We start from the raw sequence: 115,343 nt of genomic DNA on the forward strand, positions 1-115,343 counted from the left end.
GGGGGGCGCTTACCGGGGCGCGGGGGTGTTTTTTTGGGGGCGTTCACAACCCCCTGTGTGGTGTCCCCGGGCCGGGGGGGGGCGGGCCCCGCGGCGCCGCCGTCCCCGGTGAGGGACGGCGGCGCCACGGGCACGGTCAGTGCGTCAGGCACCGACGACCACCTTGTGATCGGCGGTGAAGGGCTTGCCCGACAGCAGCTCCGACTCCGTTCCGTCGGGGCCGACCGGCACCTCGCCGATGAGAGTGACGCGGTGCAGGGTGCGCTGGACGTCCAGGTGCTCGATGTCGCGCGGGGCCAGGTGCGCGGTGGCGCGGTTGTCCCAGAAGGCGACACTGCCCGGCTCCCAGCGGAAGCGGACCGTGTACTCGGGGCGGGTGAGCTCCCCGTACAGCAGGTCCAGGATCGCCTTGCTCTCGCGCGCCGAGACGCCCACGATGTGGCTGGTGAAGCCCGGGTTGACGAAGAGGGCGCGCTCGCCGGTGCGCGGGTGGACGCGGACGACGGGGTGGACGGCGACCAGCAGGTTGTCGTTGATGCGCTTGGCGTACTCGCTGTTGCCGTCGGTCTTCTCCGAGCCGCCGTAGCGGTGCTCGGCGCGAAGCGTGTCGATGAAGGCGCGCACCGGCTCGGAGAGGCCTTCGTACGCCGACACCAGGTTGGTCCACTGGGTGTCGCCGCCGAACTCCGGGACGGTCTCGGCGCGCAGGATGGACCCGGCGGGCGGGTTGACGGCGGCCGTCACATCGGTGTGCCAGCCGGAGAAGTAGCTGTACTGGCGCTTCTTGACGGCATCCCGGAAGCCCTTGCCGTACCGCTCCTCGTAGCGCCGCGGGTCGATCGTGAAGATCTCCGGGTGGTCGGCCGGCGGGGCGTCGTCGTGCGGGTGGGCGTAGGTCAGGTCGCCGAACTGCCGGGCGAAGGCGATCTGCGTGGAGTGGTCGAGCTCCTGCTCCCGGAAGAAGACGACCTTCCAGCGGTCGAGGGCCTGCTGGATGGTGGTGAAGTCGTCCGCGGAGAGCGGCTTCGAGAGGTCGACGCCGGTGATGTCGGCGCCGGTGTGGCCGGATGCGGGGCGGGCGGAGGCGGTCATGAGGAGGAACCCTTCTGTACGGTACGGGCGTTGAAATCCCTGGATACGGATGGATCGAACTGACCGGAGAGGTCGACCTTCCCGGGCAGCTGGTCATTGGCGGTGAAGAGATCGGCCTGCTTCTGCTGGGCCTGGATCACCGCGTCGTCCACGGGGACGTAGGACGTGCGGCCGACGGCCTCGAACACCTGCCGGCCGAGCGCGGGAGTCTGCTTGCGGATCTTGACGTAGTACGCCTGGACCCAGGCGTCCCGGTGGCCGGCGATCCACTCGTTCGCGGCCGCGAGACGGTGGGCGAAGTCCAGGAGCGCCTTGCGCTTGGCCGGATCGGCGAGCGCCTTGTCGGTGGCGATCCGGAAGGAGTAACCGGGCGTCACGGTGCGGCCGTTGATGACCTGGACGGCGTCCGGGTGCTCCTGGAGGTACTTGGCGCGGGTCTCCTCGCTGACGGTCGCGGCGTCGACCGTCCCCGACTCCAGTACGTTGCCGACGTTCTGCAGCGGTACGTCGACGGGCGTGATGTCCTTCTGCTTCAGCCCGGCCTTGTCGAGCACCCGCAGTAGGAATCCGTGGTTCGCGGTGTTCCTGGAGTAGGCGATCTTCTTGCCCTTGAGGTCGTCGACCGAGGTGATGCCGCTGCCGGGGCGGGCGACGAGCGTGTAGCCGGGGCCGACCGTCCGGGTCACGGAGACGACCTTGGCGGGGATGCCGCTGGCCTGGGCGAGGACCGCGGGGGTGTCGCCGAGTACCCCGAAGTCGATGGCTCCGGCCTGCAGTCCCTGGTTCACCAGCGGGCCGCTGTCGAACTGGCTGATCTTCACCTCGTAGGGGAGGTTCTTCAGCTGCCCGGAGACCTTGAGCGTGGTGAGCAGGCTCTGTCCCTGGTCGCCGATGCGCAGGGTCACCTTCCCGCCGCCCGTTCCCTCGGCGGCGCTCGACTCCCCGCCGCAGGCGGCGGCGAAGGGCAGGAGGGCGAGGGCGAGCGCGGTGGCGAGAAGTCGGTGGCGCACAGTGGAAAAGGTCATGGCAGAGCTCAGCTCCAGGGGAAAGGGGCATGGGTGAACAGGCCGACAGGAAAGGGCCGTTGAGAGAAACCGAGGAGTGTGCGCGGATCAGCGCACGGCGCTGCGACGACAGCCGAGACCGGCGAAGTGATGGGCGCGGAAGGCGTTGACCGTCTCCCGCCCGGCGGCGTCTCGCGCCGCGGCCCTCACTGTTGCGTCCATGTCCTGATTCTCCGTCGTCGGGCAAGCGGTCGGCAATGATTGGCGACGCCGTGGAACAAACTCCGCCGGCGTCTCAGGCGGAGCGTGCGGTCCGCAGCTCCATGGGCCTGCGGTACACCGCGTCCAGGACCACCGCTCCGGCGGCGACCCCGAGCACCTGGCTGCCGAACGGGGTCGGTACGACGGTCCGTTCCGGGTCGGCGCACAGGTGGGAGCGTGCGGCGATCTCCTCGTACAGGGCGGGGAGCAGCTCCGGCAGGTGGATGGCGGTCGTGTCGGTGAGCACCAGCACTTCGGGGTTGATGACGTCGAGCAGGAGGGCGCAGGCGCGTCCGGTGGTACGCAGCCGCTCGCGCAGGAGGTCCAGTGCTGCCGGGTCGCCGTCCCCGGCCCGCCCCAGCAGCAGCGGGAACTGCGGCACCGGGATGATCCCCGCCTCGAAGGCCCGCTCGGCGACAGCACGGTCGGACACCGCGGCCTGGAGGCAGCCGCGCCGACCGCAGCCGCACCTCAACGCCCGGTCCCCGAGCGGCAGATGCGCCACATCGCCCGCCCCCGATCTCCGCCCGCGCAGCACCGACCCGCCGGTGGCGATCGCCGCGTCCACCACGTTGCCGACGAAGAGCTGCACCATCTCCGTGCGGTGCGACGCCGCGCCGAACAGCAGCTCGGCCTGGGCCAGCGCCCGTGCGTGGCCGTCGACATGGACCGGGAGCCGGGTCCCGGCCGACAGGATTTCCCGTACGGGAATGTCCCGCCAGCCCAGGGGGTCGTGCTCGACGACGACGCCCTGGTCGCTGTCGACCCAGCCGCCCGTCACCACCCCGATGCCGAGCACGGAGCGCCCTGCGGCCCGTCGCGCGAGGAAGCCGGGCAGGTGGCGCAGGATCTGGCCGAGCACGCCGGGGGCGTCGCGGGTGTGCTCGATTCGCTGGAAGGCGGTGACCCGGCCCAGGAGGTCGACCACGGCGAAGGTGGTGTGGGTCAGCGCGATGTGCACCCCGCAGACCGCGTGGTGGGCCGGATCGATGCCGACGGGTATCTGCGGGCGGCCTGCGCGCGGCGGTCCTGCGGGCGGGGCGAGTTCCTGGAGGAGGCCGAGACCGATGAGGTCCGCGGTGTGCCGGGAGACGGCGGCGGGGCTCAGGCCGGTGGCCCGCGACAGCGACGTACGGGCGAGCGGGCCCTTGCGCAGCACGGTGTGCAGGACGGCGGACGGGCCGGTGCCCTCGGCCCGTCCCGGGGCTTGCGGAGGGGCGGGCAGGGCGCGCAGGAGGGGTGGCGGCAGGGGGGCGGTATGCGTGGCGGGCGGCATGGACCGATGCTGGCAATCCGGACAACGGGTGGTCAACGGCAGGGAGTTAAGGCTGTGTGGCATTCCTGCGAACCCGAACTCCCTTTTACCGTTCCGGTACAGGTGAGGCGTTGACATGTACTGACCGGAAGGTGAATCGTGATGCTCGAAATCCCAGTGTTCCAAGCACCTTTGAGCAAATGTCGTCCACTCTGCTGTGCGGTACGAACGGAGAACACTCCTTGCGGATCTTCCGAAACCGGCCCGGACAGGCGGCGACCGCCGCAGCGGCCGCGACCGTCCTCGCCCTCACCCTGCTGACCGTGCCGGCCGCCTCCTCGGCCCAGGCGGCGACCCCGCCCTCCGGCGTCCTGGACAGCGCGAGCAAGAGCGTCAGCTGGCAGAGTCCGGTCTACCCCAAGGGCACCGTCGGCTCGCCCGACAAGTGTCCCGCCGCCGCGGACGACCCGGACAACGCCGTCTGCGACCGCTTCGACCTGACGGTGAACCCCCCATCCGGACAGTGGGACGACAACCCCGAAGGCGGTGTCCCCGTCTCCATCCAGTGGGAGACGCCCACCGACGACTTCGACATGTACATCTACGACGACGCGGGCAAGAAGGTCGCCGAGAGCGCGGGCACCGCCGACCCCGAGGCCACCGTCATCCCGAAGGCGTCCGGCACCTACCACGTGGTCGTCGTCCCCTACGACGTCCACGACAACTCCTTCACCGGCAAGGCCTATCTCCCCGAGGCCACCGACGCGGGCAACCTGACGAGCTTCAGCGGCTCGCACGGTACGTATGAGATCGCGGCCGGCGCACTGAAGGCGCGCGCCGACTTCCTCGCCGACGACACCCTGCGCCTGCAGGCCTCCCCGGACGGTGTCCTCGCCGACCCGCCCGGCAGCCACATGATCCAGAAGCAGCCCGCGGCCCAGCGCGACACCAAGTCCTTTGACGCGGGCACCTATTACGGCATCCGCTCCAAGGACACCGTGCTGCGCGTCTACAAGAATCCCCTGCGCTTCGGCCTCTACAAAGCCGACAACCGCACGCCCGTCTGGCAGGAGGACGCACCCCTGCGCTGGACCTCGGGCGGGATGCGCCAGAGCCTGGACCGGGGCGCGAGCGAGCAGTTCTTCGGCGGCGGCGAGCAGAACGGGTCCTTCTCCCACCGCGACCAGGTCATGAACGTAGGCAACAACACCAACTGGAACGAGGGCGGTTACAACAACTCCCAGCCGTTCTACATCTCCACCGCCGGCTACGGCGTCTTCCGCAACACCATGACCCCCGGCATCTACGACTTCGGACCGCACGTCCGCACAGGCCAGCAGGAACGCCGCCTGGACGCGTACTACTTCACCGGTGACACCAAGAAGGTCATCGGCAAGTACACCTCACTGGTCGGCAAGCCCTTCATGCCGCCGGTGTACGGCCTGGAGCCCGGCGACTCCGACTGCTACCTCCACAACGCCAACCGCGGCGAGCGCCACACCCTGGACGCCCTGAAGGTCTCCGACGGCTACGTACAGAACCAGATGCCGCTCGGCTGGATGCTCGTCAACGACGGCTACGGCTGCGGCTACGAAAACCTCCCCGAGACGGGCGCGGGCCTCAACAAGAACAACGCCCAGCTCGGCCTCTGGACTCAGGACGGACTCCCCAACCAGGCCGACGAGGCCAAGGCAGGCGTCCGCGTACGCAAGCTCGACGTCGCCTGGGTAGGCGGCGGATACGGCATGGCGCTGGACGCCTGCGACGAGGCCAAGGCCGGCATCGAGGACAACAGCGACGCCCGCGGCTTCGTCTGGATGCCCGTCTCCTGGGCCGGCGCCCAGCGCTGCAGTGTCCTGTGGAGCGGTGACCAGTCCCTGTCGTGGGACTACATCCGCTGGCAGATCCCGACCTATGCGGGGGCGACCCTGTCCGGCATCGCGTACAACACCGGTGACGTCGGCTCCATCTACCGCCACGACGCCAAGATGTACGCCCGCGACCTGCAGTGGAAGGCCTTCCTCCCGGCCATCATGACGATGGACGGCTGGTCGAGCGATATCACCACCAAGAAGCCATTCGACCAGCAGCCCTGGCTGGACGGGGAGCCGTACACCTCCATCAACCGCAAGTACCTGCAGCTCAAGGAGCGGCTGCTGCCGTACATGTACACGCTCTCCAAGGACGCCACGAAGACCGGCGTCGGCGCGATCCGCCCGCTTTCCCTGGAATACCCGGACGATCCGGCGACGCTCGGCCCCGACGCCAAGTACGAGTTCATGTCGGGCCCGGACTTCCTGGTCGCACCCGTCTACAGCGACACCTCGGTCCGCAACGGCATCTACCTGCCCAAGGGCACCTGGACCGACTACTGGACGGGCAAGACCTACCAGGGCCCGACGACCGTCGACAACTACGCGGCGCCGCTCGACACCCTCCCGCTGTTCGTCCGCAGCGGTGCGATCGTCCCGATGTGGCCCAAGGGCACGACGTCCTGGCAGACCCGTGACAAGGGCGAGCTCGACTACGACATCTATCCGCAGGGCACCACCAAGTACACGCTGTACGAGGACGACGGCGTGACCCGCAAGTACGCAGGCGGCTCCTCGGCCACCCAGCAGGTCGAGGTGCGCGCACCCGGCCACGGCAGGTCCACCGTCATCAAGGTCGGTGCGAGCGTGGGCCGTTACGACGGCAAGGCGGCATCCCGCTCGTACACCTTCACGGTGCACGGCAGGAGCGCGCCGCACCAGGTCGTCGCGGCGGGCGGCAAGCTGCCGCGTCTGACCGACGCGAAGGCCTTCGGGGCGGCCGGTCAGGGCTGGTACACCGATCCGGCGACCGGAGTGACCCACGTCAAGACGCGGTCCCTCTCCACGGACCACGGCTTCTCGGTCGAACTCCGATAGCCGCAGCTCACCTCACCCAGGGGCCGCCTCAGGGCGGCCCCTGGCGTGTGCGACCGTGTACCCGACATGGACACGCTCATAGGTTCACCCAGCATCTGGGGACTGGCCGCCCTCGCCGCGGCAGCCGCACTCGTCGGCTTCTCCAAGACCGCGGTCAGCGGCGCCAACACCGTCAGCCTCGCGGTCTTCGCCGCCGTACTGCCGGCCCGTGAATCGACCGGGGTGCTGCTGCCGATCCTGATCGCCGGCGACGTCCTGGCCGTCCTCACCTACCGCAGGCACGCCCACTGGCCCACCCTCTGGCGGCTGTTCCCCGCCGTCGCCGTGGGCGTGGTGATCGGCACGGCCTTCCTCTTCTGGGCCGGCGACGGAGCCGTACGCACCTCGATCGGGGCGATCCTGCTGCTGATGGCCGGGGTCACCATGTGGCGGCGACGCGGCGCCGGAGAGGAGACGGAGGAGGACGGGGCGACGCGCGCCGGCCGGACCAAGGCACGTTCGTACGGTGTCCTCGGCGGCTTCACCACCATGGTCGCCAACGCAGGCGGCCCGGTCATGTCTCTCTATCTGCTCTCCGCCGGTTTCCGGAAGCTCGGCTTCCTGGGCACATCGGCGTGGTTCTTCCTCATCGTCAACACCGCCAAGGTCCCTTTCAGCGTGGGCCTCGGCCTCATCGACGCGAAATCCCTGCTCCTCGACGCGATCCTGGTGGCCTTCGTCGTCCCCGGCGCGATCATCGGCAGGTACTGCGTGGACCGGATCGACCAGCGGCTCTTCGAACGTCTCGTCATCGGCGCGACCGTACTGGGCGGCGTACAACTGCTGTTGCGCTAGAGCACCGGGTCCGTCAGATCAGTCGAGGTCCATCACCATGACCGACCCCCAGTCGTGCCGCTCCAACTCCGTGAACCCGAGCCGGAGATAGAAGGCGCGCGCTCCAGGATTCGCGCCGCCCACGCTCAGGTGCACCCCGCGGACCCCGCGCTCCCGCAGGGCGCCGACCAGCACCCCCATCAGCCTGCGGCCGAGACCGGTGCCCTGGCCGCGCGGCAGGATGTCGATGTGGAGATGTGCCGGGTAACGGTCGTACAGAGGGTCGGGGGCGGGCGGTCGGACGGTGTGGATCTGCTCCACCCGCTGCCGGTCCTGCGTTCCGTCACCCGGATCCACGGCCAGGGCCAGCGGATAGCGGTGGCGCAGCGGGGGCCACCAGTTCGTCTCCAGCCAGGCGTCGAAGGTGTGGCTGTCGGCCGTCGCGACGACGTAACCGAGCACCCCCTGCTCGTCGGCCGCCACAAAGCTCAATCCGGGATCGGCCGCCGGATAGGGGCCCGCGTAGACGTGCCCCAGCAGGTCGGGATCGCGGTACTGCGCGGTCGCGTCCTGACCGGAGGCGCCGGTCCGCAGACACACCCGGTACATCCCGGGCAGGTCGAAGGCCTGGTAAGGGCGTATGTCAGCGATCACCTCGGCAGCCTACGCGACAGCCTCCCCGCGGAGCCGCCCTGGCAGACTCACGGACGCGGAGCCCGAAAAGCTCAGGCCTTCGCGCACACGGACCCATCGAACGAGGAGCCCGCCGCTATGCGCACCACCGTCGCCGGAATCGACATCGGCGGTACGAAGACCCGCATCGTCCACGCCCATGCGCACGACGGCACCGTGATCGAGGACCACACGCTGCCGAGCACCGGATGGCAGACCCGCTCCCTCCCGGATGCCGCGGCCTGGATCGTGGAACGGCTCACGGACGTCCCTGACCGACTGGCCGTCGGCGCACATGCCTGCGAGACCCCGGAACAGTGCGAGCGTCTGGCCGCGGAGCTCCGCACGCTCCTCTCCATACCCGTCACCGTCGTCAACGACGCCGAACTCCTCGTCCCCGCAGCGGGGTTCGAGCACGGGATCGGTGTCGTCGCGGGCACCGGCTCGATAGCCGTCGGACGGCACCGCGAGACGGGCGCCCACCTGGCGGCGGGCGGCTGGGGCTGGGTGCTCGGCGACGAGGGGTCGGGTTCCGCGCTCGTACGGGAAGCCGCCCGGGCCGTCCTCGCCCACGCCGACGAGGGCGGCGCTCCCGATCCCCTGGAGAAGGCCCTGCTCGTGGCGTTCGCCGTGCCCACGCTGCCCGAGCTCGCCGACGCCATGAGCTGGGACGGCGGGGTGAACACCTGGGGGCGCCACGCCCCGGTGGTCTTCACCGCCGCCGACGGGGGTTCGGCACTGGCCGCCCGCGTCATCGAAGAGGGCGGCCGTGAGCTCGCCGTGCTGGTGGGCAGGATCGCCGCGCGCGGGGCACGCACCGACGCGGTCGTCGCGGCCGGGGGAGTCATCACAGCCCGCCCCCGGCTCTTCGACGCCTTCGCACGCGCCCTCGCCGACCGGCTGCCCGGCGCCGTACCCGTCCTGCTGGACGCACCGCCCGTGATGGGCGCACTCGCCCTCGCGCTCCGGGAATACCGGATCGGCCGCATATGAGAGCGGATCGTGCCTAATATCACCGCCAAGCGGCCGCAGACGGCGGCGAGTTGACCAGGGGACGGGGACGCAATGACTGACACGGGTACCACCGAATGGGCCGTCCTGGCCGAAGCGCACGAGGCGCTGCGCACCGCAGTGGGCGGCGTGCCCGCCGGAGGCTGGGAAGCGCCGACACCCTGCGCGGAGTGGAACGTCACCCAGGTGCTTCAGCACGCGGCGGGCGACCAGATCGCCTACGCGGCGACCCTCACGGGAGGCCCCGGCCCGTCGGAGAACCCCTTCGAGCCTTCGGGGAAGCTGAGCGAGGACCCCGGGGCCCTGATCGAAGCGGCGCTGACGGCCGCCGCCGATGCCTGGGCGGCGGTCGCCGCGGACACCGGTGAGGTGCCGGTCCCGATCCCGCCCGGCAGGGTGACGGCCGCGCTCGGCGTCCGCGCCTGCGCCCTGGACGCCGCCGTGCACGCCTGGGACATCGCCCGCGCCAGTGGCCGGCCGTCGCCGCTGAGCCCGGCCCTGGCCGCCGAACTGCTCGGGGCAGCCCGTCAACTCGTAGAGCCGCTGAGGGCGTTCGCCTTCGCTCCGGCGCTCGAACCGCAGGAGGGCGACGACGCGGCGGCCGAGCTCCTGCGGTATCTGGGCCGCCGCCCCGACTGGACCGCCTGACCGTACCGGGCGGGGGCCGCTCGCGCATGGCTTACCGTGTGGCGCGTGAACAGGCAGGGGAAGCGGGCCCTACGCATCCGGTGGAGCGCCGCCGCGGCGGCGGCGCTCGCCTCGGGAGCGGCGGGCAGCTGGGCGTACGCGCAAGCAGGTGGATCAGGCGCGGACATCGCGCGTGACCTGGCGGTGGGCTGGGCGTACGCGGGCGCCGGGCTGGTCGCCTGGTGGCGCAGGCCCGGCAACCGCACAGGGCCGCTCATGGTCGCCGAGGGAGTCACCTGGTTCCTCGGCAACCTCCAGGGCACCTCCGTCCCCGCGCTCTTCGCGGTGGGCGCCTGGTGGGAGGCGCTCAACATGGCCGTCCTCGTCCACCTGGTGCTGGCCTTCCCCGACGGGCGCGTGGCGAGCGCACCCGCCAGACGCCTCGTCGGCTTCACCTACGGACTCGTCGCCGTCGGCGGCCTGCTGCGGACGCTGGCCTTCGACCCCGGTGTCTCCACCGACGCCACCTATCTCGCCTGCCACGGCTGCGGCCCCAACCCGCTGCTGGTGCCGGGCGCCGCGCACCTCTTCGATGCCGTCGACGCCGGCTACCGGGCGATCGGCTGGGCGATCTCGCTGGTCATGGTGGTCGCGCTCGTACGGCGCTGGCGGCATGCCTCCGTCGCACGCCGCAGGGCGCTCCTGCCGGCCTGGATCGCCGTTGCTATCGTCACCGTCTTCCTCCTGTGGGATCTGGTCCACTACGTACTGCCCGCACTGAGCGGCCCGGTCGAGTCCGGTGTGCTGCTCCTTTCCGACCTCGCCCAGGCAGCCGTACCGCTCGCTTTCCTCGCCGGGCTGCTGCGGATGCAACTGCAGCGGGCCGAAGTCGGCGGCCTGGTCATCGAAGTGGGCGCGGACCCCGATCCGGCCCGCCTGCGTGAGGCCCTCGCCCGGGTGCTCGGGGATCCCGGGCTGCGGCTGGGGCTGTGGCAGGAGGAGCAGGGCGGGTACGCCGGCGCGGACGGCCGTCCCGTACGCGAAGAGGGCGCCGGCACCACCCGCGTCGACTCCTCGCGCGGCACACCGCTCGCCCTCCTGCTCCACGACCCGGCGCTCGCCGAGGACCCCGAGCTCCTGGAGGCGGTCGGCGCCGCGCTGCGCCTCGCACTGGAAAACCTCTGGCTGCGCACTCGCGCCAGGGAGGTCACCAGCCGTATCGTCCAAGCAGCGGAGGCCGAACGGGGCCGCCTGGAACGGGACTTGCACGACGGAGCGCAGGCTCGCCTGGTCTTCGCGCTGATGGCGCTGCGCCGCGTCGACCGGGGCCTCGCCGACCACCCCGACACGTCGCTGCGCCGGTCGGTCGCCGAGGTCGAGAGCAGTCTGAAGCTCGCTCTGGAGGAGCTGCGGGGAATCGCGCACGGCATCCACCCGGCCGTCCTCACCCGCGAAGGCCTCGGCCCCGCACTCGCCGAGCTCGCCCGGCAGGCGACGCTGCCGGTCGTGGTGGCGGCCGACCCCCGGCGCTACGACCCGGTCGTGGAGTCCACCGCGTACTTCACCGTCTGCGAGGCCCTCGCCAACGCGGCCAAGCACGCCAGGGCCAAGGCCGTCAGTGTCTCCGCGCACCACAGCGGCAACACCCTGGTCGTCGAGACGGTCGACGACGGCATAGGCGGCGCCGACACCGGGCGCGGCAGCGGACTGCGGGGCCTGGCCGACCGGCTGGCCGCCGTCGACGGCGTGCTGCAGGTGCACTCTCCCGCAGGTGGCGGGACCAGGATCAGGGCGGAGCTGCCGTGCGGGTGATCGTGGCCGAGGACTCGGTGCTGCTGCGGCAGGGCATCGTACGGCTCCTCGTGGACGAGGGGTTCGAGGTGCCCGCGGAGTGCGGCGAGGCGGGCGCGGCGCTGCTCGGTCTGGTGGCCGAACACCGGCCGGACGCCGTCCTGTTGGACATCCGGATGCCACCGACCCACACCGACGAGGGCCTTGTCGCGGCGGCCGCGATCCGTGGAGCGCATCCGGGGACGGGCGTACTCCTGCTGTCGCAGTACGTGGAGACGAGCGCCACCGTACGGGCGCTGGCCCAGGACCCGCGCGGCTTCGGCTATCTCCTCAAGGAGCGCATCGCCGATGTCGGTGAACTGGCCGGTGCGCTCAAGAGAGTCGCGGCGGGGGAGACGGTCCTGGACCCACTGGTGGTCGAGCGCCTGATGCGGGCACCGCACACCCGGGGACCCCTCGACGGACTGACCGCGCGCGAGCGCGAGGTGCTGGCACTGATGGCCGAGGGCCGTTCCAACGAGGCCATCGCGCAACGCCTCGTGATCGGCGGCAAGACGGTGGAGACGCACGTACGGAACATCTTCACCAAGCTGGGGCTCGCGGCCGATCTGCTGGACCACCGCCGCGTCATGGCGGTCCTCGCGTACCTGCGTGCCTGACGCCCGGGCCGCGGAAACACGGCGCTCCGCTCCGTGGACGGCGACCTCCCCCGAGTCCCCCGTACGTCGTCCACGGAACGGTGCCGGTTCGGTCCACGCTAGGGGCGCGCGGACCGAAGGTCATCAGGGTCAGCCCTGAGATCCGCCGGCGGTCCGGCGCCGGACCATGGCCCTGCCCTCCTCGGGCAGCGCATCCGCGACCAGCAGCCGCGGCAGCAGCTCGGGTTCGAGGGTGAACGCCCGGAAGACGAGAGCGACGCTCACGTCGTGTCCGGGCCGGTGCACGATCTCGACCGGATCCCCGGCGCGGATCTCGCCGGGCTCGATCACCCGCAGATACGGGCCGGGAACGGCCGCCTGCGTGAACCGCTTCAGCCACCCCTCCTGCTCCAGCCATCCCTGGAAGGTCACACACGGAATCCGCGGGACCGCCACTTCGAGCACGACATCACGCCCGATACGCCAACGCTCCCCGATCAGCGCGCCGTTGAGGTCGAGCCCCAGGGTGGTCAGATTTTCCCCGAAGGAGCCGTTCGGCAGCTTCCGGCCCAGTTCCGCTTCCCAGGCGTCGAGATCCTCCCGCGCATAGGCGTAGACGGCCTGGTCGGTCCCGCCGTGATGCTTGACGTCATAGACCCGGTCGCCGGCCAGACCGACAGCGCCGTCGCCCTTGGGGCCCGGGGCGGTGACGGCGACTGGTCCTTCGACCGGTTGTTTGTCGATGCCTGTCGAGGCGATCCCCTTCCAGGGGTTGGAGCGGGGCCTGCCGATATTGACGGTGAGCAGCTTCAAAGGACGACACCTCCTGTGGTGCGGCCAAGGTAGGTCAGCACCCCCGCGTCCGGCACCGGGATTACGTGGAAGCCGACCCGGTCGTAGAAGGCCCGGGCCGCCTTGTTGGCCGTGACCATTCCCAGGTGTACGGCGGGGACGCCCTGCGCGGCGAGCGCGGCGAGGAATTGGTTCATCAATGCCCGCCCGAGCCCCATGCGTTGGTGCCCGGGCAGCAGGTCCACATGGAGATGGGCCGGGTGGCCGGCGAGCTCGGGGACGAGCATGCGTTCCGGCCGGTGCAGCAGGGCGGCCATCTGCTCGTCGGGTGTCAGGAGGGGGCCGGTGGGGTCGGGATAGCGCCCGGCGAGCGGCGGGAGCCACTGCGTACGGAAGCGCTCGACGAAGGCGGTGGTGTCGGCGGTCCCGACGATGTAGCCGACGGCCAGGCCGGTGCCGTCGTCCGCGACGAAGGCGAGACCGGGCTCCAACTCGGCGTAGGGCGCGGCGAAGAGGCTCGGCAGCAGATCGTGGTCGTCGTACAGATGGCGGGCGTCGCCGCCCTCGTGGCCCGTACGCATACAGATGTCGTACAGCGCGGTGCGGTCGTCGGCGCGGTAGGGCCTGATGAAGGGAGAAGTGGTCACGCCGTACACCATGCGGGAGTTGGGAGCGCTCCCACAAGGTGTGGACCGCGAGACGGTCCGAACTCACCCGGCCCGGCCGGCCAACCGGGTCAGGTGCTTCTCCAGAAACGAGATCTCCGCCTCGACGGCTTGTTCGTGCGACTCCAGGAACGGGGCGTAATGACGACCCGTCAGATGAACCACCTCGGCATCCGGGGCGTTGCGGGCCGCCTCGACGGCGGGGCCCGGCAGCGCGCTCCGGTCCTGGTCGCACACGACCACCAGCAGCGGGCAGCGGATCCGCGATGCGTGCCGTCCCGGGCGGTATCCGCCGATCCGCAGCGCGATCCGTGCGGCGACCGTCTGCTCCCAGTCCGTATGGCGGTGTTCGGGATCCAGGGCGCGATCGCCGTCCATGGCGTCGGAAGTGGTGAGCGAGGCGACGTCGCCCCGTGCTCCGGAGGTCGGAACCAGCAGCGGCTGCCGCCCGAGGAGTCCGCCGAGCGCATCCGCGATGCCCAGGCCGAAGAGCCGCAGCATCGCGAGGGGAGTCATGGCGCGCAGTGCGTGAGGGGCGAGCGCGAAGCCGTCGGCCAGTGGCGTCTGCGCGACCGCACAGGCCAGTTGTGGGTGGTCGGCGGCGACGCGGAATACATGCCCTCCCGCGAGCGAGAAGCCCCAGACGGAAATGCGGTCCGGGTCGACGTCGGGCAGGCTGGCCGCGTACGCGATCGCGGCGTCCCAGTCGGCGAGTTGCTCATCGATACGGACGATCTGGCGCGGGGTGCCCCCGCTCTCCCCGAACCGCCGGTTGTCGAAGGCCAGGACGGCGAATCCGGCGTCGTTGAACCGTGCCGCGAAGAGGTCGGAGGCCGGCTCCTTGGTGACCGAGGTCCCCCCGGCCATGATCACGCAACCGCCGTTGGACCCCGGATAGTGCCAGGCCGCGCAGGTGGTGTCACCGCTGGCGAACCGTACTTTCACGCGTTCCCTGAGCTCGGGCATGTGGACCTCCGTGGTGAATCCGTCGTTGTCCGGAAAGCGGCCGATCGCGCGGGGGTCTGCGGTGCGGCGCACAGTGCCGTCGCGCCGCAGACCCCCTTGCCGGTGTCACCGATGGCGACTCCGGTGCGGCGGCCGTCAGCCGACGAGGGTGGGGAACCAGATACGCGGATCGATGATCATCGGGTACTCCTTCCGTCGCGGTGCGGGCTGGACGTATCCATCCTTGGCGCGAGGTCTGCGGGAGAAGCACCGCACGGCGACGGAATGGGCGAAACTGGCGTCCATGGCGTACGCATCGGCGGATTCCGTACTGAGCCTCCTGGACCAGCGGCTGGTGGCCGCGCTGCAGTGCGACGGGCGCATCACGGCGGAACGGGCCGCTCATGCGCTGGGCGTCGCCGCCGCCACCGTGCGCCGCAGGCTGCACGCGCTGACCGCCGACGGGACCGTACGCGTGGTGATCTCACCGGTGGCGCGGCCGCGCAACGGCGGCTCGGCAGGGGCCCTCTTCCTGCGCATCAGGGTCCTGCGGGGGAAGCTCGACACCATCGTGGCCGCGCTGGCGGCGCGCGAGGACATCCCGTTCATCGATGTCAGCGCGGCGGGCGACGAGATCTTCGCGGTCGCCCGCACCGAGCCGGGCTCGCGGGACCCGCTGGTCTTCCGCCAACTCCCCTCCACCCAGGCGGTCACCTCGCTGGAGAGCGCCACGGTCCTGCACGTCTTCCGGCTCACCTCCGAGTGGCGTCACCAGGTGCTGACCGCATCCGAGCGCGCGGCCCTGAGCCCGCCCGAGCCGTCGGCCTCCGGCACCTCGGGCCCGTACGGAATCGACACCGACCCCCTGGAGCAGTCCCTGATCGACGCGCTCACCCCTGACGCGCGCCTGCCCGCCGCAACCGTGGCCGCACGCACCGGCCACCCGGAGACCACGGTGCGCCGGCGCATCGCCCAACTGGCCGCCCAGGCACGCCTGATCACCCAGGTCCTGATCGACCCCCGCAAGCTCGGACTGCCCATCGAGGCCAAACTCCTGCTGCACGTGGCCCCCGACCATCTGGCGGCCGCCGGCCGGGCGATGGCCGACCATCCCTCGGTGCACGGCGCGTTCGCGACGTCGGGGCCGTCGAATCTGCATGCGGCCGCGTACTTCCCCGACCTGACCGCCCTGTACGGCTTTCTCTCGCGCGACCTGGTCGGTCTGGGGATCACCCAAGTCGAGACGGCCATCGTCAGCCGCGCCGCGAAACGCGCGCCGCGCTGATCAGCGGCCGCCATCGGGACGGGGGCGGTGAGCCGTTCGTACTCAATGCTGAGCATGACAAGCTGAGCGGGCCGGTACGATTCCGCCCCATGAGCGCATCTGACCAGAGCCAGGCCGTGGACGAAGCGATAACCGAGCCGGAGCCCGAGTTCGATCCCGCGCCCGACCCCGAGGCGGGGCCCGAGCGGCAGGGGATGACTCCGCGTCAGGCGCGGCGCCTGCGGATCGCCGTGGCGTCCGTGCTGATGGTCGCCATGGCCGTGGTCCTCTGGGTGCGGCTCGCCAGCCGTGCGTCGCTGCTGGTCGTCGCCGACTACGGCCTCGCCCTGATCCTCTGCGGAGTGGTGATCGAGCTCAGCCGCAGCGGCCGAACCCGGCTCGCGAGCTGGTTGCTCGGTGCCGGGCTGGTCGCCGCGGTGGCCGCCGACTGGCTCGTACTTCCCTGACTCAGGCCGTCTTGCCCGCGCCGGACCCGTCCTGGGCCGCTGCCTTGATGCCCTTGGTGATGGTGTCCATCACGGACAGGGAGGGCGCCTTGCTGCTGACATCGAATCCGGACCGTACGACGACCAGGGTCTTCGAGTCGACGGGGGAGGGGAAGGCCAGGGACTGCACGTATCCGTCCTCGCCGGTCTTCGTCACCACCTTCCAGCGGACCAGGTAGCCCTGCTGCCCGGCAACCGTGACGGCTTCGGACTTGAGCTGCTGGTGCGAGGTGATCGCCCCGTAGCTCTTCCCGCCGTACGACTCCTTGGCGTTGGGGGAGATGTCCTTCTCCGCGGCCGCCTTGGCCGAGGTGGCCTGGTTCTTCCAGGCGAGCGCGGGAGCGGAGAAGACCCCGCCGCGCGAGCATTGCGCAGTGGCGTCACCGGGGCACTTGTACGTGCCCGTGGAGACCCCGGCGCCGACGGTGCCGGACTGTCCCTTCCAGCCGTCGGGCACGGGGATGCTGATCCCGCTGGCCAGATCGGTGGCGTATCCGGCCTCGGTCTGCGGTTGCTGTTGTTCGGGAGCCTGGCTCTCGCCGCCGTCCGGACCGCCCTGCCCGTTCTGTCCGCCCTGTCCTCCCTGCCCCTCCTGCCCGCCGGGACCGCCGGGCCGCGAAGGGGCGGTCGAGGGCGCGGAGCCTGCCGTGTCCGACGATCCGCCGCCGTTCCCGGAGTCGTTCGTCAGCAGGTAGACGCCGCCGGCGATGGCTGCCACCACCGCGGCTCCCGCGACGACGGCGATCCCCATGCGCACCCGGCGGCGGGTGAGCGAGTGGGGAGGGTTCTGCATCGGGCGGAGCGCGTCGGTCCACTGCTCGCCGTCCCACCAGCGCTCCTGGAGGGGTCCTGCACCTGTGTGCCCGGGGTCTGCGTGCCAGCCGGGCGGGCTTGTCTGGGTCACGGCGTCACGGTAGACGCGCTGCGTGAAAAACGCATGAGACCGATCGTGTCGACAGATGCGCCGCGACGGTCCGGCGCACCTCACACGCGAACAACTCCACTTCAACGTTGCCCTGTTCGCCCGACCACCCGCCCGGGCCGCGGCTCGCGGAAGCCCGGCTGAAGGAGTCCCGCCCGACGCTGATCCACCGGGCACCGGCTGCCCTGCACCTGGCCTGCACGTACCCTCGCCCCATGCACGTCCTGATCCTCGGCGGAACGGCGGAGGCCCGGCAACTGGCCGCCGAGCTCGACCGCCGCCCCCGCCTGCGCGTGACCACCTCCCTGGCAGGCCGCGTCGCACGCCCCAGACTCCCGGCAGGGGAGGTGCGGATCGGCGGTTTCGGCGGGGTCGCGGGTCTCGTGGAATGGCTCCACGAGCACAGGCCGGACGCCGTGGTGGACGCGACGCACCCTTTCGCCGCCACCATCAGCACCAACGCGGCGGCTGCCGCGCAGGCCACGGGTGTCCCGCTGATCGCCTTGCGCCGCCCCGGCTGGGAGGCGGTCCCCGGCGACCGCTGGCACGCGGCGACGGACCTGGCCGACGCGGCCGCCAGACTGCCCGCGCTCGGCCGCCGGATCTTCCTGACCACCGGGCGCCTGGGCCTGGCGGCCTTCACGGATCTGGACGAACTCCACTTCCTCGTACGGTCGGTGGAAGCCCCGGACCCGCCGCTGCCCCGCCATTGCGAGATCCTGCTCGACCGGGGCCCGTACACCGTCGAGGGCGAGCGGGACCTGCTCCGTACCCAAGCGATCGAAGTACTGGTCACCAAGGACAGCGGCGGCCCGGCGACCGCCGCCAAACTGACTGCTGCCCGCGAACTGGGCCTGCCCGTCGTGGTCGTACGCCGCCCGCCCGCGCCCGCGGGGGTGCCCCTGGCGCAGGACGTGTCAGAGGTGCTGCACCGTCTCAGTCCCGGCGCAGCAGATACGTGTCCATGATCCAGCCCTTGCGGGCGCGCGCCTCGGCCCGTACTTCCTCGATGCGTTCAGCGACCTCCGACAGTCGCCCGGACACCAGGATCTCGTCGGACGTCCCCACATAGGCGCCCCAGTAGATGACCGGGTCCTGATCGATGTGGTGCCGGAAGGACTGGTGCGCGTCCAGCATCACGACGACGTCGTCCACCCCCTCGGGCCACCCCTCCGCCAGCCGCCGTCCTGTGGTGATCTGGACGGGCCGGGCCACCCGGTTGAGTCCGGTGCGGTGCTTGGCGACCAGGGCGGAGACGCTGCTGATGCCGGGGATCACCTCGTGGTCGAAGCTGACCGCACCGCGCTCCAGGATCTCCTCCAGGATGCCCAGCGTGGAGTCGTACAGGGCGGGATCGCCCCAGACGAGAAAGGCGCCGCACTCGTCGTCGCCCAGCTCGTCGGTGATCATCCGCTCGTAGATGTCGGCACGCGCACGGCGCCAGTCGTCGACGGCGGGGGAGTAGCCCGCGCCACCGGTCCTGCGGTCCCGGTCCGGGTCGCGGGCCTCGACGAGGCGGTACTCGCGGTCCTGGATGTGCTGCTGCAGGATCTCGTGGCGCAACCGGATCAGATCGGACTTCTCCTCTCCCTTGTCGAGCAGGAAGAAGACATCCGTCCGGTTCAGCGCCTTGACCGCCTGAAGGGTCAGATGGTCAGGGTCGCCCGCCCCGATGCCGATGACATAGATCTTTCTCACCGCACCGAGTCTGCACCATGGTCATCCAGCCCCTTACGGGGGCCGCCGCCGACGGCATATCCTCCGACCTATGCGTGTCGCACTCTTCGTCACCTGCGTCAATGACGCGGTGTATCCGTCCACGGGTATCGCCGTCGTCAAACTCCTGGAACGGCTCGGGGTGGAGGTGGACTTCCCACCCGGCCAGACCTGTTGCGGACAGCCGCAGTTCAACACGGGCTACCGGCGCGAGACCGAGCCGCTGGTACGGCGGATGGGCCGGGTCTTCGAGGGTTACGACCACGTGGTGACCCCCTCAGGTTCCTGCGCGGCGATGGTGCGCGACAACTACCCACGGATCGCCCGCAAGGGCTCTGACCCGCAGCTTCAGCGAGTCTCGGACGCGCTGGTGCCGCGGATGTACGAGCTGACGGAGTTCCTGGTGGATGTGCTGGGTGTGACGGACGTGGGCGCGTACTTCCCGCACACGGTCACCTACCACCCCTCGTGTCACGGCCTGCGGATGCTGGGACTCGGGGAGCGGCCGCGCAAGCTGCTCGAAGCAGTGAAGGGACTCGAACTGCGCGAGCTGCCCGGGTCGGAGGAGTGCTGCGGTTTCGGCGGAACCTTCGCGATGAAGAACTCCGATGTTTCCGTGGCGATGGGTGAGGACAAGGTCCGCAACGCCGCCTCGACCGGAGCCGAAGTGCTATGCGGAGCCGACAACTCCTGCCTGATGCACCTCGGCGGCCTCCTGCACCGCCAGGAAGCACCACAGCGAGCGCTGCACCTGGCGGAGATTTTGGCGAGTACGGAGAAGGAGCCGTTGGGATGAGTGGGACGTTTGTGGGGATGCCGTCGTTTCCGGTGGCGGCGCGTGCGGCGGTGAACGATCCGGTGCTGCGGGGGAATCTGCGTCATGCCACGCACACGATCCGGGCGAAGCGTGCGGTGGCGGTGGGTGAGCTGTCGGACTGGGCGCAGTTGCGGCAGGCCGGGAAGGAGATCAAGGACCGGACGCTGCGGTATCTGGACACCTACCTCATCGAGTTGGAGGAGAGGGTCACCGCGGCCGGCGGGATCGTGCACTGGGCGGCCGACGCGGATGAGGCGAACCGGATCGTGATCGATCTGGTGAAGGCGACCGGTGAGTCGGAGGTGGTGAAGGTCAAGTCGATGGCCACCCAGGAGATCGGTCTCAACGAGGCCCTGGAGGCGGAAGGCATCGCCGCTTACGAAACCGACCTGGCGGAGTTGATCGTGCAGTTGGGCGAGGACCGCCCCTCGCACATCCTGGTGCCCGCCATCCACCGCAACCGCGGCGAGATCCGGGAGATCTTCGCCCGCACCATGGGCGACTGGGGCCGCCCGGCCCCCGACCATCTCACCGACAGCCCCGCGGAGTTGGCGGAGGCGGCCCGGCTGCATCTGCGGGAGAAGTTCCTGCGCGCGAAGGTCGCCGTCTCCGGGGCCAACTTCATGATCGCCGAAACGGGGACGATGGTCGTCCTGGAATCGGAGGGCAACGGACGCATGTGCCTGACCCTGCCCGAGACCCTGATCTCGGTGGTCGGTATCGAAAAGGTCATCCCCGCCTGGCAGGACCTGGAAGTCTTCCTCCAAACCCTGCCCCGCTCCTCGACGGCGGAGCGGATGAACCCCTACACCAGCACCTGGACCGGCACCACCGACCAGGACGGCCCCCACACCTTCCACCTCATCCTCCTCGACAACGGACGCACCACCACCCTGGCCGACGAAGTCGGGCGCCAGGCGCTGCGCTGTATCCGCTGCTCGGCCTGTCTGAACGTGTGCCCGGTCTACGAACGGGCCGGCGGCCACGCATACGGCTCGGTCTATCCGGGCCCCATCGGCGCGATCCTCTCCCCGCAACTGCGCGGCACCCAGTCCGCCATCGACGCCTCCCTGCCCTACGCCTCCACCCTGTGCGGGGCCTGCTACGAGGTGTGCCCCGTCGCCATCGACATCCCCGAGGTCCTGGTCCACCTGCGCGAACAGGTCACCGACCAGCCCGGATCCGGCCACCGCCTGGAGAAGACGACGATGAAGGCGGCCGGCTGGATCCTCAACCACCCCGCCGCCCTGACCACCATCGAGCGCCTCGCCGCCAAAACCCGGGCCGTGCACCCGAAGAAGGTCCCCGGGGCATCGGCGTGGACCGACCGGCGTGACCTGCCCACGCTGCCCGCAGAGCCGTTCCGTGACTGGTGGAAGAAGAACCGCACATGAACACCCGCGACACGATCCTGGCCCGCATCCGCACGGCGGTCGCCGACGCCCCCCAGGCCCCCGAACCCACCCGCACCTACCAAACCACCCACACCCCCAACACCCCCCAAACCCTCACCGACCTCCTCGCCCACCACCTCACCGACTACCGCGCCCACGTCCACCACACCCACCACGACAGTCTCCCCGACCTGATCGCCCGCCTCCTGACCGCACACGGATCCCACACGGTGCTCATCCCACCGGGCCTACCGGCCGCCTGGCTGGAGGAAGCGAACACGCAACAGATCCCGGACAGTTCGACCAGCACCCCCGCCGACCTCGACACGGTCGACAGCGTGGTGACCGGGTGTGCGCTGGCGATCGCCGAGACCGGCACGATCGTCCTGGACGCCGGCCCCGACCAGGGCCGACGACGCATCACCCTCATCCCCGACCACCACATCTGCATCGTCCGCACCCAAGACCAGATCGTCGCGTCCCTCCCCCACGCCCTGCCCCGCCTCGACCCCACCCGCCCCCAAACCTGGATCTCAGGCCCCTCCGCCACCAGCGACATCGAACTCGACCGCGTCGAAGGCGTCCACGGCCCCCGCACCCTCGACGTCATCCTCGTAAGCCCCGACCCCGACAGCTAACTTCCCAGCAGCCGGGGAGCCTCCTCCTCGGCGTCGACGACCCGGGCGCCGTCCGCCGATTCGAGGCGCCCGGCAAGTGCCCGCGCCCAGGCGGAGAGCGCATCGAGATCGATGCCGTACGGCACGCGCTCCCCGTACGCGTCCACCCAGCCCGCCCCTCTCCGCAGAAGCCGCGCTCCGCCCGCCGTGTTGCCCCGCGCGCCATGGGTGAGCCCGACGGCGAGTTGGGCCAGCCCGCGCCACAGGGCGCGCTCCTCATCCGGCCCGGACTTCCAAGCGTCCTCGAAGACTTCATGCGCATGGAACGGCATCCCGGCGTCCAGCAGCCGCTGCGCCTCGCGCACCGTCTCCTCGGGCCGGCGCGCCACCCCCTCGGGCTGCCGCTCGACGCCGGCCGTCCCATACGGCAGAGGCCGCCCAAGACCGTCGCGCGGACGCGCATTGCGTGCTCGCCCCTCTTCGTCCCTGTCCCGCTTGTCGTTCATCCGGTGATTGTCGCGTGTGCAGGTGCAGTGAGTCGCGTGCGCGGATTGATGTATGGTTCTCATGCAGGTCAGGCCAGGGGAAACACCAGGTCAGACGGGCACCGGGACGTGGCGCAGCTTGGTAGCGCACTTGACTGGGGGTCAAGGGGTCGCAGGTTCAAATCCTGTCGTCCCGACAGTTCGAACGATCGAACGTCGCAGGTGAAGGGCCGTTTTCGAACGGCCCTTTTTCTGTTGCTCCCATGCTCCCACCTGGGAGCATGGGAGCGGGAGCCCGCTCCCACCGACCCCACATCGTTTTGCTCCCACTCACCCCCATGTGCACATATTCGTTTCCTTGCACACCCGTTCACATCCGAGCCCGTTCTGTAACCCGCAACTCCCCTCGATCGGGTGACGTTCCGGATATGCGCTTCCGCTCTTCCCGCAGCTCATGTGCGCTCCCATCCGCTCCCACTGGGAGTGGGGTCGGGATCGAAGACCCCACACCCGGAAACCGTGATGTGGGGCCATGCGAATTCGTGACCCCATTTCCGATTCCGGATGGGTGATATGCATGTTTTTGGGCAATGGGTGTTGTGGGCTGCATTCAGATGTTGAACGCGGGTGGGAGCGGTCCAATGCACTACGGGGACATGAGCAGCCAGGGGAGTCGTTTGCCGTCCGATCGCGTCTACGGGCGACGGTTCGATGCACCACGCGAACGCCGACCACCCGTCACGTCGTAGACGCAGAGCAGTTCGGCGTCGCGGCCGCGCGTCTAATGGATGCCCTGTGAAGGTCGCTGGATCGGAATCCTGCGTGCCGACCAAGCTCTGCTGGAACGCGAAATGGTTCTCGGTGTCCGCCACTTGTGGATGGGGCGTGCAGGCCGTCTGGCGGTGGGACAGTACCCCGGCGTACAGGCTGACTCGTCCGCATTTACGGCCCTGACCTGGGGTTTTCCCCGGGGTGGGGTCGTTTTGCATCCAGAGCCGTTTACCCCGCTGACCTGCGGTGTTCCCGGGTGTTCCCGCGCGGTTGTGCAACGATCATGGTCTGTCCGCCCCCCACGCCCTGCCCCACCTCCGCGCTCCAAGCCCCGCCCTACCCCGGCCGCCCACGCGGCGAGATGCGCTGACGGCTCGCCACCTGATATCGCCCGTCGCTCTCCACGCGGATGACGCCAGCTGGGCGGGGTTGTGCGCGCCCGTGCGGGCCGGTCGGGGCCAGCAGGCGTTCGCCCCTTGGCGTGGGCGCGACGGTGCCGCATTCGCCGGTACGGGCGGTCGATGGCCTGTCTCGGCGGGTGGCTGTCGCGCTTGGCCGCACGCGCCGGGCAGGTGGCGGACGTCGGAAGGGTTCGAGTACTCGGGTAGCGAGTGCCAATCCCCTTTCAGCGGTGGGCTGTGAGTGCAGGGGAGTGCAAGGTGGAACAATCCTGCTCTGGGATGTCGTCGTATGCGGTCGTTGTTCAGGGGAAGAGGGGGAACGATGCCGGGAGCGTCTGCGCCGCGGTACTCGACCAAGCGGTGTGAGCGCGCGTGGGTGAAGGGGGTCGAGTTCCTGCGGCAGGGGAGGCCGGACTGGGCCGCGAGTTGCTTCGAAGAGGCCATCCAGCATGATCCTTCGGCTGCTGATGCGTGGTTGGGCCTCCATGCGGCAGGGCGTCGCCAGGCAGAGGCTGTTGATGCGATGGCGCACAATCTCCGCTCCTTCGGTGCCCTGCGCAGCAAGCTTGTCACGCCGCTCAAGTCGCGTTTCGACCTCGGTACCTACGTCTCATTGCGTCTCGAGACCGCACGCGATGCCTGGCTCGCCGCGGTTGCGAAACTCCTCGATGCGCGGCGGCTCGACGAGGCGTGGCAGTCCCTGTCGGAGGCGTATCTGGACTGCGACGAGACGCGTTTCGCGTGCACCCGGTACGCCTTCTTGAAGCAGGACTGGAACCTCACGCTGCACTTTTCACGCAACGTCGCCGACGCGTTCCTTCGTGATGAGACCCAGTTGTACGTGGGCCGCGCCCTCATCGAGCAGCAAGTGTTCCATGAGGCGCTCAATGCCCTTACCCCGCTCCCGAAGAAGCTGGAGAAGGAAGGCCGGTTCGATGGTGAAGTTGCCTACGCGCGGGGTCTCGCCTACGAGGGGCTCGGGCAAATGGACGTCGCCCTGCGGCATTTCCAGTACGCCTTCCGCTGCTTCCCCACCCTCGCGGATGTCGCCGAACGCGCCCAGGCCGTGACTGTCCCGGCCACAGCGACTCCGGCCCGTCAGACACCACCCACGCCGACAGCCTCCGCTGAAACCGTGCCTCCGGAGGTACAACTCAAGGAGGCCATGGCGCTGCTGGACGGGATGGTGGGGCTGGAGCCGGTCAAGCGACAACTGCGAACGCTCGTCGCACAGTTGCGTATGGCTGCCGTACGCAGAGAGCAGGGGCTTCCTTCGACTTCGGCGCCGCAGCATTTTGTGTTCACCGGCCCGCCAGGCACAGGGAAGACCACGGTGGCCCGCGTTGTCGGCAAGGTGTTCACCGGACTTGGACTGCTCGAACGAGGCCAGGTCATCGAAGCGCAACGAGTCGACCTGGTTGGCCAGCACCTCGGCGAGACTGCCATCAAGACGAGCAAATTGATCGACTCGGCGCTCGACGGCGTCCTGTTCATCGACGAAGCGTACTCGCTGTCCAACACCGGCTACTCCGGCGGGGACGCGTTCGGCGACGAGGCGCTCCAGGTCCTGCTCAAGCGTGCCGAGGATGACCGGGACCGGCTCGTCGTCATCCTGGCCGGCTATCCGGACGAGATCACCGAACTTCTCGCGACCAATCCCGGGCTCGCGTCCAGGTTCACCACACACGTGGATTTCCCGTCGTACTCGGCCGAGGAGTTGGTGCGGATCGCGCACAGCTTCCTAGAGCAGCAGGGCGATGTCCTCGATGAGGACGCGGTCACCGTGCTGGAGGCAAGCTGCAGGCGCGCGGTCGACGATCGCCTTGTCGACCAACTGGGCAATGGCCGCTTCGCCCGCGAACTCTGCCGCAAGGCAGGTGCGTTACGCGATCTGCGCGTGTTCGAACTGCACGGGACCTCCGGAACGCCCAGCCGCGAGGAGGTCACCACCGTGCGCTTCGTGGACATCTCCCAGGCGTATCAGGACCTCTGCGCGAGCAAGATCGCGCCCTGACTCCCTATGCGCGAGGCTCTTCCTGGGCTGCGCCGAGGTGAGCGGTGAGCTGTTGGAGATCGTTCCAGGCGTGGGCGTTGGTGCCGTTTCCAAAGGGGTAGTGCAGGGCGGGGCGGTTGGTGTGCCCGAGTTGGATGGGGCGCAGGGTGAGGGGTGGGCGTCGGGCGTGGGTGAGGCCGATAGCCGTGACGGATTGCGGGCCAAGGGTGAAGGAGACGGGGATCGGGGGCGCTTCGAGGTGGGGTGGGGTGGTGAGATCGCGGCGGGCGGTGCGGAGTTGGGCGAGCATCGAGGTCAGCCCGAACCGGGTGACGAGGGTGTTGGCCAGCGGCTCGATCGCTTCCAATGGCGGGGTTTCGTCTGCGGTGTAGCCCAGGGCGAGGGTGGCGTCCTCTTCGATGCCCGTTGTGGTGCGGGTGATGCGCAGGGTGGCGATCGCGGGGCGCTCGGGGTTCCCGATGGCGGTCAGGAGGCTGGGTTTGGGGGCGCGACTGCGGGCCAGGTCGGTCAACTGGCGGGTGGACCAGGGCAGGTTGATGGGCTCGGCGCTGCCCCAGCCGACCGGCGGGGCTCCGGTGAGGCTCCGCCAGGTTGTTTCGAGTGCCTGGCCGAGGATGAGATGGTCATCGACGGTGTGGTGCGTACGGAAGCTGAGGATCAGCTGGCGCTCGCCAGTGGCTGAGGGTGCTGCTGTGAAGGCGGGGGCGACCGGCGTGGTGCCCGCCGTACCGGAGGCGGGGGCGAAGGTGCCGTTCTGCCAGCGGAGTACGGCGCCGGAGAGCCCGTCGCAGTAGCCGCATTCGGGGTCCTGGATCACCCAGCGGTTGGGTGCGCCGGTCAGCGCGGTGCGCAGGGGCTGGGTGAGGCGTACGTGAGGTGGAGTGACGATCTGCAGCGCGCGGTCAGTTGCGGCCGTGGTGCGCAGGATGTCGGCGAGCCAGGTCGTCAGAGCGAGGACGGGCCGGTCGGTCAGGACGACGGCGGTGGAGTCGGTGAGGACGTCGACGGCGGGCAGCGCCTCGTCGGGGGCCGGGAGCGCGGTGACGTCCGTGCTGAGCGGGACGACTTTGATGGCCTTGGCGTTCGGGGGCCAGGTGGTGCCGCCGAGGAGGGCGCTGAGGCGGCCGGCGAAAGAGGCCGCGAGGGGGTGGGCTTCTGGGACGGCGGTGGAGGCGCGTACCTCCGTCCACCACACCGGCCCTGCGGCGGCCGGGGTGTTCAGCAGGCGCTGGGTCTCGCCCGGGGTATGAATCAGCATGGGGGCTTCGATGGAGACCAGGGGGTGTCCGCCGGGGCCGCAGAGTTGGATGACCGCGCCATCTTTGCTGGTGGCCACGTTGAGGTCGGGGTCGCCCGCGTGCAGACCGGCCGTAATTGCCCAGGCGTCGGGCATGTTCGGGGTGAGGGCGATCACGTCCTTGGTCACGCGGCGTCTTCCGGGTGGGTGGGGGCGAGGGCGGTTTGGATGAGCTGGTGGCGGCGCCCGCGGTGGATCAACGTGCCGCGGCCGGCGGGTTGGGCGCTGGCGTAGAGGCCGGGGAAGAGCTGGCCTTCGGTGCGATCTCCGGTCATCAACAGGGCCGCAGTGCCTGATTCACGCAGAGTCATCAGGAAGGGCTCAAACAGGGCGCGAGAGGATCCGGCGACGCGGCGGGTCAAGACGAAGTGCAGGCCGATGTCCTGGGGGGAGGAGATGTAGGGCAGGAACGCGGCGAGGAGCTGTTGGCCTGCGGTGGTGAGGATGTCGTAGTCGCCGATGAGGATGACGATGCGCGGCCCGGTGAAGGAGGGCAGCGCAGTGAGGGCAGCCGCTGCTCACCCCGTGCCCGGTGACGCACGGGGACGCTCGCTGTCACGGCTTCCGACTGCGGTCACGTGCAGCGAGTTTTTTGTGGACGATCGGGGTGAGTAGCCACTGTCGGGCAAGGGGGCCGCGGCGCGTGGGCTCAAGGGAGCCGGGTACACGTCAGGCACTGGCGCGTGAACGTCGTCAACGCGCCCGAGCCTGGAATGGCTATAGCGCCCCGTGTACGCTGGGGGAATGACTGACAGTGCCGCTTCACCGGTCGGGCCCCTTGTCACCGGTTCCGAGATCGCTCGACTGGCTGGGGTCACTCGGGCCGCTGTCTCCAACTGGCGTCGGCGCTACGAGGACTTTCCCGCACCGGCGGGCGGTGCCGCGAACAGTCCGCTCTATGCACTCGCCGAGGTGCAGGCGTGGCTGGACAAGCAACGCAAGGGTCAGGACGTATCACCTGAGGTCGAGCTGTGGCAGGCCATGCGGACCGCGTACGGGGATCAGATAGTCACGGGCTTGGCAGAGGTGGCCGGGCTACTGAGCGGAGAGCAAGAGCCGCGGCCGCCGGATGACGTCGCCGCGCGTGTGCGCGGGCTCGCCCGGACTGAATCGCCCCTCGACCTCGTGAACGGTCTGACTGAACGGTTCATGGATTCCGCCCGGCGCGCGGGATCGGACCAGGTAACCTCCGAGCGCGTAGTGCGTGCCGTATGCCACTTCGCCCCTGTCCTGTCGCCTGACGCCGTGGTCTTCGATCCCGCCTGCGGAATCGGGGTGCTGCTCCTGGCTGTTGCCTCCGAGGCAGACATGCGCTGCTGTGGCCAGGAGTTGGACGCCGACAGCGCCCGTTTTGCACAGCTCCGCGCCGACCTCACGGGGCGGTCAGGCGTACAGATCATGGCGGGTGATTCCCTGCGCGCTGATGAATGGCCGGACCGCAAAGCCGATTTGGTCGTCTGTGATCCGCCGGCCGGAGTGACGGAGTGGGGGCGTGAGGAACTCCTCCTCGACTCGCGCTGGGAACTCGGCACACCGTCCAAGGCCGAGGGGGAGCTCGCGTGGCTTCAGCACGCCTATGCGCACACTGAGCCCGGCGGACAGGTCCTCATGGTGATGCCCGCCTCAGTCGCGTACCGCAAGGCTGGCCGCCGCATCCGCGCGGAACTCGTACGCCGGGGCATCGTGCGTCAAGTTGTCGCCTTGCCCCCGGGGACGGCGACCTCTCATGCCCTGCCCATCCACCTGTGGTGCCTGCGCCGTCCCGAAGGCGCGGAGGGTACGGATACGCGCCACACCGTACGCATGGTCGATCTGACCGGGAACAGTCCCGACGGAAGTCTGGAGCCACGTCCCGACCAGGTCGCCGACGTGCCGCTGATCGAACTCCTCGACGAAACAGTCGACTTGACCCCCAGTAGCCACCTGCGGGATCGGCATCGTGACTACCCCGGTGAATACGCGGCCCTGCGCCAAGAGTTGGAGGAGCAGCTCCGTCAACTCGCCGCGTTCCTTCCCGAGCTTGTGCAGGGCGACGGTCCGGGCTCACTGGGCGGCGCCACCACCAGCGTCGCGGATCTTGCGCGCGCCGGACTCGTCGCGTACGACGGCCCGGAGCCGGTCTCCGTCAGCGATCGGCTCGACACGGACTATCTGCAGGGATTCCTGCGCAGCTCCGTCAATGTCCGCCGCTCCACGAGTGCCAGCGGGACTTTTCGGATGGACGGAAGGGGCTCACGAATCCCCCGCATGGGCATCGACGAGCAGCGTCGGTACGGATCCGCCTTCCAGTCCGTGTCCGCGTTCGAGGAAGAAATGCGGAAGGTGGAGGAGCTGAGCCGGAAAATCGCCGAAGTCGCCCGTGAAGGTCTCGCCACGGGCGCTCTGGTGCCGGAGGAGTGATGGCCCCGTGCGGGGCAGGCGCGTAGGCGCCCCGCACACGTCCGAACTGGGCGGTCGGTTACCCGGCGGGTGGCAGGAACGAACTGGGAATTCCGCTCCACGTCACACTCAGCGCCTCGCGGGCGCGCGTGCATGCGACAAAGAGCAGACAGCGCTCCCGGAGGAGATCGGCGTCGTGTTGCAGAGGGTCTGCCTCGCGCGAGGTGACTTCTCGGGTGAAGGGGACGGCGCCTTCGCGAACGCCGAGCACGGACACTGCCCGGAACTCGAGGCCCTTCATCGCGTGCATCGTCGCCAGCCGCACGCCTTCGGCCCCCGGTGCGATCTGTCCTTTGACTCGTAGCGCTGGGATGCCGGCGGCCTTCAGTTTTTCCTCGGCTGTGTCCAGGGCGAGGCTGAAGCGTGCGCACACGCCGATCTCGTGCGGTGCGAGGCCCTCGGCGAGCAGCGCCCGGACTCGATCGACCAGGGCTTCGGACTCCCCCTGCTGGGTCGCATACCCCTGTGCCTGGGGGCGGCGCCCGTGGAGCAGGGACCGGTATCCAGTCAGCGAGTCCGTTCCCTCGCCCTCCAGCGCTTCGATGGTCACGGGCGCGATAAGCCGGGCCGACCAGGTGAGGATTTCCTCTGTAGAGCGGTAGTTGACACGCAGCCGAAAGCTGCGGCCGGCCGTGGCGATGCGCAGGGAACCGAGTGACACTCGGGAGTCATAGATCCGCTGGTGCGGGTCGCCGGTGAGGAACACGTCGTCGGGACCGGAGGAGACAGCGGCGCGCAGCACACGCCATTGGGCGGGGTGCAGGTCCTGCGCCTCATCGACGACGACATGGGCGTACGGGGCCGGCTCGGCGGCGAGGAGATCGGCGGCGCGGGTGCAGACGTGCAGGTGGGTGGTTTCGCCGAGATCGCGCAGGAGCTGTTCGAACCGTTCCACGCCGCTCCACACCAGGCTGCGGCGCGCGGGTCCGAGACCGGTGCCGCGGCCGCGGCGGCTCGCGCCGAGGTAAGCGTCGAGATCGCGGAGGTCCTGGCCGAGCACCACGTGCCGGTACTCCTGGGCCAGGAACTGGGCGGTGAACGGCAATTCGAGCTGCTTGACGACCTTCCCCCACAGCTGCCGCTGCTCCCGGTCGCCGATTGGATTTGGTGTGGCCGTCGATTTCGCGCGCACGATGCTGTTCGCGTAGGCGTCGACCGTTGTCACGTCGACACGGGCCAGCAGACTCTCGTCCTCGTCAAGGAGAAGGCCGAGCATCTCGCGAAGTCCGGTGGCGAGCGCGTTCGTGTACGTGGTGAGCAGGATGCGGTCGTCGTCGGAGTGGCCGAGCAGGTGTTTGACCCGGTGCAGCGCGGCCACCGTCTTGCCGGTTCCGGGACCGCCGGTGACCTGGACAGGGCCCCCGTACGAGGTGCGGTAGGCGACGCGGCGCTGGGAAGGGTGGAGAAAGATCCGCCAGGCCGCGAACGGCTTTTCCAGGATCTCCTCCAGCTCTTGCGGACCGGTGACCAGGCGGATGCGTGCGGGGGTGTTGGCGATCACTGTGGCCAGGTCCTCCACTGGCTCGGCGGGTGCATCGGCGGGTCGGCGCACGGCGACGACGTCCCGGTAGACCTCTTCCGGGCTGAAGCCCTCGGCGAGGTATTGCAGCACCTCCAGCTGATCCTCCGGCAGGAGTGTGGAGAACGCCTCCAGTTGAGCCTTGTCCCCCAGAGAACGGGCGGCGCGCAGAACCTGGTCATCGATGCCGAGCTCGCGCAGCGTGCCGTCGGAGACATTCGCGAACAGCAGCCGGGGCGCTGTGCGAGCGGCTGTCTCGTATAGCGGTGTCAGCTCGTCCAGGGCGACGGCGTTGCGAACCTCCAGGGCACGCGTCGCGGTGTTGGCGCTGTACAGGCGCTTGGCCGCCCAGTTGTAGGCGTCGTCGTGCGGCAGGACGTTGACCAGCAGGAACATGTCGCTGCCGTCGTCGGGGGCGAGGACGACACCCCGCCAGAAGTCCGTGATGCGAATGGTGCGCATCCGTCGATCACGGGCGTTGCCGACGGACTCAAGGTGCAGTCCTTTGTCCGCGTTGAGTTCGGCGACGGTCATGGTCTGGAACTTCTCCATGGCCTTGCGTACGCCGGTTCGCACCGGCTTCTCCAGGGTGTCAAAGCCGTCCCAGAAGCTCTGGGTGAAGGCGAGCCGGGGCATGGGTTCCGTACCTTTCTTCCTGAGCGGGCCTGTGCATCTGGCAGCGGTCTGATTCCCGTGAGGAGATCCTCGGGTGAGGGGGAACTCCCGCGTGGTGTTTCATGATTGCGAATGTGGGACGGTTTGCGCATGCGAGGTGGTTCCAGCCAGCCGCCCGGCGATTCCCCGGAAGGCTGCCAGCAGTTCTACGGGTTCGCAGGAGAGGTCGAGGCTGTGTTGGTACAGCCGTACTCCCCGCCCGCCTGGCCCCGTTGTCGTACCGCGTACCTCATGGAAGCGGTCGGGCTGCCGTCCGGCCGCGTACACCAGGTGCGCCTCGCTCAGGCCGAGCACGGTGGCGTAGGCGAATGCCTGGTACAAATCGGCGTTGAGATACCCGTCGGCCTTCTCGATCTTGTACTTGGCGTCGACTACAGCGAGCGGTGTGCGCCCGTCGCCGGTCCGCACGACGAGGTCGGGGCGCATCCGTACGCGACCGGCGGTGTCGAGGTGGTGCGGGTCCTGGAAGCATGCGGTCAGGTCGTGTTCCCGCAGGGCCTCGCGCAGGGCGACGGTGACGAAGTCCTCGAACAGCTTGTTCATGTCGAGCAGGAAACCGTCCATGGAGAGGGTGTCGGGCCCGGTCCGGTGCTCTGGCGAGGTGCCGCGCAGGACTGCCTCGGCGAGCCGCAGCGCGGGCTGGTACCGGGTGTTGAGGCGCGAGGGCTGCCAGTGCGGCAATTCCTGACCGCGCACCAGGGGTAGAGCGTCGGCCAGACGTACGCGCTGGTGGGCGAGGCGTCGCCGGACGGGGCCGGGGACGCCCGGTAGGCGCAGCAGGTGCTCTGTGGCGGTGCGCAGGATACGGTTTTCGGCGGTGTCGGCGGTGTAGGCGTCGTAGACGATCGCCACGGGCGGTGTGCGGCCGAAATGGCGCCGGATCTGCTCGGCCTCGCGCAACCGCCCGCGTACGACCAGCGCAGACTCCTCCACCTCGCGATAACCCTGGAGGACCCCGCGCTGCAGCGCCGCGTCGATCTGTCGCTCCACGGCGTGCGCGAGTGCCGGGACGACATCGTCGTACGCACCGGTGTCGAGGGTGCCCTCCCGGCTGTCTCGCCAGGCGCGCGCCGGGTCGAGGCTGAAGCCGAGCAGGAAGAACAGTCGGGTCACGGGGGTCTTGGGCATGATCCGTACGACCAGGCCGTTGGGCGTGCGGACGGCGCCGACCCGGCTGCCCGCCCGTAGCAGCCAGTGCCCGCTCCGTACGGGGTCGGGGGTCGCGCTCTGCAGGATGCCGGAGGCGGCCAGGGCCCGCCCGGTCGCGGCGCCGATCGGGACGGAGACGGCGTGTCCGTACTCGCGCAGCACCACCTCGGACACGGGAACGGGTGTGCTCACGCCCGGATCCGTGCTCATGCCGACGGACGCTGTTCGCGCAGCGCGTCGAGCCCGTAGCGGGCGGCGACGTCGAGGCCCTCGCCGTAGTGGTGCTCTTCGAGTAGCGGCAGGATCTTCGTGCGCCAGGTCCGCTCCAGCCCGCCGTCGCGGTACACGCCGGGCTTCATCAGGTACGAGGGGCCGATGGCGAAGTCGGCGTCGTCGATCCGTGCGTTGAGGGCGTCCAGGAGGTGGGCGGGCTCCGGGTCCCTGCCCTCGCGCTTCAGCCAGCGCGCCAGCAGTCCGGCGGTCGGCTCGGTACGCGGGGACAGTTCCACGAACGCAAAGCGGCGCCGCATCGCCGCGTCCACCAGCGCGATCGACCGGTCGGCGGTGTTCATTGTGCCGATGACGAAAAGGTTCGGCGGCAGCGCGAAGTCGTCGCCCGAGTAGGTGAGGCGGACGGATCGTGTGCGGTACTCCAACAGGAAGTACAGCTCGCCGAAGACCTTTGCCAGGTTGGCGCGGTTGATCTCGTCGATGATCAGGAAGTGCGGGATATGCCGGTTGCCCTCGCGGGAGGCGAGGTCGGCGAGTTCCCGCAGCGGCCCGGCGGTCAGCCGGAACGCCACCTCCCGTGTCTCGGGATCCTCAGCCGGACGGAAGCCCTCGAAGAAGTCCTCGTAGGCGTACGAGGGGTGGAACTGCACGATCTTGACCTGCTCCGGGCCGCCGCCGAGGTACTCGGCCAGCTTCATCGCCAGGTATGTCTTTCCAGTTCCTGGCGGACCATAGAGAACCAACTGTCGCTCATCCAGAAGGAGTTCACGCATCTCGTCCAGCCAGGCTCGGTCGTGGACGAGGAGGTCGGCAGCGAGGTCCTCGGTGACTTCCGGCAGAGACAGTTCCCGTGGTGTCGGCCGTTCCGCGGTGGGCAGCTCGCTGGCGTCGTCGGGCCCCACCATGACTGTGTCTTCGGTACGCCCAGTGAGTCCGTCCAGGGCGTCGAGCACACCGGTGAGGTCGACGACATCGTGCTGCACGGACAACTTCTGCTGCACTGTCTCCGGCAGTTCCTCGTACGCGTGGCTCTGCGCCTGCCAGGCGACGGTCCGCCGCAGATTGGACAGCCCACCCGGCGACGCGGCCTGTACAGGGCCCCCCGTGATCTCCCCGAGGTATAGCCGACCGTCGCCGATGGTGGCCACCGTATCGCCGACGCGCATCTGCGTCAGAAAGGCATGCAACTCGTCGACCAGGCCCCGCTTCTGGTTGTACGAGGCCGCCCCCTCGTACCCCTCCTCGACGAAACGGCGCAGCGAACTCTTGGTCGGATCGGCCTCCTCCAGCGGTGGCAGATGTCCGCCCACGAGCGAGACGACGCCCTCCTTCAGCCACAGCTGCCGCACCAGGTTGTGCCCCGAGACGTTGGAGCCGCGCACCAGCCAGCCCTTGTGCGGCGGACGCCAGCCCGTGGACAGGTAATCGGCGAGCGGGTGTCCCTCGGCGCTGCGCCAGGTCTCAGGCCCAGATGCGTTGTAGCCGTACGCCAGCGAGGCGGCGGCCGAAGAGGAATTGCACACGATGTCGTGGGCTGCCATCCAGCGCGCCGGCGCCCCAGGCCGCTGCGGATCCACGGGCGCGTCGACCAGCGCCCCGCTCTCGCGCAGCTCCGCGCGGAGCCGCCGCTGATAGTCGCCGAGCCCCTGCCACATCTCGGCGGCGACCTCAGACCCTTCCTCCAGGAGGAACTTGTGCGTGCCGTTGCCGCCGAACTCGACGAGCAGATGACCGCGCGCCTCACCGCCTCCATTGGGCAGCGTGACGCGGAAGTCGGGGGAGTTAGGAAGGCGGTCGGGTTGAGGCATGGGTGACCTTCGCGGAGAGGGTGAGGCCTACGCGGACACCGAAGAGCTTACGTGTTGACACTGTCAATCGACATGAGATCCGGGCATCCCTTCGGTGGTCAACAGCCACAAGGAAGCGAGGTCCGCCCCCTGGCCGGATCTGATGTCGGGTTAGTGAGGATTGGGTGCGCCTGTAGCTCGAGCCAGGATCAGTAAACAACTCCATTGTGCGTTGACGGCGTAAACAGACTTCTCTAGTGTGTGGAGTTGTTGGTCAGGCTCTTTGAGGCGACACTGACGCTGGGGTACTGGGATGGGGAAGTGATGGCCGAGCGGCGCGCGATTGAGGTGGCGGAGCTGCGGTCTGTCATTGAGAGGCTGAAGCGCTGTGCGTCGCGTGCGGGAGTCGTCAACCATGAGGCCTTTGCGTCGGAAGCGGACCGGCTCGGACTCACGACCGAGGAGCAGCAGCGAAGGCTCCGCAACGGGCTTGCATCTCTGGGAATTCACGTGAAGTCCACGAGCCAGGGGCAGCTGAACCACAGTCCTGTCACCTCCGAGAGGTCCGAGACTCAGAGCACTGTCACGTCGTCGACCATGCCGAACTCGTCGAGTTTGCGCCGGCTGACTCGGGCATCGGCTGTGAGATCAAGTACCACGACCGCCGCCGGAGGTGCCGAGGCCGAAAACCCGCGCGGTGGGCAGCGGTCGGTCAGCCTCGGACTCCAGTGTGCCGCCACCGAGGCGGCTCCGTACTTGGCCCAGGCCCGGCGGATGCTGGCCCGCTACACCGATGTCGGCGGCTCTGTCACCAAGCTTGCCCACGACGGCGTCGTCCGGCTTCACCGGCTTAGTCCTGCCGAAGCCCGTGAGCTGACCGCCGACTTTCCGGTCACCCGCCCTCTCATGCCCCACGCGCCCGCCCTGGCAGTAGAAGGGCGTGAAGCCCGCCACATGGTGCCCGCACCCGCGTCGGTGGCGAGCGTCGCAACCACGGCTGGCGCCATCCACGCTGCCCGCGCCGTCTTGGAGGAGGACCGGTGGCGTCGGGGGTCGGTCAGGGTACTGAAGGCGGACGAAGAGGTAGGTCTCGCCGTGCTCCTCCGCGGCGGCACCGACCAACTCAGCCGGGACGTCCCGGTTGAGGAGATTGTGGCGCTGCCCAGCGGTAGCGAGCGTCGACGCGCTCACGACTGCCTCGTCCTGCACAATCAGAGGCTTGTGTGGAAGGTTGCACAGGGTTTCCAAGGGCACGGACTTGAGATGGACGACCTCGTTCAGCACGGAAATGTCGGGCTGCTGCGCGCGGTCCGCAGGTTCGACGCCACTCAGGGCTACAAGTTCTCGACCTACGCATCAACTTGGATCAGGCAGCGCATATCCCGCGGCATCGCCGACGAAGGCGCCCTGATCCGACTGCCCGTGCACGTTCACGAAAAGGTCAGCAAGGTCGCCAAGGCCGAGCGAAAGCTCTTGAGTGAAGGTCGGGCCAGGACCGTCGACAATGTGGCCTTCGTTAGCGGGCTCACCTTCGCCGAAGTGGATGAGGTGCGAAGGGTCAGCCGATCCACCGACTCCCTGGACCGGATCATCGGTGTCGACACCGCTCTTGGCGACCTGATCATGGGGCCTAGCCGACTGCCCGGTCCTGCCCTCGTGTTGATCCGCAAGGAGTTTCTGGCGCGGATGCGCCATGTTCTGTGGCATCTGTCTGAGCGTGATCGGCATGTTCTCATCCGGCGCGCCGGTCTCGACGGTGACGAGCCGGACACGCTGGCGGACATCGGGGCCGTTTTCGGCATAACCCGCGAGGGCATCCGGCAGGTCGAAAAGAAGGCCAAAACACGGTTCCGGGAGGAGCTGGCTCGTCACCAGCTGGTGCCGTCCCGCCTCTGACTCGACAGTGCTTCAGGCCAAATCTACTGCTGTCCTTCCCAACGCCCGCGCCTGATCCGAAGGAACCCGCGAATGGACCCACGCCAGGAGCTTGTCGACTACCTCGCACGCCAGCTCGTCGGCCCCGCCGGCGGCGACGACGAGGTGCTCGACGCACCGCCCGACCGGCAGTACCTCATGGGGACGCTCTACCCGCAGCAGGCGGACCTCCAGCGGCAACTTGCCCTCGCAGGCGACGACGCCGAGGCGCCCAGTGTCGAGCGGGACGCCCCTGACGTGGACCCGGCCTCTGACCCGGTGCCTGAGACCAACAGCTGGCTCCCCGCATCTCTCGGAATCAGCTTCTACACCGATGCGGTAAGCGTCGAGGTGACGTGCACCGCCGCCCGCTACGAGACGTTGAAGAGTGAACCCGGACGCGGGCGACGGTGGCACCGCACGTCTTTCGCACCTGAGACGCACGTGATCGGACCGGACCGGGAGACCGTGCCCGTCCTCGACGGCCGCGCGGAGATCCGTCTCCGCCGCCGCTCCTACGGCGACGGCACGCTCATCACCGTGGCCCTGGTCAACGTCGCCCGCCACGACAACGCCGATGGCAAGGCGCCGAGTTGGGACGACATGCTGTTCCAGTGCGGACTCACCGTCCGCCCCACCGACGGTGCCGTGCTGCCTTACCCCAGTGTCCGGCTCGCCAGCCGTGATCCCGAGGAGCGCGAGCTGCGCTTGCAGTACCGGCACGTCGTCACCCACGCTGTGGGCCACGGCTGCGCGGTCCGCGAGGATCGCGGCCAGGACGGCGCCGTCGCACTCCTCGCCTGCGAATCCCTGCCGCGCGCCGAGGTGCCTGCCGTACGGGCTGGCGGCCCGCTCGACGCCCCCGCCCTCACCATCTCCCACCTGGCTGACCCGGCCGTCAGCGCCGATCAACTCCGCGAAGAGCTAGCCGAGTTCGCTGCGTCCTACCACGGCTGGTACGCAGGTCAGCGATCCGTCCAAGTGCCGCCCTGGGGGCAGGAGGCCGCCGAACGGATCCTTGGCCGCATCGGCCAGGCAGTCACCCGTATCGAGGCCGGAGTACGCACCCTCTGCGACCCGAACCGCCCCGAACTTTTCGCCGCCTTCCGTATCGCCCAACGCGCCATGCTGTTGCAGATGCGGCACTCCGCGCCCGACCAGGCCGGGCAGCGGCGCCACCGCTCGGCCCCCGTTGCTGTCGACCCGCCCGTCGACCCCGCGGCCACCTGGCGTCCCTTCCAGCTCGCCTTCTTCCTCCTCGCCCTCGACGGCGTAGCCGACCCTGGCCACCGCGACCGCGAGAGCACAGATCTGATCTGGTTCCCCACCGGAGGCGGCAAGACTGAGGCGTATCTGCTCCTGGCCGCCTTCACAATCGCCCTGCGCCGGATCCGCGGGGAAGGCGGCGGAACAGCAGTCCTCAGCCGCTACACTCTCAGCCTGCTTACCACCCAGCAGTTCCAGCGCGCTGCCACCACGATCTGCGCCTTGGAACACCTGCGCCGCAGCGAGCCCGCACTCGGGCTCGGCAGCGAACCGATCACCGTCGGACTGTGGGTCGGGGAGGCTACCACCCCCAACAGCTACCAGAAGGCGAAGGACGCCTTCGACCAGCAGCGCGAAGCCACCCATCCCGAGGACGTCTTCATCCTCGACCGCTGCCCCTGGTGCGGCACGCGCATCCTGCCATCCAACCGGTCCAGCGTCCGCTCCGACTACGGAGTCCGTGCGGATACGGACGAGTTCGCCTTCTTCTGCCCCCGTGACGACTGCTTTTTTCATGATGTTCTGCCGGTCTCCGTCGTCGATCAGCACCTCTACCAGGACCCGCCCACCATCGTCCTGGGCACCGTCGACAAGTTCGCCCGCCTCGCCTGGGAACCGCGCTCCGGCCGCCTCTTCGGCGCCGGCACCGACAACCCGCCCCCGTCGCTGATCATCCAGGACGAGCTGCACTTGCTCACCGGGCCGCTGGGCACCACCGTCGGCCTCTATGAAGCGGCCATCCTCGAACTGTGCACGGGACCGGACGGCCGCCCGCCCAAGATTGTCGCCGCTACGGCCACCATCCGCCGCTCCGCTGAACAGGTCCGTGCCCTGCACCACCAGGACGTCCAGCTCTTCCCACCGTCCGGACTCGACGCCCGCGACAGCTTCTTCGCCGTACCCGACACCGGCCGTCCAGGCCGCCTCTACCTCGGCGTCATGGCGCAGGGCCACACCGCTGGCCGCGGCGCCGTCGCCACCACGGCGGCCATGCTTCAGGGCGTCCATCAGCTCCCCGAGGAACACCGCGACGCCTACTGGACCCTCGTCGCTTACCACCACAGCCTGCGCGAACTCGGCCGTACCCTCACCGCGGCCGGAGACGACATTCCTGCCCAGCTCCGGGGCCTCGACGAGGGCGCAGGGGTGCGCGTGCTTGGCGGTAACGACGTTCAGTCACTGACCAGCGACCTGCCGCGCGCCGAACAGCCCATCCTCCTCGACCGCCTCGAAAGGCCCCGGACGGACCCGCAGTCGGTGTCCTTCCTGCCGTGCACCAACATGCTCTCCGTCGGCGTCGATGTGAAGCGGCTCGCCTACCTCCTCATGCAGGGCCAGCCAAAGACCACCGCCGAATACATCCAGGCCACCAGCCGCGTCGGCCGCCACCGGGTGCCCGGACTAGTCGTCACCTACTTCAACGCCACCCGCCCCCGCGACCGGTCCCACTACGAGACCTTCATGGACTACCACCGGGCCCTCTACCGTTACGTCGAACCCGCCAGCATCACCCCATGGTCCCTGCCCGCGCGCCGCCGCGCCCTGCACGCCGCGCTCGTCATCCTCGTACGCCACCGGCTCGGCCTGGCCGCCGAGAATCAGGCCGGACGGATCACCGGCCGCAAGGACGAGGTCGAGCAGATCGCCGATTCCCTCGCCGAACGCGCCGCGACCGCCGAACGTGTAGCCGCAGGAACTGACTGCGAGGCGGTACGCGCCGATGTACGCAAGGAACTGGGCTACCTCCTGGACGACTGGTACCGGCAGGCCGAGACGGCCGCCGCCGAAGGCAAGGACCTCTACTACCGCAGCCAGGGCAAGGGCCAGCACAACCTGCTCAAGGTCTTCGAGCAGCGATATGGCCTGTGGGAGACCCTCAACTCCATGCGCAGCGTCGACCGCGAATGCCAGATCACCGTGACGGGAGCAGGACAGTGACGCGCAAACTCCGGGTCCGCCAGGCGCAGACCGTGCTGCCGTTTGGCGTCGGCGCCGTACTCGACGTTCAGGGCGAGTCCTTCGTCGCCTCCGGTATCGAGACCTGGCCGCAGCGGGGCAAGACTCCCATCCCCTCGGACCGGCTCGCCGCCCGGCTCGGCGTGACCGGTTTCTTCGCCGCGCCCCACACCCTCAACGACCGTTACGACCAGTCGGACAGCCCCGGCGTCCCCTACGTGCGATTCCCCGGCTGGCTGTTCTGCGGCGCCTGCAGGAGCATGGTCCGCTTCCTCCGGGAGGACGAGAAGCCTGGAGAGCCGCCGGTCTGCACGTCCTGTGCCGCCGCACCCCGCCTTGCCCCGATGCGGTTCGTTCGTATCTGCCCGGACGGGCACCTTGACGACGTCGACTGGTGGTACTGGGCCCATTCCAAGCTCGCGCCCGAAGAACGTAAGGCGTGCTCCGAGGCGGATCAGGCCTGGAAAGCACGCCGACTCAGCTTCCGCGTCGCCGACCGCGCCTCTGGACTCGAAGCGCTCTCGGTGCGCTGCGGAGCAAGTGGGGCGGGCGGCAAGCCGTGCGGCGCTCAGCGGGATCTGCTCGATATCCTCGGCCCCCAGGGGGGACGCTGCTCGGGCCGTAACCCCTGGCAGCGCTGGACCGGGAACCCCTCCTGCGGTCAGCAGTCCCACATCGTGCAGCGCACCGCCGGTAACGTCTACTACCCGGTCGTCTACTCCGCGCTCGACATCCCGCAGTCCGCCGAACCACCGCGAGTGGACCAGGACGTGGCGGAGGCCGTCCGCAGCCACGCCTACTGGTCGATCCTGCTCGCCGCGCTCGGCACACCCCGCGCCGACACTTTCCGCGACATGATCAAGGACGACACTGAAGCCCCCGACAGCCTCATGGACCAACTCGTTGCCGAGGCATCCGGATCACTCGCGCCGCTAGCCACCCCCCTTCCTGAGGCCGGCAAGTTGGACCTGAGCCGCGACGAGTGGAACGCGTTCAACGTTACTCAACTCCCAGAGCCAACAAAGGAATTCGCGGTCCGAAAGGGAGGCCTCGGCCTCGACGGTGAAACGGAAGAGCCCTGGGCCGCTCTTGACGCGCACATCGGCGGCGTCGTCCTCGTCGATCGCCTCCGCGAGGTGCGGGCGCTGACTGGATTTCGCCGACACTCCCCGAACAGCACCTTCGTCTCCTCCGACACCAGCGGACGCCTGCGCTGGCTGCCCGCGACCGAGGTGTACGGCGAAGGCATCGTCCTCAGCCTCGAGGAGGAGCACCTGACCGCCTGGGAACGCGACCCCCGTGTACAGGCCCACGTCCTCGGAGTCCGTACCGACCTCGACGCGTCGTTCCGCGACGAACAGCTCGCCGAGACCGCCGGGGACGAACTCTCCCCCCGTTTCCTCCTCCTGCACACTCTCGCCCACCTGCTCATCCGCCAGCTCTCCTTTGACTCCGGATACACCACCGCCAGCCTGCGTGAGCGCGTCTACGGCCGCCCCGAATACGGCCAGCACGGCCTGCTCATCTACACGGCCGCCGGCGATGCGGAAGGCACCCTCGGCGGCCTGGTCCGCCAAGGCGAGGCGCCGCACTTCGCCGAGACGCTCATCCGGATGCTGGAAGCGGCTGCCTGGTGCTCCGCCGACCCGCTGTGCGCCGAGCACACCGGCCAGGGCTTCGGCAACCTCAACCGGGCCGCCTGCCACGCCTGTTCACTGCTGCCCGAGACGAGCTGTCAGACCGGCAACACGCTCCTCGACCGCGCCCTGGTCGTCGGCTCCGCCCACGTCCCCGGCTACTTCACCGACGTCCTCACCGCGAGCCGCGAAATCGCGGCCGCCACCGCCCTGGGATGACGCCATGACCATCGCCAACACCCCCGTACTCCACCCCGACCTCACCCCCGCCCAGCGCGCCTGCCTCGAAGCGCTGCCGCTCACGGGCAACCACGTCGTCAGCGGCCCGCCCGGCAGCGGCAAGAGCCTGCTCGCCGCACACCGCGCCGTGCACCTCGCCTTGACGGGCCGGCCTACCCTGCTGCTGTCCCGCTCCAACCTGCTGCGCCAGCTCCTGCGCGACACCCTCCAGGGCCTTACGGTCCCTGGCGCGCCCGTCGAGGCCGCCACCGTCCATGGCTGGATCCAGCGCCGCTTCGGCCGCGACGTACCGCGTACCGAGGACGGCTGGTTCGACTGGACGGCCCTCACGCACCGAGCGGCCGCCACCCTCGGCGAGGACGACGCGTCCACACCCCACCTCGTAATCGACGAAGGCCAGGACCTGCCGCCGGACTTCTACCAGCTGGCACGCCTCGCTGCCGCCTCCGTCACCGTCTTCGCCGACGAGTGCCAGCGCCTCACCGAGACAAACTCCACCCTCACCGAGATCACCGACGCCCTTGGCCGCTCCACCGGACGGGTCGAGATCGGCGGCAACCACCGCAACACCCGCGAGATCGTCTCCCTCGCCGAACACTTCCGCATCGGCGCAACCCGCCCTGGCATCCCCGTACGCAGCGGCACCCTGCCCGTCATCCGCCACTACAGCGGGAACAAGGATCTCGTCGATGACATCGTCACGATGGCAGCCCGCCAGCCGCAGCACCGCATCGGCGTGATCGTCAACTCCCTTCGCACAGCGGCCGATCTGATGCGGAGCCTCGAACGAGCGGGCCTCGCCCGTGAGCCTCAGCTGTACAGCTCGGCGGCCTCGTCGGGCCGCTATCGCGACCTCGACCTCACCCGCCCTGGCGTCGTCCTCGTCCACCGCGCCAGCGCCAAGGGCCTGGACTTCGACACCGTCGTCATCCCCGACACCGAGACCGACGCAGCCATTGACCCCACGTCAGCGGCCCTCCGGATGACCTACTACGTCATGATCACGCGAGCCCGCGAGCGCCTGGTCCTGGGGTGGCAGGGGACCCGGCTGCCGGGCCACCTGGAGGGGCTGCAGGGGCGGTCAGTGATGAGATGAGACGGAGACTTCGTACCGTGACTGAGCGTGGCCGACGGACGCGCTGCGCCGTCCACTCCACGGCGCACGAGTGCCGCCACCTGCTCACCACATCCACCGGTGCCGGGGAATCAGGATAGTCCGCCCCGTCCGGGCCTTCCACAACAGCACGGAGCAGTAGGCCCAGCCGAACAGGGAGATCAGCCCAAACAGAATGCTCACGGTTCCGACGACCACAGCCGAGGGGAACGCGCGCAGGTATCCCAGCGCCACGGCCAGACTCTCAACCAACAGCAACCACAGGTTCCAACGTCGCTTCCTGCGAATGACCCTGACGTAGGCTTCAAACCTGCGCTGCCCTGCCTCCTCTACGGCGGCCTCTTCATCGAGGATGCGCCGCTGGCGTTCGTTCCAACGTCGTTGGGTCTCCGCCGCTTTCGGGTCCACCGGCGCGGAGGGTGAAGTGAACACAACGTCGCCGTGAATGGCACCGGACTGTACGACGTGCCCCGCTACGTTGCCGCTCAACTCGTTACGTATGGACGGCTGTTCACTCATGAGGCAGAAGATACGCCGACGCTGTTTAGGTGCGCAATGGAGGCGTTGGGCGAGCTCTAGCCATCGCGCAAGGCCATGCCGGCACCCCAAAGGAACAGGACGATCGCAACGACCCCCATGAGGACTCCGGCAGTAGCCCACTCCCGGGTGTAGAAGCCGAGCGCGACGAAGCCAGACATGCCCACAAGGAGCACAAGAAGACCGCACCCTTTGATCGCTTTCCTGTCCTCCTCTCTCCGCTGCCGCCTGGCTCGCTCAGCCACCTCACGCCTCTTGCGCCTGGATTTGGCTCCGTCCTTCTTCTTCCGCTTCGCCCCCGTAGTGCCTTCACCTTGCTTTGAGGGCTCGTCCTTCGGCCGATGCGGCATCGACGAGGGACCGTGGAGATGTACGTCTCCGTACACGTTGCCGAACTGCCCTGCCGCGCCGGAGATGCTGCCGCTGATGTCGTTGTCGACGTTCTGCTGCTCGGAGTCGTCACGCGATGCCCCCATGCATAACAAGCTACGTCAACCACCGCTATCAGGCAGAGAGTTAGGCGGTGACATGCCTTTACCGAAGAACGGCGTACCGTGGCCGGCATCGGCGGGGCCCGTACTGCCGCCAGGTTCAGGCCTGACCGGGAGGCGCCCCGAAGCTCAGCGAGCCCACGTTGCCTGCCTGAATCACTGGGCCGTGCTGTGCGCCGCCACTGATCGTGTTGCGGACATTCACGATCTGTTGATCACCCTCTGGGGGTGCCAAGCCGTCGATCATTGCCCGTAGTTCGTAGGCTGCGGCGGGATTGGTCAGCAGAGTGCGTCGCAACCGTGTACGCCACTCCGCCTGGACATCCAAGGCGGTCTGCTCGTCACCGGCCTGCAAGGCTGCCGCCAGTTCTCCGCGCGAGGTCTCCAACTCCCCCTCGATCACGCCTTCCTCGCCGCTACCGCGACGCGCGAAGAACGAGACTATCCGGTCACGGGCTTGCGTCCAGGAGTCCAGCGCCATCTGCTGGACCAATGCCGTAGCGCCTGTGGCTGCAAGTGCCATCAACTCCGCTTCCATCGAACCCCCTGTGCTGTAGCTGAGGCAGCCACCGTAGCGGGTCTGCACGGTGTTGAACTGGAATTCAACTAGGGAGAGTTGCTGGTCTGGCTTCGGTGTATCACGGGGTGGAATCGACTCCTTGAGCCCAGGGCGCCTCACGGACGGCCGGGGGGTTCGCGAGGCTGATGGAAGATTGGGTCGGGATGCCTTGTCTGGTGAGGAACGCCTCGACGGTCGCCAGGTGGTCGTCCTCGAGTGCGAACGCGAGCAGGCGGCGCGCTCGGGTGGCAGCGACGTATAGAACCCGAAGGGCTTCGCTGGTCTCCTGATGAGTTGCGGGAGCTTTAGCTTTTGTCCAGGCCCTGATGAGGTCCGTGGATCGGCTGTCCGTCGGCTTGGAGGGGGGAATGACGATCAATATGGCTTCCGCCTGATCACCTTTCACTCCGTGCACCGTGCTGGCCCGTCCAGTCGTCGGATGAGATGAAGAGGGTGCGCCGAAGCCGACGAGTTGCCAAGCGGCCTTGTCGTGCGCTTTGCAGGGATATGCCCGCTTGGTCTGCGGTTCGATGCCGACCAGGGCGGCTCTTTCTGTGAGCGCAGCATGGGCCGCTCGACTCCACTCTCCGGCAGGCATGTCCAACGGCGGAAGCGCACGAAGGAGCGACTGCTCGACCACTTGTAGTTCGAGTGGGCTGAGGCCCTGCTTGGCGAGGTAGTTGGTCTCAGGGGTGTCGGGTTCTCCGTACCAATGCCGTAGGACGAGTTCGCGCAGTACCTTGTGGGCGCGCTCTTGGTGCTTTGTTGACGCGCTTGGTGTGCGCAGGATGGCCGTGGCCCAGATGAGTCGGGGTAGTTGAGCGGAGGAGGGAGGCTGACGTGTGCCGGTGAGTCCCTTGGGCAGAGACAAATTGCCGTGTGCGAGGACGAGGCGTTCGTGTGGGGGTGCGCCGAGTTGTTCCGCCTCTGCGTCGAAGTCGGCCATCCAGTCGATGTCTTTGCGCCCGGTGGTGGGGAGTAGCAGGATCGGGGCATTCTCGGCGTGGAAAGGGCCCACGGCGGTGTCGCAGGGGGCGTTGGACGCGCGCAGCGTGTGCGCCAGGTCGCAAATGGTCTGTGTGCTCCGCCAATTGTGGCTGAGCCTGTGGTCCGGCGCCGTCGCCGGGTTCGCGCGCTGGGTGGCCGCGGAGCCGGAGTTCCGGAAACCGTAGATGCTCTGATCCGGGTCGCCAACGAGCAGCAGCGGTAGGTGAAGCTGCTGCAGCAAACCGACGATGGCCAAATCTTCGGCGGAGCAGTCTTGGGCCTCGTCGATGACGATTTCACAGAAGCGTGTGCGCAGCACCCGGGCGATGCGCGTGCGACGTTCGAGGTCTGTCAGGAGGCGCAGTGCCATGTCCCGTAGCTGATCTCCCGACAGATAGCCCTCCTGCCAGAGGCGGGGCATTGCAGATTTGGCCCAGGTGGTCAGCTTGTCGCGGCCCTCTTCATCCCTTCTGAAGCGAGGGGGGAGGCGGTGGATCAACGGTTGCGGGTCCGTGGTGCGGACGGCCTCGCGTCCGTAGGAGAAACGGAAGTCGTCCAGGGAAGCACCTTCCCGGCGAGCCTGGGGGTGATCGCTCCACTCCTCGAGGCGCTGCCAGATCTTGCCGGGTTTCGGCAGCAGGTACGGGCGGAGGAGGTGCCGCCAGACGAACGTGTCAAAGGTGCCTATGAAGTGCGGGAATTGGGTCAGCTCAGGCCTCCCTTCCTCGGCGCACCGCTTCCTAATCTCCCGGCCCGCAACCTTGGTGAAGGAGACCAGGGCTCGGCCCTGGCGTGGCCCGAGGGGGAGGGTGAGGTGACGCTCTACAACGGTCCGGGTCTTTCCGGAGCCGGGGCATGCCTCCACCCGAACGATGCGCCCGGGAACAGTCGCCAGGTTCACCAGTTCGCTCTGGGCGGCCACTGCTTCAGCGCGCAGAACAGTGATGGAGTCGGAGGCCGCGCTGAGATCAAACGGTGTCATGGCCCGGCTCCTCAGTGACCCACATAAGGGCGTCCTTGAGGTACTGGGGTACCGCCATTGGGGCGACCTCTGCCGGCCGCTCCGCGATTACGCTCAGGATGTCTTGTGCGAGGTCGCCCTTGCGGACGAGTCTCCTTCCACTCATCAACTGCGCCAGTCCCTTGGCCTGTTCGTCCGGCGAGCCGGTCCCTACCATGTCCCAGTGCTCGACCCACGCGCTGGGCTTCTGCCGCTTCCAGGCATCCCTGACGATCTCGCGGTTGGGACCGCCCGCGCGCAGGAGTTCCGGCTCCAGCGTGAATTCATTGCGGAATACCTGGGCCAGCTCCTTGGAGCCGGTCACCGCGATGATCTCTTCAAGAACGGCGAGGCGCGTCTTGGTGGCTTCCTCGGCTCCGGTCCCGGCGTCGCCATCGGTGATGACTGCTACACGCCGGGCGATACGGCACTTGCCCACACTGTCGACGGCCAGGAGCGTACGCATGTAGGGCATGAAGTCGACACCGTCGATCGGTACGAGCGCAGTGCCGTGGAAGCGTTGGAGTCGCTCGCGCCCGAGTGTGATCTGGGCGAACTGGGGTAGAAGCAGGGCCTCCGCCAGGCCTTCGACGAGGAGGACGCGCTGCCCGAAGAGGAACGTGTTGCGGGTTGCGTTGAGATAGCTACGGAGCTTGATGTGGTCGTCCTTTTCCAGCGGCAGTCGGTCGATCGCGACTGCTGTGGTTTGGTACGACGGGCGCACGCCTGGGGTGTTGTCGGCGGCGCTGCCAACATGGCGTGTTCTGCGCTGCAGGACGACGAGGTTCTTCGGAGCGACAGCGGTGGCGACGTGGGGCGAGTGGGTAGTGACGACTACCTGGATCCGGCCGCGCCACGGGCTGTTGGAATCGGGTTGATGCCCACTGCTCTGGGCCTCCTCGGCAAGGTAGTTGAGGAGGATCGATTGGAGCTGTGGATGCAGATGCGCTTCTGGCTCCTCGACCAGGAGGAGGGTGAGATCGGCCTCTGCCGCGTCCTGGAGCTGGGTCAGCACCGTAGCCATGAACAGCAAGTTTGCGTACCCGAGCCCCGATTCGGCCAGGTCGCGTGGGTCGAGTCCGGCCTGTTCCATGCGTAGTCGCAGGCTGCGGGCGAGAGAACTGACAGAGGCATCGGCGAACCCGAGGTCGACCGACTGCGGCAGTGCGCCCGCTGTGAGCCGGGTAAGACGTTTGCCGACTGCGTCAAGGGCTTCGGGCAGCGGAGCGATCTCGCCGACTGCTTCGAACTGCTTGCCAACCTTGCGAAGGAACTCCTCGCGATCCGTGTCGTCCCTGAGTAGCCTCTCGACGACGAGTTGGATACGGCCACCGCTACTGGAGGCCAGCTCACGCTGTGCATCCCGCAGGGGAGGCAGATACAGATGACGGATCCCCTCCCGGGCTTTGGGCTCGGGGTCGAGATCGGCGGTTGCGCCTTCGCCGGCACGCCAAGACTGGGTGGCACGGCGGAATCCCTCCGGCGGGGGAGTGATCGTGAGGTGGTAGCTCGCGGTCTCTCCGTCCCGGTCGAAGGCCTGGCTGAACATATCCAGATCGCCGGGGACGCTCGATCTGTACCGGGCGGACAACTCGATGGTCCTGCGGCATCCCTCGGTATGCCCGCCGTCTGGGCAGCCATCGCGGTGAACATCGTCGCGGTCCGGATAGATGCCGCTTCCCTTGCCGTCGAGGGGAAGCGTCAGCAGGCGGATGGCGTCCATCACGTTGGACTTTCCCGCGTTGTTCTCGCCGACGATGACCGTGACGTCGGGCTGGAAGGAGACAGTGGTGTCCGCGGCCGTGCGGAATCCTTGCAGGCGTAGCTGGTCGAGATACATGGGTGGGTCTCCGGTGCGGGGTGAGTCGTTGTACGCACGTGCAGAGAGGAGCGGCTCCTGTCCCGGCGCGATGGTGGCGGGGACAGGGCGTTGGTTGGATTCAGGTTCCTGCCGATGTGATCAGGCAGTATGGCGGGGGCCCTGGCCCGGGGGCGGGGTGAGGCTGGAGCGGTAGGTCGCGGTGCTGGACTCGCCCTCGGTGAGCGGGGTTTCCAAGGTCAGGCCGGCGGTGGCCATGCGGTCGTACTCGGCGAGGATCAGGTCCTTGGTGCGATACGCGCCGTACGCCGCCTCGTCCTTGCGCTTCACGATCGGGAACGTGTCGAGGATGTACGACACGTCATCGCGTGTGATGCCGTAGAGGTGGAAGAAAAGGGCGTCGAGCTCGGCGCGGATTGCTGTGCGGCGGGCCTCGTCCCAGCGGAAGGGTGCGCCGGTATCGCCGAGGTCACGGGCGAAGGAGGTCATGTCGTGGGCTGTGTAGGTGAGTTCGAGAATTCGGGGAGTGATGAGGGGGAGGTGAAGCGCGAGCTGAGCCGGAGTGAGCGTTGGGAGCTGGTAGGTGATGAAGAAGTTGAGGTGCGTGCCGCCCACCTTGAAACGGGTAGTGAAGTCAAAGACAAAGGACGAAACACAGGCTCCCAGCGCCGCGACGGTCGAGTGACCGGCGCCCGCGAATGTCGATACGGGGAGACTGTTGGCCACCGCAGCCTTTGGGAAAAACCCGACGATTGCAGTGCGTTCGTTCGTCGCGCTCGTGATGTCACGCCAGCCGAGAAGCCACTCTCGATCCCATGCCTTGGCAGCAAGGCGCGAGGCTACTCCGTCCACGCTGATCGTTTTGCCGTGCTTGTCAACCCTGTCCGTCGGGATGTCGTGTTCAGAAACCCAAGTCGACGGAGTGGCTTGACGGGTGGGCGTGTCCAACTCCCTGGATGTCAAGTAAGCAGGCTGGTTCTGCCGCTTGACGGCAGTCTCGCTCTTGACCACGTCGGCGGCGCGGTGGTTGAAGTAGTCGAGCATCTTTGCTTCATACGTCGGCAGGAGTCGCTCGCCGCCACGCACGAGGACGTTCCCGTCAAGGTGCCAGCCGTCCGCGAGCATCGACTCCAGCGTCTCGCCGTTGGCCGTGAAGGGGCGGAAGAGGTGGGAGTCGTGGGACATGTCAAACATGCGCAGGAACGAGACGCCCCATGGGTTGCCGTTCGCCTTGTCGGACTCTTTGAGGAGCACTGGAACGCGGCGGTAGATTCCGAGTGTGATCTCCGCGTCTCGGCGGGAGCGGAAGACTGGACACGTGCCCGTGTTGGGGTTAACGAGTGTGATCTCTTCGGGGGTGAGGGTGAAGACCTTGTCAGGGGTTTCCAGTTCGGCCGGGTCGTGGACGAAGAAGGCGAAGCGGGCGGCTGGTTCGCGCAGCGAGCGGCCAGCGAGGGACAGTACGCAGAACTTCATGCGCGAGTCGACTGCCGGGAACAGCCCGTTGCGGTTCTCGAAGTCGAACAGCGCCGTGAGCGATCCCGCTGACACCAAATCCTTGAAGAAGTACTGCGTACGCGCATCCGTTGCGATGCCAGTGGGGACGATCACGCCAGTCCGGCCACGACCGGCCGTGAGAATGCGGTCGTCCTCCGCGAACAATGCGTACAGGTTGAGATTTCCCTGGCCGGTTAGGGGATAGCGGCCGGAGATGCGCAGGAAGTGGCTCTCGCCGTAGACACGACGCTTGGCAGCCTCATACTCCGTGTACAGCTGAACGGTCTCGGGTGAGTCGTTGAGCGCTTGGATCTTCTTCTTGCGGGCAGCCGTGTTATTGGTCGCCGCGATCTCTGGCGCGCGGACAGAGAAGAACTCTGTCTCGGGGAAGTTCACACTGTCCCATGGCGGATTGCCCAGCACCGCGTCGAACCCGCCAACCCACCCCGTCGCCGCATCGGGCCCGGCCCCCGTCTCCGGGACCGCGAACACCTCTGGGAACTCCAAGTGCCAGTGGAAGAAGTGGTATTGCTCGCTCAGTGCCAGCACCTCCGCCAGCGTCGCGTCGCTTGCCGCCGACGTGTCGCCGCCGAGTAGGCCCCGTACGACATCGTGGGTCGGTGCGTCCGGGGCGCCAGTGTATTTCGGCCACACGAACGCGGCGCACCAGGCGTCGGCGGCCTCGCGGTCGCGGGTGTAAGCGGATGATTCGACGTACGTGCGGTAGGCGTTCTCTTGGGCGCGGACCTGGCCTAGGAAGTCGGCCGGGGCGTTGGTGATGCGTTCGAGATGCGCGGCGTGGCGTCGGTTGGAGGGGACGAGGACGTCGGCCTCGCCGAACAGGGAGCCTTGGCCGCTCCGCTGAGCCTTGTTGCGCTTCTTCAGCGCGGCTGCGTACTTCTTGTCGTCTCCCTCGATCGCGTCGAAGGCGTCCTCCGGCACGCCACTCGCCAGAAGCGACGGCGTGGCACCGAGCAATGCGTTGCCATGCTTGACGTGCGCGTCCAGGAAGCCGAGCGGCTTGCCTGGCTCCAGGGCCTCCAACCAAAGCGAGACCTTCGCCAGTTCCACCGCCATCGGGTTGAGGTCGACGCCGTAGATGCAGCGGGCGACGACCTCGTGCAGGGCGTGGCGTACCGCATCGACCGTCGGCTCCGGATTGCGCTCGCGCACTGACGCGACGCGCTTGGCGATACGGCGGGCCGAGGCGACGAGGAAGTGGCCGGAGCCGCAGGCGGGGTCGCAGACCGTCAGTGAGAGCAGTTCGGCGACGATGTCGTCGGCCGGGTCGGGGTGGCCGGCCTTGGTGGCACGCTGCTCGCCGCGCTTCACCGCGTCGTCGATCACCGGGTCGAGAGTGGTGTCGAGGAGGCACTCGATGAGCGAGGACGGGGTGTAGTAACTCCCCGTCGTCTTACGGCTGTTGCCGGCTACCTCGATCAGCTCGAAGGAACGGTCCGTGGCCGAGTGCTTCGGCTCCAGTTCGAGGAGGGACTCGTAGACCGAGCCCAGCTCTTCGGCGTCCAGGTGGCGGTAGTCAATGGTGCGCCAGCGCCGGGCACCTGGGTCGCGGACCTGAGCGAGGTGGCGTACGGCGGTCAGCAGTGACTCGTTGGACAGCTTCAGGCCGTCCAGCGGCGAGTCGGCGTCCGTTCGGGAGAACAGACCGCCGAGGCCGGGCAGGGCGAGTTCGGGGCGGCCGCCTTCGGTGCCCAGGGCAGTGAGGATGATGCGCAGCGCTTCGTACTGGTCGCCGTGCGCGGTGCCTTGACGGCGGCGGGCGCGGGCCCGCAGGCGCGCCGTTGAGAAGTACTTCTCGTACGCCTCATGCTTTTGCTCGTCGGCCTTCGGGTCGAGCAGGGCCTCGCGGTCCTCGGCGACGAACAGGAACAGCAGGCGATAGACGAGCCGGAGCAATGCCGCTTGGAGCGCCTTCGGGTCGGTGTTCTCGCGGAGGCGGACGTTTTCCGGGTGGCGCAGAAATCCCGTGCCGAGGGCGGTCAGGGCGTTCTGTACCCCGAGGCGCAGCTGGTCCAGGGCCCGGGCGCCGGAGGTGACGGCTTCTGCGCGCCACTTCTCCAGCCAGCACCCCGAAGCCGCCGTCCCCTCCGGCACCGTGAAGCGGGACGCGTGCAGGACGGCGTACAGCAGGACGAACTCGCTGAACAGTTCGCCGTCGAAGATGGCTTCCAGGTCGAACTCGACGTACGCGGCCGTCGCGAAGGACGACGAGTCGCGCAGCAGGCGCACGTGGCGGCCGTTGGTGAGGACCGCCCACAGGTGGGCCTCTGTGCGGTTGAGGCAGTCCTGGAGCATGGACTGTGGAGGGACCTGGCCGGGGGCCGGGCGCTTGTCCAACTCCTGATTCCAGGGCAGGAGGTGAACCAGGGCGGCTCCGTGGCGGTGGGAGACCGGGAAGTGCTTGTCTGGGTCGGAGTGGTCGGTGATGCCCGCCGGGCCGACCTCGGTGAGCGCGCCGAAGTCCAGCTTGCGGAAGAGCTGGGCGAGCCAGTCCGTGCCGGCCCGGCCCGTCGGGTCGGCGGCGGGTGCGCCGGTGATGGGGTCGGCGGGCAGGGCCGCGCGCAGGTCGCGCCAGAGCGGCTTGAGGTACTCCCAGGCACGCTCGGCCTCGTCGCGGACGGGCACCGAGGCGGGCAGGCCGTAGTCGGTGGACTTGGTGCCCGGCAGGTTCCGTGCGTCGGCGATGCGCAGCAGCATGTCGACGGGGAGCAGCCCGCCGACCGTGGTGATGGCGGTGAAGGCCAGTGCGGTGCGGGTGGCGGCGGACATCAGGCTTCGGCTCCGGACACAGTAGAGGCGGACGCTGCGGTGGCGGGCTGCTGCGGCAGGTAGACGTACACGCCGAGTACGTCGGCGGGCTCCTGTGCGACGACCTTCAGGCCGCGGACGATCTCCTCGTTGGCCTTACGGACCCGGCGGTGCGAGGCGTCGAGTTCGGCGGCCAGGCTTGTGCCGTATTCCGTGAGGTGTGCGGAGAGGTCCGGCAGGCCGTCCAGGGTGCGGGTGATCTGGTTGCGGGCCAGCTGTTCGTGCGTGTTGGCGGAGGCGTGGGCAGAGAGGAGAGCGGCGGCCGCTTCTTCGTCCAGCCAGCGTGCGCGCGACGGCATGCCCTCGAATGCGAGCAGGCGGGCGTCCTCTGCGACCAGCTGCCGTTCGCCGGTGCGGGACGGCAGGGTGAGGTGGAATCGGTAGCGGACCAGGAGGAGCGTGGTGCGGGTGGTGACCGCGTCGGTGGTCACCACACCGCAGCGGCGGGCCGGGCGGGGACCCAGCGCACTCGCGTCGAGTGCCGAGTCCAGGACGTACGAGGCGAGGGCGCCGATCGCCGGGTCGGTGCGGACCAGGGCGACCTCGCCGCGGGCGATAGCGGGGGAGCTGTGGAACGGGATCTTGCGGTCCTCCTCAACGAGCCGGCCGCCTAGCGTTGCGGCGAGCGCGTCTCGCAGGCCTGCCGGGGTGCCGCCGACTTGGGCGGTGAAGTCGCCGGTGCCGTCGCGCGGGTCGCGTACCAGGGCGTCCAGGTCGCGCAGTGCCTCCAGGGCGAAGTCGCGGACCTCATCGGCGCCGCCGAGCGCTGCTCGTACGGCGGCGACCTCACGCGCCACCTCCTCCGGGTGGATGGCGCGCTGGGCGTACTTGGAGCGGGAGGTCTTCTCCCGTTCGGCGGCCGAGCTCCACTCGCGCTCGATGCGGTCGAGGGACTCCTGATGGGCGTCGAGCTCGAACAAGCCTTCCTGGCTGCCCTGTCGGCCGTGCACCAGCAGCCATTCGACGACGGCGTCGGTCACGCCGGAGGCGGTCTCGTCGGGGACGGAGACGGAGATGCCCAGATCCTTCTTGATCTGCCGGTGCTTCTTGAACAGCACCTCAAGGACCTTGCCGTCGATGCCGTTGTCCTCGCCGAACATGGTGATGACGCGGACCTGGTCGCGCTTCTGTCCGTAGCGGTCGACGCGGCCCTCGCGCTGGTCGTGACGGGTCGGGTTCCAGGCCAGGTCGTAGTGGACGACGGCGTCGAAGTGGTGCTGGAGGTTGACGCCTTCGGAGAGGCAGTCGGTGGCGATCAGGACGCGGCGGACGGCCGGGTCGCCGTCCTCTGCAGCAGCCGCGGTGGCCAACTCCTCAATACGTGCCAGGCGTTGCTGCGGAGAAAGCGTGCCGGTCACGGCGGCGATCTTCGTCTTCTTGCCAAGCTTGCCTTCGAGTTGCTCGGCGAGGTATTCGGCGGTGGGGATGTAGCGGCAGAACACGATCGGGTGGTAGCCCTCGGCGATCAAGTTCTTGAGGTGACGCGTCAGCGCCTTCAGCTTCGCGTCCGTGGCTGGACCGGCCAACTTCCCTGCGCGTTCGGCGAGTTCAAGCAGTCGGGCCCCCGCTTCCTCCGACTCGGCGGCGCCGGGGACGACGTCCATGCCCTCAAGTCGGTCGTTGTCCACGGAGTCACGGGTCACCGAAGCGCCGAGGATGTCCGCCTCGTGCGCGGTACGGGCAGCGGCGGACTCGGAGCGCGTCTTGAGGGTCTGCGCGGCTGCCGCAGGTGAGGAGACCATCGAACGCAGCAGTGCGATCACCGACCACCAGGCGATGCGGGCCTCGCGCTTGCCCTGCGCACCGGCCGTCTCGATGCGGTCTGCGGCGTAGGCGATGGCGTCGTCGAGGAGGGCCCGGTAGTCGGGAGAGAGGCGGTACGGCTCGTCCTTCGTCCAGCGGTCGGACGGGAAGGCGGTCCGCTCGACCAGCGAGTCGTCGGCGAGGCCGTCTTCCTTGGTGAGGTATTCGCGTACGTCGGCGCGCTTACGGGCCACGAAGTGCTCGGCGAGCCTGGCCCGCCCGGCCGGGGAGTCCAGGTCCACGGCTGCCAGGTCGGATCGCACTAGGCCGAGCAGGTTGCGGAACGCGGACTCCTTGCCGGAGTGCGGGGTCGCGGTCAGTAGCAGCAGATGGCGGTCAGGGTCGGCGGAGACCTTGCGCAGCAGCTGGTAACGGAGCTGGTTCGAGGAGGCGGCGCTCTGCGTGGCGTCGTCGGCGGCTACGCAGGTGTGCGCCTCGTCGACGATCACCAGCTCGGGGCAGTGCAATAGGAAGTCCTCGCGGTGGCGGGTCGACTTGATGAAGTCCGTCGAGATGATCGTGAACGGGTACTTATCGAACAGGGACTGGCCCAGTTCCAGACTGCGCTCCAGGCGCGACACCGTGGAGGCCAGGACCAGTTCGGCGTCGATGCCGAACTTCTCCCGCAGCTCGCCCTGCCACTGCTCGGCAAGGGCCGGGGAGCACAGCACGGCCAGCCGTGTCGCCTCGCCCTGCGCGAGGAGCTCCTTGGCGATCAGACCCGCCTCGATCGTCTTGCCGATACCGACATCGTCCGAGACCAGCAGCCGTACGGTGCGCTGCCGCAACGCCATGAGGAGCGGGACCAGTTGGTAGGCGCGGGGCTCCACGGCGATCGACGCCAAGGAGCGAAACGGTCCCGCACCCGAACGGAACCCGATGCGCAGCGCTGTGCGCAGCAGCCCCGCGGCGCGCTGGTCGCCCAGGTCGGCCGGGCTGGGCGCCGCGAACTCGGCGGGACGTACGTCTTCGAACGCGGGGAAGACGGCCGCGATGTCATCCTCGCTCCCGCCGAGCGGGCGCAGCACCAGCATGTCGGAGACGCTCTCGGGCAGCACCACCCATTCGCGGCCGCGGGCGGCGACCAGCGAACCCGCTGTGTACGTGAGGCTCATGAGATGTCTCGGTTCCTTGAGGTCGGGAGCGGGTGCGTGGTGCTCAACGGGTGTGGAAGTAGGCGGCGTTGTAGTTGGCGATGGTGTCCCAGTCCGCGTCGGTCGGGAAGCGCAGGACATCCCAGCCGTTTTCCTCCAGGCGATAACCCGCCTCGATATCGCGCGTGGAGTCGGCCGTGTGGCCGGGTACGTCGACGAACACGGCGAGGTGGGCGCCGTCCAGGTGGAAGGCGAGGTCGGGGCATGCCCCCGCGCCTGCGACGAAGGCGTTGACCTCGTCCGGCAGGCGGTAGCCCTTCGCCCTGAGCCAGCCGAGCAGATCGCCCGCCGCGACGAGGGCTGTCAGATCCGCCTCCAGCGACGTCGGCGTCGACGCCGAAGCGCTGTGGGACGGAGACGGGGAGGCTTCGGGCGCGGTGCTTACCGCCGGGGTCAGCCTGCGGAACTGCTCGCTGCGGGACTCGCCACGGTCCTCCCGCTCGGTGCCGGCACCGGCCAGCCGCAGCAGCAGCGGGCGGGCGGTGTGCCGGCTCAGACGGCGGTGGTGCGTCTGGTTGGCGTACGTCAGCAGGCAGGCGTAGCAGCCGCGGGCGCACTTCTCCTCGGCCGTCGGCCCGCCCAGATCCTCGCCGGTCTCCGGGTCGAAGTGGCAGATCTCCAGGGCGGTGCGGGCGGCCTTGGAGAGGGCATCCTTGTCGTGCTGAATCCGACGCAGCACACCGGCGCCGCCCTCGGCGGCCTCGGTGAACAGCAGGCGGCGGTGCGGGCCGTCGTCCGGGGGCAGCAGTTCCGCGGTGAGCTCGGAGTCCTCCAGCTCGAACGCCGCCTCGATACCCCGCTCCAGCGCGTACAGGAACGACAGGGCCACAGGCTCCGGTTGCGGCTCGTCCAGGGTGACCACGAGGATGTTGCGGCGGTCCTCCACGTAGGGCAGGACCCGCTTCTTGCGGCGCTTCTCGTTGCCGTCGTCATCAACCACCGGCATGCCGGTGCCCTCGATGGCGTCCGCAGCGGCCCGGTCGTTGAGCCAGCGGCCGTCGCCCAGATCCAGCCAGTAGCCGTCCGGCTCGTCCTGCTTGTCGCGGACGCGGCCGAGGTTGGTGATGCGGACCGTCGCCGAGTCGCCGTAATCCAGGTCGAGGACGGGCGCGCTGTGGGCGTCGGTGACATGCGAGGTGAGGCGTCCCTTGCGGGTGCCGTGGTCCTGGAACGCGTACGACGTCTCCAGGCGGAAGCCGGCCCGGCGGCGCTCCTCCTCATCCGAGGAGATCCGCTCGCGCGGCGTGGTGTAGACGGTGTGCAGGTGGAGCAGGCCGGTGCGCTTGCTCTTAAGGTCCTCGCCGCACATCGTGCACTTGTCGGAGCCGGGCTTGACGGCGGAGTGGTACCCGCAGCTGTCGCACCGCCTGGCTTCCGCCGTCGCCAAGTCGCCCGAGGCGTCCGGCGGCAGCTGGACTCGGGTGACCTGGTAGCGGGCTCCCTCGTGGTAGATAAGCGCGCCGGGGCCGAACTCGCGGATCGCGAGGAAGCGGGGGCGCTGCAGATAGTCTCCGTCGGCGTTGCGGCGGTTACCGGAGCGCGGGATGTACGCGGCCAGCGGAAGCCGCGGAAAGCTGTAGCCCGGCAGGAACCCCTCGGAGGCCAGATAGCGGTACGGATTGAAGTCGCTCATCATCGACTTGCTGTCGGTGGAGCGGTTCAGGAGCAGGTTTGTCTGTGTCTCGGCCTCGCGGCGACGGGTGCGCGCCCGGATCTGCTCGCCCGAAGTGAGGGTGTGGTCGACGACGCGCTTGTTCTGCTCGTACTGATCCATGACGGCCGCCCGGAACAGCTGGCGCCACCGGTCGAAGGACGCGTCGAACGTCTCCGGGGCCCGCTCGATCCGGTCCTCGATCCACTCGTCGTACCACCAGGTGGTGGCCTCGAAGTCCGCGATCAGCGGTGCGAGGACGGTGCGGGCGGCGGCGACCGCGCGCCTGCGGGCGTCCTCGTCCAGGGACAGGTCACGGATGTGGGAGCGGAGCGGCAGCTGCATCTTGGGGTCGGGGCGATCGCCGCCGTCAGGGTCGTACGCGACGTCCACGACGTCCGGGACCGTGGCGCCGAGCTTCATGCCGGTCTCCGCCAGCCAGATGCCCTGAAGGTGGGAGCGGACCAGGTCCTCGTTGGCGAGGTCCAGGCGCGGCGGGGCGACCTGTCCGGACACCATGTCCTGGGAGCGGCGGAAGTAGTACTGGTCGTGGCTGTTGCCCGTCGCGCAGTATGTGGTCACCAGCGCCGGCTGACCGCTGCGGCCCGCCCTGCCGGAGCGCTGCGCGTAATTCGCCGGTGTCGGCGGCACATTGCGCATCAGTACGGCGTTGAGCGAAGAGATGTCCACGCCTAGTTCCATCGTCGGCGAGCAGTACAGCAGCGGCAGTTCGGCTGTACGGAACTGACGCTCGCGCTCCAGGCGGTCCTCGGGAGTGACCTGCGCGGTGTGCTCTCGTGCGAACATGCCGGCCAGCTCGGCCGCCGCGGTCTGGTACAGGTCGCGGAAGAACGGGTTGACGCGCGGGCTCTCACCGCTGTTGTACGTGCGGGCCAGGGGGTCGACCGCGCCCCGCTCGCCGTTCCCGGCCCGCCAGATCAGGGCAGCGGCTGAGACCCGGTAACCGAGGCGCTTGTCCGCTGCGCGGCGGCGGTAGGCCGGACCGGAGTTCTCGGGGGCTGCTTCCACCTCGCGTACCAGGTCTGCGTCCCGCAGCACCTTCAGCAGGTCCTCGATGACCAACTGAACGTCATCCAGGGGAAGAGCACGAAGGTCGGGCATGTTGCGTCGTAGGTACTTGCCGAACTTTCCGCGGGCCGACAGGAACAGTGCAGAGCGTTCCATGCCCGGCCGCGAGCCGTACGGGTAGGCGGTGCCGATGGTCGGCTGGTCGCTCTCGCCCAGGACCCACGGGCCCGTCAGGCGCTCCTCGCTCGCGCGCTGGAGGGTGTCGAAGTCGTCGCGGAAGTACTGCACATCGATGGCAAGGGCACGCCGCATGAAGTCGAGCAGCGTACAGGCCATCTCCTCGCGCAGCGCCGGATCTGCGTCGCGCAGTACGGCGTGCGTGGACTGCCAGCGATCGGCCTGCCTCGCGAGCCAGTCCAGGTCCTCGTAGTCGATCCGCAGTAGACCCGCCTGCTCCAGGTTCGGCATAGTGATCCGCCAGCCGCGTTCCAGGTCGCGATAGAGGCGGTAGCCGACGACGTCCTGGAATGCCTTCACGGCCCGGCGTTCCATGGACGGGGCCAAGTTCGCGCCGGCCGCGAATTCGCGGGGAGCGAGGCCCATTACTCCGGTGACGGCCTCGGCGAGGGTGTCGTGGCGCAGCCCCTCCTCACCAGCGGCGAGCGCCGCCTGGTACAGGGCACCGCGCAACTGCGTCACCTGAGCGAAGTCGTTGAAATGGCCGGCCTGGAGGGAGGCGTCCTGCCGGTTGTCGACGAAGGTGAGGAGCTTGCGCGCCTCCTTGTCGAGGCTCTCCTCGGGCACCGCCCGCAGGGACTTCACGATCGACGCGGAGATCAGGGAGGTAGCCGAGGAGCGCCCCTCCTGGTCGAGTGTGGCGAGTTTGGCGAAGTCCCGGCCGCGGGTCTGCTCGTAGGAGACCTGGCAGTGCACGCAGAACAGGAACGGTGCCGGGACGAACGCCGCGACCACTCCCGTGCCTTCGCCCGCGGGTGACTCGTTTCCGAACGGGTCCACGACAACGCGCTTGGGCAGGCGGGGCCGGTAGGACTTCTTGACGACCGTCATGCCCTGCGCGTCGGACTCCAGCCATGACTCCGGGAGTCGACGGTCGTCCACGGCCTTCTGCGGATCGGCCGGCCACTCGTAGTCCTGGCCGGGCATGCCCAAGTACAGATAGCCCTCGCCGTCGCGGCCCCCGGAGGCGGAGGTGTTCCGGCGCGGCTCGTAGCGGAACGCGCCGCTCTCCTCGGTGCGCCAGACGGTCAGGTACTCCTGGCCGCACTCGCGGCAGAACGCCAGCGGGAACAGCGGCTTGCCATTGCTGTCCGGCTGTTCCAGCTGATAGGTGCGGGTCAACGGCCGGGTGAGCGGATCGTCAAGCGTCGTAAAGACGGTGTCGCCCTTGGAGAGGAACTGGTGCAGCCGGAACGCGAACAGTGGCCGCTCCGTCACCGGATGTTTCGCCTGCGCACCCGCCTCCAGGGTCATCCGGATCGCCTCGCGCACGCTCTCCTCGGCCACCCCGGACTGTGTGGCGAGCTCGGCCGCTGCCGCCTCTACCGTCCCCGGCGCACAGCGGCCCAACCGCCCCGTACCGTCCTCGCGCTCCAGGCCGAACCGGGACTCCACCCAGCAGGCCAGGGAGTCCTTCGTCAGCGCCTCGTACGAGCGGGGCGCCGCCGGCACCCGCAACCGCTCGGCGGGCACGGTCGCGGGGGCCTCCTGGGTCGCCCGGACGAGCGTCTCGCCGATGACGCGCTTCGGTAGCACCGTCGTACCGAACAGCCTTCCTGCAACCTTGGCGACCTCACGCTGCTGGTCCTCCCAGGAGCCCTCGGTGGACATGGTCGCCGAGGTGCCGATGCACTGGAGCATCGCGGACGCCCGGCATGCCTCGCGGACCCGGCGGATCAGGAACGCCACGTCCGCGCCCTGCCGCCCCCGGTAGGTATGCAGCTCGTCGAAGACGAGAAACTGCAGCCCCTCGGCCATGCGGATCAGGCTGGACCGGTCGTCCGGCCGGGTCAGCATCAGCTCCAGCATCACGTAGTTGGTCAGCAGGATGTCCGGAGGGTTCTTACGCAGCTCCCGGCGCCGCTCGTCGGACTCTTGGCCGGTGTAGCGGGCGAAGGTAACCGGCTCTCGACCCGTGCCGAAACCATGGCTCAGGTACTTCTCCAGTTCCCCCAACTGAGAGTTGGCCAGCGCGTTCATCGGGTAGACGACGATCGCGCGCACCCGGCCCCCCGCGTCAGGCCCTGCCGCCTGACGCTCCTTCAGTACCCGGTCCACGATGGGGACGATGTACGCCAGCGACTTGCCGGAGCCGGTGCCCGTGGTCAGTACGTAGGAGTCGCCCGCCTGCGCGGCCTCGATCGCCTGCCGCTGGTGAAGGTGGAAGGTCAGCGGCCGGCCGTCCGGACGCGGGGAAGTCTCCTTCTTGCCGGCTTGGAAGATCTCTGCGCACTTGGGGTGCAGGACCCCGTCACGCGCCAAGTCAGTGACCTGTCCGCCGTCGGCGAAGAACGGATTCAGCGAGAGCCACGGGTCGGGCCACTGCGATTTCGCAGCCAAGTCGTCCTCGACAAAGCCGCCGATCCGGGCGTCTCGGATCACTGTAGCGCTCTTGGTGAAGCTCTTGTACTCATCGATCAGGCCGGCGTGAATACCGAAGACATCCATCGCCTCCGGCAAGCGCGGCTGCCGGCGCGGCACCGGCGTCGGCGCGGCGGGAACAGGCTCGGGGAGCAGGGTGCGAAGCCGTGCCACCGGGTCCATGACCTGCCAGTGCGGGGCGAGCAGGGCGGCCGTATCATCCGGTGCTAGCGCGAGAGGCACCAGCGCTTCACGAACCATGGCGGCGTTCTCGGGGCGGAGCTCGGCGTCCTTTTCCAGAAGGCGGTCCAGCAACCGGACCAGCTTGGCGGGCAGGTCCGGGCGGACCAACGTCAGCTGCGGTGGCCGCTCGCGCAGGTGCTGCTCAGAAAGCTCGAAGGGTGTCTTGGCAGAGAACGGCGGCCGTCCGATCAGCAGCTCGTACAGGATGCAGCCGAGTGCATAGAGGTCCGCTGAGGCGGAGACCCGCTCGGCACGGAACTGTTCGGGTGCCATATAGCGGGCAGTGCCGACGCTGACGCCCGTGCTGGTCAGTCGCGTCTGGTCGGGGTCGTCGACGATCGATCCCATACCGAAGTCGAGGACCTTGAGGGTGCCGTTGTTGGTGAGCATGACGTTGGCCGGCTTGAGGTCGCGGTGGACGACTCCGGCGGTGTGTGCGGCGGCGAGACCGGCGGCGATCTGCGCTCCGATCGCGGCGACCCAGGAAACCGGGAGCTGGGGCTCTTCGTCGATGAGGTCCGCCAGCGGATGGCCGTCCAGTAGTTCCATGGCCAGGTATGGCAGGCCGATCCCGCCCGGCGTCGTGTCCACACCGCCGTCGATCAACAGGGTGAGGTTCGGATGTCCCTGGGAGAGCATGCGCATGATCCGCACCTCGCGGCGGAAGCGGTCCACCTCCTTGCCAGGTCCCGAGGCGTCGACCGCGACGCCGGTCCGGCCACGCAACACGGTCTTGATCGCGACTTCGCGGCGTGGGGAGTCCGGGGCGGCCTGGAGGTCCTCGGCGCGGTGTACCTCGCCCATGTTCCCGCGCCCTACGATCCCGGTGATCCGGAACCGTCCGTCGACCGTCTCCAGGCTCACTGGCCCTCCCCTGTTTCGCCGCTCACGTGGAAGGTGGGTACATCTCCGCAGGAGCGTACATCTTCACCTACAGGCAAGCATGACGCAGTGGTGTTGACGTTGTCAACGCATTGAGTGTCGTGTGTGCGTTAAGTTTCGCCTTCGTGGGCCGCCCGATGCGTGAACGGATGCCTTCGCCGAGCGCGTGCCGGACGGCTGAGTGATCACCGGGCACGCTCGGAGTGTTGTGTTCGTCGCTGTTCCTGTCGAGGTGCTCGATGTTCGTACGTCCCTGTTCTGGAGCGCAGATTCCGTCGATGACCGTCCGTGTGGCGCGGGCGAGTAACCCGCAGGGCACGACAGCGATGTGGGTGCGCGATCGGCTTGATGGCCTGCGGCGCGATGAGGACTTCGCGGCCTGCTATCCCCGTGACGGACGGCCAGGACTCTCGCCCGCACAGTTGGCCACGGTCTGTGTGCTGTAGTTCCTGATTAATCTGTCCGACCGTCAGATCAGTGAGGCGGTGCGGTGCCGCCTGGATTTCAAGTACGCCTTGGCTCTGGAGCTGGACGATCCGGACTTCCACCACAGTGTGCCGGGCGATCTCCGCGACCGCCTGGCTCAGGACGACCGTGCCGACCAACTACTCGGCCTTGCTCTGGCACGTCTGACGGCGGCCGGGCTGGTCAAGCAGCGGGGACGACAGCGCACCGACTCCACCATGTCCTGGCCGCTGCCCGGGAGCTGACGCGCCTGGAGCTGGTGCTGGAAGCGGTTCGGGCCGTGTTGGAGGAACTCGATTTGGCCACACCGAAGTTGCTCGAGCCGTTGGTCACTGCCGAATGGGCCGAACGTTACGGACGTCCGGTGCTTCTGTGCTCCCAGCCCCGCCACCCGGTCTCCCGGCTCACCCATGCCGGCGGCGACGCGCATGCTCTGCTCACCGCGGTCGCCGCCCACGCGCCCGACCGGGCCGCGGTGCCCGCACTTTAGGGGCTGCGGCAGATCTTGGTGCAGTAGTTCGTCGCGGATGTTCGTGGGCGGCTGCGGCCGCGCACCGACAAGGACGGCTTCCCGCCCGGCTCCTTACAGATCCGCTCGCCCGACGACCTCGACACCCGCTTCGCGATACGAGGGAACACCCGCTGGAGCGGCTCTCTGCTGCATGTCACTGAAACGTGCGACGTCGACGGCCCGAACGTCATCACGGATGTGGCCACCACCGTTCCCACCCGGGATACCGCTGCCATCCCCGGCATCCACGCCCGCCTCGCCAGGCGGCACCTGCTGCCCACCGAGCACCTGTTGTACGGCGGCTACGTCTCAGTGGCCCTGCTCAACCAGGCCGAGCGCGAGTACGGGATCACCCTCGTCGGACCGGTCAAGGCCAGCGGGCAGTGGCAGCACAAGGAACAGACCGGCTTCGCCCGCGATGACTTCATCATCGACTGCACCAACCGGCAGGTCACCTGCCCTCGCGACGAGACGACCACCGGCGGGGGCCAGGCCCCCGCAATGGCCCCGTACATCGCCGCCCATTTCTGTCCGCGCCAGGGTGATCCCTGCCCGGCTTGCTCGTCGTGCACCCGCGGGCGGGCAGCCCGGTCGGTCTACTTTCTCCCTCAACACCTGCACGAACTCCAGGCACGTAACCGTGCGGATCAACAAGATCCCGCCTGACGCAAGCTCGACGCGCCTTGCTCCGGCGCCGAAGGCACCATCGCCGAGCTGGCCCTCGGCCACCGGGCGCGCCGCTGTCGCTACCACGGGCTGTCCAAGACCCACGTCCAGCACGCCATGACCGCCATCGCCGTAAACATCGAACGTCTCACCGGGCAAGACCCCCGGGACACCATCTACCGGCCTCGCCGACCGACAGCGCTCCAGCAGTACCTCGAATCCCACGACTTCCCTCGCCCACTGCGGTGGCGACAAGGAAAGTGACCCGCCATTCGAAGATCCCCGACAGAGTCGCTCGCTGTCACCCGACGTACTGCCGGTCGCCTTGACCTGACCCGGACTCTGAAATGTGCTGAGAGTTGTGGAGTCCCGGGCCTGGGGCCGTGGTGACTGTGGATGCGGTCAGTAGCGGGCAAGGTGCACTTCGTCGGATCGGTCAAGTGGCTGGAGTCCCAGTCCCTCGGCCGGGCTGTGTACGTGCTCCGGAAGGACTCGAAGATCGCGAGTGTCCAACCCATGATGAACAGCGGCTTGGCCGACCTGATTGTGCATGGTTGTGCATCGGCTGGGGCGTCAGACGCGGAAGGCGTTCCGCAAGCCGTTCACCATGGAGGAGAGCCAGCCGTGGGGTGGTGCTGGATTCCCTTCCCCGGATTCGTCACCCGGGCCCGCGGGATCGGCCGCAGTGCCCGCTACAGGTTCCGACAGTTGTGGTTCCCGCTGGTCTTCCAGGTCCAGGGCGAAGCCCCGATAGGCGCTCAGCGCCGCCTCACGGGCCAGTTCCATTGCGTCTGGGTCCGGTACGTACCCAGACGGTGCGGGTGTGCGCTGGACCAACCCGTAGGTGAAGTTGATGGGGCGACCGGCGTCGTCGAGCAGAAGGTCCCGCGTCATAGCCTCCGGGGCGGTGTGCACCTCATCCGTGCGAATATGGGTGGTGCAGTAGCTGACCGTAAGCACCCCTACCCGGCCATCCCGCAGTTCGGTGACCAAGACCTGTCCCGGCGTGCTGCCACCCGACGTGACGGCGTGCCGGAGCAGCCCGTGAAGTTCTTTCTCCACCAGGAACTCAGGGGCAAGGATGGTGCGTTGTCCGACTCTCCGACCTCGTGCGACGAGGAACGGCCACCCCGGGCTCACAGCTGCTCGCTGCGGAGTATCGACGCAGGCATGACCTGTTCGAATCTGCGCAAGGAGGAACGCATCTGGTGGAGCGCGATTCTCCGCGCCACCGCAGCTTCCTCGGTGAGTGCCCCCACCTGTAGTAGCGCTGCTTCCCGGCGGGCGAGCTTCTCCTCCGCGCGCTCGCGCAGTGCGGCTGTCACGGATTGGGTCGTTACGTCGATCACCTTCTCGTAGCGCTTGCCGGTGAGTGACCCGACGGTGCCTGAGATCAGCTTGCTGAACTTGTCTCCGAAAACTCCCACGAGGTAGTTCATGCGCTCAGTTGGAGTGAGTCGTTCGACTCTGGACGCATCCCTGATCAGTCGGCGACGCGTCTCCTCGTCTAGGGAGTCGATGAACGAGGCGAAGAGATCCGGCAGGATGGCGAGAAGCGGTTGTTCCACGTGGAGCGGAGTCGGTATGCGGCCGGGAAGTTTGACCATGCTGTCGTCGAGCTGCGGTTCCACATAGTCCAGCCCGACCGAACTTACGGGAATCAGCCGGATCGCCGGCAGTGCGTTCTGATGTGGCATGACCGCGTTCTCGACGAGGTTCCGGAAGGCCCTGATGTCCAGAAGTACGTCGCGCGCGTGCTCGAGACTGGCAGCTTCGGAGTCCTTCAGGCGGTACAGAAGGTCCCATTTGGTGATCACAAAATGGATCGGCTTCTCCACCTCCTGGAGAACACCGAAGACCGGGTCCATATGCTGATTGAAGTATTCGATCCCCTCTGTCTCGCCGAGGCAGAGTTTGTGGAGTTTGTTTCCGTCGAGCAGGCAAAGGACTGTGTCAGCCTGCTCGATGCGCTCCTGCAGATCCGCCTCGGCCTGGGTGTCGAGCGCATCCCGCCCCGAGTCCGTGAGGAGCTCCCCGGCGTAGTCCAGGTAGCGAATGCGCAGGACGGGATGGTTCGTGCCGTTGTGGCGCGTCTTGCAGTCGAAGATGAACTCCCTGGCCTCGGCCGTGTTCGTCGAGGACGGCCATGTCGGCCCCGGGCGGGCCACTTTCGCGTAGAGGGCGCTCAACTCTTTCCTGACGGGAAAGCTCGTGGTCAGGAGGACCCCGAGTTCCGGCTCCTGAGTGGCCAGGTGCTTGAACATGCTGGCCAGGTACACCGTCTTCCCGGCCCCGGACGGTCCCAGGACGAGCACGCTGACGCTGAGCGGATCGTCCAAGTCGTCGACTGTCATCGCTACCCCCGAATTCGTGTGCATGACAGGCTAGGAGGTGCGGCCTGTCGCAGCAACTTGCCTGCTCCTGCACCCTGTTGGCTGCCTGGGGAATGCGATCTGAACGTAAATACCGCGAGGTGAAATGCGCCGTCGAGCCCTGGGCTGTCGCAACCCATGCATGGCGAGCACCCAAGCAAGACCACTCGAGCTCGCCATTCCTCCAATCCATGATGCCCACGGCGCGTAGTGGCCGGACGGTCACTGGACGGCCGCGGTGCTGACCACAAAGCTTTGCTGTGCTGCCCGCCGAGGTGGTACAACCTGGCTTGCTTTACAGGCTGTTGGAATCGATCATGTTGTGGGTTGGTTGACCAGAAGCTCAAGGGCTCAGCGACCTGGCGAGGCACTCGCGAAAGCCCCGCCGCTGGGCCAGGGTGGCGAACACATCATCAAACCGGTCCGCCTCCTCCGGCGGCCTGCGCGGACGAACAAAGGCGTCGGGAAGTCATTTTCACTCCCCAGTCTGGCAGTTGGGCTCCTACCACCGGCCTACGGTGGGCTCCTTGCGCCGTCAACCCTCTCTACCGCCGGATTTCACGAACGGGTCCGCTGCAAGGTTGGGTGACAAGTTGACCTGCCCCACCCTTGAGGTTCCAGTTCTGGTGGCTAACTGAACGCCCTTCACAGAAGGTTGGCAGTCATGCCTCGTCCCTATCCTCCAGAGTTCCGGGCGTGTGCCATCGCGCTGGTTCGCGCCGGCCGTGTCACCTCCTCGGTGGTGCCGGGGTAGGTGGTGGATTCCAGTACAACGAGAGCCCCGGGGCGGAGATGCGGGGCGAGGGTGCGGGCGGCGCACCGGATCGCGGAGACGTCTGGTGCGCCGCCGCGTAACGGAGTCGGTACCGCGATGACGGCGATGCCGCAGCCGGCCAGGGCGTCTGGGCGTGTGGTTGGGGTGTAGGCGCCGGACGTCAGGGCGGAGGCGAGTTGGTCGTCCGGGACATCGGGGGTCGGTGATTCCGCGGCGCGCAGGCGCTTGACGCGCTGTGCGTCAGGGTCGAAGCCGATGACGTGGTGGCCGGCGCGCACGGCCTGGACGGCCAGCGGGAGGCCGACGTAGCCCTGGCCGAGTATCGCGGTGCGACGGGCTGACGGAATTGTTGAGGGGGAATCGGCCATCGGGCTATGCGACCGGGCGGGGGAGGTCTGAGGCTAGGAGGCGTTCGTGCAGTTCATCGAGTGCGGTGCGGTTGCTGTCAAAGCGGAGTGCGTCGTGTGCGGCCTTGTAGTCCCGCCATTCCAGGGCGGTGTGCTCCTGAGAGAGGGTGATTTCGATGCCGGTGAGGTCGGTGGCGAAGGCGTACTCCGGGACGACGTAGGTGCCGGTGGGCCAGTGGACACGGTCGGCAAAAAATCGCGCCGGGACGCTCGCGGTCGTCTGCAGTGGATACAGCGGGGTCGGCCTGGCGAGGCCGAGTTCTTCGGCAGCTTCGCGCAGGGCGGCCTGTGCTGGGGTCTCATCGTTCTCGCCGCCACCGGCGACTGCCTGCCAGATGTTCATGTCCTCGCGGCGGAGGACGGCGAACTCAAACTGGTCGTCGGCGTGGCGGAAGGGGAGGACGAGGATTTGAAACGGGGCTCGGGGCATGGGGACGTCCTTTGTCAGCGTGTGCGTGTGAGTGGGGGTGCGAGTGGCTGTAGGCGGAGGCGGTTGTAGTGGATCTTTTCCAGGGCGCGTACGACGTCGAGGAGTTCGGCCGGAGCGTCTAGGAGCATGCCGGATCCGGCTGGTTGGCCGAGCAGGATCAGCGTGGAACAGGCCGTGCGAGCCTGGGCGGCGGAGGAGGTACGGGAGGGGGCGTGGTCGCGGCGGTTGGGGTCGGCGTAGAGCGGTTCGTCGGGGCAGGCGGTGAGGGGACGCATCGAGACGGGGATTCCTTCGGCGTGCAGTGCGCGGCGGACAAGGCCGACGGGGATCGCATCGACGCAGTCGCCAATGGTCGTGGTCTCCAGGGTGAACGCGAAGGAGAAACGCGCGTGGGCGGTGACGCGTGGGTCGCTTGCGGCTGGAGGCGGAACGAGTCGCAGGCCCGGGATGTCGGACAGCGAAGAGGCGAGGAAGGACGCGCCCCTCTCTTTCGCTGCCAATTGCCGATTGAGGCGTTCCAGTTGGATACGGAGAAGCGCGGACTGGAATTCGCTGAGGCGTAGGTTCCAGCCGAGCTCGTGGTGGCCGTTCGGGGAGTTGGGCGGCCGGCCGTGGTCGCGGAGAGCGGCGACGCGGGTGGCCAGGTCGGGGTCGTGGGTGACGACGGCGCCGCCTTCACCTGCGGTGATGTTCTTGGTGGCGGCGAAGCTGAAGACGGCTATGTCGCCGAGAGCGCCGGTCCTGGTGCCCTTCCAGGACGCGCCGAGCGACTGGGCGCAGTCCTCGATCAGGGGAATGCCGCGGGGGGCTGTGACGGAGCGGAGACTGTCCAAGTCGGCGGGGTGACCGCCGAGATGGACGCAGATGACCGCCTTGGTCTTCTCGCTGAGAGCAGCTTCGAGCGCGGAGCCGGACAGAGTGTGGGTGTTGGGGTCGATGTCGGCGAAGACAGGGACTCCGCCGATCAGGGAGACAGCTGTCGCCGTGGCCACATAGGTCATTGCGGGTACGACGATTTCATCGCCTGGGCCGACTCCCAGTGCGCGCAGAGCGATCATGAGGCCGGCGGTGCCGCTGGAGACGACCAAAGCGTGCGGTGCGCAGAGGTAGTCGGCGAGTGCGGATTCGAAGAGTTCTCCTTGGGAGCCGGGGTAGATGCCGCCCCAGCGGCGGCTTTCGAGGACATCGAGGAGCGCGTCGCGTTCCTCCTGGCCGAACTGAGGCCAGGGTGAGAAGGGACGGGTGCGCACGGCGGGCCCGCCGTGGAGAGCGAGTGAGTGCGCCGGTGTCATGCGGTTACCTCCTCGGCCGTGTCGTGCAACAGGTCCCGGTTGCGGATGAGCCAGGTCAGTCGTTGGCGGCGGGCGTGAGTGAAGTCGCGCATCCTGCGAACCTCACCCTCAGGGGTGGTGAAGGTACGAGTCTCGGCCGCCTGCACCGTGATGTAGAGGTCGATCATGACGGCGCGATCCGCAGCGTGTAGTGGCAGGACTACCTGGTAGGCGTCGAGGTAGTGGCGGAATGAGGAGCGGAGCTCTGGTGGCGAGATCCGGGTGTCGACTGTGGCGAGGAAGGCGCGCACGATCTCGTAGGGGCGGGGGAAGCGGGAGACCTGGTCGAAGTCGATGAACGAGCGGCGGGCCGGCGTACGGAGCATGAGCAGGTTGTCGGGGCTGGCGTCCCCGTGAATCCAGTGGTGGCGTAGGGCGGAGGTGACGCGAGGGGCGAGTCCGTGCTTCGTGAGGATGTCCCAGCGCCATACGACGGCCTCGCGGACAGCCGGGGCGGTGGTGTGCTTGAGGACGCGCTCGAGGCCGGCGGTCGGCGGGTTGGGGAGCTGCACGAAGTCGGGGCAGCGACTGGCCGGTTGGAGGCACTCGAAGTGGGCGTGTAGGGCAGCCAAAGTCTGGGCCAGGTCGTTCCGCGTGGGTGGCTCTGCTGCCTCGATGTACTCCGTGAGCAGGTACGAGGTGCCGTCGACAAAGGCGGTCAGTTGCCCGCTCGCTGTGGTCAAGGGCTGGGGTGCCAGACCGGCCAGCGCCGCGTGGCGGTGTGCCTCGGCGGCCAGTTGGATGCGGTCGAGGCCGAAGCGTGCGCTGTGGCGCTTGACAACCACGAGGCCTTGGCCGGTGGCCACCATGGCGGAGGTCCCGACGTGTCCGCCCGGCAAGGCGCGCACGGTACCCAGGGGGCGGAGAGCGTACGCGCGGAGGCAGGCGGACAGTTCCCTCTCATCCAGGACGGCGGTCATTTGGCGAGCACCCGGTTTCCGATGACGAGGAGGTCGAGCCCGGAGGAGTAGAAGGTGCGGATCGCGTCGTTCGGGGTGCACACGATCGGTTCATCGGCGAGGTTGAAGGAGGTGTTGAGGAGCGCGCCGACGCCGGTGAGGTTGCGGAATTTGGTGATCAGGCGGTGGAAGAGCGGGTTGGTATCCGCAGTCACGGTCTGGGGACGGGCGGTGCCGTCGACGTGGACGGCAGCCGGGATCAGGGCGCGGGCCTCCGCCCGCACGGGCAGGGTGCATTCCATGAAGGGAACGGCGGGCTCTGGTCCGAAGTAGACGGCGAAGTCCTCCGCAAGGACAGAGGGGGCGAAGGGGCGCCATAGTTCGCGGAATTTGACCGCCTCATTCACGCGGTCGCGCATCTCAGGGCTGCGGGGGTCGGCGAGGATCGAGCGGTTGCCCAGTGCGCGCTGGCCGAACTCCATGGCGCCCTGAAACCAACCGACGAGCTTGCCGTCGGCTAAGGCCCGCGCGGCGAAGCCGGCCGGGTCCTCCACCGAGAGCGCTGCGAGCCCGCACCGGGAGAGCGCCTCGTCGATCGACGCCTGATCGAAGGACGAGCCCAGGTAGTTGTGTGCCATGGTCGGGCCGCGTTCTTCTCCGAGCAGGACGCAGTGGGTGTAGAGGGCGGCGCCGATCGATGTGCCGCTGTCGTCCGGGCAGCTCGAGACGAAGACCTCGTCGAACGGTGTCGAGGAGAGGACCTTCCCGTTGAACACGGAGTTCATGAAGCATCCGCCGCCCAGGGCGACCCTCCTCATTCCGGTCCGTTGGTGCAGCTCCGCGAGCAGGTACGTCAGCACGTCCTCGAAGACGTGCTGCACGGCGGCGGCCAGCTCATGGTGGCGCAGGTTCTCCCCGTGGCCCGTGTAAAGGGCCGCTCCCGGCTCGTGCCGGTTGATCTGGGGGTCGGTCCCGATACTCCCGCACGTCACTGATCCTGCCGCTGCGGATCGTCGACGAGGGGGTCGCCTCCAGGAGGCCGTGAGCGGTCACCTGGTCAGATCGACCGCTCATGCATTGACCTGGCCGCGCTTTCTCGTTATAGCCAGACTCAACACTCACGACTCGGGTCGCGCTGGGCGTCGCGTGATGGATGCCAGAACTCCCACCTGACCTGCCCCATGCGGCATGGCTTGTCCCCTGAGGGGGCTGGCTCGGCCCCGAGCTTGGGGGCGAGCCAGATCTCGTCCTTCCGGGGGCAAAGGCCAGGGTGACGAGTCCTTGAGGGAACGCCGCTGGGGGATCCGCAGCGGCTGCGGATCCCCCAGGAAAGAAGGTGTTGCCGGTTCGGGTGTTACCAGCCGTTGCCGAGCTGGACGCGGGTGGCCCACCCGGTGCTGGAGCGCGGGTAGAACCAGAGTGCTCCGGTGGCGTCATCGCGGACGATGATGTCGACGTAGCCGTCGGTGTTGAAGTCGGCGACCCCGGCGAAGGTGTAGCCGTTCCAGCCGCTGCCGACCTGCGGGCCGCCACTTACGTCGTTGCTGCCGTTACCCGGGTAGTTCCACAGCAGACCTGCGCTGTCGCGGGCGATGACATCGAGGTTGCCGTCCTTGTCGAAGTCGGCTACTCCGGCGAAGGTGTAGGCGCCGAAGCCGGTGCCGAGTTGGACTGCGGCGCCGATACCGGCCCCCGAACCGGTGCCGGGGAAGAGCTTGAGAGTGCCGTCCGGGTGGCGGGCTATGAGATCGGGCTTGCCGTCCTTGTTGAAGTCGGCTACTCCGGCGAAGGCGTATCCGCTCCATCCGCTGGTGAACTTGATCCGGGGCCGGCTCAGGTCATGTACGGCGCTGCCGGGGTAGAGCCAGAGTCCGCCGCTGGGGTCCATGGCGATGACATCGGCGTAGCCGTCCTTGTTGAAGTCGGCGACGCCCGCGAAGGTATAGCCGGTGAAGCCACTTCCGATGTGCAGCGGGCCGGTGGCCCAGCCGCCGTTGCCGTTGCCCGGGTAGAGCCACAGCTCGCCGGTGCTGTCCTCGGCGACTATGTCGGGGTTGCCGTCGCTGGTGAAGTCGGTCAGATCGGTGTAGGTGTAGGGGCTCTTCGCCTGGCCCACGTTGGCCATCACCGCGATCTGGGTGGTGGTCAGGGCGGTGCCGTTCCAGGCCTGAACGTTGGACAGCGTGCCCTTGAAGAAGTTGGTGTGGGCACCGTTGGCGAGGTCATTGCCGAGGGTGAACTTGCCCTTGAACAGGCTGGAGCTGACGGCGGTGTGGCTGCCGCGGGCGATCGCGCGGTCATCCAGATACAGGGTCATGGCCTTGGAGGCCGGATCGTAGGTGGCGCTCACGTGTGCCCACTGGCCGACGACGGCGGTGCCGCCGGTGATGCAGTCGTAGTCCCGGGTGGAGTCGGAAGTGGCCAGGCAGAACGACCACTGCCCGTTGCTCTGCGGGTACAGCAGGAATCCGGCGTTGGTGGAGCCGTCCTGGGAGGCTATGACGCCGCCGAGCATGGCGGGCTTGGCCCAGGCGGCCACGGTGAAGGCCGAGGACACCGACAGCGGCGCACTGCCGTTCATCGAGCCGGTGCTGGTGCCGTCCAGGGTCAGACTCGGTGAGTACAGGTCGTCGTCGCTGTCCCACGTCGCGCCCGCTCCGGCCCCGGTCAGGGGCAAAGCGGTGGTGCCGGTGGTGTCGGCGGCAGTGGTTGCGGTGCCGTCGGTGTTGTCGGCAAGCGGCCAGGTGTGGGAGTCGGTGACCAGCGCCTGTGCGGGCTGTCCCGCCAGTGAAGTGCCGTCGAATAGCATCGCGGTGGTGACACCGCTGTTGGTGGTGGTCCACAGGTCCGGGGTGCCGTCGGCGTTCATGTCGGCGGCCTGGATCAGCGGCACCGCGCTGCTGGTGTAGCCGCTGCTCGCGGCCTGGACCGGGGTGACAGCCTTGTCTGTGACGAGGTTCTGCAGGTCGGTGGGCGAGTAGTAGTAGAGCTGGCCGGCGGTGTTGGAACGGGCGAAGAGGGCGGGCTGGCCGTCTACGAGACTGCTGGTGATGCTCCAGTCACTCCAGTCCCCGGATCCGGTGGGGTTGGTGGTCGAGAGTGGGATGGAGTAGTCGACGCTGCCGAAGGCTCCCGGGGTGGTACCGCTGGCTTCGACGAGCAGCTGCCCGTTGTTGATCATGAGCAGGCCCGGGTAGCCGTCGACTGGTTCGCCGTTGAGGAGGCTGTACAGGCCGCCGCCGTTGGCGATGGAGGTGGCTGCGTGACCACCCTCATCGGTGAACGCGGTGGTATTGATGTTGGTTTGGTCGCCGCTGAATGGGTGCAGGGGTGAGCCGTCGCCGCTGCCGTAGAGGATGCTGCCGCGTTTGGTGGTGGGGTCGTAGTCCAGGATGTCGTTGAAGCCTGCGCTGGTGCTGAAGTGCCCGGTGATGGCCTGGGTGCCGGTCCAGTCGTCGGGGCTGCCGGTGCTGTTCGCTCCGGTTCCCTGCGCGCCGAGATTGCTGGCGGATGCATTGAGCTGGCCGGAACCGGTGTCGGCGCCGTGGGCGAGCCACAGGCCGTGGGGCAGGTTCGCTTGTGCGCCGACCCCTGTCAGGTCCGGCAGCCCGTCGCCGGTCAGATCCCCGTCCGTGGCGGTCGTTGCCGGGCTGGCGTTGATGACACAGTCGGCGGTGTCGCCGATGTTGCCGCCGGTTGAGACGGCGGTGACGGACAGGACGTTCGTGCCCCGGGTGGGTTTCACGCTGATGCTGGTCTCGCTGGTCGCTGTCGGGGTGGCGCCGTTGAGTTGGTAGAGATAGCTGGCCGGTGCCGTGCCCGCGTCGTTGGGTGCCAGGGTGAACGCGGCGGGGACGCCGACTTGGTATGTGGCCGTGCTGTCGGAGGCGCCGCAGTCGTAGGAGGCGCTGTCGGTGATCTGTGGGGCGCCTGGTTTGGAGGCGTCGAAGTTGAATTTGCAGGTGGCTGACGTGGCTGAGGAGTACGTGCCGTCGGAGGCGACAGCGTTCCAGGAGACCCCCATTACGGAGCTGCCGGCGGCGGCTTGCAGGACGGATTTCTTCAGTACGTAGACGGCGTTGGTGCCCGAGGCGGCGGTAACGACCGGTTTGGCGATCTGGGTGCCACCGGAGGTCTTGGTGATGTTCAGGGTGGTTTTCAGGGTGCCGCCGTCCGCGTCGGCGACCTTGGCGTAGAGGGCGACATCGCCGTTTCCGATGGTCTTGACGGAGCTGGTGCAGGTGGTGGCAGGCGAAGTGGTCAGCGGGGAGGGCGTCTTGGGCTTGTGGTCATACGTGGTGCTCATCGACATGGTCGCGTGGTCGAATTTCTTCCACCCTCTCCTGTCGTCCTCGTTATCTTCCCCGGCCCGTATGCCCAGGGTGATGGTGCTGGCGCTCCCGGCGGTGGCCACGCCCTGCATCGCGGACTTCACGTCCCAGCCGATGGACTTCGCCGGGCAGGTCGAGGAGTAGCCGTAGGCCGCGTTGTGCGAGTCGAGGGCAGTGCTGGACCAACTGGGCTGGTTGTTCCAGGTGGTGGCGGAGCTGATGGATCCGGTCTGATACACCGCAACGGGGGTGGCTGTGCACGAGGGGGCGTAGGTCTCGGTGGCGTAGAAGGTCGAGGACAACACGGTCGCGCCGTACAGGCGGCTGTCCACGGACAGCCGCGCGTAGGTGCGCGACTTGTGGTAGGGGGTCTCCCAGCCCTGGTAGCCGACGTGCAGTCCGGCGGCGTCGGTGGTTCCCCAGTTGCTGGTGTTGGGCGTGGAGGAGCTGACCCAAGTCCAGCCGGTCAGCTTGCCGCCGGCTGCCGTATAGGAGGGGTCGATGTAGAGGGGGAAGACGGTGGAGGACCCGGTCAGCAGGTCTGTATCCGGGGTGAGTTGGATGGCGTTGTCGCCATAGGAGGCCGCGACGGGGGCCACGTGCGCTCCGGCGCCCGGCTCTGTCTCCGAAGAGCCCGTGGAGCTGCCGTCCATGTCCGAGCCCGCCGTGACAGATGCGGAGCGGCTGGCCGATGTCGTGGCCGAAGTGGCGGAGTCCCACATGAGGGGAGCCGGGGCGGCGAAGATGGTCCGGCCGACCGGGTCCTTGGCGGTGAAGTTCCCGGCGGTGTCGGTGGCCAGGGACACGTGTTTGGCCGCGGCGGGGAAAGCTATGGTTGCCAGCGCCGGGTTGGCGGCTGCCTGAGCGGTCTTGACCACGAGGACTTCGGAGAAGCCGCCCTGTGCGTCAGCGGTGATTTTGAGGTCCACCGAGGGAAGGACCTCAGCATACGTAGCGGTCGGCCCGTCCAGCGTCGGAGCCGGCAGGGAGCCGAGGGCATCGGGCACGCCCAGGGACAGCGATCGTCCCAGGTCCCTCATCGCGGCCAGTGGCCCGTCGCCGCCACCGGACAGCGTCAGACCGCTCGTACTCAGGGCCGGACCGATCGTGCCGTCGCCGCGCTTCACCAGCGTGGCGTCCAGCTTCTTCCAGGCGCCGCCCGCGTACTTGCGCACCGGGGCGACGGACTGGGTCAGTGTGAACGTGCCGTCGGGATTGGCGACTTCCTGCTCGGTGGGCGTGGTCGCCGCATCCACGTCAACCGCCGCACCGGTGGCCTGCGCCTTCGCCGAGGCGCTGTCCTCGTCCAGCAGTGTCTTCTGGGCGGTGTCGGCCGCAGCACTTTCGGTCGTGGAGGCATGAGCGGGGGTTGCGATGCCGTTGAGGGTGAGTGCGCCGAGTGCGCCGGCGAGGACAGCGCCGAGCAGTCGGCGTCTCGGATGGGGTCTCATGCTGGGTCGGTCCCTGGGGCTCGTGGCGGGTGCGTGTGACCTGCGCGTATGGCAGGCCACTAGTGGACCCGCTGGGAACGGCCGCGCTGAGGGCAATTGCCCCTTGAATAGTGACTTTGCCGGAATCATGGTGTGAAGATTTTGCTAAGCCATGGAAAGATCTTGTTGGCAGATTTCCGGCTTGGTGGGATCCGTCCCCCCGTCTTTGCCTGCCATAGTCCGCACCACGTAGATGAGTTGATCACTCTGCGCCGTGGGCTGTGCCCGCGTTCTTTTCGTGGATTGTTGGGGTGGGGCGGTCATGATCACGGTTCGTGCAGCGCGGTTCGGACGGGGCATGCGTCGGACGGCACTGTCCTGGCGGTATGTCACCTGCCTGATCGTCTCCACGCTCCTGGCTGCGCTGTTGGGAACCTCCAGCCCTGCTGCCGCCGCGGCCAAGTCGGCAGGTGCCCCGTCCGTGCCGCAGGCCAAGTCGGTTGCGGGGGTGAAACCCCTCTCCCCGCGGAAGATTAAGGTTCGCGATCAGGCCAAGGGCAACTACCGTGCTCCAGCCAGTAGTTGGCCCAAGGCCGCGACGGGCTCCGCCATCGTGGCTGCTCCGGCGCGGGGCGCCAGCAAGGGGGTCGCCGCCGCGGTGTCGGGCACCCCCGTATGGGTTCGTGCGGTGAGCCCCAAGAGCGGCAGCTACCAAGGGCCGCGCAGCGTGTCCGCGCATGTCCTGCCGCGGAAGGACGCTGCGAAGCTGGGCGTGTCCGGCGTGGTGTTCACCGTCGGCGCCGGAGCCAGAACCGACGGGCGCGGTCAGGTCCAAGTAGGCCTTGACTACGGCACCTTCGCGCATGCGTACGGCGGCAATTACGCGGCACGTCTGCACCTGGTGAAACTGCCGGCCTGCGCGCTCACCACTCCCCAGCGCACCGCGTGCCGCACTCAGACCCCTGTGACCACCACTCGTGATGCCGCAGCCCAGAAAGTCGCGACCACGCTGACGCTGGACGGCACACCGGCTTCCACGCCGGCGTTCACGAAATCCGACGCACGGACCGCGAGTCTCACCTCGCCGTCCGCTTCCACGGCAGCCGACGCGACGACGGTCCTGGCGGTCACCGCGGGTGCGGACACCGAGGGTGGCGCGGCAGGGAATTATGGTGCCACCTCCCTGGCCCCGTCGGGTTCGTGGTCGGGTGGCGGGTCAAACGGCTCGTTCACCTACAACTACACCGTCTCCGGGGCGGCATCCTCTGGCAAACTCCAGCCGACTGTGGGCCTGTCGTACGACTCGGGATCCGTAGACGGAGCGACCTCCGCCACTCAGGCGCAGGCATCCTGGGCTGGCGACGGATGGGGCACTCCCGACTCCTACATCGAGCAGACGTTCACCTCCTGCTCCGACAGCCCCGAGGGCGCCGCATCCCCCGTCTCCAGCGCCGACTCGTGCTATGCCGGGCCGATCCTGACCCTGTCGCTCAACGGCTCCTCGAGTTCCCTGATCAAGAACGCGGCAGGGGACTGGACGCCGCAGGCGGACAACGGGGAGATCGTCACGCACAAAACCGCCACCGGTAACGGCTCGGGCACCTACAACGCGGACTACTGGATCGTCACCGAGCGCGACGGTACACAGTACATGTTCGGTCGCAACCAGTTGCCCGGCTGGTCTGCGGGCAAGGCGACCACGAACTCGGTCGACAGCGAACCGGTGTACTCGGCGCACTCCGGGGACCCGTGCTACGACGCAGCGGGTTTCACCTCCTCGGTGTGCACCATGGCCTACCGGTGGCACCTGGACTACGTGGTGGACGTCCACAAGAACGCGATGGCGTACTACTACGGCCAGGACACCAACTACTACGGCGAGGACAACGGAGCGCACAACGTCTCCTACGTCCGCGACTCGCATCTGAAGCGGATTGACTACGGCTTCCGCGACGGCGGCGCCTTCGGCACGGTGCCGGACCAGGTCCTGTTCACCACAGCCCCCCGCTGCACCCTGGCCACGTGCGACGCTCTGTCGTCGACCAATGCGGCCAGCCAGTACCCGGACGTGCCGTACGACCTCAACTGTGCCTCCGGTACAACATGCACGGTCCACGCGCCGTCGTTCTACTCCACGCTCCGCCTCAAATCGATCACGGCCCAGCAGTGGAGCGTATCGGCGAGCAAGTACCAGGCGGTGGACACCTACACGCTGCGCCAGAGCGAGCCGCCGACCGGGGACGGCACCGCGCCCGCACTGTGGCTGGCGGGCATCACCCACGAAGGCGACGACACCACCGCCGGTGGCTCCACGGCCCTGTCTTTGCCGGAGGTGACGTTCACCGCGATCAGTCTGCCCAACCGGGTCGACACCAGCTCCTTCCCGGGCCTGTACCGCAACCGGATCTCCTCCATCACCAGCGAGACCGGCGGGCTGACCTCCGTCACCTACAGCCTCCCGTCGGCCTGCACGACCACCTACGTGGCCTCGGCGGATCCGAAGACCAACACCAAGTCCTGCTACCCGGTCTCCTGGACCCCCAAGGACTACGCCGCACCGATCACGGACTGGTTCGAGAAGTACGCGGTCACCCAGGTCCTGGAACAGGACCCCACCGGAGGGGCGGTCGCCAAGGAGACCGACTACACCTACAACGGCGGCGCGGCCTGGCACCACGACGACAACGAGCTGGTCAAGGCCAAGTACCGCACCTGGGGCCAGTTCCGCGGCTACGCCAGCGTGACCACCCAAACTGGCGACGGCGCAAATGATCCGAAAACCTCCGCCACCTCCGCCTACTACCGGGGCATGGACGGCGACTATCTGACGTCCAGCACCACCCGCAGCGTCGCGCTCACCGACTCGCAGGGCGCCACCCACACCGACAGCGACCAACTCACCGGCCGAACCCTGGAATCCACCACATACAAGGGGGCCGGTGGGCCCGTCGATCACTCCACCATCACCTCCTACTGGATCTCCGCGGCGACCGCGACCCGCACCCGTACCGGTCTGCCCGCCCTGACAGCCCACTCCACCGCCACGGCCGAGACCTTCGAGCGCCAGGCCGTCACCAGCGGTCCGGCCACCACCTGGCGCAACACCGAGACCGACACCACCTACGACGCCACCCCCACCTCGGCCACCTTCGGCCTGCCCACCGCCGTCTACGCCCACACCGTCCCCGCCGACCCCACCGCGGACCGGTGCACCACCACGAGCTACGCCAAGCCCAATACGAGTCTGAATCTGGTCGGCCTGGTCGACCTGCAAGAGTCGGACGCCGTCGCCTGCTCCGGATTCACCCAGAACACTCCCGCCAGCACCCCCAAGACCCTCAACACCCTGGGCGCACCGAGCAGCGTGAGCCGCCCCGCTCAGGTGGTCTCGGCCACGGAGAGTTTCTACGACGACGAGACCTTCAGCACCACGTTCCCGCAGGCGGCCGCACCGGGTGACAACTTGGTCACCATGGTCCGCAAGGCCACCGGATACAGCGGCGGTGCGTTCACTTGGCAGACCCAGAACCGCTCCACGTACGACGACTACGGGCGCATCACCGCTACCTTCGACGCCAACAACAACAAGACCACCACCGACTACACCCTGGACACGGTCGGACTCACGACCGGCGTCACGGTCACCAACGCCAAGAAGCAGGCGAACAGCACCACCCTGGCCCCGGCCCGCGGACTGGCCTTGACCGCGACCGACGCCAACTCGGTCGCGAGCACCGTCCACTACGACGCACTGGGCCGCACCACGGACGTATGGCAACACAGCCGGGCCACCACCGCACCGGCCGATGCCAAGTACACCTACACGGTGTCCAAGACCGGCTCGTCGGGCACCACGACGCAGAAGCTCAACGACTCGCTGGGCTACGTGACGTCCTTCACCATCGTCGACTCGCTGGGTCGCGCCCGCCAGACCCAGGCGCCCACCCCACAGGGCGGGCGGATGATCACTGAGTCGTTCTACGACTCGCACGGCTGGGTCCGCAAGAAGAACAACGCCTACTGGGACCCCAATGCCAATCCGACCCTGACGCTGGTTACCGGGCAGGACCCGAAAGACCCCAACCAAGACTCGAAGATCCCAAACCAAGAGGTCGACACCTTCGACGGCCTGGGCCGGGCGGTGATCGTCGACTCCTTCCAGTACTCGGAACTCAAGGAGGAGACGACCACCGTCTACAACGGGGACTCCACCACGGTGATCCCGCCGGACGGCGGGACGGTGAAAACCACCCGCACCGATGCGATCGGCCGCACCACAGAACTCGACTCCTACAGCACCCGCCCCAGCGTCACCAAGCCGGCCAACACCTTCACCGGGACCTTCTCGGTCACCGGGGGCACCAGCACCCCGATCACCTATGGCTTCGACAGCCGCGGCCAGCAGAACACCACCACCGCGGGCGGCAGTACCTGGACCACCACGTTCGATCTGCTGGGCCACGTCGTCTTCAAGACCGACCCGGACGGCGGCTCCACCAGCGAGATGCTGTACGACGCCAACGGCAACCTCACCCAGACCAAGGACGCCCGGGACAAGTACCTCTCCTATACCTACGACGCGCTGAACCGTCAGTCCGCCAAGTACGCCTCCACGCTGGCTGCACAGGTGCCGGGGGCATCCGGAAACCAGCTGGCGGCATGGGTCTTCGACAACGACAACGCCGTATCGGGGGTGACGCACGCGATCGGGCAGACCACCACCGTCACCTCCTACCAGGGCGGCAATGCGTACACCACCCAGCAACTGAACTTCAACGCCTTCGGTGAATCCACGGGCCAGACCGTCACCGTCCCCGCCGCGCTCGGTGCCCTCGGCGGAAAGAGCTACACCTTCAAGCACAACTACAGCGCCGACACCGGTCTGCTGTACACCGACAACTACCCGCTCGGCGGCGGGCTGCCCAACGAGATCATCACCCACACCTACTCCACCGCCCTCGACCTCGCCAACGGGCTCGGCTCCACCAGCTACGGCTACGCCCAGAACACGACCTACACCGCCTACGGCCAGGTCGGGCAGGAAACCCTGGGCATGGGTACCAACCTGGCCTATCTGACCAACACCTACGACCCGCATACCGGGTCGCTCAAGGACCAGTTGGTCACCCGCACGACCACCCCGGCCAAGGTCGACGAGCAGGCCTACGACTACGACAAGGCCGGCAACGTCACCCGGCAGGTCAGCACCCGACTCGACGCCACCACCGCCACCGAGACGCAGTGCTACCAGTACGACGGCCTCGACCGCCTCACCCAAGCCTGGACCGCCACCGACGCCTGCGCCGCCACCCCCACCGCCGCCAGCCACGCAACGGTCGGCGACCCCCTCGCCGGAGGCACCGCGTACTGGACCAGCTGGGACCTCAACACCCTGGGCCAGCGCAAGACCCAGACCGACCACTCCACCACCGGCGGTACCGACACCACCACCAACTACGCCTACGACGGCAACGGCAAGAACCAGCCGCACACCCTCACCAGTACCCAGGACTCCGGCGCCAGCACCGGCAAGACGTCCGCGACGTACGACGCCAGCGGCAACACGCTCACCCGCAACACGGTCGCCTCCGGTAACCAGAGCCTGATCTGGGACGACGCGGGACACCTGACCCAGATCAGCGGCGGCAAAACGGGCACCACGAGCTACGTCTACAACGCGGACGGCAGCGTCCTTGCACAAATCGACCCCGCCTCCACCACCCTGTACTTGCCTGGTGAGCAACTCACCCTGACCGGCACTGCCACCACCGGGGTCCGCTACCTTCCCCTGCCGGGCGGCGGCACCGCGGTGCGCACCGGAACGGGCACCAACTACAAGTTCGAGATCGCCGACCCGCACGGCACCAGCTCCCTGTTCCTGGACAACACCTGCCAGACCCCGACCTGGCGGCAGTTCACTCCTTACGGCGGCGCCCGCGGCGCGGAAGTCTCGTGGCTCGACAATCGTGGCTTCCTGAACGCGCCCACCAATACCAATAGCGGCCTGACCCTTCTCGGCGCCCGCCAATACGACCCCACCCAGGGCGTCTTCATCAGCCTCGACCCCGTTTTCGAACAAGGCAGCCTGCAAGAACTCAACGGCTACAGCTACTCAGGGGCCAATCCCACATCGACCTCCGACCCCACAGGCCTTGCACAGATGTGCGGCGAGGGTGGCGGCGCCTGCTACGCCGACGACTGGAACAACGACGGATCCCACAACCGCGACAGCGATCGATCCACCACTGGTTCCAGCGAATGCCACCACGATCCCGACTGCCTGCGCGGAAGTGTCGGCAGTGCGTCAACGGGCAGCTCTGGTAAGAGCGGTACCCACAACAGTGGCGGCAAGAGCTGCAGCTGGCATTCCCGATGCGGTCTGGGCAAGGCTTGGGGAAGCACCACCGACTGGGTCTCGGAGAACAGGGCTGCCATCGCCCAAACCGTCACCGAAGTCGCGGTCGGTGCCGCCTGCTACGGGGCAGCGGGCGCCGGCGCAGTAGAGACCGGAGGCGCCAGCCTGGCGCTGGCCGCAGGATGTGGAGCGATCGCAGGCGCGGCAGGCTCAGCCGTCTCCAACGCCCTCACCCCGGACGCCGACCACAGCACCACAGGTGCCCTGAAAGACATGACCGCCGGTGCCATCAACGGCGCAGCAAGCGGCGTGCTCGGCGCACAGGCCGGTGAACTCGGTGCGCTCCTTGGATGCGGCAAGCTGAGCTTCAGCCCCACCACACCGGTTCTCATGGCCGGCGGCGCCACGAAGGCCATCGCCAAAATCAGACCCGGGGACAAGGTCGAGGCGGCGGACCCCGAGACGGGCCGTCACAAGGGCCCGCGCACCGTCACGGCTACCTGGATCAACCACGACAACGACCTCATCGACCTGACGATCCGGGACAAGAACGGCCACACCTCCACCCTTCACACCACCTCCAAGCACCCCTTCTGGGACGACACCACCCACACCTGGGTACCCGCAGCCAAACTCCCCCCGGGGCACGCGCTCAACACCGCTACCGACGACCACGTCTCCGTCGCCACCGTCCGCATCGCGCCCGGCGCAGCCGACATGCACAACCTCACCGTCGACCAACTCCACACGTACTATGTGCTGGCAGCTGGGGCCTCCGTACTTGTTCACAACTGTGGCGGTTCGATGGGGGGCCACGATCCATCCTGCACGTGTGCCAGTGGAGGAACGCCGGTAGGTCCGGTAAACGCTCGCCTCGCTGGCGGAGTCCATCCGAAGACTGGAGTCCCGTTCAAGTCCAATGGATATCCCGACTTTTCTAATTGGAGGGACCCAAATACGCCCGACGTCTACATAGCATTGACGGGGAATAGGCCCAAGGATTTCGCCTTGGCGGACAAGGCTGCAGGTATTAATGCAGCCTACAGGCGCAGCAAGTGGACCTGGAATCACAGCGAGGACTGTGGATTCATGGAATTGGTCGATATGGCCGTTCATGCGGGGACGGGTCATACTGGTGGATTTTCTATATGCTGATCGGAGTATGCTATGCAGTACTTTGAAATCGCGGGAGATCGGTATGGTGGGCCATCGCTCGACGATTCCTTGATTGCCAGGGCGGAGGAGGTGCTTGGGGTCAAGTTCCCGGATAGCTATCTCAATGTCCTGCGCGAGAAAAACGGAGGATGCCTGAGGCTCGGGTGCTTCCCGACGAATGTGTCGACAACTTGGGCCCCCGATCATATTTCCCTTGATGTCCTGTTTGGGATTGGCGGGGAATTTGGAATCGACGCAGTCTCGGCGGAGCTTGTTGAGGAGTGGGGCTATCCGAACATCGGCATTGTGATCGGCATAACCCCTGCCGCGGGTCCGGATACAGTCATGCTTGATTATTCGACGTGTGGCCCCAGCGGGGAGCCTAGTGTCGTATATGTCGAGGATGACAGGGAGCCAAAGCTGCTTGCGTCTGACTTTGCGACATTTTTGAATGGACTTCTTCCTCATAGCGAATATGACAATGATGTGGATTGACTTGGGTTGCATGGGGCGCTGCTTCGGTGAGGTGGACTCAGTGGTCTTGCTGGATTTGATTTGAGTGATGAGCTGCCAGCACACCACATCGCCAGCCCGATCCGCGGCAGCATCGTCAGTGCGGGTACAGGCATCGGCCGAGACCTGCGGCGCTGGAATCGTCGCCGGGGTTCGATCCCGGCGGCTGCCCTGGAGCACCTTGACGGCAGTGGTTGACGGCAACATCAGCGGACGGGGCTGCACAAGTCGGCGGGTCGTCGCCCTCGCTCCTCGCGGAGGCGTGCTCGGCGAGGTTGCTGAGGGCGTGGTTGAGAAGGTTGATGGCCCGGCGCTGGAGACGGAGCCACGTGGATACACGATCGTGGCCACCCCGATGTGGAGCATGGCCGAGTAGCCCCGTGGCCGAAGCCACCTGTCAAGTAAGCATGACCCGAGATCGGACAGCGCCCCCATGGTGGCGTGCGTCCAAACTTTCTTTACAAGATCAAGATCAAGGCGGGCCCGGCCCGCTGGAGGTGGCCCGACGTCGCCGACCGCCCCAGGGCGGTGGCAGCACCCGAGGCCCTCGCGAGTGTCGGCAGCGAGCGGTCCGTCAGGTCGTGGACGGGGTTCGACTGACTTCCCGGTGGGAGCAAGTTGTACGGTAAGCGGTGCTTACCCCTGCGCCGACCGGGGCCGGAGCAAGTTGTGGGGTAGGGACTCCCTTGCTCCCGACGGAGCAAGTTGTCGCCGACGACCTCCTACGGCCGGCTCGCAGGCAAGAGGGTCGGCCAGGGGGCCGACTCTACGGGTTCCATCGCCGGGCCCGCCGAGGGCACTGTCCGAGACCGCCCCCGCTCCGCAGTGCAAGCCCTCCGCCGAACCGCTGACCGCTCCCGTGCCGAGTGACCAGACCGTGCGCAAGCCCGTCGAGTACCGAGCCCACCACAAGCAGCAGACCGAACCCGATCCCCGCGCGGTCAGGATGCCAGCAGTTCGGCGACTTCGGGAACGTGTTCCCCTGCGTCCATCCAGTACAGGTACGACGGCGACTCGATGCCGTCCGAGTCCTGGGTCAGGGCATTGGCCGCTTCCCCGAGCGCGGTCATATGCGGATGGTGGTGGCTTGACCGCAGCGGGACGGGCGAGGCGCCAGGCCGTGCGTTTCGAGGCCGCGGAGATGTTCGAGCGAGGGGTGCAGCCGCCGGAGGTGGCGCGCAGGTTACGGGTGACACGGAAAACGGCGTCCGCGTGGCGCTCTGCCTGGCACAGGGGTGGACGAGAGGGCCTGGCGTCCAATGGGGCGGGTAGCTTGCCGTGTCGACTCGGCGATGCTCAGACGGAGCGCCTGCAGGTCGAGCTGGAGGCGGGGCCGGCCGCACATGGCTGGGGCGAGGACCAGCGGTGGACGCTGGCGAGGGTGGCGAAGCCGATCCACCGATTGTTCGGCTACCAATACACCCTCCGCGGAGTGTCGTATCTGCTGCAACGGCTGGGCCGGTCGCCCCAGGTTCCCGCGCACCGGGCCGTTGAGCGCGACGACCAGGCGCGCCGTCCGGCGCCCGTCGTCGATGATTCCCGCCCGGCCCGGGCGGTGCGGCCGGTGGGTTGCGGTAACGGTGAGCTGGGTGGGGAACTGCGCGATGTCGAACCGCATCACGGGCACGTCGCGCAAGCTGAGCTGGTCGACCACCATGTCGGCTGCCGCATCGAGCTCCTCGGCGACGACGAGCACAGGGCGGGCGGCAGTGGTCATGACGCCGGTGCGAAGTACGGGTCGTCGACGTCGTCGCCCTGGCCGTCGAGGTTAGTGTCGGTCGTCGAGGCGGCCTGCGGCAGCGTGTGCCAAGGGGTGCCAGGGGGTGCCGTCGGCAGCCACGTTGATCTGCCGTTCCTCATCGAAGCGGACGCCGACGACGGATGAGGTGACCCGGCACGGTGGCCCCGCGGCCCGGGCGGCGAGGGGGATGGTAAGGGTTTTCATGAGAGTTCCTTTCGGTGAGCGGTCGGAGAGTCCGGGGGCGGGCCTCCGTGCCCGGCTGCGGGCCGCAAGACGGGGAGCCGTGGATCCGCAGCCGGTGACGCAAGCCCGCCCCGGTCAACCCCGCAGGTGAGCTCGGACGGTCTTTCCGACGTTCGGGCGCAGAAACCACCACAGATCCGCGCCGAGCACCCGGACCATCGACAGCCCCCGCCCTTCTTCCGCTTCCGGACCGACAGCCCGGCTCGCCCCGAAGTCCGGGAACGCGGCGACGGGATCGGACACATCGATTAGCAGACTGTCGTCTTCGAGGAGCGCCAGGCGCATCAGCGCCTGATGACCGGGCATCGCCGCGTGCTGCACGGCATTGCCCGCGAGTTCGTTCGCGATGAACACGGCGCTCTCCACGTCATCGGCCGTCCACGACCACAGGGTCAGTCTCTGCCGTACTTGAATGCGGATGAGGGCCAGCGCTTTGGGCGTCATCGTGTAGCGCATCGACCATTCCAAGGACACAGCCGCTGGTACAGCGGGCGTGGTGTCGATCGTGTTCACGGGTAAGAGTCCCCCTCGTCAGCGACCTGGCCTTTCGTTCACCAGCATTTCGAGTGACGAGGGAGCGCGCCATGCGCCGGGGGTGTCAGCTGGGTCTCACGATCATCGGCGACCGATCGCCTGGGTATCACGTTCTCAACGGCTGTTCCCAGGGAGGATGTTGAGGAGATAGTCAGGGAGCTGACCGACTGCCCTGAGCCCGGTTCGTTCCGCCCTTGAGGAGGCTGCCGACATGGCGCAGCTGGAAGAGCCCCGCAACGTGCTGCACGCGCTTGTCCTGGCACGCTCGTTGACGTACGCGGAAGGCGCGAGGGAGTACCGGCGCAACGGCCGGCAACTCGGCGATGAGCTGGGCGACGACTCCTACCGCACCGCAGACGTGTCCGAGCCGACGTGGCGGCGGTGGACCAGCGGACAGCAGCGGCGCCCGCCGAATCCGCCCGCGCCCCGCATTCTGGAGCGCATGTTCGGCAGGCCAGTGGTGGAGCTGCTGAGACCGGCCTGCCAGGCATCGGCCGACTTGCAACCCGCGCTCAACGAAAGCGACATTGCCATGACTGCTCGTGACGCCGCTGCCCACGCAGGGCACGCCGCTTCTGCTCACCTCCCGGAGATGACTCTCGACCAAGTCGAGGACGACGTACGCGCCCTGGCAGTGGCCTATGAAACAACCGACCCGGTAGCCGCGTTCCGCAGGGCGGAGGACCTGCTGCTCGACGTCCAGGACAAACTGGAGCGTACGCAGCGTCCCCGCCAGCAGGAGCGCCTGTACCTGTCAGCAGGGATGGCCAGCGGGCTGCTGTCGGTAGCCTCGTTTGATCTGGCGATGCTGGGTCCCGCCGTCCAGTTCGCGCGGACGTCCGCGATGTACGGGCAGACCATCGAGCACGGCCCGCTGCAGGCGTATGCGCACGGCGCGCTGGCGTACCTGGCGTACTGGTGCAGCCGGCCAACGGCTGCCCTGCGCAATATCAACATCGCCAGGGGTTTCTCAGGGGTAGGGGCCGTGGGGCAAGCGCGGCTCGCTGCAATCGAGGCCCGTGCACTCGCCCACCTGGGACGCCCTCAGGACACCGAACACGCCATCCGCGCCGCACTCGCCCCGGCTACGGACCTGCGCGACGACCTGCACGACGACGTGGGCGGTGAGTTCGCGTTCGCGCCGGCCCGCGCCGCGATGAGCCATGCCACCACCTACCTGGTCCTGGGCGACGCAGGCCAAGCCGAATCCTCCGCCAAGCACGCACTGCAACTGCTGGACGGCGACCCGCAGGCGGACCGACCAGTACAGATGCAGGTGACCGTCGATCTGGCACGCGCACGCCTGATGCACGGTGAACTCGACGGCGCCGGAGAGGCCTTGGCGCCAGTCTTCGCCACCGCAGTGGAGTGGCGCACCATCGGCCTCGTCGACCGTATCGCCCGACTACGGGCCCAACTCGCCCGCCCGGAGCTCGTGTCGGCGCCGATGGCCAGTTCGTTGGCGGAGCAGATCGAGGACTTCGTAGCGCGGGCCGCTGCCCGACCGCTGCCCGGCAGCCGACTGGCCATAGAGGGCTAGCCTCCGGACACCTCGGCAAGGATCTTCGCTTCCTTGACCGGATCCACGCCGTGATCACTCCAGCGGGGGTGCGCCACCGGCTCGTTCCCCGCTTGCAGCCAGGCCCACGTATCTCTCACCGTTTCCACCAGCGGCCGGCACGTGAGCCCCGCTCGCTGAGCGAGGACGGATTCCACGGCCCACGTGCCACGCGCGGTACGCCACAGCGGGAGCTCCGTCCATTCGCGTACGCCGTGGCGCGCCAGGACATCGTCATCCGCCCACACCAAGTGTCCGCGGTTTCCGGTGACGTCCAAGCACGCTTCCAGAAGGCCGCCCATCGTGTCTCGGCCGCGCGGTGCTGCCACATTGAACGCCCCTGACGGAGCACCCAGCGCAAAGGCCGCGACGTCACGGACGTCGACCGGCTGAACCGTTTGCCCGGCGCGGCCCGGTGCCAGAACCGGTCCGCCACGTTCGGATCGGCGCAGCCACCATGGCAGGCGTCCCACATACTCACCGGGGCCGAGGATCACGCCGGGTCGCAAAAGCGTCGCGTTCTCCCCGAAGACGCTGCGCACCGCACTCTCACATCCGGCCTTCTGCATGCCGTAGTGGATCGTGGTGCCGTACTCGGACCCGTAATCACGGTCCGCGTCGGGCAGAGCTTGGTAGATCGGGCAGGATTCAGTCAGGGACTCGTTGGGCCAGCCCTCGTAGGCGTTGACCGTGGAGACGTAGACATACCTCTGGGCAACGGGCTCCAGTGCTCGCGCACCGTCGAGAACCTGCCTGGGTGACATTTCCGAGGCTGACGTGTCGACAACCAGGTCCCATGGCCCGTGATCGGCCAGCCGATTGAGGTCCTTCACTCGGGTGCGGTCGCCGTGAACCGGTCGCACTCCAGACATATCAGGTGCGCTGCGGCCTCGGTTGAACGTGGTCACCTCCCAGCCCCGTTCGCGGGCAGTATCCGTAACTGCCCTGCCGAGGAACCAGGTACCACCAAGAAGGAGGATGTGCATACGGATGATCCTGTCTTGCGACAAGGCTGCCCGCCAGGCCCACACTGTCCGGTCGCTAATACGTCTGGGTGCGGCCCGAACGCGCGCCAGCACCAGGGATGAGCGATGGGGAACTCTGCTCCCTTTTCCACCGACCGCATGGTGCGCGCGGCCTTGTCCATGTCCTAAGGAGCCAGACCGGAGAGTCGTTTGACGGCTTTCGGTCAGGCGTTGGCCGTTCTTCAGCCGCCGTACGTGCTGTGACAGATCCGGGCGGCGTCGCTGTGGGCGGGCCAGTGGCCGTAGATCCGGCCGAGCGCACACACGTCGTTCGGGGACGGCGATACGGGCACCACCTGGAGGGTCTGACCGATGGCGGTGGCGTGGGCGGTGGAGACGGCAACCGTTGCTGTGGCGCCGAGCAGGGTGGCGGTGCTGATGACCAGGGCGGCTGCGGACCGGATGGTGGGCAACAGGAACCTCCGTGCAAGTGGGACGTGATGGCACAGGGGCAATGCCCACCGTTGGGTTTTGTGGAACCTTCGGAGCGGCTGGTTCACCCCAAGCAGCGAGAGTCGGTTCGGGCAGAGTGAACGCATGCTTGCCACCGTCAGGAGCTGGGACCTCCTCGCGGGCAGCTGTGATCCGGTTACCCGACCACAGCGATGCGCTGAAAAGTGTCCAAAAGAGCTGGTGAGAGTAGGGTTCCGCTCTTCGTGAGCTCTGCGGTGTCGTGGTCGCGTCCCTGTTCACGATCACCGTGGAGGTCGCTGCCATGCTGCCCGGTCTGCTCGTCTTGATCCTCTCTGCCCTACTCCTCATCTGGGGCGTTCAGCCCACCTTGGTTGGGGTGTGCGTCTATTTCGGGCCAGGGCGCGGCCGTCACCGTCGCGGCGCACGCAGCCGTAACGCCGAACGGGGAGGGCGGCGATGAGCGCCCGTCGAAGTACCCCCGATGAGAACGCAACTCATGTGGTGTGGCGCTGGACGAGTTGTACTCCCGAAGGGCCGGCGCGCGCCCGTGCCGCGTTGCGTTGCGCTCTCGATCGGCTCGGCTACGACGGGGAGGTGATGAGCGATGCGGTCCTGGCAGTCTCCGAATTGATTGCGAACGCCACCGAACACGCGGTGGGGCCATACGAGATGAGGGTGCGCCGGACAACGGGCGCAGTCATCTGCGAGATCGAGGATCACGACCCGCGCATCCCGACGATGCCGGACTTCCCAGCCGCCGCGCCCTTCACGCCGGTCGAGGAAGACCGTGGTGGTGGTCTGGACGCGTTGGTGGCCCTGCTCTCCGAGCGCGGGCGCGGATTCCACATCGTGCACGAACTCTCCCATGGTGCATGGGGATTCACCCGGCGATCGGCAGCCACGAAATTCTCCTGGCTTGCGTTGCCGCTACCCGTCAGGTGACCTGGCATCTCGCTGACGCGCGTGGGGGTGTGTTGGTGATACGCGGCGCGGGTTTCAGGCGATCACCTGATCAGGTGGTTTGAAGGCGGTCTCCGCCGGGCGTGCACGGAAACGGGCGCACCGTGAGAGCGCAGAGGAAGACCCTCTTTCGAATCGTGTTTGTCCACTCCGGATTCGAGGGCAGGACAGTCACCACGAAGCGTGATGTTTGGTCGCCATGAGTGATACATGGCTGGTGGGGGCGTGGGTGATGTGGATGATCCGGGTATCGCGTGGGCATGGGGTAATTGGCGTTCTCGCGGTGGCAATCGCGATGGGCGTGAGCGGTTGTACGGAGGGTGGCGGCAGCCAGGACGCGGAAGGCAACCCTGGCCAGCCCACGGCAGTGACTCCGAGATCCTCGACGCCTGTCGAGAGAGGAGCCCGAGCTGAGGCGCTCGCCGCCTACCGGGCGATGTGGGGAGACTACGCAGCCGCTTCGCATACGGCTGACTCCGGGAGTCCGCAGCTCGCCGATCACGCGCGAGGCGACGCCCTTGCGCTGGTGAAGTACGGGCTCGACAAGTCGCGCCGCGCGGGGCTGGTCGCCTCTGGGGAGCCTCGGGTCTATCCGCAGGTCTCGAAAGTTTCGCCCTCTGGCGCCCCTACGTCCGTCGAGGTCGTGGACTGTGTGGACGGTACTGACTGGCTTCGGCACGAGCGTGGAAGTCGGCCAGACGCTGACGCGGTCGGAGGACATGGGAAGGCGGAAGCCACGGTGACCTACGGCGGCGGCAAGTGGATGGTGACCAAGCTCTACACGTACGCATCGGGCACATGCTGAGCGGGCGTAGGGCGGCTGTTGGCGTTCTGATGGTGATTGCATGCCTGACGGGTGTGCAGCAGAGACCGGAGGGTGGTGGGGACGGCCAGTTCGACACCACTGCGGGGACTGACTGCGCTAGTGGCAGGTGTGATGTGCATGCGGGACGGCAGAAGCATCAGGAACCACCGTCTCCAGCGGCAGGCGGTCGGGCTGGACGACCCGGGAGTTCAGGGAGCGGTGGGGGCGGAAGGGGCGGTTCTTCGGGACCTCCGGTCATCGAAGCGACGGGGTGGGAGTACGACCTAGGCGGCGGGATGGGGATTCTGCCCGACTTTACGCCCAAGGGTGCCAAGCCAGGCCCCAAAGGCGAGGCGAAGCAGATACCTGTCGAGGTTGTCGCCGAACAGGCCGTCAAGCAGCTGGAGTTGCCCAAACCAGTGATCCATACCAGTCCGAGTGAGAACTTCGTTCAGGTCGTTCATGTCCCGACGTGGATGTGGGTTGATCAGGTGGCCTGGAATCCGGTCTCGAAGACGGCCAAGGTACCGGGCGTGTCGGTGACGGCGACAGCCCGCCCGCGTCGAGCCGTGTGGGTGATGGGAGAGGGCGGGAGGGTGGTGTGCGAGGGAGCGGGGACACCGTACTCGTCGAAGTACCGGCCTGATCAGGCTTCTCCGGACTGTGGATACACCTATGCCATGGCGTCGCTCGATGCGAAGGGGCGGAAGTTCACCGTCTCGGTCACGGTCAGCTGGGATGTGACGTGGGAGGGCGGCGGGCAGGCCGGGCAAGTTCCGGGGCAGGTGGTTACGGCAGAGCAGCAGTTGGTCGTTGATGAGGTGCAGGCCATCGTCATGCGGTAGGGGCGGCAGCAGGAGCTGGTCCGCGAGATGCGGGCCGGTGTGCGGAGTGGATCTTTCATTTCTTTGAGCGGGGTGAAACGTGGGTACATCCTTGTCTCCATCGGTGAAGGGCTGGATTCCGGGGGCCCGTCGTACGGGTCCGGAGGGCAGTCCGATCACGCCAACGGGCGGATTGAAGCGGCGGCCGAGACGTATCTGGGCTGGGGTGGTGCTGGTCGCGCTGCCCGCTGCGGGCTTCGCGTGGATCACGGCGTACGCGGGTGATCGGACACCGGTACTGATGGTGGCCAGGGACGTACCCGCCGGGCGTGTGTTGGGCGTGGGTGACCTGCGGGTTGTGCAGGTCGCGGCCGATCGTGGAGTGGTGCCGGCCGGGCGGCAGGCGCAGGTGTTGGGGAAGCGGGCGACGGGGCCGCTGGTGGCGGGGTCGCTGCTGGCGCCGGGGGAGTTCGGGACGCAGAAGGAGTACCCGCCCAAGGGGTTTTCGGTGCTGTCGTTCGCGGTGGAAGCGGGGAGTGCGCCGCCGCGGCTCGAGCCGGGGGAACGAATCGCTGTACTGGAGGGAGCGGAACACGGCTCTGCCGCCGGGGGTGGTCAGGCGGCGGACGAGAAGAGCGCGCCCGTGGTTGTGGGGACCGTGGCAGGGGTGAAGGAGCCGGTGGCGACGGGTGGTCCGCGGGTGCTGACGATGCTGGCGGAGACCTCTACGGTCCGACGGGCCACGCAGATGCAGCAGCCGCGCGTTGTGGTGTTGCCGTCGGAGGGGAGGGAGGCCCCGTGAGGCGGCTTGTTGTGCTGGGTTCGGCGAAGGGCACACCGGGAGTCACTACGACGGCGCTCGCTCTCGCCTCGGTCTGGCCGGTGGCCGTCGACGGTGGAGTGAGGCCGGTCGTGGTGGAAGCGGAGGCGTACGGCGGCGACATCGCCACCCGCTTTGCCCTCGCTTATACGCCGGGGCTCCTCGACGTCGCCGCCTCCGCGCGCCGGCCGCAGCCCGGCTCGTTACTGGGGGCGACGCAGGAGCTGCCGTTCGGGGTGCGGGTGGTGGCCACCCCGTCCGGGCTGGGGCAGTGCGGTGAGGCCGTACGGATCCTTGGCGATCACCCCGAGGCGCTGGCCGGGGGAGAGGGCGAGGAGGGCACCGTCTTCGTCGACGTCGGGCGTCTGGGGCCGCACGCGGAGGGGCTGGTGGAGGCCGCTGACAGCATGGTCCTGGTCGCGCGCGGCGGCGTGGACTCCCTGTCGCACGTCTTCGCGCACTGCGACGAGCAGGGGACGAAGGCGCAGCTGATCACGCTGCTGGTGATCGGGCCGTGTGGCTACCGGGCGGAGGAGATCGCCAGCGCTGTCGGGGTGGGCAGGGTGATGTTCCTGCCCTGGGACGCGGCTGCCGCACGGATCCTCGCGGGGCGCTCCCGCGGGCCGCTGCGCCGTGACGGCCTGCGGTCGCACCGGCTGTTGCGGGCGGCGGGGAAGGTCGCGGGCCGGCTCACGGCGCAGGACGCCTGGATGGGCGAGGGCCTGTCCAAGCACCTGACCCAGGCCGGCCTGCGCTCCCTGCCACCGCTCCGCTCCGGAGAGATGGGCGAGCTGGAAAAAGGTGAAGGAGGCGACGGGCGATGAGCAGTGCGGTAGCGAATGGAACCGTGGCGAGTGCCGTGGACCTCGTCCGGCAGCGGGTCGCCGCACGGCTGGCCGAGCACACCGATGAACGCGAGCGGGCCGGGCTGCCCGTACAAGACGAAGCAAGCCGCCGGAAGTTGGTGGGACGGCTGCTCGAAGAGGAACTTGCCACCCAGACCCGTGCCCAGCTTCAGGCAGGCGGCCGGGGACTCGACGAGGCGAGCGAACAGCACCTGGCCCAGGAGGTTATGGACACCCTCTTCGGCGCGGGAGGGCTGGAGCGGCTGCTGGCGGACAAGCGGATCGAGAACATCTCGATCAACGGGGCCGAGAACGTCTGGCTCAAGGACGCCGACGGAACGAAGCGGCGCGGTGAACCGGTGGCGGCCTCGGACAGCGAACTCGTCGAGCTGATCCGGACTTTGGCCGCGCGCTCGGGGGAGGAGGAGCGGCGATTCGACCGGGGCGTGCCCCGCCTGAACCTGGAACTTCCCGACGGCTCGCGGATGCTCGCGGTCATGTCAGTGGCCCACCGGGTGTCCGTCTCGATCCGCAGGCACCGCTTCCCGCAGATCAGCCTGGACGACCTCGTACGACTCGGAGTGTGTACGAAGGAACAGGCGGCGGTGTTCGAGGCCATGGTCAGGGCCCGATTCAACATCGTCACCTCCGGCGGCACCGGGATCGGCAAGACCACCTTCACCCGCGGCCTGTGCGCCGCGATCCCGCCCGAGGACCGTCTGGTCACCATCGAGGACACCTTCGAACTCGGCCTGCACAAGAACCGCACCGCGCACCCCGACGTGGTGGCGATGCAAGCGCGCGAACCGAATATCGAAGGCGAAGGAGCCATCGATCAAGCCGAGTTGGTGCGCTGGGCGCTGCGGATGAGTCCGGACCGGGTCATCGTCGGTGAGATCCGCGGCAGCGAGGTCGTCCCGATGTGCAATGCCATGTCGCAGGGCAACGATGGCTCGCTCTCCACGATCCACAGCTCGTCATCGCGCGGTGTGTTCACCAAGCTGGCCTCCTACTCCGCGCAGTCGCCGGAGAGGCTGTCGATGGAGGCCACCAACCTCATGGTCGCCAGCGCGGTGCATTTCGTCATCCACCTCGGCAAGGACAGTGAGGGCAAGCGGGTGGTCGCCTCCGTTCGGGAGGTCGTGGACGCGGACGGCACCCAGGTGATCTCCAACGAGATCTACCGGCCCGGGCCCTCGGGGCAGGCCGTGGCGGCGACGCCGCTGCGCACGGAGACCCTGGACAAGCTGATCGAGGCTGGCCTCGATCCCCAGGCCGTACGCAGTCAATGGTGGGGGACAGCATGAGCTTTCATCTGCCGTTGATCGGCCAGAGCACGGTGTCGACCGCAGCCGTACTGGGCGCGTTCTGCGGGGCGGGACTCCTCTTGGCCGTCACCGGAGCCCGGCGCCGCGTGCAGGAAGTAGCGAGCGAAGAGCAATGGCGCAGGCGCATCCTGGAGCGCGTACCCGCAAGTTGGGACCGGCGGCGGGTGTCCGTATGCGCGCTGCTGGGCGTGGCCGCCGGAGCCCTGACCGGCTGGCCGGTCGCCGCCGTCCTGACCACCCTTGGCCTGCTTACTCTGCCGGGACTGCTCGGCCCGGACAAGTCCGCGGCCCGGCGCACCGAGCGGATGGAAGCACTCGCCCTGTGGACGGAACTGCTGCGCGACACCCTGTCCGCCGCAGCCGGTCTCGAACAGGCGATCCTGGCCACCGCCGACGTCACCCCACCGGCGCTGAGCCGCGAAACCGCCCACCTGGCCAGCGCGATCCGCTCCGGGCAGCCACTGCCCGCCGCGCTGCGCGCCTTCGCAGCCGAGGCCGACGACCCGCTCGCCGACACCGTCGTCGCCGCCCTCGTCATGGCCGCTGAACGCCAGGCCAAGCAACTCGCCGCCCTCCTGGGTGAACTTGCCGAAGCCGTACGGGAACAGGTGGCGATGCGCCAGCGCATCGACGCAGGACGCGCCAGCACCCGCACCGGGGTACGGGTCACCGTCACGGTCACCCTCGGGATGGCGCTCGGACTCGTCGTCCTCAACCGCCCCTACCTCGACCCCTTCGACTCACCGACCGGACAGATCGTGCTGGCAGTGGTGGGCGTCCTGTTCGCCGCCTCGTTCACCTGGCTCCAGGCCATCGCGAAGATCAAAGAGCCCGTACGGCTCCTGGCACCAGTCCCGGCTGACGGAGTGGCGCGGGAGCGGGAAGCGAGTACCCGATGATGATGCTTCTCCCGGTCCTTTCCGGCGCACTGCTTGGCTGCGGCCTCATCCTTCTGATCTGCGGAATCAGGCCAAGGCAGCCGGCACTTGCCCAGATGCTCGCGCTGGACAAGGAGGCGCCAGCCGGGCCGGAGAGCAGGTCCGGTCGTGGCGGTCCGGACGATGAGTGGGCAACTCGGCTGGGGCGACGGGCAGTTCCGCTTGTCCGGTCCCTGGGATTCCCCACTGCCGCTCTGCGGGCTGACCTCGCGGCGACCGAAACCGACGCGGAAGCGCACCTGGCGGGCAAGGCGACCTGCGCGATGGCCGGCCTCTTCGCCCCTTGGCTGATGAGCGCGCTGCTGACGTTCGGAGCCGATATGCCCACCGGCTGGTGGATGCCCGCTGCCGGAGGAGTGGTCGTCGGCGTGCTGCTGTTCTTCGTCCCGGACTTCGCCGTCCGGGCCAAGGCCGCCGCGCGGCGTGACGAAATGCGGCACACCCTCGCGCTCGTCCTGGACCTCACCGTGATCGCACTGGCCGGCGGCGCGGGAATCAACCAGGCACTTACCGACGCCACCTCGGGCCCCCGCGGGTGGGCGGCCACCCGACTGCGATCCGCACTCAACGTCGCCCAGGTCACCCGCACCAGCCCGTGGCCCCACCTGCGCGATCTCGGACAGAAAATCGACGTCAGCGACCTCACAGAACTCGCCGCGACCCTCACCCTGGCGGGTACCGAAGGCGCCAAGGTCCGGGCCTCGCTGGCGGCGAAAGCCCGCGCCATGCGACGGCGACGCCTCGCCGAAGCCGACGGACTGGCGCAGTCAGCCACCGAACAGATGGCACTGCCCGTGGTGCTGCTCTTCGCGGGATTCCTGATCTTCCTCGGGTACCCCGCCCTCTCCCACGTCCTTCAGGCCGTTTGAAAGCCCCACGCGTTCGCGGCAACCGAAGCGTGAACAGAGCTCTATCGACAGCACATTGGAGCCAGCCATGTCCTACCAACGTCTCGACCGGGCCGTCACAGCGGTACGCACCTGCGCGACGCGTCTGCGCGAACGCAACCGTGCCACCGGGGATGCGGGATACAGCACCGAGACGGTCATCATCACCGCCTTGCTCGCCATTCTCGGGCTGACCGTCATCGGCATCATTGCCGCCAAGGTCATGGCCAAGGCCAACGGCATCGACCTCGGCGGCTGACCACCCATGCAACCCCACCTCACCGACGAGAGCGCATCCGCCAAGGATGACGAGGACCGGGGATCGGCCACCGTACAACTCACCCTGGTCGTCCCCGTCCTGCTCCTGATGCTGCTCCTGATCGTCCAGTTCGCCCTCGTCTGGCACGCCCAGCACATCGCCCAGGCCGCAGCCTCGCGCGCCCTGGCGACCGCCCGAACCCAGAGCGGCAGCGCGGCGATGGGCCAGGCGCAGGGCGAGCAGACCATCGCCGCCCTGGGGCGCCGCCTCCTGTCCGAACCGAGCGTGCGCGTGCAACGCACCCCGACCACGGTCACCGTCCGCGTGCGCGGCGAGGCGATGGCCGTGGTGCCGGGGCTGCGGCTGGCGGTTGCCGGACAGGCGGCAGGGCCCGTGGAGAGGGTCACGACTCCGAAAGGCACTCCATGACCGCCCGCCCAGCCCATGACCTGGACAGAGGCTCGGCCACGCTGGAGCTGGTGGTAGCCACTCCACTGCTCGTGCTGATCCTCCTCGTCGTGGTCGCGCTGGGGCGGCTGGTCGACGCACAGATGATGGTGAACGACGCCGCCCACCAAGCCGCACGAGCCGCCTCGCTCGCCCGTACCGAACCCTCGGCACAAGCCGAGGGGAAGCAGGCTGCCACGCAGGCGCTGAAGGGCACCGGCGTGGCCTGTACGCGGACGACTGCCACGGTGAAAGCCGGGAATCCTGCCCCGGGTTCGGTGGTCCAGGCGACGGTGACCTGCACGGCTTCCCTCGGTGATCTCTCTCATACGGGTCTGCCCGGAACGATGACCTTGTCGGCCGAGGCGTACTCACCTGTCGATACCTATAGGAGCTCGCCATGAATGGTCTACGGCGCCTGGTGAACCGTGTGCGCCGGGCGGGTGAGGACGACCGGGGGCAGGTCACCGCGTTTGTCGTCATCGCCGTGGCCGGTCTGTGGCTGCTGGCCGGCATCGTCGTGGACGGCGGACTCGCCCTGGCGAGCAAGGCGAGAGCACTCGATGTCGCCCAGGAAGCAGCCCGCACCGGAGCTCAACAACTGGACGTGGGACGGCTGCGGGAGAGCGACCGCGTCCGCCTCCTCCAAGGCAAGGCGGAGCAGGCCGCCATGACGTACGTGGCAGGCACCAGGGATAAGGGATCGGCCACCGTACGAGGCGACCGGGTCACCGTACGGGTCACACACCGCCAGCCCACCCAAGTCCTCCAACTCATCGGCGTGAGCGAACTGACCGTGAGCGCCGACGCCAGTGTGCGCGCCCAGCGGGCCGCTCTTGCCGGCCACAACGAGAAGTGATCCGCGATGCTGAAAATGTCGGTGGTCGGGCAGCGGGCACAGGCCGCGGTGCTCGCCCTGGTGAGCGGGGCAGCGACTCTCGCCATGGTCGCCGTGGTGCCCTACCTGCTGTGGCAGATCGCGGGTGTTCCCTGGCCGGATCGTGTCCAGTCGGCCAGTGACCTCGTAGACCGGCTGATGACCCCTGTCGGCGATCCGCTTCTGGTCCAACTGCTCGCTGCAGTCGCGTGGTGCGCCTGGGCCGCTTTCACTCTCTCACTTCTTTACGAAGCCGCCTGGTACGTCACCCGCCTGCCGCAGCTCTACCGCGACCGCGGCTTGCACACCCGCCACCTCGAGGCCCTGACCGTACGGCGCTCCCTGGCCGCCCTGTGCGTCGGCACCCTGATCGTCGCGCTGGTTGCGCTGTGGTGCCCGCAGCCAGTTGCCGCCTCGACGCCGTACAACGCCAGCCTGAGTGATCGTGCCGCTGTGACCACTACCGCACCCCTGCATTCCGCCCGTGCAGATGGGGATACGGAGGGCTCGGTGGGGATGGAAGTGCCGCGCTGCGTGGAGTACACCGTCGTACGCGGTGACACGCTGTGGGACATCGCTGCGGCTCATCTGGGCGATCCGATCCGCTGGCCCAGGATCTACGCGCTCAACAAGAGCCGGGTGCAGGCGGACGGTTCACGGTTGGAGGACCCTGACCTGATTCTTCCCGGATGGCGACTGAGGATCCCCGTGGCCGCGGGAAGCCCATCGCAGCAGTGCCTGCTGCCGCCTCCTCCAGCACATGAAAGGCCCGCGCCCTCTGTGCAGCTCCCAGACGGGAGAGCCGAGGGTGGCGCCGAACCGTCACCGCCGGGGCACGGAAGGCCGGAAGAGACGCCACCGGCGTCTGCGCGAGCGCAGGAGAGGGAGAAGGAGACGAAACTCCCCAGACACGACTGGGCCCGCGGGCAGCGTGAGCCGGTCGCGATCAGTATCGGCACGGCCAGCGTCATCGGGATCACCACAGCGGCGGGGATCGCCGCAGCGCTTGCTCTGCTGCGCGTCCGTCAGCGCCGCACCCTGGCCGGAGCGGCCACGGACACGGCCGTGGACGCGGAGCTGCCCGCGCTCGCCAGTACGCTGCGCACCGCGCTGTTCGCTGACCGCGCCGCCCACCAACCCGAACCCGCCGATGGTGGCAGCGTGTCGGTAGATGCGGGCGATGAGCGGATCGAGCGGGTGACTCCCAAGCAACCGGGGGCGCCGGGCACGGTCACCATCGGGACCCGGGACGGCCAGGAGAGTCTCCTGGAGGAGCTTGCTCGGCCCGGCGGGATTCACCTGGCCGGTCCCGGCGCGCAGGGTGCGGCCCGCGCTCTGGTCCTTGGCGTTCTCACGGCGGCCGAACGCACCCAACTCGCCATCCCGCACACCCGGTTGTGCCTGTCCGCCGGCCTGGCGTACGCGCTGCTCGGTGAGGTCCCCGACCGCCTTCCCGCGCTGTTGTGCCCTGCCGACATCGGTGAAGTGATCGGATCGGTTGAAACGCATTTGTTGCAGCACCTGCGGCACAGCGAGAACACCGCCGACCAAAGCTCCGACAGCACGTCGTCAGCGCCAGGTGACCTGGTGGTACTGGTACAGCCGGATGCCGCGACGAACGGCCATGTGGCCGCCATTGCCGCCCGGTGCGCCCCGGGTCGGCTGACCGTCATCACCCTCGGCGAGCGCCTCCCCAAGGCCACCGTGCTCACCGTCGACACGATGGGTTCCTGCACGTTCGACGCCGACGACCCAATGCCCGAGAGCCTGTTCACCATCACGCAAGATGCCGTCAGGGATGTCCTGGGCGTCTTGTACGCCGCACACGACCTCACCCCGCCCGCCGAACGGACTCCGCCCACCGCCATCATGCAGTCGGCCCCGGCCCCGGCCCCTGGGCCTGCGCCGGGGCCGGGGCACGCGCCTGAAGCCGACCGCGCGCCGGTAGGCCTACGGGTTCTGGGTCCGCTCACGTTGGTCCGCGCCGACACCGGCGAGCTGATCGCAACTGGCCTGCGGGAGGAAGTCAGGGAACTCCTTGCCCTGCTCGCGGCCCACCCCACCGGCCTTCGTGCCGAGGAGATCGCTCTCCACCTGCGCCTGCCGGACGATCCCCAGCGTGCGCTCGCAGACCTGAAGAACATGCGCCGCGCCGTACGGCGTGCGCTGCGGCCGGCGACTGAAAGCGACGCGGAATTCATCCAGCTGAACGCCGAATACCACAAGCTCGCACCGAACCTCATCAGCACGGACATCGGAGAATTCCAGAAAGCACTTCAAAAAGCGGCGCAAGAATCCGATGAGAGTCGCCGTATGCTGCATCTGCGTACCGCGCTGGGATGCTATGCGGGACCGTTCGCGGACGGCAGCGACTACCCGTGGAGCGAAGGCATCCGCGAAGCACTGCACCGCAAAGCGGCTGACGCGGCAGCGCGCCTCGCGGAGTACACCGCGCGGAGCGGCGACATCGACGGAGCGCTGCACCTGCTGGACGAGGCGATCACCGCCAGCCCCACCGACGAACTTCTCTACCAGCGCACCATCCGCATCCAGCTCGACGCCGGGCGCGAGGACGCCGCACAGCGTACCTACGACCTCCTGGCCCACCACCTCAAAGCATTGGGCCACACTCCGGCCGCCACCACTCGCGCCCTTCTGCGCGACCCGGCAGGTACCCGCCACCGCGGATAGACCAGCGGGGCGGCCTGCGTGTGAATCCGCAGGTCAGCGGCCGGTGGCTCGGTGGTCTTGAGGGTGTCGCTCCAGGGTTACCAGGGGGCGTCGAGGCGGATGCCGTCCTTGGATACGACACCCCGCCACGGGAATCAGCGCAGGTCACAGGGGTAAGAGCGGCCGAGCCATCGAGGGCGACCGTATATCGGTGCGTAAAAGCATCCCGATCTACACAGCGCATCGGCCCCGCCCCGCCTCCTCGTACTTCCTTACGCCCTCTGCTCACCCTCGCCAACTACTCCTCATACCTGTCTCCCCCTGTACCTCTCTCCCCTGCCTCGTCCTGCCTGCCGGCCCCCAGGCCTGCAGGCGCCCCGGCGCAGGCTTGGGTGGAGGCGGCCTCGAGCTGGGCGAGGAGGCCGCCGTGCCGCCGGGGCCGTGCCGCCGGGGCCGTGCCGCCGGGGCCGTGCCGCCGGGGCCGTGCCGCCGGGGCCGTGCCGCCGGGGCCGTGCCGGTGATTCGCACACCGACTCGAATCGGTGCGTGTGCCGGCGTTTTTTCGCGCCTTCGAATCGGTCGCGGTCGGCGGGTGCGGCGACGCAAGGCGTCGCGTGCAATTGAATCCCCCTGAATTCACGTCGTGAATTACGAGATATTCCAGCATTATCAAGGCGGAATGGGGCTTCAGGTGGTGCGGGAGTCGAGCTATATTTAAATTGTTCCCGGAAAGGCCCGGGGGCCGGAAATCCCGCCACGTGAGCACATTCGCATTAGCCCCCGATATTCGTTGACGGGTGGAGTGTGCCTAAAGGTGGGCTGAATTCGAATGCATATCGCACGGTCGAGAAAGGCGTTCATGATGACCACACCCGCCGCCCCGCCGCCCACCCCCGCCTCGACCACCGCCGCGATCTCGCAGCCGAGCACTCCCGCGCCCTCCGGTAACGGCAAGGCCCGCCCGGGCGAACTCCGGGCCCGGATCGCGATGATCCTCGCGACCAGCCCGAACGGCCTGTTCACGGTGACCGAACTCGCCAAGCGGCTGGGGCATTCGGGCGGGGCGGTCGGCAACGCCTGCGAGACCCTGGTGACCCGGGGTGAGGCGCTGCGGGCGGGCCTCAAGCCCCGCACCTATCAGGCAACTTCCACCACCACGGCCGCCGCCCAGCACCCCACTCCGCCGCAGGCTTCGCCCTTGCCGAGGCCGACCTCGCCCTCGGCCCCGCCACCCTCGCCCCCGCCGCCTGCGGGCGGGCGACCGAGCCCGGTGATCCGCCCGAACGGGCAGGCTTATCACCCCCGGGCGTTGGCGAAACTCCCGGATGTGGAAGCGCTGCGCCTCCTGCGGCAGGCGGGCGTTCCCGCCCTTCTGTACGGGCCGCCGGGCACCGGGAAGACTTCGCTGATCGAGGCGGCCTTCCCGGACCTGATCACGGTGGCCGGGGACGGCGACACCACGGTCGGCGACCTGATCGGCGAGTACACCCAGGACCCCGGCGGCGGTTACACCTTCATCTACGGGCCGCTGATCACCGCTATGCAGGAGGGCCGCGCCCTCCTCCTCGACGACGCCACGTTGATCTCCCCGAAGGTCCTGGCCGCCCTGTACCCGGCGATGGACGGGCGCAAGCAGATCCAGGTCAAGGCCCACAAAGGCGAGACGATCACCGCCGAGGACGGGTTCTACGTGATCGCCGGACACAACCCCGGAGTACACGGCGCGATCCTCTCCGAAGCGTTGGCCTCCCGGTTCAGTGTGCAGATCCAGGTGAGCTCCGACTACGACCTCGCCACCCACCTGAAGATCAACCCGAAGGCGGTGCGGATCGCCCGCAACCTGGCCATCGCCCAGCAGGCTGGCGAGGTCGGCTGGGCCCCGCAACTCCGCGAGTTGATCGCCTTCCAGAAGATCGCCGGAGTCCTCGGTGTGGACAGCGCCTTCGCCAACCTGGTCGGCGTAGCGCCCCTGGAAGACCGGGAAACGGTCGCCGACCTCGTCACCCAAGCCCTCGGACGCCCGGTCACCGCGCTGGCCCTGGGCAACCAGCTCTAACCCCCTCCCGGCGGCCCGCCCCCGCACCCGGGCCCGCCCCCACCCCGCCTCGTACGAACGCTCCTGGAAGGGACACCGATTCGCCATGCCTGCACACACCCTGACCCATGTTCACCACGGACCGCCCCCACTGACCGCAGACGAACTCACCGCACTGCGCTGGGAGGACGACGGCGGCCCCCTCCACGAGGTCACCCCCAACCGGTCCGCCCAGCACTGGCTGCGGATCTCCGGTGAACTCGGGGTGCGGCTGAAGGAGTTGGCGGGCCGCGACGACGTGATCGTCACCTGCACCCCCGGCACCCGGTCCGGGGCCCCGGCGGCGTTCTACCCGACGGTGGCCCGCCTGGAGGTCGACGCCGAGCTGTTCGCCCCGCTCTCCCCGGTCTTCATCCGCCCCGCCCGCCCGGGGGATGAGGAGCGCTACCCCATCGCCTGGGGCGCGTTCGTGCACGAGGCCGCCCATGCCGCCCACACCCACTGGAACATCCCCACCCCCGTGCACGGCACCGCGCTGGGCGAGGCGGCCGAAATGCTGGAGGAGGCGCGGGCGGAGGGCGCGCAGGTACGAGCCCGCCCGCAGGACCGCAGGTATCTGCGGGCCTGCACCCTCGGCGTGATCTTCCCCGGCTTCACCACGCTAGGGAGCGATCGGAGTTCGGCCGCCATGGCCGCCGGACTCCTCCTGGCCCGACGCGATGCGGGCATCCTGCACGCCGAGGAGACCGCACCCCTGGATGCGGCGGTGCGCACCCTGCTCGGCGAGACGGTCTTCGGGGAACTTGAATCGATCTGGCAGGCGGTCCAGCACTGCGCGGACGACGACGAGGCGGGGATGCTCGTGCACGCCGACGCCTGGTGCAATGCCCTGAACACCGACCCGGAGAGCCCCCCGCCCCCGCCCACGGGGACCGGGGAGGAAGACGGCAGCAGCAGTGTGGCGCAGGCGGTGGCCCAGGCGATGGAGGCGATCGCCGCCGAGGAAGACCTGCAGAGCCGTGCCGACACCTCTCGCAGGGAGCGCAAGGAGGCCCGGGCCGCGCGGGCCGAACAGGACCGCCGGGCGGAGGTGTTGACCAAGGCGGTGTTCAACCCGACCGGTCGCCCGCACCAGCCCCGCCGTCGCAAAGGCGAACAGCGGGCGGACAGCCCGGTCACACGCAAGCGCCAACCGAGCGGGGCGGAGCGGGCGGCGGCCGGAAGGCTGGCGCGCGCCCTCAAGGCCGCCGCCTACCGGGAGCGCACCACCACGGTGACGCACTCGGCGATGCCACCGGGCCGGTTGAACATGCGCCAGGCCCTCGCCCGGGAAGCGCAGCAGGCCGCCGGGGCCACCCCGACCGCAACGCCGTTCACCCGCACCGAGCGCCGCCCCACCCCGATGCCACCGCTGCGGGTGGGGATCGCGGTCGACGTCTCCGGGTCCATGTCCCAGGCCACGGCGCCGATGGCCTCGGCCGCCTGGATCATGGCCCGGGCGGTGGCGCTGACCGACCCGGACTCGATGTCCGCGACCATCGCCTACGACCGGGCCCTGACCGCGCTGAACGCCCCCGGCAAACCGCCCGCCCAGGTCACCGAGTTCGAGGCCAGCGGGATGGGCCACAGCCTCGGCCACGCGATCGAGGCCCTGAACACCGCCCTGACCCTGGACCGGCCCGGAACGGGACGCCTCCTGGTGATCTCCTCCGACGGCTACTACGCCCCCTCCGAGGCCCTGCACGCCTACCAGCGGATCACCGAGTTGCGGGCCGCCGGATGCGCGGTCCTGTGGCTGGCCTTCGAGCCCGACGCCCGCCCGCTGCCCGGAGCCACCTTCCTGGAACTCACCGACCCCGCTCAGGCGGCCCCGGCGATTGCCGCCGCCGCGACCACCGCCCTCGCCACCACCTGACCGCCCTCGAGGCGCCCGGGCGGGCGAGCAGCCCGCCCGGGGCCGGAGTTGGCACGAACGGCCCAGAAAACCTCCATACCTACGCACCCGCACCACCCCGCCGCCGGGCCGCGAGAGGCCCGGCCCACCCGAAGGAGAGGCACCCCGCTATGACCGGACTCGCTGAACGTGCCCAGGCCGCCGCCCTGTTCATCCGCCACCAGGCCGAGCGCTCCCTCTACGGCCCCTACCGGGGCGAGGACCTGGCGCGCACCGCCGTACGCCTGTCCGCCGCCCTGAACCTGGGCCTCGACAAGATCACCACCACCCCCGACACCCTGCGCCGACGCACCATCCCCGGCGAGCCGGCACTCGCCACCGCCACCTGCACCACCACCGGGGAGACCTACACCTTCCTGGCCCGCAGCCCGATGTGCACCGACGAACCGTTCGAGCTCCTAGCCCCCTGCCCCGACTGCCACCACCCCGTACCGCGCGCCGAAGTGCGCCACCTCGCCGACCTCGGCGACTACCTCGCCAGGCCCCCACTCACCGCAGCCGAACTGCACACACACCCCAGCCGGGTGCCCGACACCTTCTACCGCGACCCCGGCCACCACACCGACTGCCCGCACGCCGACATCCCCTAGCCCCACCCCGGGGCCCGGGGCGGCACACACCCCCGGGCCCCGGCCACCCACCCCACCCGCACATCCAGGGAGCCCCGCCATGACCGACCAGCCCACCCGCCGCCCCGCCGACACCACCGGACCCGACAACACCCCACCGCACCCGCCGAGTTCAGCACCCACAACCCACGTCGCAGCGGTCTTCCCGACCCCGTCCGAGGTATGGCTGCGCACCGAATTGGGCGACGACGCCTTCGTCCAACTGCGCGCCCACCGCGCGCAGGCAGGCGGAGCACTGGGCGAACTCGCCGCCCTGCTGTGGCACGCCACCACCGAGGCGGTACGCCTGCACCGCCAGCTGCGCCGCCACGCCGCCCAAGCCCGAGACCGCTACACCGAAGCCCTAAGCGACTCCGTACATCCCGGGGCCTGGGACGTCCTGGTCCAGGCAGCCTCCATCGAGCAGCACTCCGGCCACGCCGCCACCCTGACCGCCGCCCGCCTCTCCCAGCAACACCAGCACCTCATCGACGTCCTGACCGCCTACCGGGCCGCCACGCGCCCCAGCCCGTAGCCCCGAACCCGCCTTCCCGCACGGCCCCCCACCCTAGGGCGCATGCGGGAAGGCGGGCCTCAGCGGCGCACCACGGCTGCCGCCGACCAGACGACGAACACGTCCCGTAGCAGACAAGGAGCCACCCCGTGATCATCAGCGTTGCCTCCCACCGAGACCTGGTCCACCAAGTCCTCAACCACACCCGCACCGCCTGGCAGCGCGAAGCCCCCTACGCAACGCTGGCCGAGCGGCTGCACCACAGCGCCCGCGCCGTCCTCACAACCCAACAAGGCGGCGAGGGTGAGGTGTTGCTGCACTGGATCACGGCGGAGACCGCCGTATACCTCCTGGCCGCCGCTGGAACAGCCGTCACCGGACCCACCGACCCCCGCCTCGACGAGCGCCTCGCCCGCCTCAACCGCGTCCCCGAAGCCGGACAACGCAGCTTCCTTGCCTCTGCGGCCCACGACGCGGCCCCTGCCCCCTTGCCGAGCACCGCGCCGCCCGCCGCCTCTACCCCGAGGCGCGCTCGCGCCCTGGCGGCCCCGACCCGCCAAGCCGCGGTCGGAGGGTGCCCGTGCGCGTGCGCCCACGGGGGGCAATGCGGTGGGTGCGGACATGCTGGCTGCGGGGGTCGGTCGTGAGTGCCGTCCACGGGCCCGATCAACCCGCCTGCGGCCCGCCTCGCCCAATCGAGCGGCAGATCGACCGCGGGGAGCGAAACGCTCCCTCTCAGCCCCGCACCACTGACCGCCCACAGCTCGGGCACCGCGTGCTCGGTCGACCCCGGGGGCCGACCGTCTCGCCCTGCTCGCGCAGCCGCCGCCAAGGGAAGAAGACCGTCGGTGTGCTGAGCCCGGTCGCGTCCGCAGGAGCACGCACCGACGCGAGCTCGCCTTCCCGGACGACGTACGCCCGCGAACTGCGCAGTCCCCGTCGCGGGCTTTCGGCGATCACGACTGAGCTCCGGCGCGGGCAGCTTCCCTGAGCGCCACCCGGGCCGCCGGCGTACCCGCCGGGGTGCGCCAGTACGGATGCGCATCGATCAGCTGGGAGAGCTGCAGCAGACGCTGGCGCCCTGCGGTTGCCTCGGACGACGGCCTCGCCGCTAGCTGGACATACGTGACGTAGAACGCGGTCTGGGCCTGGAGGAGGTCACGGGGGAAAGGGTGGCGCTCCATACCCCACAGAAGAACACATGTTCGAATAATAGGCCAAGCTCCGCGCGCTTCGTCCGTACGCGCCGTGACTGGTCGAGATATCTGTCACCCGCGCCAGTTCGGTGGGCTGTCATCATTGAGCCGAGACACGATAGTTGGAACCTGGCCACGCATGTTGGAGCTGGGGGTCACGACACCCCTGGCGGGCCTGAGTGTCGGAGGCATCGGGTTGGATGAGCTGGTGACTGTCTATGACGTAGCCCGCCAGCTCCCCGCCATCGCCGACCTGCGGGACCTGTGCCGTTCATTGGCGATGCTCGATGCGATCCTGAGCCCGGACTGGGAGAGCCGGTATTACTCCTTCAACGCCAGTTGGGCCGACGGCGAGGAAATGGCCTCGATGCGCAACGGGTCGGGAGACGAGTACTCGATCGTGTTCTCGGCGGCGGGGGCCTATGTGCGGGGCTTCGATCACGAATCGCCGATGAGCCCCTTCGGCAACGATGGCGAGCCCTGGCCAGGAGTCGTTGACGAGGTCCCCGAGCTCTTCATGCCCTTCGTCGAGGAGTCGGCGTTCACCGATCAGGACGGCGTGCCCGTCGTAACGGCCTGCCTGTGGCGGGGACTGACGGACGAACGGTGGCACCACGGGACGATCGACTTCCCCGAGGGCGCTGTCGATCCTGACGGCGCGACGAGCCTGTTCGGCCTCCTGGTCGACCGTTCTCCGGAAGCGTTCCAGCGTTTCGCCGAGGACTACTACGAGGTCTCCATCGACCTGGCAGCGGTGAGCCAGGTTCATGCCTTGCAGCCGCTGAACCAAGAACTCGTATCCTTGCTGAACCCTGAGGTCAGCTTGGCGGACCTAGCCCAGGACATCTCCGAGATCGGCTATCCGCGGCCGGACCCGGAGTCGCCCTGAACACTGTCGATCTTTCGGACGAGATGCTCGGCGTGCTGGATCAGGAGTCCGCGTAGCGCGGTGAAGTGGATCCGGCCTGGCCTGGCGAGCTTCCCCAGGTGCTGCTGCGCTGGTCGAGCCACGTTCTGCGCAGTGCTTCGGGCCGTTCTTCTTCGATCGTGCGCGGCGCGAAGAGGGGCTCGCCGTGTGTGATCTGAGCCCAGACGAATGCGGATGCCTCTTGGCGCTTTCGGTCGTCACGAGCGGTTGTCCGTGGCGGATGCCAAGATCGCGGCATGGGAGTTCTCTATGGCTACTTTGCCGCTGCTGACGATGACGACGCGGTCCGAGCCGTGGTGCGCGAGGACGACGCGCCGATAGCGACGGGCTACGACGGGTTTGATGTCAACGCGATGGACCCGGTCGTTGCCCTGCTACCTGCTGAAGTACTCATCACGGGCCGGGCGGCCGAGGTCACTGAAGCCGACCCGAGGCATGGTCATTTGATCGCGATGATCGGCGAGGGCGAGGTCCTGTGTCTGTCACTGACAGACGCTCTGCGTGACGCACTCGCCGCTGCCGATCGGGCTGCACTACACGGTGTTGCCCGTGTCTGGGCCGGATCCGACGTCTTCGACACGCCGCCGGACCCGGACGGCCTTGCCGGCTTCCTTGGCCAGGCGGCTGACCTGGCGCGCCGGGCAGTCGAGCAACGACACCGCCTCTACTCCTGGATTTCTGTCTGACAAGCGTCTCCGGGCCACTCCACTTCAGGCCGTGAGGCCGTATTCCTTCTGGTTGACGCTGGGATACAGACGCTGGTGTTCGCGCTGCAGGTGATAGTTCCAGTGGGTGTCGAGGTCCCCGTTGTCGTTCAGGGCGCCGAGGGTGAGGATGGCTTCGGCGCCGGCAAGCCCCCAGCGGGCTCCGGTGATGTCAACGCGGTGGCCGATCAGGTGGCGGCAGGCGCCCTCGATCGCGTCGGTGGCGATCGGCCAGCCGGCCGCGAGGGCGGTGTCGTAGCCGAGTTGGTCGAGGTGGCCGGTGAGGTGGCGGACGCAGGAGGCCTCGCGGTTGGCTCCGCGCAGGCGGGCCCCGACGGCCTGCACGGTCAACTCGACGGCGGCGCGGCTGGCCTGGCCGTGGAGGATGGTGGTGAGGTGGCCGGAGCCCCAGGCTTCGGCGGTGCCGATCGGGTGGAAGGCATGTGCCGCGGTCCAGACGTACTCGCTGACGTGCACGAAGTCGAGTAGGACCTGCACCGTGACGTGGCGCCGGCACGCCTCGGCGTGCATGAGGTCGAGTTGGTGGCGGGCACCGGCCACAAGGATGACCCGGGTGCGTGAGTGGCCGAGGTCGCGGCTTCGGCCTGGTTGAAGGCGGCGGCGAGGGTGCGTGCAGGCGGGTGGACGACCCAGGCTGTGAGCTACTTCGCCGTCGCTCGGGGTTCCCCACCTCAAGAATCTCGGCGGAGTCGGAGACGACGTCCACGTCGGAACCGCGCAGCGGCGATGGTTACCTCCAGGAGACACCGGATGGTGTTCGGTGCCCTGCGACGCTGAGCGCTGTGGACCTTGGCCGGACGGGACATGGGGGCGTTGTCAGTGGTCCCGTGCATAGTTCCCCGCATGATCAAGAATCTTGATGGCATCGACTGGTCTTCGATGAACCATGCGTACGGTCCAGCCGACGATGTCCCGATGTGGCTGCAGGCCATGACGTCTGCCGACGCCGAGGTGCGGTCCCAGGCGCTCAGCGACTTCTACGGTGCCGCCCACCATCAGGGCGACGTCTACCGGTGCACCACGGCGAGCCTGCCGTTTCTTTTCTCCATGGCCGGAGATGCCACACATCCCGACCGGGCGTCGATAGTTGGCCTGCTGGTGAGCATCGGCGAGGTCGCCGTCGAGCGGTCCGACCAGGAGTATTACGACGACGGTGACGGCCCGGACTACACGGGAAGCGCGCTCGTGATGCGTGAACGCGCGGAAGACCTCGTTGCGTACGCGTTGGACGCCGAGCTCCTGGTGCGCCGGGCGGCGATCCCCGGACTGGCCCTGTTCCTCGATGATGCGAGCCGGGCAGCGCAACTGCTGCGCGCACGGCTGGTGGCCGAGGAGGGGCTCCTCGAGCAGTTGCTGGTGGTGGAGACGATGGCCACGCTGGGTCTGCGCTTGTCGGCCGCACTGGATGATGCGACGACGTGGCTGACCGGCGTGGCCCAAGACGCGGCGAACGATCCCGCGCTCCGTCTCGCTGCCCTCGTCCACGGCTGCCGCTCCACCCCGGGGGACGTGGGTGAGGAGGTCGTGCCGGAGGCTGTGGACTTGCTGCAGAAGATTGCCCGCAAAGTCGGGCCGGTCGGTGAGACACGTTGCTCGGGGGAGTGCACATGCGACGAGGAGGAGGCAGAGGCGGGAACCTCGGAGGGCGCGGTGGGTGTGCCGCCGCAGATCGCGGCCGCGTTCGCAGATCTCGACCGGCACCATCGCATCCACGCGCCGATCACGCCCATGCTCCGGACCCTGCACGAGGTGCTGGAGGGCCGGGTGCCCGGGCGAACCGCGCTGCTCGTCGAGCAGTTGCGCAGCCCGGATCCTGGCGCCCGCCTCGATGCGGTCCGGATGAGCGGCGAGCTCGTACGCTCCCGCCGCGGGGACCACACCATGCTGCTGCGCCTGGTAGCCGAGCAGTTGGCGTCCTGCGATCCGTACACCGCCGCGGAGGTGGCCGAAGTCCTTGGTACATGCCACGTCATCGCGCAGCCCGTTCGCGAACACCTTGCCGCCTACGTGAGCGCGCACCGTACGACGCATGGGCCCGAGGTGTGGGCCACCGGCAGGCCGCTGCTGCGCCGAGCCCATCAGGAGGCGGTCCTCGCACTGGCCCGCCTCGGCGATGTGCGCGCCCTGCCAGGGCTGTTGACCGCACTGGACAGCGGGGTGGATGCCTGGCGGGCTGTGCAGGTCGCCGGCCATCTGCCCCAGGCGGCAGCCGAGTTGGTGCCGCGGCTGCGGACCCACCTTGAGCGGGTGGACCACTCCGAGGAGTGGCCGCAGATGAGTGCACGGGCCCTGCTGTCCGCGCTCGGCAAGATCGGCGACCCGGCCGCCGTCCCCACGGTCACCGCCGCGCTCACCGCCGCGGTGCACCATGAGCAGTGGACTACCGTGGCCGCGGCCCTGGACGTACTCGCCGGATTCGGGCCCGCGGCCGGGCCCGTCCTGGACGTGGTCCGGACGCTGACCGGAGCCGACGATCCGGACGTGCGCGTCGCGGCTGCGGCCGCGCTATGGGCGGCCGGCGGCGCGACACAGGAAGCGATCCCGCTCCTGCACGCTCTGCTCGGCACGCACCGAAAGGAGGCGGCGGCAGATGTCCTGGGGCGCATCGGACCGGACGCGGCCGTGGTCCTGCCACGCCTACGGGAGCTCTTGAGGGCCGGGTACGAATGGACGCGCGTGCACGCAGCCGCAGCCCTGTGGGACATCGGCGGAGAGCCCGAGGCCGAGCTCGTGCTGGAGACGCTGCTCGCGGCCTGGGAGGAGAACGGTGCCACGGCGAACCATGTCGTGGCTTGCCTTGACCGGATGGATCTGGCGGCGATGCCGGCCGCGCGCCGGATCCGAGCGGAACTCGAGCAGACGCGCCGTGGAGGGCGTTTCGCAAGCATCGAGAACGACGAGGAACTCCAGGCCACGTGCCGCACCCTCAGCATGCGGCTCAGCGAGGACACCACGGCGATCCGACAGTGGGCCCGTACGAACGACTACCGCCACAACGGATAGGGGCCGGCAATCCCGCGCACAGCTGCTCCGCGCACGACATCGTCCAGCCCCGAGGCCGGCCTACCTTTCAGCCGAGACGTGGATAAAGGGCGCAGCCGGTACGCCCCCTGTACTAAGTCTTGTTCAAGAGGCTCGCCTGCCAGGCCGAGTAGGTCGCTCTGGAGCCGTACCTGCCGAGCCCTCGAATCTGCCGTTGCCGAGGGTGTATGCAGTTCTTGTCCGTGACCCATCCCTCGGGGAGTGCCTTGCCGATCCGCTCCCTCACGTCCGCGCGTCGGTACGGCACCGGCACCGGCACAGAGAACGGGATGTCCTACTCCTGGCAGGCCTCGTGCACTGTCAGCACGCGAGCGTGACGTGCGACTGACATCGCCCGCGAACATGAGCTAGGCGAGTTGGCCGCACATGGCGCATGCCGAGTGTCCATGCTTCTGCTGCTAGCGCGCCCCCGGTGCACCCCAAGTTGCTCCAACGTTGAAGCAGAACTTTGCCTACTCTTTCCGATCTTCGCGCAAGCGAACGGTTGTTCGTAGATAGGGTCGAAGGCTCAACGGGGGTGACGGAGGGGGTCGTGCGGCAGCCATGAGCGACAACGGCAAGGTACTCAACATATCGACTGAGGATTTGAAGTCGGCGGCTCCGAAGTTCGAGGATCAGAGCACGGCTCTGGCCGAGGCGCTGACTGTATTGCGTGGGTCCCTCGCGGATGCGGGTGAGCCGTGGGGAGATGACGAACAGGGTGCCGCCTTCAGTGCCGCCTATGCTCCGCACCTCAAGCAGATCGAAGGGTCCTCCGAGATCCTGACCACGGGTCTGACGAGCATTTACCTCGGGATGGTCGATATGGCTGACGGTCATATCGACAACGAAGAGCTGGTCCGCTCGATGTTCGCCAAGATCAAGCGCGAACACGAGGGCGACGCGAAGTGAGCGGGGTCAGCGACAAGACCCGGGAGATTGTCCAGGACCTCACGGGTATGTGGTGGCCGGACGCCGACGAGGGCAAGCTGCGCGATGCTGCCCGGGCGTGGCGGACATTCGCGGATGCGGTGGAGAAGCTCACCGGTCTCACCAACAACGCGGCCCGTTCGGTGATCGAGCACAACAAGGGCGAGTCCATCGAGGCGTTCGATGTGTTCTGGCGCCGCTACTACCACGATGGTCGGGGCTGGCTGAAGGACCTCAGCGACGGTGCCCGTGACATGGGCAGTGGACTGGACAAGTACGCGGATTCCGTTGCGGATGCCAAGAAGAAATTGGAGCACGAGCTGGAAATCGTTGGTGCCACCATCGTGGTGGGCACTGGCCTGGCTTTCTTCACCGCTGGGGTGACTGAGGTCGCCGCTGGCGCTGCGACGGTCACTATCCTCGACTTGGCCGGCACCCTCGGGGTGGCGGTGAGCGCGGAGGTGGCCACCATCGCCGGAACGGTGCTGGCCACCGCGGCGATCGGCGGCATCGAAGCGGTCACCGTCGATCTCGCTGTCGCCCAGCCGATGCGGATGGCGGCCGGGCTACAGACGGGCATCAACCTCGACGAGGCCCGCCATGCGGCGATCGCCGGCGCCATGATGGGCGGTGGGCTGGGTGGCACGGGCGCGGCTTACCAGGCGATCAGGAACGCCGGTGGCATTCCGTACCTCTTCAAGGGCGTTGTCATCAACGTCGGTGAACCGCAATTCGCCCTTGCCGGATCCGGAATGCCGTTCCCGGGCCCACTGCTCCGTGAGGGCGAGACCAACGCCTGGCCACGGGCAAAGCGCAAGGGCCCCACCCAGCCCAAACATAGAGCCGACGTTGCCGGCGACGAAGGCAAGAACGGTTCCCACACGCTGGCGAGGCACGCCGAGGTCACCACCCGGGATCTGCGCACCCGCCTTCGAGCGGAGCCCAACCTCGACGTGGTCTCACGCTACGTCGACGAAGCGTCTGCGCAGAAGTTCACCGACGCGGCCATGCTGAAGCAGCAGAGATCTATCGAGGCGTGGCTCGCAGGATCCAAACGCAAGTTGGAGTTGGCACCCGTGCACTTCGATGATCCGACGGGCATGAGCCTCACCAGAGGAAACTTTCGCAACGGGCTCCCGGCAGAATGGGTCCATGGGGTGCAAGTAGTCCTCAAGCGAGATCCGGCGGCAGAGTCCGGCTACCGGATACTCACCTCGTACCCCATACCGAAGTAGCGAACGAGCATGACAAGGACCATGGCGTTGAATGATCGCTTCAAGGAGCTCCGGCAGCTTCTCGCCTCGTATGAGGTCACAGGGAACACGTTCGACGACACACCGGACCGCGCCGGGGCGGCGCTGCGCGCGTATCAACGCTCTGCGGGGCGCGACCCGGCGCGGGTGCAAGCTGTACTGAATGAGATCGATGACCTTCTGGCGGTCGGGCTCTTCAGCGACCAGATCGCTGACGACGTCGAACTCCTGCCACACATCACCCCCACCAAGGGCCTCAGCGTTGAAGAATCGCTACGCCTCATCAGGCAGCACCTGGTGCGCTTCACGGAAGCGCAGGATTCAGGCCAGTCGGTTCGTCCGGAAACCTCATGGGAGTGGCGCGAGACGTTTCCCGGCCTCCGGCATCTCTTCGGGGCCTATTTCCATCAGGACTTCAACCTCGAATACGCCAACCACAGCGAAGCTATCGATGACTGGCTCGCAGACTCATCTGCCGCTGAGGTTCAACAACTCTGCACGGAAATCGAAGAGTTCGTGGTCGTGAACAAGTCGGCCACAGAGCTCAAAGAAGCCGCTCGCGCACTCGGGCTCGCGGTCCTGCCTCCCGACGGAGCCTCGCTGCGTCTGTGGCTGACCAACATCGAGGACGCCGTGACAGGCAACGCGACCCAGTGAAGTCAGCCCGGGCCTCGGTCCTGCGGACGCCCCGGCTGGTGACGTACGTCTTCTGCGGTGCGTCGCGTGAACTGTGCGCGGTGGTTCGAGGCGCCACTGCACGGCCGACCGGAACTGGTTGAGCGTTGCAATGCGCAACATCGCCGGAGGTGAGTGGGCGCCGAGGTGATCATCTGGGCGCAGGGTCAAGCGGTAGGCCACCAGCCCGTGCCGTTGCCCCGGTCCTACGCGAAGCTGCTTCGCGCGGACGAGACGATGCTGGGTCACGCCACGTTGGCGTGACCCAGCACTCGGGCTCATAGATGTCCGTGGGCTACTTCTGGCCGGGCTCCAGAGCAGAGGGGGCGAGTTGATAGGTACGGGGCCGCTCGGAGACCTGCTCGGCAATGCCCTGGCCTGTGAGCGTCACCAGCGCGTTGGCGATCGCCCCTGAAGATTTCTCGATGCGGCGGCTGATGCCGGTCGCCGTGAACGCTTCGTCGGGGTGGGCGGTGAGGTGCGCGATGACCAGCTGGCGCAACCCGCCCGGCGCGAGCCGCACCTTGGTCCCGCCCACTGCGCCGGGCGCGGGGGCGGCAGGAGGTGCTGAAGCGACGTCGGGTGTGGTTGCTGTGATGGCCGGGGTCGTGTCGGACGCCGTCATCACTTCGGCAGGTACCGGATCGGGCTCCTGTGCGTGGGGAATATCGCCCTGCGGGGCGGCTTCAGCTGTGACGGCCTCGGGCTCCGGCTTAGGTTTGGGGTCACTGGCGTGTGAACCATCGGCCGGAGGAACGGCTTCTTCCGGGGTGGGTACGGGCGTGGCGGTCCAGCGGTCGGGGGTGCGGCGTCCCTTCGTCTTTTCGCCCGGGGTGCGGTGAGCGAGGCCGTGTTCTTCGAGGAGGGTGAGGGCTTTGCTGGCGGTGGAGCGGCCCAGGCCGGTGGCCAGGGCGAGTTCGGCTGCGGTGGCGCCGGGGGTGGTGGCCAGTTCGGTGTAGATCGTGGCGGGTGTGTCCGACAGCCCGGCGAGGGGTTTGGGTGCG

Annotated in this window: 86 protein-coding genes, 1 tRNA gene and 3 pseudogenes (1 of these 90 running past the window's edge); 51 read left to right on the forward strand and 39 right to left on the reverse strand. The window is 68.3% G+C overall.

Annotated features, from left to right (window positions below):
- Positions 1 to 144: 144 nt before the first annotated feature.
- The 3 genes from AB0H78_RS19245 to AB0H78_RS19255 form a co-directional block, all read right to left on the reverse strand.
- Entirely contained in the window at positions 145 to 1,092 is a 948-nt protein-coding gene (locus AB0H78_RS19245; protein ID WP_363235662.1) for a TauD/TfdA family dioxygenase, read from the reverse strand.
- Complete coding sequence (locus AB0H78_RS19250; RefSeq protein WP_363235663.1) at positions 1,089 to 2,117, reverse strand: MetQ/NlpA family ABC transporter substrate-binding protein; 1,029 nt, start codon at positions 2,115 to 2,117, stop codon at positions 1,089 to 1,091. The genes AB0H78_RS19245 and AB0H78_RS19250 overlap by 4 nt, the downstream gene beginning before the upstream one ends.
- A 274-nt stretch (positions 2,118 to 2,391) precedes the next feature.
- Complete coding sequence (locus AB0H78_RS19255; protein ID WP_363235664.1) at positions 2,392 to 3,633, reverse strand: ROK family transcriptional regulator; 1,242 nt, start codon at positions 3,631 to 3,633, stop codon at positions 2,392 to 2,394.
- Between the two features lie 179 nt (positions 3,634 to 3,812).
- On the opposite strand from AB0H78_RS19255, the gene AB0H78_RS19260 reads away from it, so the two are divergent.
- Complete coding sequence (locus tag AB0H78_RS19260) at positions 3,813 to 6,521, forward strand: TIM-barrel domain-containing protein (protein WP_363235665.1); 2,709 nt, start codon at positions 3,813 to 3,815, stop codon at positions 6,519 to 6,521.
- A gap of 66 nt (positions 6,522 to 6,587) precedes the next feature.
- Positions 6,588 to 7,355, forward strand: coding sequence for a sulfite exporter TauE/SafE family protein (locus tag AB0H78_RS19265; protein ID WP_363235666.1), 768 nt, complete (start codon positions 6,588 to 6,590; stop codon positions 7,353 to 7,355).
- Positions 7,356 to 7,373: 18 nt separating this feature from the next.
- On the opposite strand, the gene AB0H78_RS19270 is transcribed toward AB0H78_RS19265, so the two are convergent.
- Positions 7,374 to 7,988 carry a GNAT family N-acetyltransferase gene (locus AB0H78_RS19270; protein WP_363235667.1) on the reverse strand — a complete coding sequence of 205 codons (615 nt, stop codon included), beginning with the start codon at positions 7,986 to 7,988 and terminating at the stop codon, positions 7,374 to 7,376.
- A gap of 117 nt (positions 7,989 to 8,105) precedes the next feature.
- Between AB0H78_RS19270 and AB0H78_RS19275 the strand changes: the two genes are divergently transcribed.
- From AB0H78_RS19275 to AB0H78_RS19290, 4 genes are all read left to right on the forward strand, one after another.
- The gene (locus tag AB0H78_RS19275) at positions 8,106 to 8,999 is read left to right on the forward strand and encodes a BadF/BadG/BcrA/BcrD ATPase family protein (RefSeq protein WP_363235668.1); all 894 of its coding nucleotides are present in this window, start codon (positions 8,106 to 8,108) and stop codon (positions 8,997 to 8,999) included.
- 72 nt (positions 9,000 to 9,071) lie between these two features.
- Positions 9,072 to 9,665, forward strand: a complete 594-nt coding sequence (locus AB0H78_RS19280) for a TIGR03086 family metal-binding protein (protein WP_363235669.1) — start codon at positions 9,072 to 9,074, stop codon at positions 9,663 to 9,665.
- Between the two features lie 45 nt (positions 9,666 to 9,710).
- A complete protein-coding gene (locus AB0H78_RS19285) occupies positions 9,711 to 11,456 on the forward strand; it encodes a histidine kinase (protein WP_363235670.1) in 1,746 nt (581 codons plus the stop codon).
- Entirely contained in the window at positions 11,453 to 12,094 is a 642-nt protein-coding gene (locus tag AB0H78_RS19290; RefSeq protein WP_363236053.1) for a response regulator transcription factor, read from the forward strand. Before AB0H78_RS19285 ends, AB0H78_RS19290 begins: the two co-directional genes overlap by 4 nt.
- Before the next feature lie 129 nt (positions 12,095 to 12,223).
- Here the strand turns inward: AB0H78_RS19290 and AB0H78_RS19295 are convergent, their stop codons facing one another.
- The 4 genes from AB0H78_RS19295 to AB0H78_RS19310 form a co-directional block, all read right to left on the reverse strand.
- The gene (locus AB0H78_RS19295) at positions 12,224 to 12,886 is read right to left on the reverse strand and encodes an MOSC domain-containing protein (protein ID WP_363235671.1); all 663 of its coding nucleotides are present in this window, start codon (positions 12,884 to 12,886) and stop codon (positions 12,224 to 12,226) included.
- A complete protein-coding gene (locus tag AB0H78_RS19300; protein WP_363235672.1) occupies positions 12,883 to 13,512 on the reverse strand; it encodes a GNAT family N-acetyltransferase in 630 nt (209 codons plus the stop codon). Before AB0H78_RS19300 ends, AB0H78_RS19295 begins: the two co-directional genes overlap by 4 nt.
- A 63-nt stretch (positions 13,513 to 13,575) precedes the next feature.
- Entirely contained in the window at positions 13,576 to 14,496 is a 921-nt protein-coding gene (locus tag AB0H78_RS19305) for an alpha/beta hydrolase (RefSeq protein WP_363235673.1), read from the reverse strand.
- A gap of 135 nt (positions 14,497 to 14,631) precedes the next feature.
- Entirely contained in the window at positions 14,632 to 14,781 is a 150-nt protein-coding gene (locus AB0H78_RS19310) for a hypothetical protein (protein ID WP_363235674.1), read from the reverse strand.
- On the opposite strand from AB0H78_RS19310, the gene AB0H78_RS19315 reads away from it, so the two are divergent.
- Entirely contained in the window at positions 14,780 to 15,760 is a 981-nt protein-coding gene (locus AB0H78_RS19315; RefSeq protein ID WP_363235675.1) for an Lrp/AsnC family transcriptional regulator, read from the forward strand. The two genes, AB0H78_RS19310 and AB0H78_RS19315, sit on opposite strands and share 2 nt — an antisense overlap.
- Before the next feature lie 89 nt (positions 15,761 to 15,849).
- Entirely contained in the window at positions 15,850 to 16,206 is a 357-nt protein-coding gene (locus tag AB0H78_RS19320) for a hypothetical protein (protein WP_363235676.1), read from the forward strand.
- Between the two features lies 1 nt (position 16,207).
- On the opposite strand, the gene AB0H78_RS19325 is transcribed toward AB0H78_RS19320, so the two are convergent.
- Positions 16,208 to 17,149, reverse strand: coding sequence for a DUF2510 domain-containing protein (locus tag AB0H78_RS19325; protein WP_363235677.1), 942 nt, complete (start codon positions 17,147 to 17,149; stop codon positions 16,208 to 16,210).
- A 233-nt stretch (positions 17,150 to 17,382) separates the two neighbouring features.
- Between AB0H78_RS19325 and AB0H78_RS19330 the strand changes: the two genes are divergently transcribed.
- Positions 17,383 to 18,135, forward strand: a complete 753-nt coding sequence (locus tag AB0H78_RS19330; RefSeq protein WP_363235678.1) for a cobalt-precorrin-6A reductase — start codon at positions 17,383 to 17,385, stop codon at positions 18,133 to 18,135.
- On the opposite strand, the gene cobF is transcribed toward AB0H78_RS19330, so the two are convergent.
- Positions 18,104 to 18,865 carry a precorrin-6A synthase (deacetylating) gene (gene cobF, locus AB0H78_RS19335; RefSeq protein ID WP_363235679.1) on the reverse strand — a complete coding sequence of 254 codons (762 nt, stop codon included), beginning with the start codon at positions 18,863 to 18,865 and terminating at the stop codon, positions 18,104 to 18,106. The two genes, AB0H78_RS19330 and cobF, sit on opposite strands and share 32 nt — an antisense overlap.
- 70 nt (positions 18,866 to 18,935) lie before the next feature.
- Between cobF and AB0H78_RS19340 the strand changes: the two genes are divergently transcribed.
- From AB0H78_RS19340 to AB0H78_RS19350, 3 genes are read left to right on the forward strand one after another with little or no spacing between them, the layout of a single operon-like run.
- Entirely contained in the window at positions 18,936 to 19,679 is a 744-nt protein-coding gene (locus AB0H78_RS19340; protein WP_363235680.1) for a (Fe-S)-binding protein, read from the forward strand.
- Positions 19,676 to 21,094: a lactate utilization protein B gene (locus AB0H78_RS19345; RefSeq protein WP_363235681.1), complete on the forward strand. Its 1,419-nt coding sequence runs from the start codon at positions 19,676 to 19,678 to the stop codon at positions 21,092 to 21,094. The genes AB0H78_RS19340 and AB0H78_RS19345 overlap by 4 nt, the downstream gene beginning before the upstream one ends.
- On the forward strand, positions 21,091 to 21,732 hold the full coding sequence (locus AB0H78_RS19350; protein ID WP_363235682.1) for a lactate utilization protein C: 642 nt from the start codon (positions 21,091 to 21,093) through the stop codon (positions 21,730 to 21,732). The genes AB0H78_RS19345 and AB0H78_RS19350 overlap by 4 nt, the downstream gene beginning before the upstream one ends.
- On the opposite strand, the gene AB0H78_RS19355 is transcribed toward AB0H78_RS19350, so the two are convergent.
- Positions 21,729 to 22,217: a DUF309 domain-containing protein gene (locus AB0H78_RS19355; protein ID WP_363235683.1), complete on the reverse strand. Its 489-nt coding sequence runs from the start codon at positions 22,215 to 22,217 to the stop codon at positions 21,729 to 21,731. The genes AB0H78_RS19350 and AB0H78_RS19355 overlap by 4 nt on opposite strands.
- 102 nt (positions 22,218 to 22,319) lie before the next feature.
- Here AB0H78_RS19355 and AB0H78_RS19360 point away from each other — a divergent pair.
- Both AB0H78_RS19360 and AB0H78_RS19365 read left to right on the forward strand, forming a co-directional pair.
- Positions 22,320 to 22,393, forward strand: a tRNA-Pro gene (locus AB0H78_RS19360).
- 1,351 nt (positions 22,394 to 23,744) lie between these two features.
- A complete protein-coding gene (locus AB0H78_RS19365) occupies positions 23,745 to 25,382 on the forward strand; it encodes an AAA family ATPase (RefSeq protein ID WP_363235684.1) in 1,638 nt (545 codons plus the stop codon).
- Positions 25,383 to 25,386: 4 nt separating this feature from the next.
- On the opposite strand, the gene AB0H78_RS19370 is transcribed toward AB0H78_RS19365, so the two are convergent.
- Positions 25,387 to 26,808: a DUF6177 family protein gene (locus tag AB0H78_RS19370; RefSeq protein ID WP_363235685.1), complete on the reverse strand. Its 1,422-nt coding sequence runs from the start codon at positions 26,806 to 26,808 to the stop codon at positions 25,387 to 25,389.
- Positions 26,805 to 27,173, reverse strand: a pseudogene (locus AB0H78_RS19375) (type VII secretion protein EccC); the annotation flags it as partial. The pseudogene AB0H78_RS19375 and the gene AB0H78_RS19370, both read right to left, overlap by 4 nt.
- 250 nt (positions 27,174 to 27,423) lie before the next feature.
- Between AB0H78_RS19375 and AB0H78_RS19380 the strand changes: the two are divergent.
- The gene (locus AB0H78_RS19380) at positions 27,424 to 29,079 is read left to right on the forward strand and encodes an N-6 DNA methylase (RefSeq protein WP_363235686.1); all 1,656 of its coding nucleotides are present in this window, start codon (positions 27,424 to 27,426) and stop codon (positions 29,077 to 29,079) included.
- Positions 29,080 to 29,137: 58 nt separating this feature from the next.
- Here AB0H78_RS19380 and AB0H78_RS19385 read toward each other — a convergent pair whose 3' ends face one another.
- The 3 genes from AB0H78_RS19385 to AB0H78_RS19395 all read right to left on the reverse strand — a co-directional run bounded on the left by AB0H78_RS19385 (position 29,138) and on the right by AB0H78_RS19395 (position 34,500).
- The gene (locus AB0H78_RS19385) at positions 29,138 to 31,273 is read right to left on the reverse strand and encodes a UvrD-helicase domain-containing protein (protein WP_363235687.1); all 2,136 of its coding nucleotides are present in this window, start codon (positions 31,271 to 31,273) and stop codon (positions 29,138 to 29,140) included.
- Between the two features lie 99 nt (positions 31,274 to 31,372).
- Complete coding sequence (locus AB0H78_RS19390; RefSeq protein WP_363235689.1) at positions 31,373 to 32,653, reverse strand: restriction endonuclease; 1,281 nt, start codon at positions 32,651 to 32,653, stop codon at positions 31,373 to 31,375.
- A 14-nt stretch (positions 32,654 to 32,667) separates the two neighbouring features.
- Positions 32,668 to 34,500 carry an AAA family ATPase gene (locus AB0H78_RS19395; RefSeq protein WP_363235691.1) on the reverse strand — a complete coding sequence of 611 codons (1,833 nt, stop codon included), beginning with the start codon at positions 34,498 to 34,500 and terminating at the stop codon, positions 32,668 to 32,670.
- A 240-nt stretch (positions 34,501 to 34,740) separates the two neighbouring features.
- On the opposite strand from AB0H78_RS19395, the gene AB0H78_RS19400 reads away from it, so the two are divergent.
- The 4 genes from AB0H78_RS19400 (at position 34,741) to AB0H78_RS19415 (ending at position 42,588) form a co-directional block, all read left to right on the forward strand.
- On the forward strand, positions 34,741 to 36,375 hold the full coding sequence (locus AB0H78_RS19400; RefSeq protein ID WP_363235692.1) for a sigma-70 family RNA polymerase sigma factor: 1,635 nt from the start codon (positions 34,741 to 34,743) through the stop codon (positions 36,373 to 36,375).
- Positions 36,376 to 36,447: 72 nt separating this feature from the next.
- Entirely contained in the window at positions 36,448 to 39,597 is a 3,150-nt protein-coding gene (locus tag AB0H78_RS19405; protein ID WP_363235693.1) for a helicase-related protein, read from the forward strand.
- A complete protein-coding gene (locus tag AB0H78_RS19410) occupies positions 39,594 to 41,471 on the forward strand; it encodes a DUF1998 domain-containing protein (RefSeq protein ID WP_363235694.1) in 1,878 nt (625 codons plus the stop codon). Before AB0H78_RS19405 ends, AB0H78_RS19410 begins: the two co-directional genes overlap by 4 nt.
- A 4-nt stretch (positions 41,472 to 41,475) precedes the next feature.
- Positions 41,476 to 42,588, forward strand: coding sequence for a hypothetical protein (locus tag AB0H78_RS19415; RefSeq protein WP_363235695.1), 1,113 nt, complete (start codon positions 41,476 to 41,478; stop codon positions 42,586 to 42,588).
- Positions 42,589 to 42,672: 84 nt separating this feature from the next.
- Here AB0H78_RS19415 and AB0H78_RS19420 read toward each other — a convergent pair whose 3' ends face one another.
- The 8 genes from AB0H78_RS19420 to AB0H78_RS19455 all read right to left on the reverse strand — a co-directional run bounded on the left by AB0H78_RS19420 (position 42,673) and on the right by AB0H78_RS19455 (position 61,667).
- Positions 42,673 to 43,125, reverse strand: a complete 453-nt coding sequence (locus tag AB0H78_RS19420; protein WP_363235696.1) for a hypothetical protein — start codon at positions 43,123 to 43,125, stop codon at positions 42,673 to 42,675.
- A gap of 56 nt (positions 43,126 to 43,181) precedes the next feature.
- On the reverse strand, positions 43,182 to 43,619 hold the full coding sequence (locus AB0H78_RS19425; protein WP_363235697.1) for a hypothetical protein: 438 nt from the start codon (positions 43,617 to 43,619) through the stop codon (positions 43,182 to 43,184).
- Positions 43,620 to 43,734: 115 nt separating this feature from the next.
- Positions 43,735 to 44,220 (reverse strand): hypothetical protein, encoded by a 486-nt coding sequence (locus AB0H78_RS19430; protein ID WP_363235698.1) that lies wholly within the window; start codon positions 44,218 to 44,220, stop codon positions 43,735 to 43,737.
- Between the two features lie 52 nt (positions 44,221 to 44,272).
- The gene (locus AB0H78_RS19435; protein WP_363235699.1) at positions 44,273 to 46,162 is read right to left on the reverse strand and encodes a UvrD-helicase domain-containing protein; all 1,890 of its coding nucleotides are present in this window, start codon (positions 46,160 to 46,162) and stop codon (positions 44,273 to 44,275) included.
- Entirely contained in the window at positions 46,149 to 48,020 is a 1,872-nt protein-coding gene (locus AB0H78_RS19440) for an AAA family ATPase (protein ID WP_363235700.1), read from the reverse strand. Before AB0H78_RS19440 ends, AB0H78_RS19435 begins: the two co-directional genes overlap by 14 nt.
- A 120-nt stretch (positions 48,021 to 48,140) precedes the next feature.
- Positions 48,141 to 52,286: a DNA methyltransferase gene (locus AB0H78_RS19445; protein WP_363235701.1), complete on the reverse strand. Its 4,146-nt coding sequence runs from the start codon at positions 52,284 to 52,286 to the stop codon at positions 48,141 to 48,143.
- Complete coding sequence (locus AB0H78_RS19450) at positions 52,286 to 55,243, reverse strand: DEAD/DEAH box helicase (RefSeq protein WP_363235702.1); 2,958 nt, start codon at positions 55,241 to 55,243, stop codon at positions 52,286 to 52,288. Before AB0H78_RS19450 ends, AB0H78_RS19445 begins: the two co-directional genes overlap by 1 nt.
- Before the next feature lie 43 nt (positions 55,244 to 55,286).
- Positions 55,287 to 61,667, reverse strand: a complete 6,381-nt coding sequence (locus tag AB0H78_RS19455; RefSeq protein WP_363235703.1) for a protein kinase — start codon at positions 61,665 to 61,667, stop codon at positions 55,287 to 55,289.
- 533 nt (positions 61,668 to 62,200) lie between these two features.
- On the opposite strand from AB0H78_RS19455, the gene AB0H78_RS19460 reads away from it, so the two are divergent.
- The 4 genes from AB0H78_RS19460 to AB0H78_RS19475 all read left to right on the forward strand — a co-directional run bounded on the left by AB0H78_RS19460 (position 62,201) and on the right by AB0H78_RS19475 (position 63,591).
- On the forward strand, positions 62,201 to 62,395 hold the full coding sequence (locus AB0H78_RS19460; protein WP_363235704.1) for a hypothetical protein: 195 nt from the start codon (positions 62,201 to 62,203) through the stop codon (positions 62,393 to 62,395).
- Positions 62,396 to 62,448: 53 nt separating this feature from the next.
- Positions 62,449 to 62,640, forward strand: a complete 192-nt coding sequence (locus AB0H78_RS19465; protein ID WP_363235705.1) for a hypothetical protein — start codon at positions 62,449 to 62,451, stop codon at positions 62,638 to 62,640.
- 219 nt (positions 62,641 to 62,859) lie between these two features.
- Positions 62,860 to 63,327 carry a hypothetical protein gene (locus AB0H78_RS19470; protein WP_363235706.1) on the forward strand — a complete coding sequence of 156 codons (468 nt, stop codon included), beginning with the start codon at positions 62,860 to 62,862 and terminating at the stop codon, positions 63,325 to 63,327.
- Between the two features lie 48 nt (positions 63,328 to 63,375).
- Entirely contained in the window at positions 63,376 to 63,591 is a 216-nt protein-coding gene (locus tag AB0H78_RS19475; protein WP_363236054.1) for a transposase, read from the forward strand.
- Between the two features lie 309 nt (positions 63,592 to 63,900).
- On the opposite strand, the gene AB0H78_RS19480 is transcribed toward AB0H78_RS19475, so the two are convergent.
- The 8 genes from AB0H78_RS19480 to AB0H78_RS19515 all read right to left on the reverse strand — a co-directional run bounded on the left by AB0H78_RS19480 (position 63,901) and on the right by AB0H78_RS19515 (position 75,323).
- A complete protein-coding gene (locus AB0H78_RS19480) occupies positions 63,901 to 64,389 on the reverse strand; it encodes a hypothetical protein (RefSeq protein ID WP_363235707.1) in 489 nt (162 codons plus the stop codon).
- A gap of 74 nt (positions 64,390 to 64,463) precedes the next feature.
- Positions 64,464 to 65,666 carry a DNA/RNA helicase domain-containing protein gene (locus tag AB0H78_RS19485; RefSeq protein WP_363235708.1) on the reverse strand — a complete coding sequence of 401 codons (1,203 nt, stop codon included), beginning with the start codon at positions 65,664 to 65,666 and terminating at the stop codon, positions 64,464 to 64,466.
- Between the two features lie 708 nt (positions 65,667 to 66,374).
- Positions 66,375 to 66,842: an NAD(P)-binding domain-containing protein gene (locus AB0H78_RS19490; protein ID WP_363235709.1), complete on the reverse strand. Its 468-nt coding sequence runs from the start codon at positions 66,840 to 66,842 to the stop codon at positions 66,375 to 66,377.
- Between the two features lie 4 nt (positions 66,843 to 66,846).
- Positions 66,847 to 67,311, reverse strand: a complete 465-nt coding sequence (locus AB0H78_RS19495; RefSeq protein WP_363235710.1) for an NUDIX domain-containing protein — start codon at positions 67,309 to 67,311, stop codon at positions 66,847 to 66,849.
- 14 nt (positions 67,312 to 67,325) lie between these two features.
- The gene (locus AB0H78_RS19500) at positions 67,326 to 68,603 is read right to left on the reverse strand and encodes a DegT/DnrJ/EryC1/StrS family aminotransferase (RefSeq protein ID WP_363235711.1); all 1,278 of its coding nucleotides are present in this window, start codon (positions 68,601 to 68,603) and stop codon (positions 67,326 to 67,328) included.
- Complete coding sequence (locus AB0H78_RS19505; RefSeq protein ID WP_363235712.1) at positions 68,600 to 69,481, reverse strand: phosphotransferase; 882 nt, start codon at positions 69,479 to 69,481, stop codon at positions 68,600 to 68,602. Before AB0H78_RS19505 ends, AB0H78_RS19500 begins: the two co-directional genes overlap by 4 nt.
- 77 nt (positions 69,482 to 69,558) lie before the next feature.
- Positions 69,559 to 70,533 carry a carbamoyltransferase C-terminal domain-containing protein gene (locus tag AB0H78_RS19510; protein WP_363235713.1) on the reverse strand — a complete coding sequence of 325 codons (975 nt, stop codon included), beginning with the start codon at positions 70,531 to 70,533 and terminating at the stop codon, positions 69,559 to 69,561.
- Between the two features lie 362 nt (positions 70,534 to 70,895).
- Positions 70,896 to 75,323, reverse strand: a complete 4,428-nt coding sequence (locus AB0H78_RS19515) for an FG-GAP-like repeat-containing protein (RefSeq protein WP_363235714.1) — start codon at positions 75,321 to 75,323, stop codon at positions 70,896 to 70,898.
- Positions 75,324 to 75,660: 337 nt separating this feature from the next.
- Here AB0H78_RS19515 and AB0H78_RS19520 point away from each other — a divergent pair, with 337 nt between their 5' ends.
- Complete coding sequence (locus tag AB0H78_RS19520) at positions 75,661 to 82,812, forward strand: polymorphic toxin-type HINT domain-containing protein (RefSeq protein WP_363235715.1); 7,152 nt, start codon at positions 75,661 to 75,663, stop codon at positions 82,810 to 82,812.
- A gap of 12 nt (positions 82,813 to 82,824) precedes the next feature.
- Entirely contained in the window at positions 82,825 to 83,307 is a 483-nt protein-coding gene (locus tag AB0H78_RS19525; RefSeq protein WP_363235716.1) for an SMI1/KNR4 family protein, read from the forward strand.
- 959 nt (positions 83,308 to 84,266) lie between these two features.
- Here AB0H78_RS19525 and AB0H78_RS19530 read toward each other — a convergent pair.
- Positions 84,267 to 84,395, reverse strand: coding sequence for a hypothetical protein (locus tag AB0H78_RS19530; protein ID WP_363235717.1), 129 nt, complete (start codon positions 84,393 to 84,395; stop codon positions 84,267 to 84,269).
- Positions 84,396 to 84,466: 71 nt separating this feature from the next.
- Between AB0H78_RS19530 and AB0H78_RS19535 the strand changes: the two are divergent.
- Together AB0H78_RS19535 and AB0H78_RS19540 are read left to right on the forward strand one after the other, a co-directional pair.
- A pseudogene (locus AB0H78_RS19535) lies at positions 84,467 to 84,517 on the forward strand (hypothetical protein); the annotation flags it as partial.
- Between the two features lie 189 nt (positions 84,518 to 84,706).
- Positions 84,707 to 85,210, forward strand: coding sequence for a winged helix-turn-helix domain-containing protein (locus AB0H78_RS19540; RefSeq protein ID WP_363236056.1), 504 nt, complete (start codon positions 84,707 to 84,709; stop codon positions 85,208 to 85,210).
- A 174-nt stretch (positions 85,211 to 85,384) separates the two neighbouring features.
- Here the strand turns inward: AB0H78_RS19540 and AB0H78_RS19545 are convergent, their stop codons facing one another.
- The gene (locus AB0H78_RS19545) at positions 85,385 to 85,822 is read right to left on the reverse strand and encodes an ATP-binding protein (RefSeq protein WP_363235718.1); all 438 of its coding nucleotides are present in this window, start codon (positions 85,820 to 85,822) and stop codon (positions 85,385 to 85,387) included.
- Between the two features lie 232 nt (positions 85,823 to 86,054).
- Here AB0H78_RS19545 and AB0H78_RS19550 point away from each other — a divergent pair, with 232 nt between their 5' ends.
- Positions 86,055 to 87,383: a hypothetical protein gene (locus AB0H78_RS19550; protein WP_363235719.1), complete on the forward strand. Its 1,329-nt coding sequence runs from the start codon at positions 86,055 to 86,057 to the stop codon at positions 87,381 to 87,383.
- Here AB0H78_RS19550 and AB0H78_RS19555 read toward each other — a convergent pair.
- Positions 87,380 to 88,387 (reverse strand): NAD-dependent epimerase/dehydratase family protein, encoded by a 1,008-nt coding sequence (locus AB0H78_RS19555; protein ID WP_363235720.1) that lies wholly within the window; start codon positions 88,385 to 88,387, stop codon positions 87,380 to 87,382. The genes AB0H78_RS19550 and AB0H78_RS19555 overlap by 4 nt on opposite strands.
- A 221-nt stretch (positions 88,388 to 88,608) precedes the next feature.
- Complete coding sequence (locus AB0H78_RS19560; protein ID WP_363235721.1) at positions 88,609 to 88,839, reverse strand: hypothetical protein; 231 nt, start codon at positions 88,837 to 88,839, stop codon at positions 88,609 to 88,611.
- Between the two features lie 457 nt (positions 88,840 to 89,296).
- Between AB0H78_RS19560 and AB0H78_RS19565 the strand changes: the two genes are divergently transcribed.
- The 17 genes from AB0H78_RS19565 to AB0H78_RS19645 all read left to right on the forward strand — a co-directional run bounded on the left by AB0H78_RS19565 (position 89,297) and on the right by AB0H78_RS19645 (position 106,258).
- Positions 89,297 to 89,782: an ATP-binding protein gene (locus tag AB0H78_RS19565; RefSeq protein ID WP_363235722.1), complete on the forward strand. Its 486-nt coding sequence runs from the start codon at positions 89,297 to 89,299 to the stop codon at positions 89,780 to 89,782.
- 1,119 nt (positions 89,783 to 90,901) lie between these two features.
- Positions 90,902 to 91,450, forward strand: coding sequence for a hypothetical protein (locus AB0H78_RS19570; RefSeq protein ID WP_363235723.1), 549 nt, complete (start codon positions 90,902 to 90,904; stop codon positions 91,448 to 91,450).
- A 205-nt stretch (positions 91,451 to 91,655) separates the two neighbouring features.
- Positions 91,656 to 92,231: an SAF domain-containing protein gene (locus tag AB0H78_RS19575; RefSeq protein WP_363235724.1), complete on the forward strand. Its 576-nt coding sequence runs from the start codon at positions 91,656 to 91,658 to the stop codon at positions 92,229 to 92,231.
- Entirely contained in the window at positions 92,228 to 93,073 is an 846-nt protein-coding gene (locus tag AB0H78_RS19580) for a hypothetical protein (protein ID WP_363235725.1), read from the forward strand. The genes AB0H78_RS19575 and AB0H78_RS19580 overlap by 4 nt, the downstream gene beginning before the upstream one ends.
- Entirely contained in the window at positions 93,070 to 94,401 is a 1,332-nt protein-coding gene (locus AB0H78_RS19585) for an ATPase, T2SS/T4P/T4SS family (RefSeq protein ID WP_363235726.1), read from the forward strand. The genes AB0H78_RS19580 and AB0H78_RS19585 overlap by 4 nt, the downstream gene beginning before the upstream one ends.
- A complete protein-coding gene (locus AB0H78_RS19590; RefSeq protein ID WP_363235727.1) occupies positions 94,398 to 95,321 on the forward strand; it encodes a type II secretion system F family protein in 924 nt (307 codons plus the stop codon). Before AB0H78_RS19585 ends, AB0H78_RS19590 begins: the two co-directional genes overlap by 4 nt.
- Before the next feature lie 302 nt (positions 95,322 to 95,623).
- On the forward strand, positions 95,624 to 96,229 hold the full coding sequence (locus AB0H78_RS19595; RefSeq protein ID WP_363235728.1) for a type II secretion system F family protein: 606 nt from the start codon (positions 95,624 to 95,626) through the stop codon (positions 96,227 to 96,229).
- A 67-nt stretch (positions 96,230 to 96,296) separates the two neighbouring features.
- The gene (locus tag AB0H78_RS19600; RefSeq protein WP_363235729.1) at positions 96,297 to 96,506 is read left to right on the forward strand and encodes a hypothetical protein; all 210 of its coding nucleotides are present in this window, start codon (positions 96,297 to 96,299) and stop codon (positions 96,504 to 96,506) included.
- 6 nt (positions 96,507 to 96,512) lie between these two features.
- Complete coding sequence (locus AB0H78_RS19605) at positions 96,513 to 96,935, forward strand: TadE/TadG family type IV pilus assembly protein (protein WP_363235730.1); 423 nt, start codon at positions 96,513 to 96,515, stop codon at positions 96,933 to 96,935.
- Entirely contained in the window at positions 96,932 to 97,357 is a 426-nt protein-coding gene (locus tag AB0H78_RS19610; RefSeq protein ID WP_363235731.1) for a TadE/TadG family type IV pilus assembly protein, read from the forward strand. The genes AB0H78_RS19605 and AB0H78_RS19610 overlap by 4 nt, the downstream gene beginning before the upstream one ends.
- Complete coding sequence (locus tag AB0H78_RS19615) at positions 97,354 to 97,812, forward strand: pilus assembly protein TadG-related protein (protein WP_363235732.1); 459 nt, start codon at positions 97,354 to 97,356, stop codon at positions 97,810 to 97,812. The genes AB0H78_RS19610 and AB0H78_RS19615 overlap by 4 nt, the downstream gene beginning before the upstream one ends.
- Positions 97,813 to 97,818: 6 nt before the next feature.
- Positions 97,819 to 100,521: a BTAD domain-containing putative transcriptional regulator gene (locus AB0H78_RS19620; protein WP_363235733.1), complete on the forward strand. Its 2,703-nt coding sequence runs from the start codon at positions 97,819 to 97,821 to the stop codon at positions 100,519 to 100,521.
- Between the two features lie 841 nt (positions 100,522 to 101,362).
- Positions 101,363 to 102,556 (forward strand): AAA family ATPase, encoded by a 1,194-nt coding sequence (locus AB0H78_RS19625; protein ID WP_363236057.1) that lies wholly within the window; start codon positions 101,363 to 101,365, stop codon positions 102,554 to 102,556.
- Positions 102,557 to 102,641: 85 nt separating this feature from the next.
- Complete coding sequence (locus tag AB0H78_RS19630) at positions 102,642 to 104,450, forward strand: hypothetical protein (protein ID WP_363235734.1); 1,809 nt, start codon at positions 102,642 to 102,644, stop codon at positions 104,448 to 104,450.
- Positions 104,451 to 104,599: 149 nt separating this feature from the next.
- On the forward strand, positions 104,600 to 105,079 hold the full coding sequence (locus AB0H78_RS19635) for a hypothetical protein (protein WP_363235735.1): 480 nt from the start codon (positions 104,600 to 104,602) through the stop codon (positions 105,077 to 105,079).
- A gap of 79 nt (positions 105,080 to 105,158) precedes the next feature.
- A complete protein-coding gene (locus tag AB0H78_RS19640) occupies positions 105,159 to 105,632 on the forward strand; it encodes a hypothetical protein (protein ID WP_363235736.1) in 474 nt (157 codons plus the stop codon).
- A gap of 128 nt (positions 105,633 to 105,760) precedes the next feature.
- Complete coding sequence (locus AB0H78_RS19645) at positions 105,761 to 106,258, forward strand: hypothetical protein (protein ID WP_363235737.1); 498 nt, start codon at positions 105,761 to 105,763, stop codon at positions 106,256 to 106,258.
- A 309-nt stretch (positions 106,259 to 106,567) separates the two neighbouring features.
- Here the strand turns inward: AB0H78_RS19645 and AB0H78_RS19650 are convergent, their stop codons facing one another.
- Complete coding sequence (locus tag AB0H78_RS19650) at positions 106,568 to 106,795, reverse strand: hypothetical protein (RefSeq protein ID WP_363235738.1); 228 nt, start codon at positions 106,793 to 106,795, stop codon at positions 106,568 to 106,570.
- Positions 106,796 to 106,946: 151 nt separating this feature from the next.
- Here AB0H78_RS19650 and AB0H78_RS19655 point away from each other — a divergent pair, with 151 nt between their 5' ends.
- Entirely contained in the window at positions 106,947 to 107,696 is a 750-nt protein-coding gene (locus tag AB0H78_RS19655) for a hypothetical protein (protein ID WP_363235739.1), read from the forward strand.
- Positions 107,697 to 107,971: 275 nt separating this feature from the next.
- Positions 107,972 to 108,421, forward strand: coding sequence for a hypothetical protein (locus AB0H78_RS19660; protein ID WP_363235740.1), 450 nt, complete (start codon positions 107,972 to 107,974; stop codon positions 108,419 to 108,421).
- A 24-nt stretch (positions 108,422 to 108,445) separates the two neighbouring features.
- Here the strand turns inward: AB0H78_RS19660 and AB0H78_RS19665 are convergent.
- Positions 108,446 to 109,122 (reverse strand): annotated as a pseudogene (locus tag AB0H78_RS19665) (ISKra4 family transposase); the annotation flags it as partial.
- Between the two features lie 181 nt (positions 109,123 to 109,303).
- Here AB0H78_RS19665 and AB0H78_RS19670 point away from each other — a divergent pair.
- From AB0H78_RS19670 to AB0H78_RS19685, 4 genes are all read left to right on the forward strand, one after another.
- Positions 109,304 to 111,463, forward strand: coding sequence for a HEAT repeat domain-containing protein (locus AB0H78_RS19670; protein ID WP_363235741.1), 2,160 nt, complete (start codon positions 109,304 to 109,306; stop codon positions 111,461 to 111,463).
- Positions 111,464 to 112,045: 582 nt separating this feature from the next.
- Positions 112,046 to 112,393, forward strand: coding sequence for a hypothetical protein (locus AB0H78_RS19675; protein ID WP_363235742.1), 348 nt, complete (start codon positions 112,046 to 112,048; stop codon positions 112,391 to 112,393).
- Positions 112,390 to 113,646 (forward strand): RNase A-like domain-containing protein, encoded by a 1,257-nt coding sequence (locus AB0H78_RS19680; RefSeq protein WP_363235743.1) that lies wholly within the window; start codon positions 112,390 to 112,392, stop codon positions 113,644 to 113,646. Before AB0H78_RS19675 ends, AB0H78_RS19680 begins: the two co-directional genes overlap by 4 nt.
- A gap of 9 nt (positions 113,647 to 113,655) precedes the next feature.
- Positions 113,656 to 114,321 carry a contact-dependent growth inhibition system immunity protein gene (locus AB0H78_RS19685; protein ID WP_363235744.1) on the forward strand — a complete coding sequence of 222 codons (666 nt, stop codon included), beginning with the start codon at positions 113,656 to 113,658 and terminating at the stop codon, positions 114,319 to 114,321.
- Between the two features lie 313 nt (positions 114,322 to 114,634).
- Here AB0H78_RS19685 and AB0H78_RS19690 read toward each other — a convergent pair whose 3' ends face one another.
- On the reverse strand, positions 114,635 to 115,343 hold the 3' portion of the coding sequence (locus AB0H78_RS19690) for a helix-turn-helix domain-containing protein (protein ID WP_363235745.1). The gene runs 50 nt beyond the window's last position; only the last 709 of its 759 coding nucleotides appear in the window; its start codon lies off the right edge, out of view — the gene reads right to left on this strand; it ends in the stop codon at positions 114,635 to 114,637.

The organism is Streptomyces sp. NPDC050738 (assembly GCF_040654175.1).
Taxonomy (GTDB): Bacteria; Actinomycetota; Actinomycetes; order Streptomycetales; family Streptomycetaceae; genus Streptomyces.

What these genes read in the sequence shown, in the direction of transcription:
- AB0H78_RS19450 (WP_363235702.1), bottom strand. Translation starts at nt 55,243, where the DNA reads ATGAGCCTCACGTACACAGCGGGTTCGCTGGTCGCCGCCCGCGGCCGC.
- AB0H78_RS19595 (WP_363235728.1), top strand. Translation starts at nt 95,624, where the DNA reads ATGGCCGGCCTCTTCGCCCCTTGGCTGATGAGCGCGCTGCTGACGTTC.
- AB0H78_RS19275 (WP_363235668.1), top strand. Translation starts at nt 8,106, where the DNA reads ATGCGCACCACCGTCGCCGGAATCGACATCGGCGGTACGAAGACCCGC.
- AB0H78_RS19340 (WP_363235680.1), top strand. Translation starts at nt 18,936, where the DNA reads ATGCGTGTCGCACTCTTCGTCACCTGCGTCAATGACGCGGTGTATCCG.
- AB0H78_RS19330 (WP_363235678.1), top strand. Translation starts at nt 17,383, where the DNA reads ATGCACGTCCTGATCCTCGGCGGAACGGCGGAGGCCCGGCAACTGGCC.
- AB0H78_RS19260 (WP_363235665.1), top strand. Translation starts at nt 3,813, where the DNA reads ATGTCGTCCACTCTGCTGTGCGGTACGAACGGAGAACACTCCTTGCGG.
- AB0H78_RS19435 (WP_363235699.1), bottom strand. Translation starts at nt 46,162, where the DNA reads ATGACACCGTTTGATCTCAGCGCGGCCTCCGACTCCATCACTGTTCTG.
- AB0H78_RS19565 (WP_363235722.1), top strand. Translation starts at nt 89,297, where the DNA reads ATGAGCGCCCGTCGAAGTACCCCCGATGAGAACGCAACTCATGTGGTG.
- AB0H78_RS19530 (WP_363235717.1), bottom strand. Translation starts at nt 84,395, where the DNA reads ATGACCGCGCTCGGGGAAGCGGCCAATGCCCTGACCCAGGACTCGGAC.
- AB0H78_RS19625 (WP_363236057.1), top strand. Translation starts at nt 101,363, where the DNA reads ATGACCACACCCGCCGCCCCGCCGCCCACCCCCGCCTCGACCACCGCC.
- AB0H78_RS19495 (WP_363235710.1), bottom strand. Translation starts at nt 67,311, where the DNA reads ATGCCCCGAGCCCCGTTTCAAATCCTCGTCCTCCCCTTCCGCCACGCC.
- AB0H78_RS19655 (WP_363235739.1), top strand. Translation starts at nt 106,947, where the DNA reads ATGTTGGAGCTGGGGGTCACGACACCCCTGGCGGGCCTGAGTGTCGGA.
- AB0H78_RS19355 (WP_363235683.1), bottom strand. Translation starts at nt 22,217, where the DNA reads ATGAACGACAAGCGGGACAGGGACGAAGAGGGGCGAGCACGCAATGCG.
- AB0H78_RS19380 (WP_363235686.1), top strand. Translation starts at nt 27,424, where the DNA reads ATGACTGACAGTGCCGCTTCACCGGTCGGGCCCCTTGTCACCGGTTCC.
- AB0H78_RS19610 (WP_363235731.1), top strand. Translation starts at nt 96,932, where the DNA reads ATGACCGCCCGCCCAGCCCATGACCTGGACAGAGGCTCGGCCACGCTG.
- AB0H78_RS19440 (WP_363235700.1), bottom strand. Translation starts at nt 48,020, where the DNA reads ATGTATCTCGACCAGCTACGCCTGCAAGGATTCCGCACGGCCGCGGAC.
- AB0H78_RS19490 (WP_363235709.1), bottom strand. Translation starts at nt 66,842, where the DNA reads ATGGCCGATTCCCCCTCAACAATTCCGTCAGCCCGTCGCACCGCGATA.
- AB0H78_RS19415 (WP_363235695.1), top strand. Translation starts at nt 41,476, where the DNA reads ATGACCATCGCCAACACCCCCGTACTCCACCCCGACCTCACCCCCGCC.
- AB0H78_RS19265 (WP_363235666.1), top strand. Translation starts at nt 6,588, where the DNA reads ATGGACACGCTCATAGGTTCACCCAGCATCTGGGGACTGGCCGCCCTC.
- AB0H78_RS19550 (WP_363235719.1), top strand. Translation starts at nt 86,055, where the DNA reads ATGGCGCAGCTGGAAGAGCCCCGCAACGTGCTGCACGCGCTTGTCCTG.
- AB0H78_RS19245 (WP_363235662.1), bottom strand. Translation starts at nt 1,092, where the DNA reads ATGACCGCCTCCGCCCGCCCCGCATCCGGCCACACCGGCGCCGACATC.
- AB0H78_RS19315 (WP_363235675.1), top strand. Translation starts at nt 14,780, where the DNA reads ATGGCGTACGCATCGGCGGATTCCGTACTGAGCCTCCTGGACCAGCGG.
- AB0H78_RS19320 (WP_363235676.1), top strand. Translation starts at nt 15,850, where the DNA reads ATGAGCGCATCTGACCAGAGCCAGGCCGTGGACGAAGCGATAACCGAG.
- AB0H78_RS19630 (WP_363235734.1), top strand. Translation starts at nt 102,642, where the DNA reads ATGCCTGCACACACCCTGACCCATGTTCACCACGGACCGCCCCCACTG.
- AB0H78_RS19515 (WP_363235714.1), bottom strand. Translation starts at nt 75,323, where the DNA reads ATGAGACCCCATCCGAGACGCCGACTGCTCGGCGCTGTCCTCGCCGGC.
- AB0H78_RS19345 (WP_363235681.1), top strand. Translation starts at nt 19,676, where the DNA reads ATGAGTGGGACGTTTGTGGGGATGCCGTCGTTTCCGGTGGCGGCGCGT.
- AB0H78_RS19640 (WP_363235736.1), top strand. Translation starts at nt 105,159, where the DNA reads ATGACCGACCAGCCCACCCGCCGCCCCGCCGACACCACCGGACCCGAC.
- AB0H78_RS19305 (WP_363235673.1), bottom strand. Translation starts at nt 14,496, where the DNA reads ATGCCCGAGCTCAGGGAACGCGTGAAAGTACGGTTCGCCAGCGGTGAC.
- AB0H78_RS19405 (WP_363235693.1), top strand. Translation starts at nt 36,448, where the DNA reads ATGGACCCACGCCAGGAGCTTGTCGACTACCTCGCACGCCAGCTCGTC.
- AB0H78_RS19250 (WP_363235663.1), bottom strand. Translation starts at nt 2,117, where the DNA reads ATGACCTTTTCCACTGTGCGCCACCGACTTCTCGCCACCGCGCTCGCC.
- AB0H78_RS19255 (WP_363235664.1), bottom strand. Translation starts at nt 3,633, where the DNA reads ATGCCGCCCGCCACGCATACCGCCCCCCTGCCGCCACCCCTCCTGCGC.
- AB0H78_RS19385 (WP_363235687.1), bottom strand. Translation starts at nt 31,273, where the DNA reads ATGCCCCGGCTCGCCTTCACCCAGAGCTTCTGGGACGGCTTTGACACC.
- AB0H78_RS19660 (WP_363235740.1), top strand. Translation starts at nt 107,972, where the DNA reads ATGGGAGTTCTCTATGGCTACTTTGCCGCTGCTGACGATGACGACGCG.
- AB0H78_RS19600 (WP_363235729.1), top strand. Translation starts at nt 96,297, where the DNA reads ATGTCCTACCAACGTCTCGACCGGGCCGTCACAGCGGTACGCACCTGC.
- AB0H78_RS19420 (WP_363235696.1), bottom strand. Translation starts at nt 43,125, where the DNA reads ATGAGTGAACAGCCGTCCATACGTAACGAGTTGAGCGGCAACGTAGCG.
- AB0H78_RS19570 (WP_363235723.1), top strand. Translation starts at nt 90,902, where the DNA reads ATGGGGATTCTGCCCGACTTTACGCCCAAGGGTGCCAAGCCAGGCCCC.
- AB0H78_RS19500 (WP_363235711.1), bottom strand. Translation starts at nt 68,603, where the DNA reads ATGACACCGGCGCACTCACTCGCTCTCCACGGCGGGCCCGCCGTGCGC.
- AB0H78_RS19670 (WP_363235741.1), top strand. Translation starts at nt 109,304, where the DNA reads ATGATCAAGAATCTTGATGGCATCGACTGGTCTTCGATGAACCATGCG.
- AB0H78_RS19350 (WP_363235682.1), top strand. Translation starts at nt 21,091, where the DNA reads ATGAACACCCGCGACACGATCCTGGCCCGCATCCGCACGGCGGTCGCC.
- AB0H78_RS19650 (WP_363235738.1), bottom strand. Translation starts at nt 106,795, where the DNA reads ATGGAGCGCCACCCTTTCCCCCGTGACCTCCTCCAGGCCCAGACCGCG.
- AB0H78_RS19525 (WP_363235716.1), top strand. Translation starts at nt 82,825, where the DNA reads ATGCAGTACTTTGAAATCGCGGGAGATCGGTATGGTGGGCCATCGCTC.
- AB0H78_RS19310 (WP_363235674.1), bottom strand. Translation starts at nt 14,781, where the DNA reads ATGGACGCCAGTTTCGCCCATTCCGTCGCCGTGCGGTGCTTCTCCCGC.
- AB0H78_RS19520 (WP_363235715.1), top strand. Translation starts at nt 75,661, where the DNA reads ATGCGTCGGACGGCACTGTCCTGGCGGTATGTCACCTGCCTGATCGTC.
- AB0H78_RS19445 (WP_363235701.1), bottom strand. Translation starts at nt 52,286, where the DNA reads ATGTCCGCCGCCACCCGCACCGCACTGGCCTTCACCGCCATCACCACG.
- AB0H78_RS19685 (WP_363235744.1), top strand. Translation starts at nt 113,656, where the DNA reads ATGACAAGGACCATGGCGTTGAATGATCGCTTCAAGGAGCTCCGGCAG.
- AB0H78_RS19395 (WP_363235691.1), bottom strand. Translation starts at nt 34,500, where the DNA reads ATGCCTCAACCCGACCGCCTTCCTAACTCCCCCGACTTCCGCGTCACG.
- AB0H78_RS19620 (WP_363235733.1), top strand. Translation starts at nt 97,819, where the DNA reads ATGCTGAAAATGTCGGTGGTCGGGCAGCGGGCACAGGCCGCGGTGCTC.
- AB0H78_RS19425 (WP_363235697.1), bottom strand. Translation starts at nt 43,619, where the DNA reads ATGGGGGCATCGCGTGACGACTCCGAGCAGCAGAACGTCGACAACGAC.
- AB0H78_RS19555 (WP_363235720.1), bottom strand. Translation starts at nt 88,387, where the DNA reads ATGCACATCCTCCTTCTTGGTGGTACCTGGTTCCTCGGCAGGGCAGTT.
- AB0H78_RS19605 (WP_363235730.1), top strand. Translation starts at nt 96,513, where the DNA reads ATGCAACCCCACCTCACCGACGAGAGCGCATCCGCCAAGGATGACGAG.
- AB0H78_RS19280 (WP_363235669.1), top strand. Translation starts at nt 9,072, where the DNA reads ATGACTGACACGGGTACCACCGAATGGGCCGTCCTGGCCGAAGCGCAC.
- AB0H78_RS19590 (WP_363235727.1), top strand. Translation starts at nt 94,398, where the DNA reads ATGAGCTTTCATCTGCCGTTGATCGGCCAGAGCACGGTGTCGACCGCA.
- AB0H78_RS19675 (WP_363235742.1), top strand. Translation starts at nt 112,046, where the DNA reads ATGAGCGACAACGGCAAGGTACTCAACATATCGACTGAGGATTTGAAG.
- AB0H78_RS19635 (WP_363235735.1), top strand. Translation starts at nt 104,600, where the DNA reads ATGACCGGACTCGCTGAACGTGCCCAGGCCGCCGCCCTGTTCATCCGC.
- AB0H78_RS19615 (WP_363235732.1), top strand. Translation starts at nt 97,354, where the DNA reads ATGAATGGTCTACGGCGCCTGGTGAACCGTGTGCGCCGGGCGGGTGAG.
- AB0H78_RS19585 (WP_363235726.1), top strand. Translation starts at nt 93,070, where the DNA reads ATGAGCAGTGCGGTAGCGAATGGAACCGTGGCGAGTGCCGTGGACCTC.